Source organism: Hyalangium versicolor (genome assembly GCF_020103695.1).
Lineage (GTDB): Bacteria > Myxococcota > Myxococcia > Myxococcales > Myxococcaceae > Hyalangium > Hyalangium versicolor.
Genome location: NZ_JAHXBF010000005.1, coordinates 173,014 through 288,356, shown reverse-complemented (window position 1 = coordinate 288,356; position 115,343 = coordinate 173,014). Strand labels below are relative to the sequence as shown.

The window sequence follows — 115,343 nt, the reverse complement described above, 5'->3', positions numbered from 1 at the left end:
CTCCAATATGAGCGCTGGCACTGTCTTGATCAAGATGGATGGATTCGAGACGTCCTGTTCGACGGGACAGTACGATGGCCAGGGCACAAATGGTGACTTCCACCACCCCATTGTCATGACTTGCGTGTTCCCAAGTGTTTCTGCGGGGGCCCATACCTTTGACGTCTGGATCCGCTCTAGCAGTACCAGTGCAGAAGCCTACCTGGGATGGGAACGCTCCTACCCACTGCTGCTAGTCGAGGAGATCGAGAATCAAAAATTGGCCTACACGAACGGAAGCTCGCCCAGTGGTGAATTGAGCGGGAACTGGGCTGGGGTGGGCTCACGTCAGGTGCAGTACACGGTCAGTGCCGCGCAGAAGACAGTCCGTGTGACCTACTCGGATACATTCCGGGGGACGGTTGGTTGCAATGGGAGTTGGGGATTCTACCAGTTGTACGTCGATGGGCAGCCCACGGGCTGCATCACTGGCCAATCGTCGTACAACTCTGGAAGCAGCGCTCAGGAACACCACCATCCGATCAATCAGACATGCCTGGTGAGGGATCTCGCTCCCGGTCCTCATACCTTCGCCATCTGGTCCACAACCGTAAACCCATCGAATGGAACGGCCTGCGGCTCGAACTACTTCGGTTGGAACCGCGGACAGAACCTCCTTCTGGTGGAGGAGATGCCCTGAGCTGACGGCCGCCATCGCAGAGGAGTGGGGCAGCCGCAAGTGAGGGGATCTTGCAGGGGAAGACCCGGGGGGCCATCTTCCTCGGCATGGCACAGGCAGCGGGCTGAGGTTTAGGACGGAATCCCGTCCGCTCTGGGTTAGGGTGAGGCAACCTCTCCACTGGGTTCCCTCATCCGTGCAGCACCTCCCTGAAACCCCCATCGAGTTGAACATCGAGCGCCTCGGCCAGCTGGGCGAGGGCGTGGCCTCCTGGCAGGGGCGCACCGTCTTCGTCCCAGGCGCCTTTCCGGGGGACGTCGTGAGCGTCCACCTGGAGCAGCAGGGCAAGGTGCTCCGAGGGCTGCTCCGGCAGGTGGTGACGCCCAGCAAGGACCGGCGCGCGTCTCCATGCCCCCGGAGCGCCGAATGTGGCGGGTGTGACTGGCTGGAACTCGCTGAACCGGCCCAGCGTGCCGCGAAGCAGGAGATCGTCCTCTCCACTCTGGAGCATCTGGGCCGCCTGACAAGGGATCGGTTCACCGTGCGCCCGCTCCTCGTGGCGCCAAGGGACTTCGGGTACCGGCGGCGGGCGGTGCTGCACTTCGCCAAGGGCGCCCTGGCTTTTTACGGCCGACGGAGTCACGAAAAGGTTCCGGTGACCGAGTGCGGCGCGCTCACCCCAGTCCTCGCCATGCTTCCCGGGAAACTGGCTCCGCTGCTCAAGCCGCTCTCCAAAGACGCCGAGGAAGCGCACCTGCTGGCAGAGGGGGGCAAGGCCGCCTTTGCGGTGATGCTGACCGGGCCGGTGACGCCTCGGCACGTGGAGGCAACTGAGGCTGCCGTGCGTGCGCTGCGCCTCGAAGGGGCCGTGCTGGTACCCAAGGAGGGGGCTCCTCGCGTCATCGGAAAGCCCGCACTGCGCTCTCTGTCTCCGCTGCGGCCCGAGGTTCCGCTGTACCTGCGCCCGGACTCCTTCGCCCAGGCCCATGCCGAGGCCAATGTGGGCCTCGTTACCGCCGCCCTTTACGAGTTAGCTCCCCGGGAGACCGACTCGGTGCTGGAGCTGTACTCGGGTAACGGGAACTTCACCTTTCCGCTGGCTGCCACCGCTGCCTCGGTGCTGGGGGTGGAGTCCTCCCCCGTGGGTGTGGAGTTGGCCCAGCGCAGTGCTCGGGAGAGTGGGGTGGCCAATGTCCGCTTCATCCAGGGGGATGCCCGGAAGGTCTGCGAGGGGCTCCTGCGAGAGGACAAGCGGTTCGACCTCTGCCTGGCTGATCCGCCTCGGGCAGGGGCCCCGGGACTCGCACGGCAAGTATCATTACTGGGAGTGAAGAGGGTCGTGTATGTGGCATGCGACCCGGCGTCGCTCGCCCGGGATGCGGCAGGACTGGTGGAGGAGGGTTACAAGCCCCTGGCGCTCCAGGTGGTGGACATGTTCCCCCAGACCCATCACGTGGAAGCCGTGATGTCGTTCGAGCGCTGAAGGAGGCCGCGTGGACGCCCGCATCGTCGAGTTCGCTGAGGTGCTCCGCCAGAACGGCGTGCGTGTGAGCACATCCGAGGTGCAGGACGCTCTGCGCGCCAGCTCCGAGGTCGGCTTGGGGGAGCGGGGTGTCTTCCGAGCCGTTTTGCGCACCACGCTCGTCAAGCGCGAGCTCGATGTGCCCGTGTTCAACCGCGCCTTCGACTTCTATTTCTCGGGCGCGGCGAGGACGTTCGAGGCGCTCGACAAGTCGCTTGCGAAGCAGATCGAGGAGGAGGGCTACCTCCAGGGCGACGAGCTGAAGATGGTGCTGTACCAGATGAACCTGCTCTTCCCCGAGATGTCCCCTCTGGCCAAGGCCATCGTGGAGGGGGATCGGGCGCGGCTGGCGCAGATCTTCCGGTCCGCGATGCTGCAGCTCGATCTGTCCCAGATGGAGACCGGCCTCCAGGCGGGGTTCTTCTCCCGGCGGTTGCTCGCGGGCGCAGGCATGGAGCGGGCTCGCTCGGACCTGAAGTCCCTGGAAGCGGAATTGGCCGCACGGGGCCTGTCCACGGATGGTATCGAGATCGTCTCCCGGTACGTCGCGGCCGCGATGCGCAAGATCGAGGACGCGGCCCGGCAGGAAGTGAAGCGTCAGGCCGAGGCACGGATCCGGCGGCGAACGGACTCGGTGACGGAGAAGCCTCTGCACCTGCTCACTCAGGCCGAGGTCGATCAGATGCAGGCCGCCGTGCGCACCCTGGCCGAGAAGCTCAAGAGCCGGCTCATCCGCAAGCAGCGCTCGCACCGGCGCGGGGCGCTTCACGTGCGCCGCACGCTGCGCCGGAACCTCCCGTGGGGTGGGGTGCCCATGGTGCCCCTGTTCCGCTCGCGCCGCCCCGAGCGCCCCGAGGTGGTCGTCCTCTGCGACGTCTCGGACTCGGTGCGCAACGCGGCTCGGATGATGCTGCTGTTCACGTACACGCTGCAGGAGCTGTTCGTGCGCGTGCGCTCCTTCGTCTTCGTCTCGGATGTGGGCGAGGTGACGCAGCTCTTCAAGGAGCAGGACGTCGATCAGGCCATCGATCTGGCCACCGCGGGCAAGGCCGTCTCGCTGAGCGCCAACTCGAACTATGGCCGGGCGCTGGCGGAGTTCGTCCGGGACCACCTGGGCAGCATCACCCGGCGCACCACGGTGATGATCATTGGAGACGGCCGCAACAACTACAACCCGAACAACGCCTGGGCGCTGAAGGACCTGCAGCGCAAGGCCAAGCGAGTGCTCTGGATCTGCCCCGAGGACCGTGGCAACTGGGGCATCGGGGACAGCGAGATGCTCACCTACGAGAAGCACTGCCACCAGGCGGTGGTGGTCAACTCGGTCAATGATCTCGCACGCATCGCTGACCAGCTCGTTCCCGCTTGAGGAGACCGACATGCCTTCGTTTTTCGACAACTGGAATGCCTCCGCCGACCCCGGAGTGCAGGCCGCGGATGACCGGACCCTGCGGCTCGCCTCGCACCCGTTCACCGAGCAGGAACTCGAAGGGCTGATCCGCTACCAGGAGACCTTCCTGTCCATCGCCGAGGCCAATCAGGGCCCTGACACGTTAGCCCGGGCCCACACGGAGGCACTGAAGGCCTCGGGCTTCTCAGACCCCCGGCATGTGGAAGCAGGGCAGGCCCTCCTCCGAGCCTTCTGCGGACAGCGCTGGGCCGTGAGCAAGCTCCGGGACAAGCTGAAGCAGCTCGAGTCCAAGGGCTCCGAGGCAGATGAACTCCGCGAACGTATCCGCGGCGAGATGGCCCGGCTGGAGCGGACCGATACCTTTGTCCGACGCTACGGTGAGGGACCGATCGCTCTTCTTCGGAAGTATGGGGAGAAGCTGCTGGCTCTCCACACCCGGATGACCCAGGTGCTCAGCAAGGGGTGAGTCTTCTCTTTCGTCGCGGTGCATTTCGTCATGTGGGCCCAGCAGAATCAGAGCCGGGTGAAGGAGGCTTGGGCCATGCTCCAGGATGCTGAACAGCTGAGTCCTGTGAGTGGGGGCCATCACGCGCCGAGCTGTTCGAGCCCCACCGTGACGCGGAGGGAAACATCGGCCCACGTTGTCGTGAGCGTTGCTTCCTCCGTGGCGCGTCCAGAGGCTCGCGCCGCATCGAGCCTCGTGCCGAGCGCTCCGAGATCGTCCGCCAGGCGCTTCATTCCGAGTTCGCGCACCCGTACCGCCACGGCCCCAAGCCGCGCCGTCCAGGCCGGGACGATGTGGCGCAAGCCCTGGTGCACCGCGTCCGCCAGGCAGCTCTCCACCTCGGCCAGGGCCGCTGGCAGCGGTGACAGGGGCGCTGCGTCCCCTGTCGCCCGCAGGGGAGCCGTTGCGATGGCGGATTGCACGTCGAGCACCAGCACCCCCGCCCCCTCGCAGGACAATGCCATGGGCTCGACAACGAGTCCTCGCGCCGTCCGCCGCACCTCGCCGGAGACGTAACGGAGCCGGCCGGGCTTCCCGGCGAGTCCCTCGGCGAGTGCATCCAGGGCCCCGGGCGCCACCTGGCGATGGGGCAGCTCGAGGAAGAAGCTGTGTCCACCCAGGTCCTCCAGCTCCGCCTGCACCGCTTGCGCGCCCGGTGAATAGGAAACGTCCACCACCCGGGAGACTGCGAAGGCATGCACGTTCTCGGCGAGCAGCCGGGGCCTCAGGAAACGCGGCGGTCTCGCACGCAGGGTGGCTTCCAACACGGAGACCTCTGTCACCAGGATCGGCGCCGGCAGCAGGCTCCAGTCTCCAGACTGTGGCGTCACCGAGGTGCGCTGGAGCCCTCGCGTGGAGAACACCACCAGCCGATTGGGCAGGCGCGTAGCCCCCGAAGTCACCACCTGCCCCCGCGCGAGCGCCTCGATCGTCGCACCGGGTGCGCCCTGCCGGCGGCCGAGCTCGGCGCCGTCCTCGGGGGTCTGCTGCTCCGCATAGGTGAAGGCCCGGCGCACCACGAGGAGCCCTCCCGTGGCAGGGTCCGCCAGCACCACCTCCGCGCGGCGCTCCCGGCCATCGGCATGGAGCCTCGCCCCGAGCGAGATGAGCCGCGCATAGTCGAGCTTCGTCTCCGGGGCCTCGTCCATTCCCAACACCGCGCGGGGAGGCACGGCTCCGCTCCTCCTCGCGGCACGGACGCGAGCGAAGAGCTCCGTCAGCGTGGCTGCGAGCTTCGTCGGCGCATAGCGGGCACCCCGGCCCACGTAGGTGCCGAGCAGATCCTCCAACTCCTCCAGCGCCGCGAGCGGCCAGGCCATCTTCGCCTCCGCCAGGCCCGAGCGCGCCACCGCAAAGCGTCCTGCCAGTCCGGTGCTGGCGTGCTGGGCTCCCTCCAAGAGGAGGAAACGAGCCAGATCGCTCGCTGCGTCCAGGGCAGGCCCACCCTCCGTTGCCGCGACATGCCTGGCGGCCACCTCGACGGTGAGCTCGCGGCCCGTGGCGTCCTTCGTGTCGGCGACGCGGAAGGCCCAGATGGCGAGCGGCAGGTGCTCGCAGGCCGTTCCCGTCGAGCAGTCGCAGCGCGCGTAGCCCACATCCCGAGGGACGAGGAAGCGCACCGTGCAGGTGGCGAGCGACACCATGGGCACGTCCTCGCCCACGAACGTTCCCCGGCGCACCTGGGCGAGGTACCCGCGCTCACGGAGGGCCTCGGCCCGCTCCAGCGAGCGGCGGGGGAGCAGCTCCGCCAGCACTTCGTCCGTTACCGAGCCCGGGGACCAGGGCAGCTCCTGGGAGGGCTCCTCGGCTGCGAAGGCCGCCGGGGTTGTGCTGCCTTGCTGGGCGTGCGCCGGGTAGGCCAGCGCCACGGCCACCCGGTGGCGGCACACGCCGGTGGCGTTGCACGTGCAGGGGCTGTCCTTCAGTCCCTTTCCCGGGACGAGCCGCGCCGTGTTCCCGTCCTCGAAGACGCCCACCACCGTTCCATCCGGCTGCTCCTCCAATCGAGGGCCCTTGCCTTGCTCCAGCTCCTTCTGTGCGCGCTTCACCAGCCCGAGGTTCGACAGGCTCGCGATGGCCTGCGGCGTGAGGGCGAGCAGGTCCGGGCGGCTCATGCGCGCACCTTTCCGGCGATCCAGGCCGCGAGCTCGCCGGGCGTCATGGCTCCCACGTGGGCGCCCACGTCCACCAGCCGCCGAGCCAGATCGCGGTCGTAGTTCGGAGTCGCATCGGGCTCGAGCGCCGCCAGGCCCAGCACCGTCGTCCCCTGCGCGCACAGCTCCTTCACCCGGCGCACGAGCAGCTCGGCGGACCCACCCTCATAGAAGTCGGTGATGAGGACCACGATGCTGCGCCGAGGCGCTTCAATCAGCCCCGCGCCGTAGCTCACCGCCTTGTGGATGTCCGTGCCGCCGCCGAGCTGCACCTTCATCAGCAACTCCACCGGGTCCGTCACGTCCCGGGTGAGATCCACCACGGAGGTGTCGAAGGCGATGAGGTGCGTTTGCATTCCCGGCAGCCCCCACAGGCAGGCCGCCGTCACCGCCGAGTGGATGACCGACGACACCATGCTCCCGGACTGGTCCACCAGAAGGATGATCTGCCAGCGATCCGTGTATCGCCGCGTGCGCGAGAAGAATGCGGCCCGCTCGATGGCGATCCGGCGCTCGGAGAGAGAGTAGCGGCGCAGATTCTCCCGGAGCGTCCGCCGGAAGTCGAAGTTGCGCGCCACCTTCAGCGGCGAGCGGCGGCGCCGGTCCAGCACTCCCGAGAACGTCTTGCGGACCTCCTTGCGCAGCCGCTCCATCAGCTCTCGCACCACCCTCTCCACGATGCGGCGGGCCACCGCCAGCACCTCGGGATTCATGAGGTGCTTGGTCCGCAGCACCGCGCGCAGCAGCGTCTCGCTGGGCTCCACCCGCGAGAGCACGTCGGCGCGCGTCACCACCTCCTCAATCTTGTAGCGCTCCACGGCGTCCTGCTCGAGCCGCTCGATGGTCTCCTTGGGAAAGAGGGAGTGGACCTCGTTGATCCACTCCGGGACGGTGAGCGCGGAGGGCCCCAGTCCACCGTGCCGCTCTCGGACGTCGCGCTCGGCGAGGTCTGCCTCGCGGCCGTAAAGCCAGGAGAGCGCCGCGTCCATTGCGCGGCCCTGTCCGTCCAGGCTGCCGCCCAGCGCTCCCTCCGCCGCTTCTCCGAGCACGAGGCGCCAGCGCGCCAGCGGGTCCAGCGCCATCACGCACCTCCCGCGGGCTCGAGCAATCCAAATCGGGCCAGCACCTGCTCCACCTCCTCGTCCAGCGCCGCCCCCGCCACGACGACCTGAGGGCTCACCTCCAGGCGCAACAGGGCTCGCGCGTCGGCCGGGTCCTTGCCGTGGAGCGACAGCACCGAGCGGGCGATGCCCTCCTTCTCTCGCGGAGGGAAGAAGCCGAAGGCGAGCCGCAGGGCCGGAAGCGCGATGAGGAAGTCATCCTGGGGCAGCTCGCGGAGCACCTCGTCTAGCGCGGCGGTGACGGGCTGCGCGCGTACCACCTGCTCGCGGGCCAGCAGGAACAGCCCAGCCAGGAAGTCGCCCAGGGTGGAGGGGAGCGCGGCGGCGCGGATGGCTCGCAAGGCCGCGGCCTCGGCGCTCGCCTCGTCGGAGAAGTGGGACAGGGACCAGAGTGCCCCGAGAGCGGCACCTCGCACGGCGGGCGGCGCGCGGACATCCGCCATGCTGCGCTCGAACACGGCGGTCGCATGCACTGCGTCGAGCGACAGGGCCCGGCCCGCGAAGCGCAGTGTGTCCCGCAACGCGGCCAGGGCCCGGAGCAACTGCTCGTCCGCCGGGAGGGCGGGCCCATCGAGCTGCTCGACGAGCCAGAGTCCCCGGTGGAAGGCAGCCACGATGATGGCGCCCACCTGCGTGGAGCCCTGAGCCCCGAGCAGCACGTCATGGCGCCAGAGGGACATCAACCGCCCCAGTGCCTGCCCCAACCGGGAGAGATCCGGCTCGCGCAGGGCCTGCGCGGCCACGGCCTCCAGGACGCGCTCGGCCAGCGTCTTCGCGCCGATGAAGAGGCTCTCCGCCAAGAGCAGCGCGAGCCGGCCCAGGTCAGGCCCCGCTTGCAGAAGGGATTCCTCCAAGCGGCCCGTGGCGGCCTGCTCCAGCGTGGGACCCCAGCCAGAGGCCTCGATGACCCGGGAGACGAAGTCCTCCGAGGGCGCCACCGTCCACGACTCGTGCAGCTCCGGCTCGGTGGGAAAGGTGGGGCCCTGGTCCCGGGTGAAGCCAGGGATGCCGAGCACCCGCAGCCGGTGCAAGGTCCGGCTGCGCTCCAGCTCCGCTGGCTCGCGCAGTTCCACGCGCACCTTCCGGGCTCGCGCGGTGGGCCGCAGATCCTGCGCGTCCAGGGCTCGCTCCACGTCGGCCAGCAGCGGGGGCCTCGGGGTGTGCTCGCTCAGCCGCCCCGTCCGTTCGCCCGAGAAGGCGCGCAGCACCTCGGCGAGGAGCGGGTCCGTGTCCGGGGAAAGGACTCCGCGCATCGTCCACGGCAGGGCCACGTCCAGCGCATCCTTCACCAGCGCCGCCGCCATTCCGTCGAGCAGGTCCGAGCGCGCCAGGCTCCGGTGTCCGCGCAGGCGGGCGAGTCCCTCGGCCATGACGGAGGCAGCGATCAGGTCCGCCGCGGAGACGTGCTGCCCCCGGCCGCGCAGCCGCTCGACGGCCACGCGGAGCATGTGCGCAGGCGCGTCCTCGGGGCCGAGCTCCCAGACGGCCTGGTAGAAGGTGGGGGAGGGCATGCCGGACTCGTAGCCGGTAAAGGAGTCCAGGCGGCGAAAGCTGTACGGGACGAGATAGCTGCGCGCGGAGGCATGGCGCGGAGGCTCGGGGAAGACGGCGCCCGGCTTGGGCTGGGCCCTCGCGAGCACGGGCGCGTGGAAGCCACCGCACACCACCACCACCGGCCCATCTTCCGCCGCCAGCGCGGCCTCTACGTGCGTCAGCATGAAGGCCTCGCGGAGCTGGTCGCGCTCGGAGGCTTCCTCTTCACTCCGCAGGGACTCGAAGTAGACGCGCAGCCGCTCCGCCAGCACGTCCAGTTCGCACGGTTGCTCAAAGAGGTGGTCCCACAGCGCGTCCATGCCCTCCAGGCCGAGCTTCTGGCAGAGCGCCTCGATGGCTCGTGCGGTGCGGCGCTCTCCATCGGAGTAGCGGTTGCGCACGCCGTGGAACGCCTTGTTCCAGGCGGGCAGGTCCATGAAGCGCACGAGCGCTCCGGCCGCGCTGCCCTGCGCGAGGGCCACCCACTCCGGAGAGTAGGAGCAGAACGGCGTCCACGAGGCATGAGCCCGCGCCTCGTCGCGGTAGCTGCTGAAGACGGCCAGGGGCAGCTCGTGCGGCAGCAGCAGCTCGTCCAGGCGGGCATTCATGTCCGCCGGTCCTTCGATGAGCACGTGGCGGGGCCGCACCGTCCGCAGCGTGTGCGCCACGAGCCGCGCGCACGCCGGGCTGTGGTGGCGCACACCGACGACATGGAGGCCCGGAGTGCCCTGCATGCCCACGCCTCAGCCTGGCAGGAGGTGGCGGGCCTCGTACAGGGCGCGCCATTGGGGGCCGGCGCGGCGCGCCACCCGTTGCTCCAGGTACGCGCGCAGGCGCTTGAGATCCTCGGGGCTATCCTTCGCCGCCGTCCCTGCCAGGCACTCCACGAGGTCCGCTGCCGAACCTCCGTCCCCCCGCAGGTAATAGCCGCGCACGCCCACCGCATGGGCCACGGACACGGCCTCCGCCGTGGAGAGCACCGCCGACAGCCGCTCCATCGCCTGGCCGTCGCTCGTCTCTCCCGCCCGCAGCTCGCGGAACGTGGTGACGAGCACCTCCAGCAGATCCTCCGAGGGCGTCACCGGCACACCCGAGCGCGCCAGCAGCCGCGCCGTCTCGTCGCGCACGAGCGCCAGCTCCGTGGAGAAGTCTCCAATGGGGAACACCGTCTCGAAGTTGAAGCGCCGCTTGAGGGCCGCGCTCATCTCGTTGACGCCCCGGTCCCGCGTGTTGGCCGTCGCGATGACGTTGAAGCCCTCCCGCGCGAAGATCATGGCGTCCTCGCCCCGCAGCTCCGGCACCGCCAGCACCCGGTCCGACAACATGGAGAGCAGCGAGTCCTGCACCTCCAGGGGGCAGCGCGTGATCTCCTCGAAGCGCACTACCTTGCCCTCCTTCATGCCCGTGTAGAGCGGGGCGGGCACGAGCGCCCGAGGCGTGGGGCCCTCGGCCACCAGGAGCGCGTAGTTCCACGAGTATTTGATCTGGTCCTCGGTCACGGATGCACCGCCCTGGATGGTCAGGGTGGAAGTGCCGGAGATGGCGGCGGCGAGCAGCTCGGACAGGAGGCTCTTGGCCGTACCCGGCTCACCCACGAGCATCAGCCCGCGGTGGGTGGCCAGCGTCACCATCGCCCGGTCCACGAGGCTCGGGTGGCCCACGAACTTGCGCCGCACGCCCAGCGCCTCGTCCCCGAGGATGAACCGCCGCACCGCCTGCAGGGAGAGGCTCCAGCCCGGAGGCCTCGGCGCACTGTCCGCGGCACGCAGCCGCTCCAGCTCCTCCGCGTGCAGCACCTCCGCCGGGGGGCGCTGGACGTCCTTCGCCGGGCCGCTGCCCTCGGGAAGGGGAGAGACCGCTGTCTTCTTCCGAGTTGTCACCATCGGCAGCTCCTAGGAGGGACGCAGCCCCTCGAGATCCCTCACCAGCTCGGAGAAGAGGATGGCGTCGAGTTCCCCGAGAGGGTGCCGGACCTCCTTTCCCCAGGTGTCCGGATCACGCATCACGACAACGCCGAGCGTCTGCTCGGGGGACTCGGAGAGCATGCCTGTGTAGAGGCCAGGGTCGAGCTCCAGCACGGCCATTCGGTCCGAGCCCAGAGCCTTCTCCATCCAGCCCACCACACCGGCATCCTGGGGAGGACCGCGCCGCCAGCCGCGCGTCTCCAGCCCGAGCACCTTGCCGGTGGGCACCTTCAGGCCCTTGACGCGCACCAGCTCCGTGCCTGCGCGCTCCTCCGCCGTCGGCACGGAGGTGGGGCGGCCCAACTGCGGGAAGGGCTGGAGGAGCTGGTAGTCCGCGAAGATCTGTCCCCAGGCGCCGGCCGTCTTCTCGTCGAGCTCCAGCGGGTGCGGGAGGCCAACCTGTGCACCCTCGGGTAGCATCCACGTGTCCTCGTGGAGATCCGCGAAGGTTCGGTCCTCGGCCACGCGGAAGGTAGCGGCGAGCCTCCCGTCCTCCGTGTAGACGCCCCACACGAGGCGGCGCACCACGTGGATGAGCAGCGGGTGCTCGACGAAGAACTGGCGGAACGCCTCCGCGCTCCAGCGGCGCCGCGCGCACATGGCCAGCTCCAGCCGAAGCACCTGGGTGCTGGCAGCCACCTTCGCGTCCTTCTTGAGGGCCTTCCAGAGCTCCTCGGCGGCATGGGCCTTCTCGGCGTCATCCTTCTTCGTGGGCTTGGGCAGATCCTTGAGGCGCGCGCCCGAGGCGTCCTTCACGAAAGGCTTGAGCTGCTCATCAAAGCCCACGGTGAAGGTGCGCTCGCCGAAGTCCAGGGACAGAGAGCCGCTCTCGTCGAGCCCGAGGTCCGGAACGAGCCGGTCGGCGAGCTCATCGCGCGTCAGGCCTCGGGTCTCGGCAATCTGGGCAATCTTCTCCCGGGCCTTCTCCTGCAAGCCCTTGAACTTCACCTTCTCGGCGATGCCATTGAGGTAGATGAGCGTGACGTCCGTGCCGATGGTGGCAAGCAGGTCCAATCCTGTCACCGCGCGAGCGTGGGCCGACTCACCGGGCCACTGGCGAATAAGCGGCGCGAGCTTCCGCGCGCACTCGTCATCCCCGAAGAAGCCGAGCGCCTGAAACGCCCAGCCCGCCTTGCCCGGGGCGCCGGCCACCATCCACGCCTCGAAGAGATCCCAGGCAAAGCGGGCGAGGCTCGAGGGCTCGCACGCAGCCTTCACCTGCTCGATGCCGGCATAGGGCTCCTCCAGGGAAGAGAAGGAGAGCATCGTCCCGAGCGCCTCGATGGAGGACAGCGGGAGCCGCGCGGAGCGATCGGCGAGCAGCGGCCTGGACAGGGCCACCGGGGAGAAGAAGTCGGGCAGCGTCGGCCGATCCTGTGGGAAGAGCTGGAGCGGGTCGAACGCGAGCACCTGGGCGATGGCCTCGCGCACCCGCGGCGAGACGCGTCCGGCCAGATCGAGCACGGTGGCCTCGTGCCCGCTGGCGGCGAGCAGTCGCAGCGCGGCACAGGCGGCGTCCTTGGCCTTGCAGGGCTTGCCCAGTGCGACCGGAAGGAGCCCGGCGGCGGCGTGCTGGGGGTGGCGCAACAGCCACGCGCGAGCAAGGGGACGGGTCTTCTTGGTGCCCACGAGCGCCTCCGCCACCTGCGGGGCGATCCGCGAGACGCCGAACGGCATCAGCAGGCGGTACAGCTCTCCTCTCTTGGCGGTGACGTACTTGAGGAGCGGGGGAGCGGCCGCGAGTCCGAAGCGCGCGGCGATGGCGGGAAGCCACGTCTCATCCGCTCGGTCCCGGGACTGGAAGTACGCAAGGTGCTGGAGGGCAAGGTCCTCGGGGGCAAAGATGAAGAAGCTCGCCTGAGGCAGTGCCGTCTGCGGGGGCAGGTTGCGGGCCTCGTGCCACTGCTCGGGGGTGTAGGTGGAGTAATACTGCCCGTAGTGCTCCCAGCCCTTCTCACGAGACCATGCCTCGCGCTCTCCTGGGTTCCACTCGAGGGTGTCGGGGAGCTCGGGCGGCTTCACGCCGTCGAGAACAGGGATGACGGTGGGCGACTGCTCCACCAGCCAGGGTGGGGAGGCGAGCACGGGCGGAAGCTGGTCGGCCCGAGCGTCGGGAACGTCGGGGCCAGCAGACACGGCCAGGAGGCTGGAGACGAACTTGCGAGCATCCTCGGACAGCGCGGGCAGTTCGGCCTGCACGGCGTCGGAGGCACGGCGCACGAACGTGGTGAGCACCACGCGCGGAGCCTCCGCTGCCTTGCCCCGCTGGGTGGCCCGGGGCACCAGCACTCGCAGGGCGCGGGCGGGCCAGCGGAGGGCCATCTCCAGGACGAAGGGCAGCACCTCCTTCTCGGAGAGGTGCTCGCACAGGAGTTCCATCGCCTCATCCGCGTTGACGATGGAGACGATCTCCGCCCAGTTTCGCCGTCCCTCGGCGGAGGAGTACTGCTGCCCGGCCAGGCTCCGCAGGAGCAGGAGGGAGTCCACGCCAACGCCTTCCAGGAGCGAAGGCAGATAGTCCTGCGAGGAGGAGCCACCGAGCATGTAGGCGCCCGAGACATGGGGCGCCACGAGGCTGAGCGTGTCCCGGTCCGAGATCGAGCAGAGGAACAGCGGACTCCTATAGGAGGGCGAGCCCGCGAAGGCCTGGGCCTCGGTGCGGCCCCAGGTGGCCTCGGTGGGGAAGAGGAAGGCTGCGCCGAGGCGCTGATCATCCGTGGCCTGGGCCAGGAGCGCTGCGGCGGCGTCTCGAGCGGCCGCGTAGCCGGCGTCATCGGCTTGCGTGGCGAGCAGGGCGCGCAGCCGGGGCAGGCCGCGCAACTCCCCCCGGCTCAGGTGGCTATACCCGTGCGTGTGCTGACTGGAGGGGAGCACCCAGGCCGCGGACGCGTTCTCGAGCAGCATCCCCTCTGACAGGAGCACGGCTTGCGTTGCATGGACAGGTCCTCCCAGGGAGAACAGCAGGTCGATGACGGGCTCGACGTCGGCCTTGTCGTGCCAGGTCCGTGGGTACTGCAGGACGGACAGAAAGGTCAGGAGGACGGCGTCCTCCTCAGGTGTCCCGATCGAGGGCTCGCTCCGGGACAGCCGCGACGCAGCGGCCACCGTCTGCGCGGCGAGCTCGCCCTGTCTGGCAGTGGGCTCGCTCGAGTTCAGGACAGACCTCCCGAACAGCTGCTTCACCGAGGCCCACGCCTCCTGCAAAGAGGGGAGGGGACGGACAGGAACCTGCATTCCGCCTCGTCGCGGGTGCACGCGCCGCACGAGGGAGTCGCTCCAGAAGATGGGCTGCTGGGAGTTGATCGGCGCGGGGGAGGCAGGCGTGGGAGCAGGGGCAGGGACCGGAGGGCTCTTCACCTCTACTTCGGCGGGGCTGGCCGGCGGGGGCGAGGCGGTAGCAGGTATGGCGGCTGCCCCGGTGTAGGTGGCACCACCCACCTCGGTGTAGCCCTTCTTCTGTTTCTCGGCGACGAGCTTGTCGTGCTCGGCCTGGGCCTTCAGGGCGTTGGCGAACGACTTCTGCTGGCTCTGCCCCTGGGTGCCCATGCGACCCCAGCGCACCGTGAACCCGGTGTCCTGAAGGTCAATCTCCCAGAACTTCTTCGACGAGCCCTCAGTGAACTCGAAGCGCCGCATGTCTCGGTCTCCTTTGCGGGGCCGGACAGTAGCTTGCTCGCCCTCCGGAATTCGAGGCATGCGCCGGGCCGTCCCCCGGCAACGGGCCGCGTCATACCGATTGCGGATTGCATTCCGCCGCCCGGCGTCGCATAAGAACCGGTTTTTCAACGGGAAAAGTTCATGAAGCGCTACTTCATCCACACCTTCGGCTGCCAGATGAACGTCAACGACTCGCTCCGCATGAGCGAAGTCCTGGCGAAGCTCTCGTACTCGCCGACGCCCACCCCGGATGACGCAGACCTCATCATCCTCAACACCTGCGCCATCCGCGAGAAGGCCGAGGACAAGATGCTCTCGGCGCTCGGACGCTACCGGCCCGTCAAGGTCAGTCGCGGCGCCCTCATCGGTGTGGGTGGCTGCGTCGCCCAGCAGGAAAAGGACCGCCTCATCAAGAAGGTCCCCTACGTGGACTTCGTCTTCGGCCCCGACAACATCGGCAAGCTGCCGGAGATCATCTCCCGCGTGGAGCAGGAGCGCGAGCGCGTCGTGGAGACGGCCTTCGTCGACTCCGAGGAGTACGTCTTCCCCCGCGCCAACGCGGAGACTTCGCGCGGCAAGGTGACCGAGTTCGTCACCGTCATGAAGGGCTGTGACAACGTCTGCTCCTTCTGCGTCGTCCCTCACACCCGCGGCCGCGAGGTCAGCCGCGCGTTCCCGGACGTGCTCACCGAGGTGGCCGACCTGGCCCAAGTGGGCGTGCGTGAAGTCACCCTGATCGGCCAGAACGTCAACTCCTACAAGGGCGGCATCAGCTTCGCCCAGCTCCTCCTGCGCACCGCCGAGGTGCCCGGCATCGAGCGCGTGCGCTTCACCACCAGCCACCCGCACGATCTCTCCGACGAGCTCATCGACGCCTTCCGCACCCAGCCGAAGATTGCTCCCCACTTCCACCTGCCCGTGCAGAGCGGCGCTGACCGCATCCTCAAGATGATGCGCCGCGACTACACCGTGGAGCAGTACCTGGAGCGGCTCGAGAAGCTCCGCGCGGCCCGGCCCGGCATCGCCGTCACCACCGACATCATCGTCGGCTTCCCCGGCGAGACGGATGAAGAGTTCGAGCTGACGATGCAGCTCACCGAGAAGGTCCGCTACGAGAACCAGTTCTCCTTCATCTACAGCCCCCGCCCCAAGACGGGCGCCGCCCTGCGCGAGAAGGACTGGGGCTCCGTACCCCACGAGGTGAAAATCGCCCGCCTCGAGCGCCTCCAGAAGCTCCAGCGGAAGATCTGCGGCGAGATCACCACCACCCAGGTAGGCCTCGAAGTGGAAGTGCTGGTCGAGGGTCACTCCAAGTATGACTCCGCCAAGCGTTTCGGCCGGACCCCCGAGAACCGGACCGTCAACTTCGACGGAGACGCCCCCGCCGGTGCCCTGGTGAAGGTCCTCATCGAGCGCGCCACCCCCAACCAGCTCATGGGCCGACAGACCGTGGTGGTGATGGCTCCTACCGTGGCGCCTCCGCCGGCCGAGGCCTTGGCAGGGGTCCAGCCTGACCGGTTTCCTCTCGTAGTGTCGTAAGGGGAGGCCGTTGGCTCCCCCGGAGGGTGATGCAAAACTGACGTGAGACGGTAGGACGTGGTAGGAGCAGTCCCATGGCCATCGTGCCCGAGACAGTGCTGAAGGCGTGCCCCATCTTCAAGGGGTTCACCGACACTGGCATCGCGATCTTCGCCAGCATCGCCGTCCCGCGCGCCTTCCCGAAGGGCACCCAGCTGTTCGTCGAGGGCAAGAAGGGCGAATCGCTGCTGATCGTCGGTGAGGGCATGGTGCGCCTGAGCGCCAAGAATCAGGCCGGTGAGGAAGTAAACCTCGGGGATGTGCTCTCGGGTGAGCCACTCGGAGAGCTGGCGCTGGTGCAGATCGGCGAGCGGCTGTGCACCGCCACCGCCATGAACGATGTGTCCGCGCTGGAGATCCGTCACGCGGACTTCCAGAAGCTCCTCATCCAGAAGCCCCAGGCCTGCGTGAAGCTGCTCATGGGCATCGTCACGTACTTCGGCCAGAAGGCGCGCGACAACCGCGAGATGCTCCGCATGCTCGTCGGAAAGGCCCCTGCCGCCTGAGTCCCCCGTGCTAGCCTGAACGCCGCTCATGCGTGCGTGCGCCCAGGTGATCACCGTGCTGCTGGCCCTCGGGGCCCCCCTGGCGCATGCCGAGTCGGACTGGTTCGCCAGCGTCTACACGCCCGCGGGTGTGGAACTCCGGGCCGATGCGCGTGTCTTCACGCTCTTCTCCCTGCTCAACCGCGCTGGCTACGACGCAGGCCCCGTGCGCCGCATGGCCCCCGTCCCCGCCTACCGCTATCCGGCCGCTCGCGTGCGTGTCCGTGAGGCCCTGGCGAGCGCCGATGCCGCCGTGCTCCAGCGCGCCCAGGCCTTCTTCGACACCCACCCGCTGCCGCTCGAGCGCTACCTGGCCCTCGCCGTCCGCATGGAGGACGAGGCCGATGTCCCCGCCGAGCTCCGCGAGTTGGAGGGGCTCGAGGCCCTGCTCGATCTCGTGGACTCGAAGTGGCCCGTCCCTGTCCTCCGAGCCGATACGTTCGACGACTACCGATCAGTGATGCGCTCCTACCTTGCCGTCCTGGATGCGCCGCTCCAACGTGCCCAGCGTCTGCTCCGCGTTCCAGAAAGCGGGCCGGGCGTCCGGGTGGTGGTTAATCTGCTCGGAGAGGAAGGGTGGGTGCGAGGCTTCCGCACCGGGACAGGGGTGGCGCTGGTGGTAGGTCCAGGTAAGACGCCTGAGCTGGAGCGAGCGCTCTCGGAGTACGCTCGGCTGATGCTCCCCACCCGGGTGAGCGAGCAAGCCCAGGCACGGTGGGCAGCAGGGCCGGCGCTCTTGAAGGAGGCGCAAGGGCTGGGGGTTCGGGAGGCGACGGTGGGGGAGTACGCGGTGGCGCTGCTGAGCCGGGCGCTGGCGCTGGCTGCCCTGGAAGCTCCGGAGGCGGCCTACGAGGCGGCAACTCGAGAGGGCTACTTCGGGCTGAAGGCGCTGGCTGGGAGTTTTGGAGACCCGCGCCCGGTTGATGGCTGGGTGCTGGAGGGGCTGGCTCGGGTAGGTACCGGGCATGCGCCTCGGAAGTGAACGAGAGCCAAGGACGAAGCGTGGAAGAGTTACTCACCAATCTGCTGAGCAATACCCACGGATTCATTGCCTACGCGACGGTCTTCTGTGTCCTCCTGGCGTGCGGGCTTGGCGTTCCGCTCCCCGAGGACATCTCGCTGATCCTCGGCGGCTTCCTGGCGCACAAGGGCGCCGCGAGCCTGCCCATCATGATGGCCGTGGGCTTCGCGGGCATCCTCGCGGGTGACAGCCTCATCTTCCACTTCGGCCGCAAGCTGGGCGGCAATGTGGGGCGCAAGCAGGGCGGCTTCTTCGCGCGCATCATCACCCCCGAGAAACGCGCCAAGGTCGAAGGCCTGTTCGAGAAGCACGGGCAGAAGATCGTGATGATTGCCCGCTTCATGCCGGGCGTTCGCGCGGTGACGTACTTCACCGCGGGCTCGGTGGGCATGTCCTACTGGCGCTTCATCCTCTGGGATGGGCTGGCCGCGCTCCTGTCCGCGCCGCTGTTCGTCTTCCTCGGCTTCCACTTTGGCAGCGAGCTGGACTACCTGATCGATCAGCTCAAGAGGAGCCAGACCGCGGTGCTGGTCGTCCTGGCCGTTATCGGCGTCGGGTGGTTCGTGTGGAGTCGCCGCCGGGCCGCGGTGGCGGCTCGGGCTGCGGCGGCGGAGGCTCTGCAGCAGGCGGCCGTGGTGCCCGTCATCCCCCAGGATGGCGGGAAGGCCGATTCCCATTCGCCGTTCCTGGACGCCGCGGAGAACCAGGTCGTCGCTGGCCACTCCCACGCTTCGGAGCTGCAGAAGTAGCCGACTTCAGCGCCGCCCGAAGAGCCCCTTGAGCCAGCCCACCACCCCCGCCTTCTTCTCGGGTGGGGGAGGGCTCATGTGCGAGCCCTTGTGGGCCCCGGCGCCCGCGGGCGAAGACTCGGCGGGGTGCTCCTGTTCGAGCCGTGCCTTCACGGCCTCGGGCGTGTCCCGGGTACTGAAGGTGCTGGAGATCTCCCGGCCCGTGGAGTTCTCCCTCGCTGTCACCTTCAGCAGCGACTCGCTGTTCACCTCGAAGGTGATCGTCACCTGCACCTCGCCGCGTGGGCGCTTGGGCAGGCCGGTCAGCTTCAGCGTCCCGAGGAACTCGTTCTCCGCCGTCCGATCCGAGTCGCCCTGGAAGATGCTGATCTCGAGATCCGTCTGCTGATCGCGGCTGGTGGACAGCGTGTACGTCTTCGTCGCGGGCAGCGGAGCATTGCGCTCCATGACGTGCTTGAAGCGCCCGCCCGGCAGTCCCACGCCGATGGCCATGGGCAGCACGTCGATGAGGGTGACGCCCTCCTTCTGCCCCAGGCTGTGCGCCAGCAGCGCCGCGCCCAGCGCCACCGCCTCGTCCGGGTGCACGTTCTTGGTGGGCGGCTTGCCGAAGAACTTGGTGATCTTCTCGTGCACCAGCGGGAAGCGGCTCTGGCCTCCCACCAGCACCACCTCCTGGATGTCCTTCGGCGCCAGGCCCTTGGCCTTGAGCACCTCGTCGCAGACCTCCAGGGTGCGATCCACCAGCTTCTCGGTCAGCTCCATGAGCTTCTTGCGCGTGAGCGTGACGTCGATGTCGTACGGCGTGTCGTCGATCATCGTCACGAACGCCACCTGGATGCGCATGTCCAGGCGCTCCGAGAGGGCGCACTTGGCGCGCTCGGCCGCGTCGTGGATGCGCTGCATGGCCACGCGATCGCCCTGGAAGGGCCGGCCGTGCTGCTTCTCGAACTCCTCCAGCAGGTACTCGACGATGGCGTTGTCGAAGTCGATACCGCCCAGGAACGTGTCGCCACCGGTGGAGATCACCTCATAGACGGTGTCGTGCAGCTCCAGCACGGACGCGTCGAAGGTACCGCCGCCCAGATCGTAGACGAGGATCCGCTGGGTCAGCTTGCGCCCGTAGCCGTACGCCAGCGCCGCCGCGGTGGGCTCGTTGAGGATGCGCTCGATGTAGAGCCCGGCCAGCTGTCCGGCCTCTCGCACCGCCTGGCGCTGGTTGTCGTTGTAGTACGCGGGCACGGTGATCACCGCCCGCGACACGGGCTGGCCCAGCTGGTTCTGGGCGACTTCGCGCACTTCCCGGAGGATCAACGCGGAGATCTGCTGCAGCGAGAAGATGCGGTTGCCCAGGCGCACCGCCGCCTCGCCGTTCTCTCCCTCGGCGACCTCGTAGTGGAAGCGCTCCTTGATGTGCTGGACGATGGGCGAGTTGTACGCACGGCCTACCAGCCGCTTGGCGCCGTACACCGTCTGCCGAGGGTTGGTGAGCATCTGCCCCTTGGCCGGGTGCCCGATGATCATCTTCCCGCGCACGTTGACGGCCAGGATCGAGGGCACGGTGTTGTGGCCCTCGCGGCTGCGCAGCACCTCGGGCTTGCCGTTGCGCACGAAGCCGGCGCACGAGTTCGTCGTGCCCAGATCGATGCCAATGATCGGTCCCTCGCGCTTGGGCTCCTCCTTGGGAGGCTCGAACGCAGGCGCGGTGGGGGTGGCGCTCGCATTGGCCGAGACAACAGGCGTGTGGCTACCGCTCGGGCGGTTCGGAGTCGCTTGAGCCGAGACGACGGGCGTGTGGCTGCCGCTCGGGCGGTTCGGAGGTGCTTGGGCCGAGACGACGGGCGCGTGGCTGCCGCTCGGGCGGTTCGGAGGCGCAGGAGGCGCGGGTGGAGGAACGGGAGCGGCAGCCGCAGGGGGCGCGGGCGGAGCAGGAGGCTCAGGCGGAGCAGGAGGCTCGGAGGAGGCCTCAGCCGCCTGCTCGTCCGCCATGGGCTCGGCGATGATCTCAGGCTCGTCGGGAGACAGCACCTCCTCGGAGTCGGACGGCGCAGGCGGAGGGGGAGGAGCCACCGGAGTTGGGGACGCCGATTGCGCCGGGGCCTCAGCCACCGGAACAGGAGTCGCCGGTGGAGCCGGAGGAGGAACCGGGGGCGCTGATGGCGTCGGGGCCTCGGCTACCGGAACTGGGGTCGCTGGTGGAGCCGGGGGTGGAGTCCTCGGGGAGGGAACCGGCGGAGGCGTCGCCGCCGGAGCCGCCTGTGGCCGCTGGACCGCCGCCAGCGGAACGGGCGTCGCGGGGCTGACGACGATGGGCCGTTGCGGAACCGGAGGCGCGGGCGGGGCCGGAGCGGGCGTCGGCTGAGCCTCGGTAGCCAGAGGTGGGATGGAGTAGTCAGGCTCTCCCACCCCATGGGGAACCGGGGGCGTTGTCGCCTGCCCGTGGGGCAGGGCGGCGACCGAAGTCTCCAGGAAGCGCTTCGTCTCCGGATCGAGCGTCAGGAAGCGCAGCCCCATGCCGGAGACGCCCTGGCCCTGTTGCCCGGTGACGAAGTGCACCACGGCGGACGCATAGATGATGCGTGCCCCGGTGGAGAGCTTCAGATCCAGGGTGACCTGGGTCCCCGGCGGTTTCACCGTCTTCGAGCGCAGGTAGATGCCGCCCCGCGTGACGTTGGCGCCATACTTCGCGAGGAACTCTTCCGGGGTAGCGAAGGGCAGCTTGACCGCAAGCCCGATCGGCCCCTGATTGGATTCCGTCAAAGCCTCATCCCGAACGAGAGGGTAGGGGAGAGTATCGCCTGAACCCACGGGGAACGGGCATCAAAACAGCCGACAGGAAGGCACTCGGGACCGTTGCGAGCGTGTCCCCAGGCGCGTATGGAAGCGCACCCGCCGGGCGATGATGCCCCGCGTCGCTCCCGGAGCCCTCATGCTGAACCCCGATGTCCGGCTCGCGCTCACCTTCGATGACGTCCTCCTGCTGCCCGCCGAGAGCGCCGTCATCCCCCGGGATGTCGAGCTCTCCACGCGATTGACCCGCCACCTGCGCCTGAACATGCCGCTGCTGTCGGCGGCCATGGACACGGTGACAGAGGCCCGCACGGCCATCGCGATGGCGCAGGAGGGCGGCATTGGCGTCATCCACAAGAACATGACCCCCGAGCAGCAGGCGCTCGAGGTTCTCAAGGTCAAGAAGTTCGAGAGCGGCATGGTGGTGGACCCGGTGACCATCGAGCCCGAGGCCCCGCTGGCGCGCGCCATCGAGCTGATGCGCCACCACGGCGTGTCCGGCATCCCCGTCGTCAAGGGCCGGAAGCTGGTGGGCATCGTCACCAGCCGGGATGTGCGCTTCGAGACGAATCTGTCACAGAAGGTGGAGCAGGTGATGACGCGCAAGCTCATCACCGGGCGCGAGGGCATCGCCCAGGCCGAGGCCCAGCAGCTCCTCCACCAGCACCGCATCGAGAAGCTCCTCATCGTCAACGAGGAGTTCGAGCTCAAGGGGCTCATCACCATCAAGGACATCGAGAAGCGGCGCACGCACCCCAACGCGGCCAAGGATGCCAAGGGTCGCCTGCTCTGTGCCGCCGCTGTGGGCGTGTCCCCGGACCGTGAGGCCCGCATCGACGCGCTGGTGAAGGCCGGCGTGGACGTGATCGTGGTGGACACGGCGCACGGGCACTCCAAGGGCGTGATCGACGGGGTGCGCGACACGCGCAAGAATTTCAAGGGCTTCGAGCTGATCGCCGGCAACGTGGCCACCGCCGAGGGCACCCGGGCGCTGATCGAGGCGGGCGTGGATGCCGTGAAGGTGGGCATCGGGCCGGGCTCCATCTGCACCACGCGCGTGGTGGCCGGCGTGGGCGTACCGCAGATCACCGCGGTGGATGACTGCGCCCGCGAGGCGGACAAGTACGACGTCCCCATCATCTCGGACGGCGGCATCAAGTACTCGGGCGACATCGTCAAGGCGATCGCCGCGGGAGCCAGCTCGGTGATGATCGGCTCGCTCTTCGCGGGCACCGAGGAGGCGCCCGGCGACGTCATCCTGTACCAGGGCCGCAGCTACAAGAGCTACCGGGGGATGGGCTCGCTGGGCGCGATGAAGCAGGGCGCCAAGGACCGCTACTTCCAGTCGGACGTGGACGCGGTGAAGCTGGTGCCCGAGGGCATCGAGGGTCGCGTGCCGTACAAGGGCACCCTGGCGATGAACATCCACCAGATGCTGGGCGGCATCCGCAGCGGCATGGGCTACGTGGGCTGCGCCACCATCGAGGAGCTGCGCCGCAAGGCCCAGTTCGTGCGCATCACCTCGGCGGGGCTCAAGGAGAGCCACGTGCACGACGTCATCATCACCGAGGAAGCGCCCAACTACCGGGTGGAGTAGGGCGCCAGGGAGAGGGTCCGGGGAAGCTCACCGGGCCCTCGGCCGGCAGGCTACTTGTTGCGGCGCTTGCCGCCGCTGGGAGAGGACTCCTCGGCGGCAGGAGTCGAGGGAGCCACCTTCTTCTCCGCATTGGCCACGCGGTTGAGCAGCGCGTCCTTGTCATCCGGGGCCAGCGTCTCGATGGCCTGCCGCAGGGCGTTGAAGTCCAGGCGGGCGATGGTGACGGTGTTGCCGCCCTTGATCTCCTGGACGGTGGGGACGTCCACCAGCTCACGCATGTAGGTCTCGAACTCCACCCGGACGTCGGCGGTCTGCTGGATGCAGACCTCCTTGGCATTGACGATGGTGTTGGCACCCTCGCGGTACTGCAGGTCCGGGTTGCGCGTCATCGCCTCCTCGAAGGTCTGCGTGCGCTTGCGCAGCGAGTCGTAGAGGGCAATGTAGTCCATGAGCCGGTCCGTCTCGGGGCGGTTCACGTTGCGCGCCTTGTTCAGCTCCTCGGCGGTGTTCTCGCAGGAGACCTTCTCGAGCTCGCCGGCATTGGGCGTGTCCTTGACCGACAGATTGGACGTCTCGCGGTCGAGCCGCTCATCCGAGGTGATTTCCCGGGCCACACAGCCAGAGACGGACAGGAAGAAGACGGTGGCGGCGGCGGACAGGCGATGCATCCAGGACCTCGACAGGAGCGGAACTGACAGGTGGGGTTTTAGCGATTGATCTCGGAAAGTTTGTAGCGGTATGGGCCTGCCTCCGTCAACGACGCCCGGGGAGAACCTCGTGGATATCCATGCAGAGAAGATCCTGATCCTCGACTTCGGAAGCCAGTACACGCAGCTCATCGCCCGGCGTGTGCGAGAGCTCGGTGTGTACTGCGAGATCCATCGCCCGGATCTCCCCGAGGAGCAGATTCGCCGCTTCGCGCCCAGGGGCATCATCCTGTCGGGAGGCCCCGCCTCGGTGGAGGACGAGGGATCACCGCGCTGCGATCCGTATGTCTTCCAAGCAGGCGTGCCGGTGCTCGGCATCTGCTACGGGCTCCAACTGCTGGCCAAGCTGCTGGGAGGCCGAGTGGACCGGTCGGCCCACCGGGAGTACGGCCCCGCCGAGGTGGAGGTGCTGTCGGCGCGCGGGCCGCTGCTGGAGTTCACACCGGGAGACAAGGTGAAGGTGTGGATGAGCCACGGGGATCGGGTGGACGCTCTGCCGCCGGACTTCGAGGCCATTGGCCGCAGCGGGAACTCACCCTTCGCGGCGGCGGCACACAAGTCCAAGCCGGTGTACGGGCTGCAGTTCCACCCCGAGGTGGTGCACACCGCGCAGGGCAAGCAGATGCTGCGGGCCTTCGTGTTCGGCGACTGCAAGGTAAGCGGCTCGTGGACGATGAAGGGGTTCATCCAGGAGGCCGAGACCGCCATCCGCCAGCAGGTGGGCGAGCAGGGCCGTGTCATCTGCGCGCTGTCGGGCGGCGTGGACAGCTCGGTGGCGGCGCTGCTTCTGCACCGGGCGATCGGACCTCGGCTGCAGTGCATCTTCGTGGACAACGGGCTGCTGCGGCAGGGCGAGCGGGCCCAGGTCGAGGCGCTCTTCGTGGATCGCTTCCACGTGCCGCTGCGGACGGTGGATGCGCGGGCACGCTTCCTGGAGAAGCTGGCCGGCGTCACGGATCCGGAGAAGAAGCGGAAGATCATCGGCCGCGAGTTCATCGCGGTGTTCGAGGAGGCGGCGCGCGAGGTGCAGGACGCGGAGTTCCTGGCGCAGGGCACGCTGTACCCGGACGTGATCGAGTCCGTCTCGTACAAGGGCCCGTCGGTCACCATCAAGAGCCACCACAACGTGGGCGGCCTGCCCGAGCAGATGAAGCTCAAGCTGGTGGAGCCGCTGCGCGAGCTGTTCAAGGACGAGGTGCGCGCGCTGGGCCGCGAGCTGGGCCTGCCGGACGAGATGGTGAGCCGGCAGCCGTTCCCGGGGCCGGGCCTGGCCATCCGTGTGCTGGGCGAGATAACGGAGAAGCGGCTCGAGCTGGTGCGCCGGGCGGATGCGATCGTGCAGGAGGAGATCCGCCAGGCGGGGCTCTATACGGAGGTCTGGCAGGCCTTCGCGGTGCTGCTGCCGGTGCAGAGCGTGGGCGTGATGGGAGACGAGCGCACGTATGAATCGACGTGCGTCCTCCGGGCCGTGACGAGCGTGGACGGGATGACGGCGGACTGGGCGCGGCTGCCGTTCGACGTGCTCGGCCGCATCTCCACGCGCATCACCAACGAGGTACGCGGCATCAACCGTGTGGCCTACGACATCTCCTCGAAGCCTCCCGCCACCATCGAGTGGGAGTAGGGCTCAGGGCTTCCACTCCGCTCCTGTGAGCGGAGCGAAGAAGGCCTCCACGTCCTCGTCGCGGACCTCGGCCAGGGTGGCGGGGTTCCAGCGAGGGCGCTGATCCTTGTCCAGGAGCACGGCCCGGATGCCTTCCCGGAAGTCCGGGTGCGCTGTGACGGACTGGCTCAGCCGGAACTCGATCGGGACGATCTGCTCATAAGGAAGGGAGCGGCACTTCCGGAGCTGGCGCAGCGTCACCTTGAGGCTGGTGGGGGACATGCGTCCCAGCGTGGCCCGGGTCGACTCGGCCCACTCCGTGCTCTCGGCCGCGAGCGCGGCGAGGATGTTCTCTACCCGGTCCGCCGCGAAGCAGCGATCGATGGTCTCCTGGTGAGCCTTTAGCGGTGCGGAGCCTGCGTCCGTGGCGAAGGAGGAGAGGACCCGGTCCGCCACGTCCCGAGGTGCACCCATGCCCCAGTCCGCTTCCGTCAGCGCCTGCACGAGTGCATCGAGCCGGGAGTGCTCCACGTGATGCGTGCCATAGCCCAGCCAGAGAGCGTCCGCGGCCGTGGCACGGGCACCCGTGAGGGCCAGATAGGTCCCCACCTCGCCAGGGAATCTTGGGAGGAACCAGCCCCCGCCCACATCCGGGAAGAGGCCGATGCCCGTTTCCGGCATGGCGAACATGAGGCGCTCGGTGACGACGCGGTGTGAGCCGTGAACGGAGAGCCCAAGCCCACCGCCCATGCTGATGCCATCTACAAGCGCGATGTAGGGCTTCGGGTAGTGGTGGATCAGGAAGTTGAGGCCGTACTCCTCATAGAAGTAGGCGCGGGGCAGGGGCTCCTCACCGGCGGCCGGGGGCTTGCCCAGCGAGAGCGCCACCGCGCGCACGTCTCCTCCCGAGCAGAAGGCCTTTCCGCCCGAGCCTCGAATCACCACGGCCTTCACCTCGGGGGTTCGGGCCCAGGCATCCAGCTGCGGACGGATGGCGCGAATCATCTCCAGGCTGAGGGCGTTGAGCGCCTTGGGGCGATCGAGCGTCACCACTCCCAGCGGACCGCGCGTCTCCAGTTGCACGTCTTGGCTCATGCGGGGTGTGTACCTGATTTTGGAGAAATCGTGCGTGTCAGGGCTCGGCGCCGGAAAGGCCCTACAAGCACTCATGTTGGTTCGAATCCAACCCCGGCTTTGCCGGGTGGCCTAATGGTAGGGCACTCGACTCTCAATCGAGCAGCACTCAGTGGCTTCTCCACTCGGGCGCTTCACTTCCTCCCTTCCTTCCCTCGATGCTGACTCCGGAATTCGTGCACGCGCCCCGCCAATGGCGGTAAGCAGGTGCCAGGAGGCAGCCGTGACCCTGAAGGTGATGACGTTCAACGTGCTCTTTGGAGGCCAGGAGCGGTTCGACGCCATCCTCGCGCTGCTGGCCCGAGTGCGGCCGGACGTGCTCGTCCTGCAGGAGTGCCTCTGGTGGGAGACGGGCGACCGCTTGAACCAGGTCGCCGCCGCCCTGGGGCTGCCAGCCGATGCCTCTCATATCCACCTGGGGACCTCGCGTCCGCGCGGGAGCGGTCGGCGCTACCACGTGGCGCTCGCCAGCCGCCGGCCCTTGCGTTCGGTGCAGATCCACAACGACCCGAGACAGATCGGCCACTGCCTGGTCCAGTGCCAGTTCGATGCGGGCGATCCGGTGACGCTGTTCGGTACGCACTACGACGCCCATAACGAGGACGCACGTCTCGTCGAGGCCCGCTACCTGTGCGATCTCCTCGACCCGATCACCTTTCGCGAGGGCCTGTACCTGCTGGCCGGGGATCTCAACTCCCTGTCCCGGAAGGATCCCTATCCCGCGAACCTCGCGGAGCTCCTGCTGCAGGCGGAGACGAACAAGTACGGCCATCCTCCGCGCTTCTCGGTGCTGGATACGCTGGAGTCCTTTGGCTGGCTCGACACGCTCTACCACCGGCAGCAGCCGACCGAGTGGGTGACGGCGCGGCGCCAGAACAACGGTGTGGTGATCGATTACCGCACGGACTACGTCCTCGCCTCACCGCGGATGGCCGAGCGGCTCGTCAGCGCCGAAGTGGTGAACGTGGGCGAGGCCTCCGATCACCACGCCGTCATCGCGACCTTCCGTGAGGGCTGAACTCAGACATCCTTTCCCTCCTGGCGCGAGCGCCTTACTGCTGCGGCGCCTGAGCGTCGACCAAGATGCGATGCCGGTACAGCTCCACCAGGATGTCCTCGTGCAGATCGGCCTGCTTCTCGTCCCGGAGCCGCTGGCGCACCTCTTCCACGGGAGCCCTGCCGTTGAACTCCACCAACAGGGCGTAGGCTTCTCCCGGGAGCGCCACCGCGTCGTACTCGCTGTAGGACGCCAGGGCGATGCTCCCGTCCGGCAGCCACTGGATGGTGGTGCTCGGGTTGAGCTTGAGCATCTTCGGGAGCTTCGGTGCGACAGCCTTCTCATGGAGCCGCTTGAGCATGGACAGCTCGACGATTCCATCCAGCCCCAGCAGGTTCTCGAACTCCTCGGAGGACAGGGCGCGGACGCTCTCGAAGCAGCGCCGGTAGAACTCCTCCTCCTGGCCCACCCAGGGGTTCCAGAGCTCGGCATATTCCTTCTCGGGCAGCGGCTTTTCGTCGAGGTCCTCGATCGTCAGCGGCCCGGTGGCGACATCCGCCTTGTCTTTACCCAGGAGCACGTAGTCCGGCAGAAGTTGGAGCAGGGCGTAGCGCGACAGCTGGATCTCCGACAGGGTGAGCCACGTCTTCAGCGTCATCCAGAACTTCCGGCCATCGGCGCCCGCCACGTACTTGCAGAAGTACGTCGAGCACACCGCCTCGCGGTAGCGCCAGATGGTGCACAGGCCCCCGTTGGACTCGTAGTAGGGGCACTTGAGCGCCTGCGCCCGGCCGAACGCCTGCCGCGCGTTCGTATAAAGGAGGTTGTAGCGGGTGGGCGCCTTGATCCACTGGGGGTTCACGCTGACGCCGCGAGCGATCTTCTCCTGGATGCGCCGGCGGCCCTCGGCCATGGCGGGATCCGTGTCCGAGAGGATCGCGCCCACCAGGTAGTTCGGCAGGCGAGGGTGGTAGGTGCAGCACTTGGTATCCGGGCGGAAGAACCGGCTCACCCCATCCACGGACTCGATGCGGACCGGGTTGGCGGCCTCGCACATGGCGCACGAGGAGCACGTGGCCTTGGTCTCGACGGGGATCGGATCCTGGAAGAAGGAGGGGAAGAGGCTCCGGTACAGCTCCGGCAGGCTGTCGAGGATCGAAGGCATTCAGCCCATCCTATAAAGAGAAGAGGCTGCCTGGGGGACCCCAGACAGCCTCCGGACTTCAAGGGGTTACGTCGAGGTGGCTCACCCCGCCGGCTTGGTCTTCACCGGGGTCGGCTTCGAGGGGCGCAGCTCCTCGATCACGCGGGTGGCGCCGTACACCTTCTGCAGCGCCTCGATGATGGCGTCGCTGTGGACACCGACGGTGCGGTTGACGCTCTCGTCGAAGCCGTACTCCCCGCCGAGCGACTGGATGTTACCGTCGAACACCAGGCCGACGATCTCGGCATTCTTGTTGATCATCGGCGAGCCGGAGTTGCCGCCGATGATGTCGTTGCTGGTGACGAAGTTCATGGGGGTGGAGGGCTTGAGCTTGCTCTTGGCGTCCAGCCAGCTCTGCGGAAGCTTGAACGGATCCTCGCCCGTGTGGCGGTCGAAGGTGCCGGACATGACGGTGATGGGGTTCACCTTCTTGCCGTCCTGCATGTAGCCCTCGACGGAGCCGTAGGAGACGCGCGGGCTGAAGGTGGCGTCCGGGTAGACGTTGGTGCCGTAGATCTCGAACTTCGCCTTGGCCACCAGCTCGCTGTTCTTCTTGATGACCGACTCGATGTTCTCCTCGTAGTTCTTGCGCACGGCGCGCGCGTCCGGGTCCACCAGCGCGGCCAGCTTGATCATCGGATCCTGCGAGGCGGTAATGGCCTTCTTGCCACCCTTGAACAGCTCCTCACGGACCTTGGGATCGCGCAGTTGGGTGCCGTTGACCAGGCGGGCCGCCATCGTCGCGGGAGACTCCTTGCCGAGCACCTTCTTCACGAACGGGTGATCGGGGCCCAGGTCCTCGCGCAGCTTGGTGAGGGTGAACTCCAGCCGGGCAATCTCGACCTCCGGGTAGATGGGAGCGGGGCTGAACAACTGGGCCTTGAAGGCCGGCAGGCCGGCGTCGGTGAACTCGCGCAGGCGCTGGCCGTTCTCCTTGGGCAGCTCGTCCGCGGCGCGCACGAGCGCCTTGGCGATCTGGTACAGGCTCGAGCCGAAGCCCTGGCCCTGCTCGATGTAGACCAGCTCATCGCGGATGTTCTTGAGCTGCTCCTCGGCCTTGGCGATCTCGTCCCAGGCCGCGCCGTACTTCTTCTTCAGCTCCGGATCGGAGTCGACCTTCTGGCGCAGTGCCTGCTCGGCGGCGACCTTGGAGGCGAAGAACTTCTTGTCGACGAGGGCCGCCTCGCGACCCTTCATGGCCTTGATGCCGTTCTCCACGCCGAACTTCATGTTGTTCGAGATGCGCTGCTGCTCGGGTCCGCGCTTCTGGAACTCGTTGATCATGCCGCGGAACTCGGACATGGAGATGAGCGCCTTGGGCATCGCCACATCGCGCTGGTACTCCAGCTCCGCCACGGTCAGCCCGCGCGAGGTACGGCCCGGGTTGCCGGAAACGAAGGTGAGCTCGCCATCCTTGGCGCCGGCCTTGGACCAGGAGAAGTAGTTCTCCGTGGGGGCGGGCTTGCCGTCCTGGTAGATGCGCAGGAACGAGACGTCCAGATCGTAGCGGGGGAACTCGAAGTTGTCCGGGTCGCCGCCGAAGAAGGCGATGGCGTGCTCCGGGGCGAACACCAGGCGCACGTCCTGGAAGCGGCGGTACTTGTAGAGGTTGTACTTGCCGCCCTGGTACAGCGTCACGACGTCACAGCGGACCTGATCGCTGGTGGCGCACTCCTTCTCGATCTTCGACATCTCCGCCTTGAGGGTGTCGGAGTACTGCTTGCCGGTCAGCCCCTGGGTGCTCTTGTTGAGCCGGTCGGTGACGTCGGTGATCTCGGTGAGCTGGTTGATCTCCATGGCCGGGCACTGAACCTCTTCGGCCTCGGTCTTGGCGTAGAAGCCGTTGGCGATGAAGTCCTTCTGGGCGTTGGAGAGCTGCTCGATGCAGCCGCGGGCGCAGTGATGGTTGGTCATCACCAGGCCGTTGGGGGAGACGAAGCTGGCCGAGCAGCCGCCGGCGAGCCGTGCGGACGACAGGCGCACCTTGTCGAGCCACTGCTGCGAGGGCTCGAAGCCATACTTTTCCTTCACCTTGGCGGAGGGGAAGTTGTTGTACGTCCACATGCCTTCATCCGCGAGCGCGGGGAGCGCGCCCACGAGGGCGGCAACGACGACCAGACGCTTCATGAAAGGTTCCTTTCCGGGGAGCCGGGTGCGCGCGTTCTGCGGGAAGCCCAGTCCACGGTCAAGCGGGGAAAATCCCAGGCCCCTGAACGAGCGGGCGGGCGTTTGATTTCCGAGACCTGCGACTTCCCAAACCGCGATCCGACCTGCGGAATTCGGTAGCCGGGACATGACGCGGTGAGACAGGGACTGACGGTGAGGCTCTCTCCCTGGAACTACGGCCAGTAGTCCAGGTGCATGGCCTTGCGGACCGAGGCGAGCGTGCTGGCGGTGGTTTCGCGGGCGCGATCGGTGCCTTCCTTGAGCAGGCGCATCACCCCGGCCGGGTCCTTGGCGTAGTCCTCGCGGCGCTTTCGGATGGGGCTCAGGAAGGACTCGAGCACCTCGGCCAGGCGCTTCTTGACCACGGAGTCGCCCAGGCCGCCGCGCCGGTAGTGATCCTTGAGGCCCTGGACCTTCTCGACGTCCGGATCGAAGGCATCCAGGTAGGTGAAGACGGGGTTGCCCTCGACGGTGCCGGGATCCTCCACGCGCAGGTGCTTGGGGTCCGTGAACATGCCCTTGATCTTCTTGGCCACGACGTCCGCTGGATCCGAGAGGTAGATGGCGTTGCCCAGGGATTTGCCCATCTTGGCCTGGCCGTCGGTGCCGGGCAGCCGGGCGATTTGAGGGATGAGGGCCTCGGGCTCGACGAGGACGTCCTGACCGTAGGTGCGGTTGAAGCTGCGGACGATCTCGACGGTCTGCTCGATCATCGGCTTCTGATCCTCGCCGACGGGGACCAGGTGGGCCTTGAACGCGGTGATGTCGGCCGCCTGGCTGACGGGATAGCAGAGGAAACCGGCGGGGACCTGGGCCTCGAGTTCGCGGAGTTCTTCCTCGGGGGTGTCCGCGGGGGCGCGCAGGATGCGGCGGTATTCCTCCTTGACCGTGGGGTTGCGCTGGAGCCGAGCCACGGTGACGAGGTTCAGGTAGTACATCATGAGCTCGGCGAGCTCGGGCAGCATGGACTGGAGGCAGATGGTGACGACCTTCGGCTCGAGCCCGATGGCCAGGTAGTCCATGACGACTTCGGCGACGTTCTGGCGGACCTTGGCCGGGTTGTCGGCGTTATCGGTCAGCGCCTGCATGTCCGCCACGAGGACGAAGGTGCGGTACTGGTGCTGGAGCTGGACGCGGTTCTTCAGCGAGCCGACGTAATGCCCGAGATGGAGCGGACCGGTAGGGCGGTCGCCAGTGAGAATCGTCTTGATGGGCGCCTCCAAGCTGCAAGGGACCTGAGCGTTTAGCGACCTCGAATCGGGCCGTCAATTTGGATGAGCGCGGCGGTGCGGAACGGGCTCGAAATCGACGGGGACGGGACAGGGGAATCGACCTGGGGGTGGGTCCGGGAACAAGCCGGGGGCTGGCCTGGGGGCCTCGAAAACCGGCGCCTAGTTAGTTTACATAACGCATCTTATCGGACTCAACGCCAGAGCGCGCTAGAGGGGAAACCGGGCCGCCAGGCCCCCGGTTCTCCCTCCAACGGCTGGCCTCCCGCGCCCGTCTTCGTGCTTTTCGGTTCCCTCCGTGGGACGTACCGTGTCCGGCCTATGCGTTTCTCCCGCCGTGGCCTCCTCGCACTCTTCGCGTCCATCTCCCTGGCCGGATGCCCGAGCAAACAGTCCGCCACCCCCACGGATGGCGGCGCCGTCGAAGCTCCCCCAGATGCCAGCGCCACGGCTCCCGCGACGCCTCCCGCCTCCTTCGTGGTCCGCTACCAGGTCGGCGACGGTGGCATGGAACCCATCGCCCTGGCGCTCGATGAGCAGCCCTCCATCGAGTCCACGTCCCTGATCGAAATCCGCAGCTCCATCGGCCTGCGCAACTATCGGATCCGGCTCTTCGACGAAGTCGAACGCGCCATGATCTCGGACGACTCCGCCGACGAAACCCCCGACGGTGTCATCTACCGGATCTCCCTACCGACCCCCCTCAAATCCGGCCACAAGTACGCCGTGGTCATCGACGCCCAGACCGGAGCCACCATCACCGATACGCTCGGCCGCGAAATCCAGGACCTCCGCTTCGAGTTCCAGATCGCCGGCGAAAAGGAAAAAGACGCCCCGGCCCCGACGCCCAAGAAGAACGACAAGAAAAAGCGTCGGTAACGCCCTCAGAGCTCGCGCAGATCCCGGTCCTGGCTCCGCACTCGCGCCAGGGTCTGCATGTCCCGCTCCGTGGGCCCCAGCTCCAGGATGATCTTGCTCACGTCGTACAGGACCTCGCCGCGGTCGAATACCGGCAGCCGCGGCACATCCTGGTTCAGCTCGTCCGCGCCCTTGTTGTACGTCACATCCATCAGCGTCCGGAGCTGGAACGAGTCATAAAGGTTGTACTCCACCAGGAACCGCAGCGCTTCCAGGTCCGCCCGAGCCTTGTACGCCCGCCACAGCAGCACCGCGTCCCAGCCGTTCACGCCCCTCATGTGCGGCGGCCGCCCCAAGCCCAGGCTGTCCTCGATCTCCTTCAGCCCACCGCCCATCCCCAGCCGCTTCGTCACGAACCGCAGATCGATATGCGCATCCGGCGTCGGGAACCGCTTCGCGCCAAAGTAATCGCGCAGCACCGGTGCATCGAAGCACGTGCCATTGAAGGACACCCACAGCCGCCGTGCCGCCATCGCCTCCGGCAGTTCATCCATGTTCCGGTCCAGCAGGAACACGTGCAGCCCCGTGCTGTCGAACAGGCTCACCACCGTGGGAAACTGCTGTTCCTTCCCATCCGTCTCGATGTCGAAGAACAGCGCGTCCTGGGCGAAGTCCGGGTACAGCCGCCAGTGCTCCCGGGACGGAATCACCTGCGCCAGCGCCTTCAAATCCCTGCGCTCGAACGCCTCGCGGGCCTTGGCGATGTGCTCGCGGGCCACGTCATCCATCTTCCGCGTCATCGCCGGAGCGCCGGTACCCGCCGCCGGAAAGTCATCCCAGGTCTTGATGCCCTGCGCCCAGAGATCCTTCTCCCGGAACGGCCCCACGCCCGGAATGTGCTGGAACGTCCGCTGCAACATCACCGCGGCAGCTCCATCCTTCCGGCCACCAGGTCATCCAGCAGCGGTATGTCCGCCTCGCAGAAAGGCAGCGCCGTCATCTCCGCCGGATTCAGGAACCGCAGCGCATGGGCTCCCAGTGGCTTCGGTTCACCCGACACCAGCCGAGCCCAGTACAGCACCAGCTCCACCGTGAGATCCGGGTACGTGTGCCGGCCTTCCCAGAGCCGCCGGCCGACCTCGAGCTCCACGTCCAACTCCTCGCGGCACTCGCGAGCCAGCGCGGCTTCATCCGTCTCTCCGGCCTCTACCTTGCCGCCGGGGAACTCCCAGAGCAACGCCCGGCTCCCACCTGGAAGCCGCTGCTGCACCAGGAACCGGGAACCCTCGCCAGGCTCCGGAATCAACGCCGCCACCACCCGGACGGTCCTGCGCCCACCACCCGTCAACCGCCGCTCCCTTGCAGCCGCAGCGCGTACAGGTAGCCGTTGTTGGACAGCACGTAGGCAGTCGAACCCTGGATATGAGGCGAAGCGCTCACGCCATCCCCGGGGTTCCACGCCAGCCGGGACTGGCCCGTCTTGGGATCCACGAACAGCAGCGCGCGCTGGTTGGGCACAATCAACACCCCGCGAGCCATCACCGGCATCTGCCCTGCCCGCTCGCCCAGGCTGTGCGACCACAGGAGCTTGCCCGTATCGCTCAGGTAGGCATCCACCCGGCCATTTCCGGTGGCGAAGAGGATCTGCCCTCGCATCAGCAGCGAGGTGATCCCCGCCACCGTGGAGCTCCACTCCATATCCCCGGTTTCAGCGTTCAGGGCGTACAGCCCACCCTGATACGAGGCCACATAGAGCCGGCCCGCGTCATCCACCACGGGCTGCGTGTCGACATCCAGGTACTCGGTGGCGCCGCCGGCCAGGGACTTCTCCCACTTCGAGGTGCCTCCCTTGGCGTCCAGCGCCACCAGGTACCCGTCCGAGAATCCCAGGTACACCGTGTCGCCCTTCACCAGGGGCGTCGACACACCGTGGATGGTGAACCCGCTGGGCGGATCCCTCCGGTACTGCCAGGCCCACTTGCCCGTCTCCGTATCCACCGCGAAGAGCGTGTCGGCCTCGGAGACCACCAGCACGAGCGAGCCAGCCATCACCGGCGTCGTCGCCAGGGACTCACCCGCCTCGTACTTCCACTTGATCGCGCCCGAGCGCGCATCCAGTGCGTACAACGTCCCGTCACCGCCCGGAACGTAGGCGACGCCCTCATTCACCGTGGCGCCAGCCGCGAAACGATTGGGCGTCTTGAGCGACCACTCCACCGTGCCGCCCGGAGCCACGCCCCGGATGACTCCATCCCGCGTGAGCGCGATGACGCGCCCGGAGTCCGGATCCACCGCCGGAGTGGCGAACTCGCGCGGGGAGTACTCCCAACTGGTCGGCGCGACGAGCGGCGTCCACCAGTCCACCTCGAAGAAGCTGGAGGGAGGCTGCTGGCGCTCGGAGCTGACCGGATTGCCGTGGATCGGCACGGAGCTGCACGCACCCAGCAGCCCCACGGCCCCTACCCCCGCCACCCACCGCTTCCACGAACGCCGAGTCATGCCCCTCCGTCCTTGGGAGCGGCGGCCGGCTGCGGAGCCTCGGGGATCTTCACCCCATCGGCCGCCAGCAGCGCCGTGCGCTCCGTGGCCAGCCGCGCCGCCGCGCTGCCCGAGTGCTCGACCGGGATCTTCACCAGGATGGCCGCCGCATCGTCCTTCTTCCCCTGGAGCACGAGAATACGGGCGTGGTGGTACTGGCCCATGCCCTCCAGGTAACCGGCGGCATCCACCTTGGACATCTCGTCGAAGGTGGCCACCGCCTGGTCGTACTTCTGCTGGGCCTCGTAGGCGTAGCCCTGGCCCTCGAGCGCCGCGGCGCGCATCGGATCGTTCTGCGCGGCGTCCTTGAGGAACTCGGAGAAGGCGGCCACCGCGCCGTCATTGTTGCCCAGTCGATACTCGGCCTTGCCCAGCGCCAGGGCGGCCGTCGTGGCCGACCGGGTGCCCTTGTGCGCGGCGCGGAAGTCCGTGAGGGCCTTCACCAGCGCCTGGTCCTGCTCCTGGGCGGACTTGAAGGGAGGCTCGGAGCCATCCTGCGGCGTGAGGTTGGCGCCCTCGGGCATGGCAACCACCGGGCGATCGAGGATCTCCAGCGCCTGTCCCAGCTCCTTGGCGGCCGAGGACTCTCCCCGGTGGGAGAAGTAGCTGATGAGCGCCACTGCCAGGCCTCCCACCAGCACCACGGCCACGGCAAGGACAACGAGCGTCTGGCGCTCAATCAACCAGTCGCGAGCCTCCGCGCCCACGCGCTGAAAGGCGTCAGGCTGCTTGAGCTCTCGCTGAGTGATCTTCTCGGAATTGGCCACGTCGCTGGACCTCTTCTTCTCTCTGGGGGGGCGAAAGGCGGCGCAATCTACGGAGCGCCTACCCGGGGTGTCAACGCGAACACGCTCAGCGCTTGCCCTGTTTGAGGTGGGGACGCTTGCGCGCCTCCCGTTTGGCCTTGCCCGGCCGCTCCTTGAAGAGCAACCGGAGGGGCACCCTCAAATCGAACGTCTTGCGCAGTTGGTTGGTGATGTACCGCTTGTACATCTCCGGGATGCGCTCCGGGTAGTTGCAGGTGAGCGCGAAGGTGGGGGGCGCCGTACCGACCTGGGCGATGTAGTACAGGCGCAGGGCCTTGCCGCTGACGATGGGGGCCGGGTGCTCGCTCACCGTGTGCTCCAGCAACCGGTTGAGCTGGGGGGTGGGAGCCCGGTACCGGAACTGCTCGGCCAGCTCCACGGCGATATCCACCACTTTGTCCACCTTGGAACCCTTCAGGGCCGAGGTGAAGATGATGGGGGCATATCCCACGAACTTCAGGGAGTGCTTGAGCGCCTCACGGTAGGCCTCCTGCCGGCGCTGGTCCGTGCCAATGAGATCCCACTTGTTCACCACGATGACCAGGGCCCGGCCCTTCTCCTCGGCGAGCCCCGCCAGCTTGGCGTCCTGGTCCACGGCCGGCTCGGTGGCGTCCATGAGGAGCACCGCCACGTCGCTGCGCTCCAGCACCTTGAGGGCGGCCACCACGGAGTACTTCTCCACCCGGTGGGCAATGGAACGCTTGCGCCGGATGCCGGCGGTGTCCGTGAGGATGAGCTTCTTGTCCTTATAGGTGAGCGACGAATCGATGGGATCGCGCGTGGTGCCCGGCACCTCGCTGGCCACCAGCCGCTTCTCCTTGAGGATGGCATTCACCATCGTGCTCTTGCCCACGTTGGGCCGGCCGATGATGGCGATGCGGATGGTTCCGTCGTCCGGCAGCTCCTCGGCGTCCTCGCCCTCCTTCTTCGGAGGCAGCTTGTCCAGCAGTGCCTCGGCCAGTTGGGGCACGCCCAGACCGTGCTCGGCGGACACCGGCAGCACGTCCCCCAGCCCCAGCCGGAAGAAGTCCGCGGAGAGCGCCTGGATGGAACCGGACGGGCTGTCCAGCTTGTTGGCGACCACCAGCACGGGCTTGCCGCTCTTGCGCAGCAGCCGGGCCACGGCCTCGTCCGCGGCGGTGAGCCCGGCGCGGCCGTCCGTGACGAAGAGGATGACGTCACACTCCTCCACGGCGAGTTGGGCCTGCTCGCGCACCTCGCTGAGCAGCAGATCCTTGTCTCCGGGGACGAAGCCTCCCGTGTCGATCACGGTGAAGGTCCGGTCCCCCCACTCGGCGTCCGCGTAGTGGCGGTCCCGAGTTACTCCGGGTACGTCCTCCACGAGCGCGGCCCGGCGGCGGATGAGGCGGTTGAAGAGCGTGGACTTGCCCACGTTGGGGCGGCCGACGATGGCGACCAGCGGTTTCATTACTCGTATCCCAGCTTCTTGAGCCCCTCGGGGCGCTCGCTCCAGCGAGGCTCCACGCGGACTCGGAGCGAGAGGTACACGTGTGCCCCCAGCAACCGCTGGATGGACTTGCGTGCGTCCGTCCCGATGGTCTTCAACATCTGCCCCTGCTTGCCGATGATGATCGCCTTCTGGCTATCACGCTCCACATAGATGGAGGCGGCGATGCGGATGAGCCCCGCCAACTGTCCCTCGGCGGCACCCGGCCGGGGCTCGCGCTCGGACTCGTCGAACACGTCCACCAGCACGGCGGTGGAGTATGGGATCTCCTGCCGGCAGTGGCGCAGCACCTGCTCGCGGATGTACTCGGAGACCAGCGTGCGCTCCTGCTGGTCGGTGAGCATGTCCTCGTCGAAGATGGGCTCGCCCTCGGGCAGGTGCTGGAGCACCACGTGGAAGAGCTTCTCCACCCCGTCCCCCTCGCGCGCGGACAGGGGCACCACCTCCGCGAACGGGAACTCGTTGCGGAACAGATCGATCAGCGGCAACAACTTCTGCTTGGGGATGGTGTCGATCTTGTTGATGACCAGGAAGGTCGGCTTGCCGATGCGCTGCAGCCGCTCGAGGATCATCCGGTTGCCGGGGCCCACCCAGGACTCGGGCTTCTCGCCGCCAGGCGGCTCGATGAGGAAGAGGACCAGGTCCACCTCCTCGGCGGCCTGGAGGGCCGTCTCCACCATGTAGCGGTTGAGCTCGCCCTTGGCCTGATGGATGCCGGGGGTGTCGATGAAGGCCACCTGGCCCTCGGGCCGGGTCACCACCCCCAGGATGCGGTTGCGGGTGGTCTGCGGTTTGGGCGAGACGATGGCGATCTTCTCGCCCGTGAGCTGATTGAGCAGCGTGCTCTTGCCCACGTTGGGCCGGCCAATGAGCGCGGCGAAGCCGCTGCGGTAGTTCTTCGAAGCCATCGTTGAGAAGGTGATCTGGGGCCCCCTCCTATAAGGAGGAGGGCCCGTGGAACTGCACGACCCGCCGGGGACTCCCCTGCCCGCCTGTCTGGCGGACGAGGGCTACGGCGCGGTCGTCGAGATGGACAGCTTGTTGATGCGCACTTCGGTGGTGGGCCGGTCGCCCGGGCCCTTGGGAATCACGTTGGCGATGCGGTCTGCCACCTCATAGCCCTGGACCACCTCGCCGAAGATGGTGTGGCGGTTGTTGAGGTGGGCGGTAGGTACCACAGTGATGAAGAACTGGCTGCCATTGGTGTTGGGGCCGGCGTTGGCCATGGCCAGCAGGCCCTTCTTGTCGAAACGCCGGCCGCTCTGGAACTCATCCTCGAAACGGTAGCCCGGGCCGCCCGTCCCGCGGCCGAGCGGGTCGCCGCCTTGAATCATGAACTCCGGGATGCAGCGGTGGAAGATCGTCCCATCGTACAGCGGGGTACCCTTCATCTTCTGGTTCGTCTGCGGGTGGGTCCAATCCTTCTCGCCAGTGGCCAGGCCGACAAAGTTCTCCACCGTCTTCGGAGCATCCTTCGTGAACAGCTTCACCACGATCTTCCCCTCGGTGGTGTCGAAGGTGGCATAGAGGTCCTTCCCAGCCTTCGCCTCGTCCGTCATGCCCATGTGCATCTCCCGCTGCGGTTGGGGGCCCTCCGGTTGGGCGGGCCCGCGTGAGTGGTGTAGTGCCTATGCCTACTTCTTCTCGGGGGCCTTCTTCGCGGCGCCCTTGGCCGGCGCCGGAGCGGCCACGCCCTTCGGAGGCTTCTCGCTCAGCTCAATCTTGGTGATCTTCACCGGGGTCAGCGGCTTGTCGCTCGGGTCCCGGGAGACCTGGGAGATCTTCACCGCGATCTCATAGCCCTTCACCACCTCGCCGAAGATGGTGTGCCGGTTGTTCAGGTAATTGGGCGTGGAGGTGGTGATGAAGAACTGGCTGCCGTTGGTGTTGGGGCCGGCGTTGGCCATGGCCAGCAGGCCCGGCTTGGAGAACGTGCGGCCGCTCTGGAACTCGTCCGCGAAGCGGTAGCCCGGGTCTCCCGTGCCCACGCCCAGCGGATCGCCGCCCTGGATCATGAAGTCGGGGATGACGCGGTGGAAGATCGTCCCGTCATAGAGGGGCTTCTTGGACTTCTCGCCCGTGCCCGGATGCGTCCACTCCTTCTCTCCGGCGGCCAGCCCCACGAAGTTCTCCACCGTCTTCGGAGCGTCCTTCGAGAAGAGCCGGACGACCATGTCGCCCTGGGTCGTCTTGAAGGTGGCGTAGAGCTCCTTGCCGTCCTGGACCTTCTTCGTCCAGGGGCCGGGAGAGGGCTGCGCAGCGGCCACGGTGGCCACCAGGAACAGGGCTGTCGCAATCATCCGGAACATGGCGGGGGACCTTATAGGCCACCCTCCCCCCGTCCAAGGGGTTTCACTTCGAGGTGTCGTCCTTCCGAAGCATGTCCAGGGTGGCCCGGGCGGCAGCCTGCTCCGCCTCCTTCTTGTTGCGGCCTGTGGCTCGCGCATACAGCTCCGAGCCGATGGACACCTCCACCTCAAATGTCTTCTCGTGGTCAGGACCGGCCTCGGCCACCACCCGGTAGCGCGGGGACATCTTGAGCCGGTTCTGCACGTCCTCCTGGAGCTTCGTCTTGTAGTCCAGGCCGCTGCGGCCCTCGGCCACGCCCTCCAGAGCGTCCGAGAAGTGACGGTCCACCAGCGCCATCACCGTCTCCATCCCCGAGCCCAGGTACACCGCGCCGATCACGGCCTCGATGGCATCGGCCAGCACGGAGCTCTTGTCCCGTCCGCCCGTCAGCTCCTCGCCGCGGCCCAGCAGCAGCAGATCGCCCAGCGTCAGGGCCCGGGCGATGCGCGCCAGCCCCTCCTCGTTGACGATGAGGGCCCGCAGCTTGGACAGCTCGCCCTCGGAGGCGTTGGGGAAGCGCTCCATGAGGCGGTGGCTGATGGCCAGGTCCACCACGGCGTCCCCCAGGAACTCGAGCCGCTCGTTGTCCTGGAGCCCCAGCTCGCGGTGCTCGTTGAAGTAACTCTTGTGTGTCAGCGCGGCCAGACCCAGATCCTTGCGGACCATGGGCACCCCCAGCCGGAGCTCCAACGCCTGGACACGCTCTTGAAGGCTCAGCTTCTCCACGCACCTACTCCGAGAGCTGGCTCGCCAGTTCCTCGGCGAGCGCATACGGATCGGCCTGCCGCTCGGCGATGCGGCCGGCCACTTCCTCCAACCGGCCCCGCTCTCGCTCGAGCTTCGCCAGGGCGCCGCGCAGCAGTCGCTCGCGCAGCAGCGCCACGAACTGCATGGCGGCCCGGGCACGTTCCTTGTCCTTGCGCTGCCCCGTCTCCTCCAGGAAGGTGCGGTGCTGCTCCACCGCCTCCACCAGCGCGTCCACCCCTTGATCCTTGGCGGCCACCACCTTGAGGATGGGCGGCTCCCACTCGCGAGGCCCCTGAGGCTCCTCCACCGGACGGCCCTCCGCCTTGGCGCGGACCATGCGGTGGTGCGCGTCGTGGTCCATGGCCGGAGCCCTCACCGCGTGGCGCAGCTCCAGCATCATCCGCAGCTCGCGCACCATGCGGTCGGCCCCGTCCAGGTCGGCCTTGTTCACCGCGAAGATGTCCGCCACCTCGAGGATGCCGGCCTTGATGGCCTGCACGTCGTCCCCCATGCCCGGCACCGTCACCACCAGGGTGGTGTGCGCCATCTGGGCGATGTCTATTTCGTCCTGGCCCACGCCCACCGTCTCCACCAGGACGATGTCCTGGCCCATGGCATCCATGACGCGGATGCAGTCGCCCGTGGCTCGGGACAGGCCACCCAGGTTGCCGCGGGTGGCCAGCGAGCGGATGAAGACGCCTGGATCCGTGGCGTGGTCCTGCATGCGGATGCGATCGCCCAGGATGGCGCCCCCGGTGAAGGGGCTGGTGGGATCCACCGCGAGGACGCCCACCCGCTTGCCCTGCTTGCGGTACTTCGCGATGAGCCGATCGGTCAACGTGGACTTGCCCGCGCCGGGCGAGCCGGTGATGCCGATGACGTAGGCACGGCCCGTCTTGGGGAACAGGGCGCGGAGATCCGCCGTGGCACTCGCCTCTCCGTCATCGATGTGCCGCATCAAGCGAGAGGCGGCGCGAACATCGCCGTCGAGCACCCGTTGAAAGAGCTGTGTCGCAATGGCCAATGCCTACTCCTGTGGCGATTCCGGTCCGAGGAGCTGCACATCCTCGGGAGCGACCTTCAGAAGGTCCGCCACGAGATGGACGATGCCAGGGAAGCTGTCGAGTTCGAAGCGCTCCGCCCACACCTTGCCCTTGGCGCCGGCCAGGAGGCCTCGGAAGGTGCGGCCCTGCACCCGGGCCGCGGCGAAGCGGTAGGTGGCTCCCTTCACGCTCAACTGCACCAGGATCTCCAGGGCGCTGCGCGGGGGAACCACGGCCTGAGCTCCGAAGGCTTGGGCGAGCTCCTCGTAGCGCACCAGCCCGGGGCTCGGGGGCGAGGAGGCGTGGGGACGGGAGGGCTGCTCCTCGATGTGCGCGGCCAGGTAGCTGGCGAGTGACTCCCCGTCCCGGAACTCGGACAGCTCGAACCGGAACTCGGGCAGGCCGGACAGCTCACTCCCCTGCCGGGACGCCTGGGCCACCCGGAACTGGCCCTGCCGATCCATGGCCAGGACGAAGGAGAGCGCTCCGGCCTCCAGCTCGGAGGACAGCTCCAGCGTCGCGGGGTTCACGGTGGGATGGAGCCCCAGAGCCTGGAGCTGCGAGGAGCGGCGCTCGAGGTGGAAGAGGAACTCATCGAAGGCGCTGGTGAGGGCCAGGGCGAGCGCGGTCCGGGTCTTCACGGAGTTCAGCGGCACGGGCGGCAGCCCCGCCACCGCCGGTGGCGCAATGGGGATCAGCACCTCGTCCGAGATCTGGAAGGTGACCGGAGGCAGTGGCTTCCGGGTGACGGGGTTGTCGAGGACGAAGCCCTCCGGCAGCTCCAGCCGTGCCAGGGGGCTGGAGGAGCCTTCCTCCATGCGCAAACCGAGCTTCTCGAGCCGGGAGGCGTCCATCCGTCAGCCCTTGAAGATCTCGCGGGCGATGATGGAGCGCTGAATCTCGCTGGTGCCCTCGCCGATTTCGCACAGCTTGGCATCCCGGAGGTAGCGCTCGACGGGGAACTCGCGGGTGTACCCGTAGCCCCCATGAATCTGCACGGCCTTGTTACAGGCGCGCATGGCAGCCTCCGAAGCAAAGAGCTTGGCCTGCGAAGCAGCCTGCGTGTACGGCACCCCGGCATCCGCCAACCACGCCGCGCGGTGGACGAGCAGCCGGGCCGCATCGAGCTCCGTGCGCATATCCGCGAACATCCAGCGCAGGCCCTGGAACTCAGAGATGGGCTGGCCGAAGGCGGTGCGCTCGCGGGCGTAGCGCGCGGACTCCTCCAGTGCGCCGCGGCCGAGCCCCACCGCCAGCGCGCCGATGGTGATGCGGCCCTTGTCGAGGATCTTCAGCGTATCGATGAAGCCGTGGTCCACCTCACCCAGTCGCGCCGAGTCCGGTACCTCCACGCCCTCCAGGATGAGCTCGGCGGTGTCCGAGGAGCGCATGCCCAGCTTGCCGTGGATGGAGCGCTGGCTGAACCCGGGCAGCCCCTTCTCGAGGATGAAGGCGGTGACGCCCTTCTGGCGCTTCTCGGGGGTGCTGAGCGCCAGCACCACGAAGACATCGCCCACGGTGCCCTGGGTGATGAACATCTTGGTGCCGTTGAGGATCCACTTGTCGCCCTTGCGGACGGCGGTGGTCTTCATGCCCGAAGCGTCCGAGCCGGAACCGGGCTCGGTGAGGCCCCAGGCGCCCAGCCACTCGCCGGTGGCCAGCTTGGGCAGGTACTTCTTCTTCTGGGCGGCGTTGCCGAAGACGCGGATGTGGCTGGTGCCCAGGCCGTTGTGCGAGGCCACGGTGAGCGCCAGCGAGCCGTCATAGCGAGCGATCTCCTCCACGGCGACAGCGACGGCCAGGCTGTCCATGGCCGCCCCGCCATACTCATCGGAGACGAGCATGCCCAGCACGCCGAGCTGGCCGAGCTCACGGACGACCTCGAGGGGGAACTTCTCGTCCTTGTCCCAGTCACGGGCGTAGGGCTTCACCTTGCGCTCACAGAATTCCTTGAGCGAGGCCTTCAGGGCTCGGTGGCTTTCGGGGAGTTCGAAATCCATGGTGGGCAAACCATCTAATCGCAGTGGGCCGCCGGGGCGGTAGCCCGTCGGGGAGGAATTCAACTTACTCTTCTTGGAACGTCCGGCGCAGGCTCATGCACGGGCCGGGAAGCGTCGGACCGTGGACGCTCGGCCGAGCGACTTCACACAGGGAGAACCCCATGCTTCTTCTCCGGCCGGGGTTGGTAGCGGCGCGAATAGACTTCGAAGCGCTGGGTCAGCTCGTGACGCAGCCGGTCTCCGGGGACGATCTCGTCCACCACCAGCTCGCTGGCCAGCTTGTAGATGTCCACGTCCGCCCGGTACTCGTCCCGGAGCTGCTGGACGTAGGCGGCGCGCTCGGCCTCGGGCTTCTCCTGGATCTTGTTGAAGTAGACGGCGTTGACGGCGGCCTCGGGGCCCATGACGGCGATCATCGCCTGGGGCAGCGCCAGGGTGGCATCCGGCGCGAAGCCGGGCCCGGACATGGCGTAGAGGCCCGCCCCATACGCCTTGCGAACCACGACGCAGATGCGGGGCACGCTGGCCTCGGAGACGGCGGAGATCATCTTCGCGCCCGAGCGGATGATGCCGGCGCGCTCCACCTTGGTGCCGATCATGAATCCGGGCACGTCCGCCAGGTAGAGCAACGGGATGTTGAAGGCGTCGCACAGCCAGATGAACCGGGCGGCCTTGTCCGCCGAGTCCACGAAGAGCACCCCGCCCTTGTACTTGGGCTGGTTGGCGACGATGCCCACGGGGCGGCCGTTGATGCGGCCCAGGCCGGTGATGATCTCCTGGGCGAAGAGCTTCTTCACGTCGAACCAACTGCCCTCGTCGACCAGCTCGTTGATGAGCGCGTACATGTCGAAGGGCTTGTTCTGGTCCGCGGGGATGATCTCCTCCACGCGCTTTCCGCTGGCCTTGGGGGCCTTGGGCTCCGCGGCGGGCGGGAGCTGGCTGAAGTTCTCCGGAAAGAAGCTGAGGTAGTGCTTCGCGGCCTCGATGGCCTCGGGCTCGGTCTTCACCAGCACGTCGCCGCAGCCGGACACCGAGCAGTGCATCTTCGCGCCGCCCATCTCCTCCAGCGTCACCTTCTCGCCAATGACCATCTCGGCCATGCGAGGGCTGCCCAGGTACATGGAGGCGTTGCCGTCCACCATGATGACCAGATCACAGAAGGCCGGGATGTACGCGCCGCCCGCCGCCGAGGGCCCGAAGAGCAGGCAGATCTGCGGCACGAAGCCGGAGAGGTGGACCTCGTTGTAAAAGATGCGACCGGCACCGCGTCGGCCGGGGAACATCTCCACCTGATCGGTGATGCGCGCGCCGGCCGAGTCCACCAGATACAGCAGCGGGCAGCGCAGGGTGCGAGCCGTCTCCTGGATGCGGAGGATCTTCTCCACCGTCCGAGCGCCCCAGCTCCCGGCCTTCACCGTGGAGTCATTGGCCATGATGGCCACGGTGCGTCCGGCCACCTTGCCCAGACCAATGATGACGCCGTCCGAGGGCAGCTCGGGCTCCTCGTTGTTGGCGAGCCTGGCGTCCTCGATGAAGGAGTCGGCGTCCACGAGGAGACGGATGCGCTCGCGCGCGAAGAGCTTGCCCGCCTCCTTGTTCTTCGCGTGGTACTTCTCGGCGCCACCCTTCTCTACCTCTGCGATCTTCTGGAGCAGCTTCTGGTCGTAGGACATGGCGGGGGCCACATACCAGAAAGGGGCTCGGCTGGCTGCTCCGTGTCGCTCGGAGGACGGGTTGTAGAACGAGCGACGGACCTACCGACCGGTGGGTGGGTAGGAAAGATTTTTCACAGGGATGCCGAGCTGAGCACCCCTGCCTACCTTGAGACCACAACGGGGAGCGAAGCCGTTGGGGCGCGGTGCTTCCCGAACGCACGGCCCATGGAGGGAACCATCATGTTCGCGAAGAAGGCGAAGTTGGCTGCCAGGAGCAGCCTGTATCGGAAGTGGCTGGCACAGAAGGTCCTGAACGACATTCCCAAGTTCGCCAGGAACAAGTGGGAGGACTTCGATCCGGATGATGTGCTGCATCCGCTGGGGCTCACCACCTACAGGCCGGCCAGGGCCGGGATCGGCACGCTGGGCGTGTTCATCATCGGCGCGGCGGTGGGCAGCGTGGTGGCGCTGATGCTGGCCCCCACCCCGGGCGCGGAGCTGCGCACCCAGGTCAAGGACAAGGCCATGGGTTACCTGAACAAGCAGAACATCCCGATCGGCCAGGAGAAGACCGCTCACGCGTAGTTCGAGTCCAGGTTGAACGAGGCCGGTAGGCACGGCGATGGCCGCTGCATACCGGCCTCACTTTTGGCAGGGGAGGCCTTCGCGCGGGAGCTCCGGGCTCAGCGGGCGCGGCCCTTGGTCCGAGGTGGTCCAGCACCGGGATCGCCCCGAAGCCGAGCCCCCTGCTCCGCGAGGCACCGGGCACTCCTGAATTCGTTGGCCGCGGCGGCGGCTCGCATGGACGCGCTCCTCGCGGCTGGCTCGCCCGAGGTGCCCTTGGCCGCGTTGTAGGCAGCGCGCGCCGTGCGCACCCGCTGGTTGAGCAGGTCCTGGTACTGATCCTGATGAGAGGGCGGAGGAGCGCGCTTGCCAGGGAAGTTGGCAGGGGGCGTGCTGAGGTCGGCGTTGTCATCCGTGCTGTCCGCCACCTCGCGCTTCATCTGCTCTTCGGCCTTCTTGCGCCAGTTGTTGATGCACTTGGTGGCGGTGTTCCCGTCAATCTCCTCGGTGGGCGCGCACGTGGGTGACTGCACGGAGCCCAGGCCCGAGCCCCGAGCGCCTCCCGGTCCCCCTGCACTGCTCGCGGAAGCTCCGGCGCCAGCCCCGCTGGCGGCGCCCGCTCCGGGGGGCTGGTTCCTGGCGGCACGCTCCGCGGCACGCCACTTCTTCCGGTGATCGCTCAGATAGCTGTTGGTGCGGCTGTCCTCATCCGCATGGCGATCGCGCTGGCGATACTCCTCCTCCTGGCGCCCCATCTCTGAGTTGTTCCACCGGCGCTCCGCGGTGTTCCCATTCTCGAGACCTGTGTGGCGGCCATGCTCATGCCGGGGATTGGCGGCGCGCCCCTGCTGGGGAACCGCGGGCGCATTGTTGCTGACATACCCATCCACGAGGTTGCGGCAGGGATCTCCGCGGGCCGGGCGGTTCAAGCCATCCGTGGATCGCCCCGACTCGCGGAAGTTCGAGTCGCGCACGAGGTGTCCCGACTGGCACCCCCGCAGATACCGATCCCCCGCCGTGGGCCGCTCGAGCGGCGTCCCGTCGCTGGCGACGCCCGAGGCGCGCTCCGAAGGCGACGCGTTGTCCCACCGGGTGCACTTGGTCCGCGCATTGTCGCAGAGCCTGTCCACGTGCGAGTAGGAACCGAACCATTCCGGGTTGAGCTTGGCGTTGATGAGCAGTTGCTGGCAGTTCCTCGAGAAGAAGGTGCTCCCTCCTCCTTCGAGGTAATTGGCTGGAGTGTGCGGAGCGGGTGTAGGCGCGTCACTCATAGTCTCTACCACGATGGGGAGCGGTGGCTGATTCCAGAGATGAAAGCTTCCAGGGGAATGCTGCGGAAGTCCTTTCCATCCACGGTGTCCGCCAGCAACTCCGGTGTGGTCACCACGAGCCGCTCGCGCGCATCCAACGCGGTGGCATGCAGCGCGGGCACGGCCTCTTTCAAGGCGGGGCCTTCGAGCGTCAGCAGCCCATCGTCCTCACCCGCCAGCCAGATCTGCCGCTGATACCGCACCACATCCACGACCATGCCAGGAGAGTCCACCACTTCGGACCAGCCGTAGAGCGAGCCCTCCATGACGCCATTGTCACCGCAGGCGTACATCTCGTCCTGGGACACGACGTGGATGCCCGTCAAGACGGCCTCGGTGAACGACGGCACCCGGTGCCAGGCGGAGCCATCCCACCGGGCAATGAGGCCCTCGCGGCCCACGGCATAGATGAGCTCGGGGGAAACCCCATGCATGGCGATGATGCTGCCGGGAGAGGACCACTCGTGCCACTTCGCACCATCCCAGCGGAAGAGGCTGGGTTTCTGCTGATCGATCCGGGGGCCCCAGGCCAGGACCAGATTGTCGCTCAACCCCCAGATCCCCATGGCCAGACAGGGCAGCGCATGGAACTCCCAGGAAGGGTGGAGTGGATCGCGCGCCCGGTTGATGTGCACGCCTCCCCGCAGGTAGCTGCCCTCGGCGACGTAGACGGTTCCGGAGGGAGAGCGCCACAGGCCAGTCAGCCACCCCACCTGTCCGAGCAGGGGGAAGATCCTCCCGCCGACCACCTGCCCCACCCAGGACTCGGCATGATCTTCCACCCAGCCCTTCCCATCCCAGCGATCCGCCAGGAAGTGGCAGTCCCAAGCCGAGGGCCCGCTGGCTTGCCGGAATTCATGCGCGAGCTTCACGCCGTCTCCTCTCGAGCGCCGGGGACCCGGCTCAAGCCCCGGCCGATGAACGGTAGGTGATGTGCGTCTTGAACTGGTTGACTTCGGGATGGGCCTGCTTCAGCGCCTCCATGCTTTGGTCGACCCGCTTCTTGAGCTCGGGATCACCCTCGCGGAGTTTCCGCCCGTACACGAACGCATACATGATGGTACCGGGTTGGGACGAGCGCGGCACCGCGCGCGACAGGAAGACTCGCAGGGTGCTGGGATCGTCCACATCCAGCTCCTCGTCCGGCGTGAAGTGGTGGTGGCTCTCCAGGTAGTCCTGCAGGAACTTCTCCGCCGTCTCGGCGACTTGGGCGATATCCATCGGTCCTTCTCCTCGGGGCGAGAGCCGCTCCCATGAAACCGGCGAGGCGATGGTCGTACACCCCCACGGAGGTTGCCAGTAGTCTGTTCGTGCTGGCAACGGACCGCTGGTGGATGGAACCCTCGGGAGTCCCTGGACGAGCATGACGACGCCACTCTCGCGAGGCCCCGGTCACGATGTGCTCTTGGAGAGCCCCGACGTCACCCTTGCGCGCTGGTCCCTGGGGCTGACGCTCTACCTGGACGAGCCCTTTGTGTGGGCCAGCGAGGGCGCCGCCGCTCTGCTCGCGCGCTACCTGGAGGTGGCTCCGGTGGACCGGCTGGCCTGGTACACCACCTCGATGCTGCCGGACTGGCATCGCTTCACGCCGCGAACGACGGAGGGCCTGCTGCGCTCGCTGTCGGTCCCCTGGTCCGAGGTGCGCGTGCGGCACCTGTTCACCTTCCGACTCGTGGATGATCTCGGGGCACCGGAGGTGGGCTTCTTCTATAAGGAGATAGATGAGGCGCGGGGCCGTCGCGGCTTCCTGCAACTCCTGCTCCCTCCCAGTCACGACCCGGGCGATCTGTTGCAGTTGGCCCAGGAGATCAGCGAGCGCTGGCCCGTGCTCAGCGGCGTGGGGGGATACATGGCGACGTGGAACGAGTGGCTCAAGTCCACCGCGTTCTGGAGCCTGTTCCGCTGGAGCAAGCGCTTCCTGGGGTTGGACATCCAGGATCCGGATCCCATGTCCTGGCACGTCGCGGAGGGGCTGCCCGGCAGCAACTGGCTCACGCTGGTGGGAGACAAGCTCGCCCAGAAACTCGAGCTGGATGTGCCCGCCCTGCGGCAGCGGACCTGGACGCAGCCCATCCGAGTCCATGCGCTGCGGCGGGCCACGCTCGTCCAGGCGGGGTCGGCTCCCACGCTCGGGGATCTCAATGCGCTGCGCTACCCCGCGGCCTATGCGGAGGCCGCGCGGGCCCTGGAGCCCTGTTTCGTGAAGGAGCCCCCCGAGTACTGGGGTGGATTCTTCGAGGAGAAGCGCACCCGGCTCTGGTTGCGACGGCTGGTGGATCCGGAAGCCCTGCGCTGACGGTCAGCCCCGTGGAAGCAACGAGGCGGAAGCGCCCCCTGCGTGGAGATGCTCTCGAGGATCAACGCTCCCGACGAGCCAATGAGACCGGCCAGCTCCAGGTCCGGGTTGTCACACGAGAACTCGACATGGACATCGAACAGCTCGGACAGCCCTTCCCGGGCGCTGGCGCGCAGGACGACAGCTTCCGCCGGAACATCTGCGTGGTCGAAGTGAGCACGTATCCGCATGGTCCGCCCCACAGGAAGACGACTCCGAACCCGTCCGATTATGGCACCCGAACGCTCGGAGCGGGATTCCCTTCTCGCCGGCCCGTCAAGGCAACCCCAGAGTTCGCGCCCTTAGCGCCCCTTGTAGACCGGTGGACGTTTCTCCGCGAAGGCGCGCAAGCCCTCGAGCCGATCCTCCGTCTTGAGGACCTCCTCGTACTTGCGCAGCTCCAGCGCCAGCGCGGCGTCCAGCTCCAGACCCGTGCCCTCGTTGATGGCGTGCTTGGCCGTGGACACGGCGATCGGCGCGTTCTCGACAATCGCCTCCGCCAGCGAGAAAGCCGTCTCCACCAGGTGCCCCTCCGGTGCGAGCCGGTTCACCAGTCCTACGCTGAAGGACTCCGCCGCGTTCATGCGCCGACCGGTGAGGATGAGATCCTTGGCTCGACCCGGACCGATGAGCCGCGCCAGCCGCTGCGTGCCGCCGCCGCCGGGGATGATCCCGAGCTTCACCTCCGTGAGCCCTAGCTCCGCCGCCGGTGCGGCCACCCGCAGATCGCACGCCAGCGCCAGCTCCGTGCCTCCGCCGAAGGCCGCTCCATTGATGGCCGCGATGAAGGTGCAGTCGCTCTTCTCGATGGCCCGGAACGTCTGCCGCAGACCGTCCAGGAAGGCGCGCACCTCGGGCTCGCTCATGGTGGCGCGCTCCTTGAGGTCGGCCCCCGCGCAGAAGGCCTTGTCTCCTGCTCCGGTGATGATGACGGCACGGACCTGCCGCCCCGTGGAGACGCGCCCCACCATCTCGCCCAGCTCCCGGAGCATGGCCCGGCTGATCGCGTTGCGACGGTCTGCCCCGTCGATGGTCCAGATCTCGATGGATCCGCGGGCGTCGACCTTGAATTCCGGCATGTTCGCTCTCCCCTTCCAGGCCCTGTCTCGGGCCGCCGCTGACCGGGGGAGCCTGCGGCGTTGGCGCGCACCTGGCAAGGCCGAAGCGGTTAGAGTGGATGGGTATGAGCACCGCTTCGAGACGCCTGGGCCGCCTGGCCCCCTGGTTGCTGCCCCTCGTGGCCTTGGTTCCTCTGGTGGCCCTGGCTCGCGGCGGCGGAGGAGAGCACTACTCTCGGGGCAATGATGACTCCGGAGGAGATGGGGACGGCGGCGCCCTCATCTACATCCTCTTCCGGCTGATCGAACTGGTCTTCTACTACCCGAAGATCGGTGTGCCGCTGCTCGTCGTCTGCTGCGTCTTCTATTACTTCTACCGGCGCAACATGCACCCCACGGGCGCCACCCAGCGCGCCATCGAGCGCATCGAGGCCGTCCAGCGCACCCGGGTCTCCGACCAGGACGTCCAGGGCTGGGTCCAGGCCCTGAAGAGCAGGGATCCGCAGTTCGAGCTCAAGGCGACGCTCGACAAGGTGCGTCAGCTCTTCCCGGCGCTCCAGGAGGCCTGGTTCAAGCGGGAGCTCACCCCCATCCGCCCGTTCCTCTCGGACGCCACGTACCAGCGCTTCGATGTGCAGGTGCAGCTCATGGCCGCCCAGGGAGTACGAGACGCCATCGCGGACGTGCGACTTCTGGAGGTGCAGCTCATCGGGCTCACGCAGAGCCAGTGGTTCGACAGCATCCACGTCCGCGTGCGCGCGGAGATGCGCGACACGGATGTCCCCGCGAATTACACGAATGAACAGGCGCTGGCCGCGGCGCGCAAGGCCCCTCACGACGACTTCACGGAGGTGTGGACCTTCGTCCGCAAGCCCGGCACGCAGACGAAGATCGGCCAGGACCTGTACCAGGGCAAGTGCCCCAACTGCGGCGCGCCCTATAAAGGAGGCGCCGCGAACGTCTGCGAGTACTGCAACGCCGTGGTCAACTCCGGCAACTACGACTGGACGCTCTCGGAGATCACCCAGGGCGTGGAGTTCAACCGCCACCCGGCCGACGTGAGCGGGCTACGCGAAGCTCGGCAGGCGGATCCGGCGCTCAACCTGGAGATCCTCGAGGATCGCACCTCGCTCCTGTTCTGGAGGTGGATCGACTCGCAGAGCCGAGGCGACGCCCAGCGGATGGCCCAGGTGGCCAACGTGGAGATGGTCTCCCAGCTCGGGCAGGAGCTGGAGTCACTGAGCCAGCAGGGCCGGCGCCGCGTCATCCTGGAGTGTGCCGTGGGCGCCGTCACCACTCGGGCCTTCGAGGTCAACCCGGACGGCTACGATATGGCCCACGTGGAGATCCGCTGGAGCGCGCGCTCGGGCGTGGGCCCCGCCACCGGCCGCCCGCCGCAACTGCCCCCGGTGCCACAGCGCTGGGTGTTCACGCTGACGCGCAAGCACGGCGCGAGGACGAACACCTCCAACGGCATGGCCACCGATCGCTGCCCGCAATGCAACGCGCCCCTGACCAACAGCGGCTCCACCACGTGCGACTTCTGCGGCGCACGGCTCGGCGCGGGCGAGCAGGACTGGGTGCTGGCGTTCACGTTCCTCACGGAAACGTGGGAGGCACGCGAGCGCCAGCGGCGGGCCGCGGGCGGCCGTATCCCCTCCCCGGCCGGCGCGGTCAGACCGGAGGAGCCGGCCATCACCGCCTCGGCGCCCATGGCGGTGGACAACGTCCTGGACGTCAAGGAGCGCGAGCGGCTCCTCTATATGATGGCCTCGCTGGCCGCCATGGACGGCCTGGTGGCGACGTCGGAGCGCAAGCTGCTCAAGTTGTGCGCCACCCGCTGGGGAGTTCCCTGGACGAACGTGGAGCAGGCGCTCAACTCCGGCACCCCGCTCTTCAACAGGCTCCCGGCCCGAGGCAGCGCCGAGGCCAACCTCTTCCTCGCCAACCTCGTGCAGATGGCGCTGGTGGACGGACGGGTGGACCGCAAGGAGCGGCGCATGCTCGAGGCCGCCGCGGCCCACCTGGACCTGCTGCCCCAGCTCCAGTCCATGCTCGGCAAGAGCTGAGCGGGCGGGGGACACGGCCGTGAGCCCGGTTGCGTTTCGCAAGCATCGGCCGCCCTGAAAGATATGCGCGAATCGACCTGCCGTTGGACCCCGCACACCCCGTGATGCCACGGGCTGCATGTCCAATAAGGCACCTTCATGAAAACCGGCTTGCCGGGCCTCATCCTCGCGTTCCTCTTCGTCGCCTGCGGTTGCTCGCAACCTTCCCAGGACAGGCCGTCCCCTCCCCATCCGCGCAGTGAAGCGCAGCCGCTCGCGGCGGGCCCTGCCTTCAAGGTCAAGACGATCTCCCCTTACGCTTCCAATCTGGGGGGAGGCGCGTCTTCACTCGTCACCCTGGGAGGAACCATCTACTTCCGCGCCGGCGACAGCTTCGCTGGCGACGAGCTCTGGAGGAGTGACGGCACGGAGGCCGGAACGGTTCGGGTCCGGGACATCAACCCGGGCCGGGGCTGGTCTTCTCCCGAGTCCCTCATGACCTGGAATGGCACCCTCTTCTTCGTGGCCGACGATGGGACGTACGGCAAGCAACTCTGGAAGAGTGACGGCACGGAGGCCGGGACGGTCCAGGTCAAGTACATCTGCCCGGGGCTGAGCACTGGTGCCGGTATCTCGTGGCTCACGCCCTTCAACGGGGCGCTCTACTTCGTCGCGACGGAGTGCAGCACGGGCTCGAAGCTGTGGAAGACGGATGGGACCCAGGCGGGCACGGTCCTGGTGGGAGATCCCTCGGGGATCACCATCGAGTCTCCCCAGAAGCTGGTCGCGGTGGGCTCGGCGCTCTTCTTCTACGCGGCGGGGCCGGGAGGCTGGGCGCTCTGGAAGACGGATGGCACCGCCGCGGGGACGGCGGAGGTCATCCGCTTGAACTCCATCGATTCCCCCGTCGCCATGGGCGGAGCGCTGTACTTCACATACGACGATGGTCAGCACGGCACCCGGCTCTGGAGGAGCGATGGCACGGCGGCGGGCACCGGCATCGTCACCTGCGCGTCCTGCAGCACCTTCCAGGTTGGCGTCGAACTCTGGCCGGTCGGCAACACCCTGTACTTCAACGCATGGGACGGGGTGCACGGCTACGAGCTGTGGAAGAGCGATGGCACCGCGAACGGCACGGTGCTCGTCAAGGATCTCGTGCCTGGCTCGGGGGGTTCCTACTCCTCCAACTTCGTCCAGTTGGGCAATCGCCTCTACTTCCTCAACAACGAGAGCGACAGTGGCGCGGAGCTCCTCTGGAGCACGGACGGGACGACGGCGGGGACCACCATGGTCGATCGGGTGAGCAGCTACTCCTCGGAGCTCACGGTGGTGGGCAGCTCGCTCTTCTTCCGATCGAATGGAGAGCTCTGGAGAAGCGATGGAAATCCGGGCGGAACCGCGCAGTTGAAGGATATCTACCCAGGCTTCTCGAGCTCGGAGCCCCAGCAGTTCGTCGCCCTGGGCTCCACGGTGCTCTTCGCCGCGAATGACGGCGCCCACGGTTGGGAGTTGTGGAAGAGCGATGGCACCGCCGCCGGGACCGTGCTCGTCAAGGACATCGATCCCCCACTCGCCCGATCCTCCGCGGTGCAGATGGTCGACGTGAATGGCACGCTGTTCTTCGCGGCCGATGATGGGACGCACGGCAACGAGTTGTGGAAGAGCGACGGCACGGAGGCGGGCACGGTGCTCGTCAAGGACATCATTCCGGGTTCCACCCCCTCGAGCCTGAACTTCCTGACCCGCGTGAACAGCACGCTGTATTTCTCCACGCAGCGAGGCCTGTGGCGCAGTGACGGCACGGAGGCAGGAACAGTCCGCGTCAAGGATCCGGCGACGGGAGCCCAGGACCCGGTGTGGCTCACGGCCCTGGGAAACCTCGTCATCTTCCGTGCCAGCGATGACACCGCCGGCACGGAGCTCTGGCGCAGCGATGGGACAGAGGAGGGCACCTACCGGCTGGCGGACATCCGCCCGGGGCTCCGGGGTTCCGACCCGTCATCCCTCGTCGTCCTCGGGGGAAAGGTCTACTTTGCCGCTCTGGCTCCCAATGAGCCCTACCGCCATCAGGTGTGGATGACGGATGGGACCGTGGCCGGCACCCAGCTCCTGAAGGACATCTCTCCTCCCGCCCCGAACGTGATCGCTCGCGGGGAACCCGGTGGGTTGACCGTCTTCAATGGTGCGCTCTATTGCAACTGCTCCGACGCCACCTTTGGGAGCGAACTCTGGAAGAGCGATGGGACGCCGGCGGGGACTCGGCTGCTCAAGGACATCCTCCCTGGCCCGGACGGCAGCTACCCCGAAGGCTTCACGCAGAGCGGCTCCACCCTCCTCTTCTCGATCTCACTCGATCCCTACGGAAGGGAGCGCCACCTCTGGAAGACGGATGGGACTCCGGCTGGGACACAGCGGGTGGGTCCCGCCAACCCAACCAAGGGACTCTATCCCGCGCTGATCACCCCCGTGCGAGGAGAGGTCGCCTTCATGGCGTATGAGTCAGGCATCGGGTACGAGCTGTGGAGCACTCATGGCTCCGCCAGCGGCCTGTCGCGCCTGAAGGACTTCATCCCAGGCCCCACGAGCGGGCTCTTGTCCGCGAGCCTGCTGGCTCTCGAGGAGGATGGATACGTGCTCTTCTCTCCGGCGACCGAGGCCTCGGGAGCCGAGCTCTGGCTGAGCGACGGTACCGTCGCCGGGACTCACCTGCTCCAGGACATCCTGCCGGGACCGGACTCCTCGAACCCCAGCGACTTCACGCGCTCGGGAGCCTTCGTGTACTTCAACGCGATGGATCGCGAGAGCGGACACCAGCTCTGGGCGCTTCGCATCGCGGATCTTCCGGACACGAATCCACCCCAGTTGGTCTGTCCGGCGCGGATTGTCATCGAGGCGACCTCGCTGGATGGAGCCACGGTGAGCTTCACGGCGAGCGCCTCCGACAACAGGACGGCCAACCCCCAGGTGACGTACAGCCATGCCTCCGGGACGATGTTTCCCCTGGGGAGCACCCTGGTCGTGATCACGGGAACCGATGAGGCTTCGAACTCGGCGACCTGCACCTTCGAGGTGCTCGTGCAGGATACGACTCCGCCGGAGTTGGAGGCGTGCCCCGCGGACATCGAGGCCACGGCCTCGTCCGCCGCTGGGGCGCAGGTCTCCTTCACCCTCCCCGGCGCGACGGATGCACTCTCTCCGCCGGTGTCGGTGACTGCGAGCCCCGCGAGTGGCAGCGTCTTCCCGGTGGGGAACACCTCGGTAGTGGTGACGGCCCAGGACACCGCGGGCAACCGCCGCCAGTGTCAGTTCTCGGTAGTGGTCGCCCGAGCCCCCGGAACGGATGGTGGAACGGATCCGCTCCCCGATGCGGGCCCGGGTCCGCTCCCCGATGCCGGAGTGGACGCAGGCACCTTGCCGGAGGACGAGCCGACGCCGCGGGCAGAGGGCTGCGGCTGCACGAGCCCGGGAGGTGCCTCCCTGCTGGGCGTGGTGGCAGGGCTCGTGTTGCTCATCCAACGGCGGCGCGGGTCCAGGGGCTGAGGCCGGACTGAGGCCCCAGCGTCCGCCGTCCCTGCCCACCGGAGGCAGGCTCAGGTCGTCTTGGCCCGGCGCGAGGCTCGCTTCTCGCGCTCACCCAGGGCGGCCTGCAGGTACTTGCCGGCGAGCTTCCGGCCGATGAGCTCCTGCGCGAGCTCTCCGGCCTCCACGAGCTTGTCCAGGTTGATGCCCGTCTCCACGCCCATGCCATGGAACATGAAGACGGCATCCTCGGTGGCGAGGTTGCCCGCCGCGCCGGGCGCATAGGGGCAGCCGCCGAGCCCACCGATGCTGGCATCGAACGTCGTCACTCCGGCGGACAGGCCCACCAGGGCATTGGCCAGCGCGGTGCCGCGCGTGTCGTGCATGTGGAGCGCCAGCTTCTGCACGGGGATGTGCTTGAGGAGCGACTCGAGGATCTCCTCGGTCTGCCGCGGGGTACCCACGCCGATCGTGTCCCCGAGACTGAGCTGGTAGATGCCCATGTCCACGAGCTTGCGGCAGATGTCGACCACGCGCTCCACGGGGACGTGGCCCTCATAGGGGCAGCCCCAGACGGTGGACAGGTAGCCGCGCACGCGCATCCCTGCCTGAGCGGCGGCCGTGACGACCTCGCGAGAGGTCTCCAGCGCCTCGGCGATCGTCTTGTTGATGTTCTTCTTGGAGTGGGCCTCGGAGGCGGAGATGAAGACGGCCGCCTCCTCGAGCCCTGTCTCGCGGGCGCGCACCAGGCCCTTGAGGTTGGGCACGAGCGCAGAGAAGGTGACGCCCGGCTTGCGGCCTACCAGGCGCAGCAGCTCCTCGGCGTCCGAGAGCTGGGGAATCCACTTGGGAGAGACGAAGGAGGTGACTTCGATCCGCTTCTCCCCTGCGGCCACGAGCGCCTCGATGAGGCGGGCCTTGTCGCGGGTGGGCAGGGTCCGCAGCTCGTTCTGCAATCCGTCCCGAGGGCCGACCTCATAGACGTCGACCCGCTGGGGGAGGCTGCCGAGCCAGCCGGCTAGGCGCGTGCTGGAATGTTGGTTCGAATCCACTGGACGATGTCCTGCGTCGAGCTTCCCGGGGTAAAGACTTCGGTCACCCCCAAGCCCTTGAGTTTAGGAATGTCGTCGTCTGGGATGATCCCGCCCCCAAAGACTCGGATGTCCTCGGCCCTGCTTTGTTTCAGCAGGTCCATGACTGCGGGCAGGAGCGTCATGTGCGCGCCGGACATGATGGACATGCCGATCGCGTCGACGTCCTCCTGGATGGCGGCGTTGACGATCATCTCGGGCGTCTGATGCAGCCCTGTGTAGATGACCTCCATTCCCGCATCGCGCAAGGCCCGGGCGATGATCTTCGCACCGCGGTCGTGCCCATCCAGACCGGGCTTGGCCACCAGAATACGCAGCTTCCTCTCAGCCATGTCGCAGCTCAGCTCCAACAATGAGGTCCGTCGAGGTGGAAGATAGCGGCTCACCCTGCAGGCTGCCGTGCACCCAACGCGTCGTGAGGCCCGTCGCTTCCAACAGTTGAGCGAGTTCTGCAAGAGGATAGTAACGGATGCTGTAAACACCCGAAAGAACGCGCCCATCTGCAAGTGTGAGGCGCCTTCGCCCGTGGTCCACGCCGGTGTCGGGATCGAAAACGCTTTCTTCGTGCAGCAGGCTGCCATCAGGGAGCGTGCCCTGGAAGGAAGCGCCGGGCTGCTGGCGGAGGCGTTCGTAGGGGACGGACTGAAAGACGAGCAGAGCGCCAGGCCGGAGGCAGCGGGCGATCTCGCGGAGAATGACGCGGTGCTCCGTCTCCGAGAAGGCGAAGAGTGTGGAGTACCAGGCATAGGCGCCGGCCAGGGAGCCGGACTGGAACGGGAGGGAGCGCAGATCGCCGCGGATGGCGGTGAAGCCGGGCAGACGGTGGGCCAGGGAGTAGGCATCCAGCTCCAGCCCCACCACCCTGCCCTTCAGGGCTCCGGAGCTGTTGAGCGCGGAGGCATGGCGCCCGTGTCCGCAGCCGAGATCCACCACCGGGCCAGGGAGCGGCACCCTGGTGAAGCACCGCTCCAGGTAGGCGACCTCGCGAGCGGTGACGTCGGGCGAGAGAAAGGGCTGGGTGCTGCGCAGGTACAGCTCACCGAAGAAGCTCAAGAAGGGCCCCTGGCGACAGCTTAGGGATGGGCCGCGCGAGTGCGAGGCGGCATCCACAGCAGTGCCAGTTCCAGGGGGATGGCGTCAAACGGCTCCGCGTGGACGATGTCGCCGCCTTCGTAGATTCCCACCTGGGCCCATCCGCGCTTCTTGCTGCGGTAGACCTCGAGGGTGAAGCGCAGTGGGTCAATGAGCCACGCGTGCCCGACACCCTCGTGGCGGTACAGGGGCATCTTGCATGAGCGGTCCATGAAGGAGGTGGAGGGGGACAGCACCTCGCAGACCCAATCAGGAGCGAGCGTCACCCAAGGGACATCCGGAGGTTCCGGCATGCGTTCCCTGCGCCACCCGGCGAGATCCGGGACGACGACATTGGATCGGAAGTGGAGTTCCGGCTCGTCCATGAAGCACCACCCGCCGGGGCCGCCGCGGGCCAGATCGAACGGCGGAATCAGGAGTGCGCCCAGGCGACTGGCCACATGGAGGTGGCGGAAGGCGGGCCGCGGCGAGGCGTAGAGCTCGTCGCTGATGATTTCGCCGACCCACCCGACCGGCAGTGCTTCGATGTCCTCGTATGATGCGGGCTTCTTTCGATCGTCCTTCCCCATCCACCACCCTCCTCACGAAATGACCTGTGAGGTTACTCTACCCGCATCCTATTTACCAGGGCATCCGTCGTCCCGGCACCGGAAGTCATTCGAGGAAGCCGCCGAGCGCTTCGATGTAGCGATCGAAGTCCTCGACTTGAGGCAGGTGTCCGACGCCGGGAATCTCGACGAGCCTGGCGCCGGGAATGGCGTCAGCAGTCTGGCGGCCGAGTTTCGGGTAGTCGCCCATGGTGGCTGCGACTTCGGGCTTTGCCCAGGCCTTGCCGAGCGCGGTCCGGTCCCGCTGGCCGATGATGAGGAGCGTGGGGACGCGGAGCCGGGGCAGATCGTGGACCACCGGCTGGGTGAAGACCATGTCCGAGGTGAGCGCCGAGCACCATGCGACGCGCGAGTAGTCCGGATGCCGGGTCCATCCGGCCTGGATCTCGAGCAGGCGGTCGTACTCGGGCTTCCACTCACCGCCGTAGTAGCTCTGGCGTTGGTACTCGCGCAGGCTCTCAGGGGTGGCTGCGAGTTCCTGGCGGTACGACTCATCGATGCTGCGGTAGGCGACGAGCGCGCCATAGTCCTCCAGGCCGATGGGGTTCACGAGCGCGAGCTTCTCGGTCTGCTCTGGGTATAGGAGGGCGAAGCGCGCCGCGAGCATGCCGCCCATGGAGTGCCCCACCACGGTGACTCGCTCGATGCCGAGCGAGCCGAGCAGCGCGCGGGTGTTCGTGGCCAGTTGGGCGAACGAGAACTGGTAGGCGGCAGGCTTGGTCGACTTGCCGAAGCCGATCTGGTCGGGGACGACGACGCGGTAGCCACGGGCCAGGAGCGCCCGCATGGTGGGCTCCCAGTAGGCCCCGGAGAAGTTCTTGCCGTGGAGCAGGAGCACGGTGCGCCCCTTCCAATCGGCGGGCCGCTCGTCCATGTAGGCCATGCGGAGTTGCTGCCGCTGCGACTCGAAAGTGAACTCGTGAGCGGTGAACGGATACGGGTAGCCGTGCAGCTCCGGATCGAGTCCTACGGTGCTGCCAGGAGTGCCGGACGCGGATGACGTCGTGGCACACCCGGAGGTAACCAGGAGGAGTGCGGCGACCAGGAGAATGGGGCGCATCGCCCTACGCTAGGACGCGACCAGACACCCCACCATCCTTTTCCGCCCCGCTCTTGTCTAGAACGCACCGCCCTCGCGATACGCGCCCCACACCGTGCGGAACACGTCGCAGATCTCGCCCAGCGTGGCGTAGGCCTTCACCGCCTCGAGCACCGAGGGCACCATGTTCTCGGTGCCTCGCGCCGCCGCCTCCACCTTGGCCAGCGCTGCCTGCACCGCCTCGTTGTTGCGCTCGGCCTTCACCTGCGCCAGCCGCGCCTTCTGCTCCTCCGCCACCTTCTCGTCGATGTGGAGGATCTCGATCGGCGCGTCCTTGTCCGCCTTGAACGCGTTCACGCCGACGATCAGCCGGTCACCCTGCTCCACCTCGCGCTGGAAGCGGTAGGCGCTCTCGCCGATCTCCTTCTGCGGGTACTGCTCCTCCACCGCGCGGATGATGCCGCCCATCTCGTCGATGCGGCGGATGTACTCCAGCGCACGCTTCTCCATCTCGTCCGTGAGGTACTCCACGTAGTAGCTGCCCGCCAGCGGGTCCACCACCCGGTCCACTCCGGACTCGTGCGCGATCAACTGCTGCGTGCGCAGCGCAATCGTCACCGACTCTTCCGTGGGCAGCGCGTACGTCTCATCCAGCGAGTTGGTGTGCAGCGACTGCGTTCCGCCCAGCACCGCCGCCAGGGCCTGCAGCGCCGTGCGCACCACGTTGTTGTACGGCTGCTGCGCCGTGAGCGACACACCCGCCGTCTGCGCGTGCGTCTTCAGCTGCCACGAGCGCGGGTTCTTCGCCCCGAACCGGTAGCGCATCACGTTCGCCCAGATGCGTCGCGCGGCGCGGAACTTGGCGATCTCCTCGAAGAAGTCGTTGTGCACGTCCCAGAAGAAGCTCAGCTGCGGTGCGAACGCGTCCACGTCCAGCCCACGCTTCACGCACTCCTCCACGTAGCCGATGCCGTCCGCCAGCGTGAAGGCCAGCTCCTGCACCGCCGTCGCTCCCGCCTCGCGGATGTGGTAGCCGCTGATCGACACCGGGTACCACTTGGGCATGTGCTTCGTGCAGAACTCGATCATGTCCGTCACGATCCGCACGGCCGGCCGCGGCGCGACGATCCACTCCTTCTGCGCGATGTACTCCTTGAGCATGTCGTTCTGGATGGTTCCCGCCAGCTTCGCCATCGGGATGCCCTGCTTCTCACCCACCGCGATGTACATGCAGAGCGCCACGATCGCGCTCGCATTGATCGTCATCGAGGTGGTGACCTTGTCCAGCTGGATCCCGTCGAAGAGGACCTCGAAGTCACGCAGCGAGGAGACGGCCACGCCCTCCTTGCCCACCTCGCCGCGGCTCATCGCGTGGTCCGCGTCGTAACCCATTAGCGCCGGCATATCGAAGGCCGTGGACAGGCCCGTCATGCCGTGGCTGATGAGGTACTTGAAGCGCTTGTTCGTGTCCTCGGGCGTGCCGAAGCCGGCGAACTGGCGCATCGTCCAGAGCCGGCCCCGATACATGGTGGGCTGCACGCCGCGAGTGAACGGGAACTGCCCCGGCAACCCGATGCGCTCGGCCTGCTCGTCCCTGCGGTCCGCCAGCGTCATGACATCCGGGATGGGAACGCCCGAGTCCGTGACGAACTGCTTGCGCCGCAGCGGCATCTTCGCCGTCACCTGGGCGAGCTCGTCCCGGGCCCACTCTCCCGCCTGCTTCACCGCGGTCTTCACCGCCGCCGCGCCATAGGTCTTCGCCGCCGCGACCTTCTTCTTCGGGGCCACCTTCTTCACCGCGGCCTTGCCCGCCTTGGCCACCTTCTGGGCAGCCTTGGCCACCTTGGCGAGCTTCGAGGGCTTGCGAGCCTTCGGGCTGGCAACGGCCTTCTTCGGAGATCGGGAGGAGACGGAGCGAGCGGCGGTTTTCGGAGCAGTACGCGCAGGCATGGCGCGGGGATGTAGCACCCGCATCCAGGGGTCGCAAGACGCGCCCGGTCATGCTGTCAGCGAGGCTTCGAGAGCCCATCACGCAGGCGGCGAACCCCTTCGTCCAGCACTCCGTCCGTCTTGCAGAAGGCGAAGCGCGCGAGGCCCTGGCCCAGGTGCTTGTGCTCCGGCGAATAGAAGACGCTGGGCGGAATGGCCGCCACCCCCACCTGCGTCACAAGGTGCCGGCAGAAGGCCACGTCGTCCGGAAAACCCAGGTGGGAAATGTCCGCGAGGATGAAGTAGCTCCCCTCGGGAGCGTGCGCGGGCAGGCCTGCTTCCCTCAGGCCGCGCAGCAGTTTCTCGCGCCGCGCCAGGTAGCCTGCCGCCAGTTCCTCGAAGTAGCTGTCCGGAAGACGCAATGCAGCAGCGGTTGCGGCCTGCAGCGGTGAGGCCGTGGCGAAGGTCACGAACTGGTGAGCCCGCTGCACCGCGTCACGCAGCGGCGGCGGCGCGATCACCCAGCCGATCTTCCACCCCGTGAGGCTGAACGTCTTGCCCATGCTGCTCACCGTCACGGTCCGATCCGCCAGCGAGGGAATGGTGGCGGGCCGCACATGGCGGGCTGGAGCGAAGACGATGTGCTCGTACACCTCGTCCGAGAGCACTCGCACGTCGTGTCTCGTGCACAGCTCTCCGATGCGTTCCAACTCCTCTCGGGTGAACACCTTGCCCGTGGGGTTCTGCGGAGTGTTGACGATGAGCAGCCGAGTCCGAGGACTGAAGGCCGCCTCCAACTCCGCCCAATCGATCCACCACTCCGGATGGTTCGCGTCCGGGGCGCGCAGCGGCACGTAGCGGGCCTTGGCTCCCACGAAGGTGATGTTCGCGTCGTACGAGTCGTAGAAGGGCTCGAAGGAGATCACCTCGTCGCCCGGATCCACCAGCCCGAGGATCACGTCCAGGATGGCCTCGGTGGCTCCGCTGGTCACGGTGACCATGGTGTCCGGGTCCACCTTCTGGCCATGGAAGCGCGCCGCATGATCGGCGATGGCCTGGCGCAGCTCCTTGGAGCCCATGCCCATGGCATACTGGTTGACGCCGTCGCGGATCGCGCGCTGCGCGGCCTCCTTCACCACGTCGGGCCCGTCAAAGTCCGGGAAGCCCTGCCCCAGATTCACCGCGCCGTGCTTCTGCGCGAGCGCGCTGAACTCGGAGAAGACGGTGGTGCCGAAGCGAGAGACGCGTTCCGCGGCATGTGGCCGGCTCATCGTGAGGCTCCTGGCGGCCGGCGATTCAACAGCTCTGCCAGCGCGCTAGGGGCGCACGATAGCGTCCATGGGCACGGAACGCTCGGTCGCAAAGCCTCGGCGGCGGCTTCCCACCCGGGAGAAGGCCATGGAGACCCCGACGACGAACACCACCAGGGGCAGTACGGCCACCAGGTCCGTGGCGTAGTGGAAGCGCCCCGCCAACGTCGCCACGATGAGCCCAACGCCCGGGCCCAACATGACCCAGAACACGCGTCGCGAGAACCGGAACGAATAGAAGAGCACCACGAGCGTGGCGCCCGTGTGACCCGAGGGGAAGCAGTCCCGGACGAAGACGGGCGTGCGCATCAGCGAGTCCAGGAACGAGGTCGTGATGACGCCCGTGAGCTGCCCGGGGAACGCGTCCAACAGGAAGAACCGAGGACCGATGGCCGGCACCACGATGTAAGCCGCGTAGCCCAGCGCGAAGAACAGGCTGAGCGCCGTCAGGAACTCATCGAACGCGGCGATGCGCTTGTGGAGGTACAGCACCACCCCCAATACCAGCCCCCAGACGAAGTGGCCGTAGTAGCAGACCATCAGCACGTCCATCAGCCAGGGGGGCACCGCGTTCGAGACCAGCACCGAGACCTGGAGACCGAACAACCGCTCATCCAGCATCGCAAGCTGGGCGTCCCTCAGCACCGGGGAGAAAGCATCCACGAGCGGGTTGAGCAGTTCGTGGCCGATCATGATCACCGGCAGCAGCCAGAAGTCACTCACCCAGCGCAGCAGCCGCCTTCGAGGCCAGGCCTCCTCCAACGTCCGGAGCACCAGCGGCCCCATGGCGAACAAGGTGAAGCCCATCGCGGACTGCGTCGCCCCAGGCGCCCAGCGCGCCGGCCCCACGAGCGCCAGGGCGGCGAGCGAGCAGGCAAAGACAATGACGATGTCCACGGCCTTGAGACGCACCTTCCGTCGACCGTCGAGCAACCTCAAGCTCTCGATGGACCAGGGACTCATGCGGTCTTCCGTTCCACAGACTCCGAGGCGGGCTCTTTCTCCACGCCAATGTCCAGGCTCCGCACCACGGCTTCCTCTCCTGCCCCTGCTCCCTTGCGGAACTTCCAACGCTCGATCAACGCTAGCAGCGCTGGGAAGAACACTGTCGTTCCCAGGAAGGTGCACACGACCCCCAGGAGTGCAATCTGTCCAATTGAGCGCAATCCCTGATGGCTGGCCACCAACAGAGCGCCGTAACCCGCGGCGTTGGAGAGCGTGGCCACCACCGCCGCCAGGCCCGTGTGCCGCACGACATGGCCCAGCGAGCCCGGCCCCTCCTCTTCATAGCGATGGAAGAGGTGCACGGAGTTGTCCACCGCGATGGCCAGCAGGTTGGGCAGCACCACGGCGTTGATGAAGTTGAGCTGCACGTCGAACAGATACATGCCGCCGGCCAGGCACACCATGCCTAGGAACAGCGGCCCCGCGACGAGCAGCGCCCGCTTGAAGCTGCGCAGGCTGGCGAAGATGGCCAGGAACACCACCACCGCCGCCGCTGCCAGGATGAACGGGCCGTCCCCGCGCACCAGCGAGAAGATGCGCGACGCGATGCGGTTGCTGTCCAGCACCGACAGATCAATCCCCTTCGCCCGCGCCCCCTCCACCACCTCGTCGAGCTGCGTGGCCCACCGGTGCAGATCCCGCGTGTCGTAGTTGGACACGGACGGGAACAGCAGCAGGAACATCCCCTTGCCATCCAGCGCCTCGAAACGCCGACGAGCCTCGACCGGCAACTGCTCGAGCCCGTAGGGCTTCGCATCCAACATCGCCTGGAAGCTCTTCACGCGAGGATCGGCCAGGAACTCATCGGGTAGCTTGGCCAGCAGCACTCTCATGTTGTCGAGTTCCTGCTGACGGCGCTGCACGTCCGTGGGGATCAAATCGACGAGCGACGCCGAGCGCAGGAACACGGAATCCGCGCCGTGCCGCTCCTGGACATCGGAGATGACCTGCCGCACCGTCCGGGCCTGCTCCAGGTTGTCCACCAGGAGGATCGCGGGATTGAGCGGCGTGCCGAGCTGCGCGGTGATGTGATCGTCCAAGCGCGAGGAGGGCGAATCCCCCTTCAGCTTGCGCATGTCCGTCTCGAAGCCGAGCCGGGGCGCCATGAAGGCCGAGAACCCCGCGAAGGCCACCACCGCCAGCGCGACCCCCACCACCAAGCCCGTAGGCCAGCGCGGCCCCATGCCCTCCCGAGGACTGGAGTGCGGAGCGCTCGCGGGCGACGCCTCGCCCGCCGTCTGGCGGCGGAAGGGCCGAAGGCGCTCGGCAATGGACAGCAGTGCCGGCCCCATTCCATACGCGGCGAGCACCGCCAGCATCACGCCCATGCCGGCCAACAACCCGAACTGCTGGAACGCATGGAACTGCGCCAGCAGCAGCACGAGGAACGCAGCCGCGTTGGTGATGGCCGAAGTCAGCGCGCCGGCGAACGTGCCCCTCACCGCCTCGGAGAGCGCACCGTGCACATCCTGATGCTGCCGCTCCTCCCAATAGCGCATGGCCAGGTGCACGCCGTACTCGATGCCCAGACCGATCAGGATCGCCACCAGGAAGCCCGTCACCACGTTGAGGTGGCCAATGGCCACCTGCGCGAACGCGAACGTGAGCAGCACCCCCACCATCACCGGCAGGCCCACCACCGCCAGCGCCGACACGCGCCGCGTGGCCAGGAGGATGAGCGCCACCGCCAACGCCGCGGACAGGAGGCCCGCGTTGGACAGGTCCCTCCGCATCACCGCGTCCTCTTCGATGCGGCTCTGGAAGTTGCCCGTCGCGTCCACCACGACGCCCGGATAGCGCTGGGCCACCTCCACGGCCATGGCCTTCGAGTCGTCCACGAACTTCCGCGCGAAGTCCAGGTCCGCTGCCGTCCCGGCCGGCTTGATGAAGAGGTACACTTCCTTGCCGTCCGCCGAGGCCAGATCCTCACGCACCGGAGACTCGGGCAGGTACTTGTGCTCGATCTCCTCGAAGGTGGGCGGCACCTGCTGCGTCTTCACCAGCTCTACGTAGAACGGGTTGGCCTGCCGCTCCTCGTAGCGCACCCGCGCCGAGAGATCCGTGTACAGCTCATGGAGGCGCTCGGCGGGCTGAAGCAGCAGGCCGTTGTGAAGAAAGAAACCCACGTCGAAGTGGTGTTCCACGTAGCGGATCTGCGGCAGCTTCTCGAGGCGGCCCTGCAGCTCCTGGGCATAGGCGCGCAGTTGCTCGGGCGCGGCGCCCTGGGCTCGCAACACCAGGTACCCGTCTCCGCCCGCCTTCTGCGACACGCGCGTCAGATCCTGCACCTCGCGCGCACCCTCGGGCAGCAACTCCACGAAGGAGCCTCGGAACTCCAGCCGTGACGCCAGCAACGCTCCGCCCAGCCCCAGCAGCGTGAACAACGCCAGAAGCCACCACGGCCGCCTGAGGGCTGCCTGCATGAACCGCTCGAACCACCGCTGCCTCAGATTGTTCACCTGGCTCCACCTTGCCCGGCCGGCGAAAGCAAACTTCCGGCCACATATCTGTCAGGGCCTCATCAACAAATCCAGTGTTCACGCCCTTCCTGGGTGCTTCTGACCCCAGTCCCCCCCCAGCCACACCGCAGCACTTACACTCGATTCCCTCGGAAGATCGAGTTCACGGGTTGTGTTGGTAAGGGGCTCCGAGCTTCATGTCCATGGGCCATACCCTGACACGGCTGCCATACCCGCGAAGGTTCGCGCCTTGACAGTCCTGGCAAGCCTCTTTATTCACGGCCCCCGCGTCGCCCCTAGGAGGTCGCACGCAGCACCAGGTGCCTCTGGCCGGGATGCATCTGGAAACCCCATGTGCGCCCCGAGTCCGCTCCAGGATCCCCACGACGCAGACAGAAGGACCACCATGAGCGACGTCTTCGACAAGTGCAGTAACTGGAAGGACTACCGCATCGCGAAGGCCACGGGCCTGTATCCGTACTTCCGGTCCATCGAGGCCTCCCACGGGGCGACGGAGGTCGAGATTGAAGGCCGCCGCGTCATCATGGTGGGCTCGAACAACTACCTGGGCCTGTCCGCGGATCCGCGCGTGAAGGAAGCGGCCATCAAGGCGGTCGAGAAGTTCGGCACCACCTGTTCCGGCTCGCGACTGCTCAACGGCACCCTGGCGCTGCACGAGGAACTCGAGACGAAGCTGGCGAAGTTCCTCAACCGCGAGTCCGCGCTCGTCATCTCCACCGGCTTCCAGACGAACCTGGCGCTCTCCTCCATCCTGGGCCGGCACGACATCGTCTTCACCGATCGGCAGAACCACGCCTCGCTCGTGGACGGCATCCGCCTCGGCTTCGCCACCGAGCGCAAGTTTCGTCACAACGACACGGACCACCTGGAGCAATTGCTCGCGGCGGCCGATCCCGACGCGGGCAAGATCATCGTCACCGACGGTGTCTTCTCCATGGAGGGAGACATCTGCAACCTGCCGCGCATCGTCGAGCTGGCGAAGAAGTACAACGCCCGGGTGATGACGGATGATGCCCACTCCATGGGAGTGCTGGGCGAGAAGGGCCGCGGCGTACCTGAGTACTTCGGGCTCGAGGCGGAGACGGACCTGACGATGGGGACGTTCTCCAAGAGCTTCGCGTCGCTGGGCGGCGTGCTGGCGGGCCCCTTCGAGGTCATCAACTACATTCGTCACAAGGCGCGCTCGGTGATCTTCTCGGCGTCCATGACGCCGGCCTCCATCGCGTCGGCGCTCAAGGCCTTGGAGATCATCGAGTCCGAGCCGGAGCGTCGCGCGCGCCTGCTGGACATCGCCGAGAAGATGCACAACGGCTTCCGGGCCATGGGCTTCGACACGGGCGTGTCGGTGACGCCGGTGGTGCCGGTGCACATCGGCGACCAGGTGAAGTGCTTCCGCTTCTGGAAGGCCCTGCACGAGGCGGGCGTGTTCGCCAACCCCGTGATTCCTCCGGCCGTCGAGGCCGGCCACGCGCTCATCCGCACCAGCTTCATGGCCACGCACACGGACGCGCAGCTGGACCGGGTGCTGGACACCTTCGAGAAGATCGGCCGGCGCATGGACGTGATCCCCGAGACGCGCCCCACCGTGTACGAGCCGGTGAAGATCGCCCGGCCGGGCACCGGCGTGCGCTCCAACAAGGCCTCCGAGAAGTGGGCTGCCACCTCCGTGGGCAACGGCATCCAGCCCAACAGCTTCACGCTGGACACGCTCTCGCGCATGTCCTCGCGCGAGATGGCCGGCAAGCTCTTCGACGCCGTGGAGCAGCTCACCTGGCGCGCGGCCAATCTGCAGCCGGCGGACCTGCGCAAGCTGCCCGGAGCCTCCATGCGCCTGTGGGAGAAGCGGGGCGAGCTGACGGGGCTGCTGCTGGAGAAGGGCGCCAACTTCTTCATGCGCAACGGCCACGATCACAACGCCAACCAGGCCGAAAGGAACTAGCCTCACATGGCCCTCCCCGCCGAGTCATCGACCGTCGTCTCCCTTCCCGCCGTGCCTCCCGATGTGACGGTGGCACCCGTGCGGAGCGGCGGGGACAAGACCGCCTTCGTCCGCATGACCTACCCCATCTATCAAGGGGACCCGAACTGGGTGCCGCCCCTGGAGATGGAGCGCAAGGACTTCCTCGACCCGAAGAAGAACCCCTTCTTCGAGTTCGCCGAGGTGGAGCTGTTCCTCGCGCGGCGCAACGGCCAGGTGGTGGGCCGCATCGCGGCGATCAAGGATCCGCACTACAACGAGTTCCACGGCACCAACGAGGGCTTCTTCGGCCTCTTCGAGTGCATCAATGACGCCGGTGTGGCTCGGGTCCTGTTCGACGCGGCTTCAGAGTGGCTGCGCACCAAGGGCTTCACCAAGGTCATCGGGCCGATGAACTTCTCCACCAACCACGAGTGCGGGTTGCTGGTGGACGGGTTCACCACGCCCCCGGCGATCATGACGACGTACAACCCGCCCTATTACGCCGCGCTGATCGAGGCCAACGGCTTCACCAAGGCCAAGGATCTCTGGTCCTTCGAGCTGTCCTCCTCGGCTCAGCCGCCAGAGAAGGTGGCGCGCATCGCGGAGAAGATGCGCCAGCGGGAGGGCATCACCGTACGCTCGGTCAACCTGAAGAAATTCGATGAGGAAGTGACCCTCATCAAGAACATCTACAACGCGGCTTGGGAGAAGAACTGGGGCTTCGTTCCGATGACGGAGCATGAGTTCGATCACCTCGCGAGGGATCTGAAGCAGATCGTCCGGCCGGAGCTGCTGATGATCGCCGAGGTGAAGGGCGAACCGGTGGCCTTCTCCATGACGATCCCGGACGCCAACGTGGCCTTCAAGGCTGCTGGCGGACGGCTCACCACCTTCGGGCTCCCGATCGGGCTGGCGAAGATGCTGCTGGCCTTGAAGAAGATCCGCCGGCTGCGCCTGATCACCCTCGGCATCAAGGAGGGCTACCGTCGCCGGGGCATCGACGCCATCCTGTATCTGGACACGCTGCGCATCGCGCACCAGCTCGGGTACGAGGGCGGAGAGATCTCCTGGACGCTCGAGGACAACCACCTCGTGAACCGGGCGATCGAGTCCATGGGCGGCAAGCGCTCCAAGACGCACCGCATCTTCGAGCGCGCGCTCTGAGCCGGGAGCTCCATCGTGCACATCCTTCTCACTGGAAGCACCGGGTTCATCGGCCAGCGGCTCGCGCGCCGCATCGTCGAGCGGGGTGACACCCTCACCGCGCTCGTGCGGAAGACGTCCAAGCGCGGTGTGCTGGATGAGCTCAAGGCGCGCTGCGCGGTGGGCGATCTACTCACCGGCGAGGGCCTCGTCGAGGCCGTGAAGGGCGTGGACTGCGTCATCCACCTGGCTGGCGTCACCAAGGCGCGCGGGCCCGAGGGCTACTTCCAAGGCAACGCCGAGGGCACCCGGCGGCTGGTGAAGGCCATGGCGGAGCTCCCCTCCCCGCCTCGGCTCGTGTACTGCTCGTCCCTGGCGGCCGCGGGGCCCTCGATTCCGGGGCGTCCCCGGCGCGAGGAGGAGCCCCCTGCTCCCGTCTCGCTGTACGGCCGCAGCAAGCTGGGCGGTGAGCAGGCCGTGCGCGAGTTCGCTGACAAGGTTCCGGCCGTGATCGTCCGTCCGCCCATCGTGTACGGGCCGGGGGATTCGGAGTTCCTGCCGTCCATGCTGCCCATGGCGCGGCTCGGAGTGATGCTCAAGAGCGGCTTCGGCCCCAAGCACTACTCCCTGATCCACGTGGATGATCTCTGCACCGCGCTGCTGGCGGCCACCACGCGAGGCCAGACGCTGCGCACGGACGACGCGACGGTCGGCGTGTACATGGTCTCGGACGGAGCCGAGCACCGCTGGGAGGACTTCTGCGTGGCGCTCACGCAGGCCATGGGCCGCGCGAAGCCCACGGTGGTGCCGGTGCCCGAGACGGTCAGCTACGTGGTGGGGCTGGGCTCGGAGATCGCCGCGCGCGTGCGGGGAACCATCCCCATCCTCAACCGGGACAAGGTCCGCGAGATGGCCTTCCCCGCGTGGACCTGCTCCTCGGAGCGAGCGGAGAAGGAGCTGGGCTTCACTCCTGCCATTCAACTCGCACAGGGACTGGTCAGCGCCCTGGGCCGCGAGTCTCGGGCCTCAGGGCACTGACGGTTACTGCTACTTCTTGCCGGCCGGCGCGCTCTGGCCTGCGGGAGCTTTCACATCGGCGGCGCCCGTGCTCGCAGCCGCTTCACCGTTGGCGCTCACATCCGAAGCCTTGGTGTTGGCGGCGTTCTTCTCCAGCTGCGCCCGCTTGGCCTTCAGGGTGGAGAGCAGGCCCTCGTAGCCCTTGGTGTCCCACAGCTTGCTGAACTGGCCGGCGTACGTCTCCACGAGGGAGACCTCGTCCGTGACAACGTCGAAGATGCGCCAGCTGCTGCCCTTGCCTGCCGTCTTGTAGAGCCGGTAGTCGACGGGAATCTGGTCCTTCTTCACGGTGATGGTGGTGTTGACGGTGGCCTCGTCGCCCTTGATGGTCTCCTTGCCGTACTTCACGTCGGCATTGGCCTGACCGATGGCCTTCTGGGCGTAGGAGGCGCGCAGTAGCCCCTTCATCGTCTCCGCGAATTCCTTCTGCTGGGCGGGCTTGAGCTCACCCCAGTGCTTCCCGAGCGCTCGCTTGGCGAGCTCCTCGAAGTCGACGAACTTCTCCACGACTGCGGCGAGCTGATCGACGGTGGCGCCAGGCGCGTTGGCGGCCTTCTGGACGTCCGCGTTACCCGCCTTGACGGTGTCGAGAGGTGTCGCGGGAGCAGCAGCGAGCAGCGTGGCGGCAATCAAAGGTGCGAGCATCGTTTTCGAATCTCCAAGTGTGGATGTCGGAAGAGACGACAGGAGGAGGCAGGCTGTTATTCACGGCCCCGCCGGGGGTGTGCCGGTGACGCGGTTCAGCGCCGCTATTCCCACACGGACATCGAACCATCCCTTCGACTTTTCGGTCGAAGCCTGGGCGAGCGCCTGGAAGGAATCCATCAGCTCTCGGGTGTCGCCCGTGCCCAGATCGAAAGCGGCGTAGGCGGCGGTGGCCCAGCGCCGGGCATTCTTCTCCGCATCGGAGTAGGCCTTGGCGCGAGCGAGCGCGGACAGCAGATCGCTGTGCACCTTCGTCACCTCCAGGTGGATGGCCGACTGGAGCAGCCGCTGCTGGGCCTTGAGCTTGTCCAGCTCCGCGCGAGCCTGAGCAAGCTGCGCGTTCTTCACGGGGATGTCGAAGGTGCCTCGCGCGGCGAGGCCGATGCCTACGCTCCGGTCGTTGTAGGGATCGTAGGCGAAGGGAGTCCTCTGCGGCGTCGCGTTGGTGGTGTACGCGTACCGGGCAAAGCCGATGATCCCGAGATCTGGATAGTAGGAACGCTCGCGGATGAGGACCTCCTGCTCGCGCGCGGCGATGCCCGCCTGGATGGCCGTCAGCTCTGGCCGGCGTTGATCCGCCACCGCGAGGGTCTTCTCCAACGTGGGAGGCGTGTAATCCTCCTCCAGCGGCAGGTCCACCGCGGCGATCTCCAGCGACTCGTCGGCCTGGGCTCCCGCCAGCAACCGGATCGCCGCCAGCGCGAGGACTCGGCCCTGCTCCGCCACACTGCGCTGGGCCGCCACCACCTGCCGGAAGAAGTTCACCTTGTACGTGTCCGACTTCGACACCTGCTCGGACTGCTCCTGGAGCATGTCGTTGATGCGCTTGCCGGCGTCATCCAGTTGCTTGCCCACGGACTCGATCTGCGCAAGCCCCGAGCGCGCGAGTTGATAGCTGTAGAATGCCTGTGCCGCCTGGAAGCCGGCCTCGTCGCGAGCCCGCTCCCGCAGCGCCGCGCCGATGATGGGCCCCTGATCCCCGGCCTTCGCCAGCGCCGAGAGCTTGCCGAAGGTGTAGATAGGCAGCAGGGCGTTGACCTCGGCACGGAACGTCACGCCCAACGTGCCGAAGTTCCAGTCTCCCTCCAGCGTCGCCTCCGTCGTCGGTGGCCCGCCGAGCCCATCGTTGTGAGCCTCGGGAGTGGGGCCGCCGAAGCCCACCACCGTCTCGAACTTGGGGAACCATGCCCAGTGGGCCTGCCGCTGGAGCGCCTGAAGCCGGTGCAACTCCGCCTCGGCCTCCTCCACCCGTGCGTCCGATCGCCGCGCCCGCTCCACCAACTGCGCGAGCGTGAGCGGAGTCTTCACTGGCGTGTGTGCTCCCTCCGTCACTTGCGCCTGTTGCTCCGCGGGGCGAACCGCGTCCTGGGCTGCCGCGTCCTGCGCCTGGGGCGTTGCTCCCTGTCCCCCCTGCGTTCCGGGCACTGGAACCGAGGCCCCCTGCCCTACCGGAACCGAAGTCCCCTGCCCCGCTGGAGCCGAAGTCCCTGGCCCCACTGGAGAGGGCGCGCCCTGCGCACCTCCAGGAATCCCCTGCGCCATCGCTGTGCTGGCCGCGAGCGCCAGCCCTACTCCCACGAGTCGTCCGAGCCCTGTCCGTTTCACCGATGATCCTCGTTCGCGGCCCTGCCTGCTCGCACGAACCGCGGCGGAGCAGCATCCATCTTCGTGAGGGCCTCGTCACCGCTTCTTTATGTTTCCTGGCAGCCCGCGGGGAGCATTCCGAACCCCAGGGGCCTGGGGCCGTGTGGGCGCTGACACTTTTTCGCCGGATCTCCTTGCGCTCTACGGGGCGAGAAGCACAATCCGCGCCCGTCCCCGACCGGGCCGGCCTCCGTGGCCGTGGCCCCGTGACCAAGGAGCCGTATGGCCTACACCGATCGCGTGAAGCAGATCCTCTCGTGGTACCCGTCCGACAGCCCGGGCACTCTCACCAACCTGGCCCGCCTGCTGAACACCGGCACGCTCGCCGGTACCGGCAAGCTCGTCATCCTCCCGGTGGACCAGGGCTTCGAGCACGGCCCCGCGCGCTCCTTCGGGCCCAACCCCGCAGGCTACGATCCCGACTATCACATCCAGCTCGCCATCGACTCGGGCTGCAACGCGTACGCGGCGCCGCTCGGCTTCCTCGAGGCCGTGGCCGGCAAGTACATGGGCGAGATTCCCCTCGTCCTCAAGGTGAACAACTCGGACACGCTGGCCAAGGTGGCCAACCCCATGTCCGCGGTGACGTCCTCCGTGAAGGACGCCGTTCGCCTGGGCTGCGCGGCCGTCGGCTACACCATCTATCCAGGCTCGGGCGCTCGCAACGAGCAGTACCAGGACCTGCGCGACATCATCGCCGAGGCCAAGTCCTACGGCCTGCCCACCATCCTCTGGGCCTATGCCCGCGGCAACATGTCCAAGGAGGGTGAGACGGCCATCGACGTGATCGCCTATGCGGCGCAGATCAGCGCTCAGCTCGGCGCGCACATCATCAAGGTGAAGCCGCCCCAGGACGTCATCGAGCAGCCCGAGGCCAAGAAGGCCTTCGAGAAGGCCGGCATCGCCACCAAGACGATGACCGACCGCATTCGCGAGGTGGTGCGCTCGGCGTTCAACGGCAAGCGCATCGTCATCTTCTCGGGCGGCGAGGCCAAGGAGACGCCTGCACTCCTCGAGGAGATCAAGCAGATCCACCAGGGTGGCGGCTTCGGCTCCATCATGGGCCGCAACGCCTTCCAGCGCCCGCGCGACGAGTCCATCAAGCTGCTCAAGGACGTGATGAACATCTTCGCCAGCAAGGCGTAGACCCGAACTCGAGCGTCCTCGCTCCCGAACGGCCGGTGCTCCTCTCCAGGGGCCCGGCCGTTTGCGTTGCGGGCGGGGAAGCCAGCCTCCTCCCCTGGGCTCGCTCTCCAGGCCCTATTGACTTCGTGCTATCTCGATATATCGTTTACCTATCGCGAGCTAACGATCCGCGAGAGGAGACACACATGCATCGAGGACCTTTCTGGAATTTCTTTGGTCGTCCTGGCGCTGGCCCCTTCGAGGGCCCCGGGATCGACGAGCGCGCCATCCACGAGCGGATGGCGATGGGCGGCCGTCGTGGACACGGTGGACGAGGGGGGCCGGGTGGGCCCTTCGGCTTCGGCCCTCCGTTCGGGCGAGGCGGCTTCCCGTGGGATCGCTTCCGTCCGGGTCCTCGGGCCCGGCGCGGAGACGTGCGCGCGGGGATCCTCGCGCTGCTCGCGGAGCAGCCTCGCAACGGCTACCAGATCATGCAGGAGCTCGAGCAGCGCAGCCAGGGCCTGTGGCGTCCCAGCCCAGGCTCGGTCTACCCCGCCCTGCAGCAGTTGGAGGATGAAGGGCTGGTGAAGGTCCAGGAGTCGGGCGGCGGCCGCGTGTTCATGCTCACCGACAAGGGCCAGACCTACGTGAAGGAGCACCGCGAGGAAGTCGCCGCCCCCTGGGAGCAGATGAACCAGGCCGGAGCCGAAGGCTTCCTCGACATCATGAACCTCATGCGGAGCATCGGCTCGGCCGCGATGCAGGTCCAATCCGGAGGCAATGCCGCGCAGGCCGCCGAGGCACGCAAGGTGCTCGTCGAGGCACGCCGCGCGCTCTACCGGATCCTCGCGGAGGATGAGGGCGGGCCGGAAGGCGAATCCGAAGACGAGGGCTGAGCCCGCTCGTGGGAGTGCGCCAAAAAGCCGAAGCCCCCCGAGGATTTCTCCTCGGAGGGCTTCTTTGTGGAGCTAACCGGGATCGAACCGGTGACCTCTTGAATGCCATTCAAGCGCTCTCCCAGCTGAGCTATAGCCCCAAAATTCTGTCCCGCCGCCGCTCTGGGGAGCGGCCAACGTCGAAAGCGGCGCCCTTCTACTTCCTTTTCGGTTTGGGTGCTAGTGGAGTTTGCACCTTCCCGTCGTTTTTTCCCTTCAACCGCGCCGCCACCGCCTCTCCTTCCTGGAGGATGTCGGTGATCTCGGCCGCGTGAGCTGCTGCTCGCTGCTCGGCCACCTCCACCGACTTCACTACCGGAGCGAGCGAGGAAGGCAGCTCCAGCTTGCCCTTCTGCACCATCCGCCACACCGCCTCGCCCAACTCGCGCAGCGCCTTGTCCTTCTCCATCTGCAGCGAGTTGCCCCGCGAGTTCAACCGGGCCAACTCCTCCGTCCGCGTCACCTGCTCGCGAAGCTGCGCCAGCTGCGACTGGGCAGTCTGGAACGCCTGCTGAATCTGCTTCATCACGTCCGGCTGCTTCGCATCTGCCAAGGCGGGCTACCCCCGGAAGAACTGACAGGAGTGTCCGTAGCGTGTGCCGTTGGGCACTGTCAACCCTGGAGCTTGCGCAGTCGTGCAGCGAAGAAGCCCCCGCCCGGAACGCGTGGGGGAATCGGCCGCAGGTACGGGCCGTCGCAGAGCACCGAGGCTCGCTCCGCTCCCAGTACGGGGGCCACAGGCTCCAACACGAAGCCCGGCTGCTTCTCCAGGAAGCGCTCCACCACGGTGTCGTTCTCCTCGGGGAGCAGCGAGCAGGTCGCGTAGACGATGAGCGCCCCGGGCCGGGCCTCGCGGCCGACTTCCTCCAGGAGTTCGAGCTGGGTGGACTGGAAGTCCGTGATCGCCTTCGGGTTGAGCTTCCACTTCTGATCCGGCTCCCGGCCCAGCGAGCCCGTTCCACTGCACGGGGCATCCACCAGCAGCACGTCCACCCCGCCCAGCGGCAACGGGTGGGGAAAGGACACGTTGCGGACCGAGAGGTCCCTCACCCGCTCGCGGGCCTGTGCCAGTCGTCGCCGGGAGCGATCGCCCGCCAGCACCCGGCCCGAGGATCCCACCATGTCCGCCAGCGCCAGCGTCTTGCCGCCAGCCCCGGCGCAGACATCCGCGACCGTGAGGCCCTCCAGCGAACCCTCGGGGGGACGGCACACCTCGGCGATCAGCTGGCTGCCCACGTCCTGCACCTGCAGGCGGCCCGTCTTCATGACCTTGGTCTCGAAGACGCGGTGGCTCGAGTCCGCGATCCGCAGGGCATCCGGGGCCAGGTCCACCGGCTCGGCGGCCACACCCTCCTCGATCAGTTGCGCCAGCACCTCCGCCCGCGTCCCCGAGGGACGGACCCGGAAGTGCAGCGCGGGTTCCTCATCGAGCGCGGCGAGCAATCCCTCCAGGACCGGCTCCGAGTGCAGCGTCGCCAGCCGCTCCACCAGCCAGGTCGGGAACGAGTAGCGGATGGCGAAGCGCTCGGTGGCCGTCTCTGGCTGCGGAGGCTCCGGCAGGGGCTCCTCCACCACCCGAGCGAGCAGATCATCCTTGATAGTCCGCGGCCTCACCGGCCCTGGCAACTTCACCTCGGGGCCAATCCGGCTCCAGCCCTCTCCACAGAAGATCCGCCGCCAGAGCGCATACCTCACGAGCGCCTGATCCTCAGTCAGCCCCAACTTGCCCGGAGGATGGCCGAGCGTCCGAGCCGCCAGATCCAGCAGGCGCTGATGCCGCGACAACTCTCGCACCGCCAGCGCCGTGAAGCGCCGCTCCTGGCCTCCCAGGCCTCCCGCCTCCCGTAGCGCCGTGGCCAGCGAGGCCTTCAAGGGCTCTCCGCGCAGCACGGCGATATGCGCCTCGATGGCAGCCGTGGCCGCCCGCCGTGACGGGCGCCCCAGACTCGCGGGATCTAAAGGAGTGGGCCAGAGCGAACTCACGAGCGGATGTCCCCGAACTCCTCAGCCCTTCATCGCCAGCGACACCGCCAGGCAGCCCTGCGCGGCCTTCACCGTGGGGAGATCTCCCGAGGACAGGAAGAGATAGAGCGGAGCCTCCCGCCGCTCGCCCTCTACCTCTAGAGATCCTTCCACCACCCAGACCCCCGCACGACCCCGGTGGTGCGACCAGGAGTAGCTCGCTCCCGGCTGGAGGCGGATCCAGGTCAACCCCTGATTGGAACCGCCACCTGGAACTCGGAGGATCTGCACTCCCGCGGCCTCCTCCACCCAGCCCGACTCGGGCGGACGCTCCTTCGACAGCCGCTCCACGTCTCCGCACAGCCCCAGGAAGCGCTCGACGAGCGCCATCATGTCCTCGAGCTGAAAAGGCTTGGCCAGCAGCGCATCCGGCTCGATTGGCTGCAACGCCCGCTGGAGATCCTCCGGCGTCGCCGCGCTGACAATGGCCGCCGGGAGCAGCTTCCTCCGCGCCGCCTCCAGGATGCTCCGACCCCCCTGCCCCTTGCCCGCAAGGCGGAGGTCCGTCAGCACCAGCGCGAAACGCTCCTGCTGGAGGGCCTTCAGCGCCGCATCCACCGAGTCGACCGGCCGAACCTCCGCCAGCTCCATGAGCACATCGCTCATGCCCTCGCGCAGGCTCGCGTCGTCCTCGGCCACCAGCACCTTCATCCGGCTCCTCCCCGTGGGACGGGCCGTGGAGGCTCCGTCCTCGGGCGCGCCCTCGTGGGCCGCGCGACGCGCACTGACTGACTACCGGAGTGGCCCTCCCCGGACTCGAACCGGGACGCGGGGTCAGCCGCAGCGGATTTTGAGTCCGCCTCGTCTACCAATTTCGACAGAGGGCCCTGCTTGGCTCCAGAAAACCCGGCAGACGTATAGCGCGCCTGACGCTCCTATGCACCCGGAGATTGCGGCCTCGCCCCCAAATGGCTAGAGGGACCGCGCATGTACAACCTTCTCATCTCACTGGGCGTCGGGATCGCCATCGTCCTGGCCACCAAGCTGGCGGGCTTCCCCATCTGGGCCGGCATCATCCCCGGCCTGCTCGCCTTCGTCGGCACCTTCATCCTCCTGGCTCGCCGGGTGGCCAACCGGATCCAACTGCTCATGGACTCCGTCCAGAAGGAGTTCGCCACCCAGGCGACCAATCAGAAGGATGCCCAGCAGAAGGTCGAGCGCGCCGTGAAGACGCTCGAGCAGGGGCTGGTCTACGACAAGTGGCAGATCATGGTCGGCCCCGAGATCCACGCCCAGATCGGCATGCTCAAGTACATGGTGAAGGACCTGGATGGAGCCCAGGCCCACTTCGCCCAGAGCGGCCCCCGCAACTACATGGCCAAGGCCATGGAGGGCGCCCTTCACTACCAGCGAAAGAACTACACGGGGATGGAGGCCTCCTTCGAGGCCGCCGTGAAGACGGGCAAGAAGGATGCGGTCATCTGGGCCGCCTATGCCTGGTGCCTCGTGCAGATCAAGGAGCGGGACAAGGCGCTGCGCGTGCTGGCGCGCGCCGTGGAGATCAACCCCACCGACGAGAAGCTCAAGGCCAGCCTCACCCAGCTGCAGAACGACAAGCGGCTGAAGATGAAGCCGTACGAGCCCACCTGGTGGCAGTTCGGGCTCGAGGCGCCTCCGATGATCCCTCAGGGGGGCGGCGGCCGCCGCGTGCAGTTCATTAATCGACGTTAGGGCAGCACGTTCCGCCCCCATCCGTTCTCCGGCGTACGGGAATTCCTACCGCATCGCGAGTTCCCACGCTGGAAGGTCTTCCGGGCGAGTACAACGTGAGTTGTAGCAGTCACCGCAACCGCCCGAAATAACTCCGGCCGCCGGGTTTGCCCCAGGGCACACGGCTTGCTCCTCCGTCCTCCATGCGCCTCCCTGCCAGGAAGGGGCGCTGAAAAAGAGACGGAACGGACTTGGCAGCCGGAGGTCTCGGGTGAAGGTTGCGGCTGACAGCGAGTGCTCGCAGTACCGGGCGGCGGAGCAGGAAGCGCGAGGGGCGCAAGGGCGTCAGGAGCACTTCATGGGGCGTGGCGCTCGAGATCTTCGGCCTGCCATTCCAGGGCAGGCGTGCGCAGCGGAGCGTTGCATGGAACGGCGCGGCCGTGGCAGTGAGCGGGCCCTCATCCTCATCATCGAGGACGATGCGGGTGTTCGAGACAGTCTCTCGGATTTGTTGGTGTCGAAGTTCGAAGTGCTGGCCGCGGCCGATGCCGAGGCCGGCGTGGAGCTGGCTCGAGAGCATGGGCCAGACCTGATCCTCCTGGATCGCTTCCTTCCCAGCGGTGACGGATTGTCCGTGCTGGAGACACTCCAGGGGGATGTGCGCACGGATGCCGTGCCCGTCATCTTCCTCACCGGCGACACGGACGAGGCCACCCTGGAACGGTGCCTTGAGATGGGCGCGGTGGACTTCATCCACAAGCCAGCCAGCGCTCGCGAATTGCTGGCGCGCATCGACCGTGCGCTGCGTCAGAGCGAGCACCAGCACCGGCTCCGCGTCCTGGCCCAGACGGATGCGCTCACCGGCCTGGCTAACTTCCGCGCGCTCACCCTGCGCATGGAAGAAGAGTTCCGCCGCGCCAACCGCTACCAGTATCCGTTGTCCGTGGTGGTGATCGATCTGGACCACCTCAAGGCCATCAATGACGGGATGGGCCACGACGTGGGCAACCGGGCAATCCTGGCGCTCGCCTCGCACCTCAAGAGCAACCTGCGCGAGTCCGACTTCGCGGCCCGCTTTGGCGGGGATGAGTTCGTCGCCCTGCTGCCGCACCAGACGGCCATCGAGGCGGCTGCCTTCGCCGAGCGCATCCGCGCCGGACTGCGCAATGTCACCGTGCAGCGCAGTGACGGGCGGCCGGCGCCCTTCGGGTTGAGCGTGAGCGTGGGCATCGCGGACCATTCGCAGACCACGCCTCGAGAGAATACGGATGCGCTGCTGAAGGCGGCGGATGCGGCGCTCTATGTGGCCAAGCGCGAGGGCCGCGATCGGGTGGTGGTGTACGGAGCCTCCATGGGGGCTCCTCCTCCGGCGGTGGCGCGGCACTGAAGCGGTGTGGCGAGCAGACGAATCAAAGGGCGAGCGAGGGTGCGGATGAGTGGAAGCAGGTTGGTGAGCGGCTCGAGGGTGGCGGTGATCGGTGGCGGGATTGCCGGCGCGGGACTGGCCGCCTCCCTGCTCTTCAACGGCCGCGCTCGCGGGGTTGCACTGGATGTGCGCGTGTACTCTCACGGCGAGCCGGAGAGCGTTCAGCCTCCGGTAGTGCTGACACCCGAGTGCCGCTCTCGCCTGGCCGCGCTGGGATGCCGGGTGCCCATGGAGTGGCGCTCGCTCGAACTTCGCGGCGTGGAGATCCTGGCTCAGGGGCGCCGTGAGTTGCTGCCCACTCCTCCGGGTGGCCTGTGGGTGGTGGATGGCTGGCCGCAGGGACTGGGCGGACTGGCGATCGTTCGCGAGGCGATGGTCACCGCCGCCACCGCTCAGGGCGCCCGATTCGTTCACCGCCATGTCGATCGCGTGGAGCGCCAGCCTCCGGCTCCGGATGCTCCGGCTCCGGTGCGGGACAGTGGCCCACTGGTGGTCCGGGCCCAGGGGGGCGGCGAGCGCTTCCACGCGGCGGCTCTGGCCACGGGGGCAGGTAGCTCGCTCGGGGATTCGTTCTTCCCGGGGTTCCGCGCAGCCCCCACGGTGGCCGCGGTGCAGGCCCGGTTGCGGCAGGGAACTTCGCGGCTGACGCTCTCCCCGCTGGCCCGGCTCTGGATCGCTCCCCTGCCGACGGTGGATGGACTGTTCCTGCTGCCTACCTTGCACTCGGTGTACGCGCTCGCCTTCGGGCCTGCGGTGACTCCGGCCGATCTGTGCCAGGTGCTGATGATGGCGGCGCGGGATGGGCTCCTGGAGGAAGGTATCGAGGTAACGGCGCTGGAGACGACCCGGCTGCCCTTCGGGCCCGGCCGCTCGCTGGTGGCTCCGGGTCAGGTCGTCGTGGGGCCCGCGGCGCTCGGGCATCCGCTGCAGATCGGTTTGTCGGAGACGCTGGCCACCTGCAGCCGCGCCGCGGTGGGGCTGCTGGATGGAGGCTTGGAACTCGCCGGTCTGGAGCGCCGGTACGTCCGGGAGGGACTCGCCGAGCTGATGGAGGACGCGGCGGCGGGGGCTCGATCCATCGCGTGGCTGAGGCGCGCGGGCCGCAGGGCCCCCGAGGCGTTCCTGGCGGCGCGGAAGCGCGGATCGGTGGGTGGAGTCTACAGCGGTGGAGTCCTCGGGCTCGCGGCCCCGACTCCGCTGGCGCTGCTGGCCTCCGCGCGCTGGGCAGGCCTGCGCGAGGTGATGGGCTCATGGCTCAGGACGGCGGTCGAGCCGGTCCCCGCAACCATTCCCCGGCTGGAGCCAGACCTCTATTACGTCGTGGATGACGATGACGAAGCTCGCGAGGCCATGACGCAGTTGCTGGAGTCCACGGGCGCGACGGTGGTCTCGTTCGCGGACGAGTTGGCGCTGTTCTGCGCGGTGGCGCGACGCCCGCCCACGGCCATCTTGCTGGACGTGGTGCTCCACTGGGTGGACGGGCTGCGGCTGTGCGAGGGCCTCAAGCAACATCCGCTCACCCGGCACACCCGGGTCGTGGTGATGAGCGGTCTGAACCGGCCGCACGTGCGGCAGCGAGCCCTCGAGGCCGGTGCCGAGGCCTTCCTGCCCAAGCCCGTGGAGCCGGCTCGGCTGCTCCGGCTGTTGATGGGGCACGAGTTCACGGCCTCGGCTTCCCCGCCCGCTCGGGTCCAGGAGAGCACCCTCGACGAGGAGTCTGGCCGCTACGCTTCCTGACGCGAGGCGCCTCAGAGATTGCGAAGGGCGTCGTAGGGCGGAGGTACGTGCACGGCACCTGCCTCCTTGCGGAACCACGTGAGCTGGCGCTTGGCGTAGCGGCGCGTCTCTTGCGCCGTGTCCTGGATGGCCTGTTCCTGCGTCATCCGCCCTTCGACCACCGCTCTCGCCTGCACGTACCCCACGCTCCTCATGGGCGCGGCATCCGCGTACCCGCGCGCCAGTAGCTCCCGTGTCTCTTCCACCAGGCCTCGTGCGAACATGGCTTCCGTGCGGGCGTTGATCGTCTCGTAGAGATGCTCGCGCGGTGGCTCCAGGACGAACATCCGGAACGCATACCGGTCCGGCGCGAAGCCGTGCTCCCGGCGCCACTGTGAGGCGGGGATGCCCGTCTGCGCATGGATCTCCAGCGCACGAATCGTGCGGACCAGATCCTGCGTCGGCAGCCTGGCCGCTGTCTCGGGGTCTACTTCCGCGAGCTTGCGGTGCACGGCTTCCCGGCCCTCGGCGGCCGCCAGTGCCTCTAGAGAGGCCCGGAGCGCGGGATCGGCCCCAGGCGCCTCCACGACTCCGTGCAGCAGGATTCGCAGGTAGAGGCCCGTACCTCCCACGAGGAACACCGGCTTCTCCCGAGACGCGATGTCCGCGATCGCTGCATCCGCCCGGCGCTGGTACTCCGCTGCCGAGAAGGCCTCGCTCGGATCCACTACCGAGATGAGGTGATGGGGTACAGCGGCCATCTCCTCCAGCGACGGCTTGGCCGTGCCGATGTCGAAGAACCGGTACACCTGCTGCGAGTCCGCGTTCACGATCTCGCCTCCGGCTCGGCGAGCGAGCTCCACGGCGAGCCCCGTCTTGCCCGAGGCGGTCGGTCCCGCGATGACGGTCAGCAGCGGCTTCACGAGTCGCGCGACCTTATCAGCCCTCTCAGATGCTGCCGATGACCCAGACGCCGCCCAGCACAATGGAGAGCGCCGAGGCCGCCTTCGGCACGTACGTCCCAAAGGCCGCTGGCACCTTGCGCGCCCGAGAGCACGCCGCGATCACCGAGGTAAGCGCCGCCATGGCCAGGGTGCTGCCCACCGCGAAGCCGCTGAGGTAGAGCGCACGGTAGGCGGTGCTCCCGGAGACAACCGCGGGCAGGAGCAGCAACAGCGCCGCCGCCCCCGTCACCCCGTGGACGAGCCCCACGGCCAACACGCTCTTGACGGCCACCTGGGGAGATTCGGCCATCGCGCGGCTCCTCACACCCCAGGCCCCCATCACCAGCAGCGCGAGCCCCGCGATGCGCTCGGCCCAGCGATCGATTCCCTCCAGGTGCACCATGGACAGCGTCAGCATGAGCACGGCGGCCGCCGCGAGGGTGCCGAAGCCGTGCCCAAGCCCCCAGAGCAGGCCCACACGCCAGGCGCCTTGACGTCGGCCCACGGAGAGCGGCGCCAGGCTGAGCAGATGATCCGGACCTGAGAGCGCGTGGAGAGCCCCCGAACCCAGCGCGGCCAGCAAAGCGATCCCCATACCCAAGCCTCCTTCCAGCAAGTCACTGGCAAGGATGGCCTCTCGGGCTGATAGTTGCGCAATATCTTCTCTATTCTACTAATAGCCTGAGGCTATCAATTCTCCGCTGCCCCCGTGCGGTTGGCCTCCGACTGCATCCCCGACGCCACCTCGGGCAGGATCCCGAGCCGCACGTAGATGGGACGCACATGCTCGCGCAGGGCCGGCAGCTTCCACCGAAGCAGCGCCGCGCCCACGAGGCAGGCGCCTCCACCGATGGCGATCGTCACGGGAGCGCCGACGTGGGTGGCCAGCACTCCCGCCAGCAGGCTGCCGAACGGCGCCGTGCCCATGAAGGCCATGGAGTAGAAGCTCATCAGCCGCCCGCGCATCCGCTCCTCGACGATGGTCTGTAGCACTGTGTTGCTCGCGGCCGTCGTCACCATCATCCCGAATCCGCAGACCACCATGGTCACGAGCGACAGCGCCACGTTGCGCGACGCTGAGAAGGCCACGAGCCCCACTCCGAACAGCGAGGCCATCGCGACGATCACCCCACCAAAGCCGCGCACCGTCCGGCGAGAGGCCAGGAACAGGGCGCCACAGAGCGCCCCCATCCCCGAGGCGGCCATCAGGAAGCCCAGTGTGTTCGGGCCGCCGTGCAGGATCTCCGAAGCCATCACCGGCATGAGCACCGTGAAGGGCATGCCCATCAGGCTCACCAGCGCGAGCATCCCGAGCAGCGCCCGAATGGGCGGGAAGCTGAAGGCGTAGTGGAAGCCCTCCTTCAGTTCGGTGAGTACATGCTGGCGCTTCTGCTCGCGCTGGCGCAGGGCAACTCGCATGGCCAGCAGCGAGACAATCACCGCCAGATAGCTGAAGCCATCGATGAGGAAGCAGCCCCCCTCCCCCACGAACGCGATGAGCGCTCCGGCTACGGAGGGACCCAGCAACCGCGCTCCGTTGAACATGGTGGAGTTGAGTGCAATCGCGTTGGGCAGATCCGCCCGATCATCCACCATCTCCACTACGAAGGCCTGCCGCGCGGGCATATCGAAGGCGTTGATGAGCCCCTGCACCACGTTGAGCAACGCTATCTGCCAGACGGTGATGACGCCGGTCAGTGCCAGCACCGCCAGCGCGAAGGACTGGAGCATCGCCAGCACCTGGGTGACGACCAGCAGCCGGTGTCGGTTCCAACGGTCCACCAGCACTCCCGCGACGGGAGCGAGGACGAAGGTGGGGATCTGCCCGCAGAACCCGATGACTCCCAGCAACATCGCCGAGCCCGACAGCCGGTACACCAGCCAGCTCGTCGCCACGCGCGTGAGCCACGTCCCGATCAGCGAAACGCTCTGTCCAGCGAAGAAGAGCCGGTAGTTGCGGTGCCCCAACGCTCGGAGCAGGAACCTCCAGCCTCCGCGTGTCTGTTGCTGCTCGGAGCCCTGAGCCGCCACCGTGCCTGCTCCTTCCCTCTCCGCACGAACAGGCACGGTCCCCTGTGAGCCAGCCTGCGCGGTACACCCCCTGGTAACCTAGTTCCCCCGGCACAGGGGAGCCCACTGCCGCTCGCTGTCCAGTCGAGCACTGACGCGAGGCACTCCACCTGGCAGTGTTCATCATGACGCAACCATGGCGCAATGAACGCGCAGCCATGGCTCAGAACGGGAACGGCATCCTCTAGGTTGACGCTTCGAAAGGATACCCCTCCATGTCGAAACCGCTTGGTCGTCTCGTGTCGATCGTTCTCGGTATCTGCGCCGTGTCTGCCCTCGGAGCGTGTTCAAGCGTCAAGGCTTCGACTCAACCCACAGACTCCATCACGGTGCGAGAGGTGAACATCGTCGACGAGCACGGTCAGGCTCGCCTCCGCATTGGTGCGCCGCTGCCAGATCCCAAGGGCCTCAAGCGCGCAGTGACGGCCTATGGCATCCAGTTCATGGACGCGTCCGGAAACGAGGTGGGTGGGCTGGGCATGCTCGAGCCCGTCGGTATCAACGGGCTGTGCTTCGACAGCACCGAGGGCTACGAGGCGATGTGCATCGGCCTCATCAAGGGACAGCCCAACATCACCTTCCGCCAGGACTGGAAGGAGCGCATCGTCATCGGCGTGGAGAAGGGTGTGGCGAGCATCATCATCAACGATGCCCAGGAAAAGCCACAGCTCCGGCTCGAGGTCGACAAGGACGGCAAGACTCGAGTCGTCGGAGTGAATGCCGAACAGGCGAACAAGTAGCCATCAGCCCTGAGCCGCAGTGGCCTGGGGCGCAGGAGCCTGGGGCGCGGAACGCACGGCCTGAGTCACCTCGGTCAGTGACACCGCAATCGGATCACCGCCCGCCATCGGCTTGAGCTGTGCCTTGCCGCTCTCCCGCTCCGCCTGTCCCAGCACCAACGTGAAGCGCGCCTTCGTCTTGTCCGCCCGCTTCATCTGGCTCTTCAGGCTGCCGCCGCGCGTGTCGAACTCCACCCGCAGCCCTTCCTTCCGCAGCTTGCTGGCCAACGTGAACGCCGCATCCGCGGAGCCCTCGTCCGCCACCGCCACGAACAGGTCCGGAGGATCACTGAACTTCTGCCCGCTCTCCTTCAGCAGCAGCGTCAGCCGATCCATCCCCAGCGCGAAGCCCACCGCCGGCACATCCGGCCCGCCCAACGCCTTCAGCAGCTTGTCGTACCGCCCGCCTCCGCCCACCGTGCTCGCCGTTCCCAACGCCGGGTGCGCCGCGATGAACTCGAACGTCGTCCGCGTGTAGTAGTCCAACCCGCGCACGATCTGCGGATTCACCACGTACCGGATCCCCAGCGCGTCCAGCTTCCGCTTCACCTCGTCGAAGTGCGCCTTACACGGCTCGCACAGTTCCTGGAGGATGTTCGGCGCCGCCTGCACCACCGCCTGGCACTTCGGGTTCTTGCAGTCCAACACCCGCAGAGGGTTCGTCTCGAGCCGCCGCTGGCAGTCCTCGCACAACTCCTCGCGGTGCGACTTCAGGTAGCCCACCAGCTTCTGCTGATACGCAGGCCGGCACGCGTCATCCCCGAGCGAGTTCAGGTTCAGCGAGATGTCCTTCAGCCCGATCCGCTCCAGCAGCTGCACCACCATGTCCATCAACTCGACGTCCTGCGCGGCCTCCTTCGAGCCCAGCGCCTCCGCCCCGATCTGATAGAACTGCCGGTAGCGGCCCGTCTTCATCCGCTCGTACCGGAACATCGGCCCCACGTAGTACCAACGCGTCAACGGCTCCTGGTTCGATACCGAGTGCTCGATGTACGCCCGCACCGCCGGAGCCGTCCCCTCCGGACGCAGGGACAGGCTACGGCCGCCCTTGTCCTCGAAGGTGTACATCTCCTTGCCGACGATGTCCGTCTCCTCGCCCACGCTGCGCACGAAGAGCCCCGTGTCCTCCAGCACCGGCGTGCGGACCTCGCCATAACCGAACCGCGAGAACACCTCGCGCGTCGCACGCTCCACGAACTGCCACGTCTCGATCGGCGCCATGTCCGAGCTCAGCTCGCCCGGCAGCAGATCGTTCATCCCCTTCACACCGCTGATCTTCTGGCTCACACGATCTCCCCGATACGCCGCCCCATCCGAACCACCGTCTCCGGCTGCAGGCTGTCGTCCCACTTCACCCGCTTGGGCTCGAACAGCAGGATCACCGTGGATCCCATCTCGAACCGCCCCAGCTCCCCGGCCTTGTCCACCGGCAGGTGCGTCTCGTACTGGTGCACCTTCCCCGGCTTGCCCGTATGGGTCAGCACGTCGTCATACGACGCCTTGATCCGCGACACGCACGTGGCGCCCACCTTCACCACCGCGCACTTGCCCGCCACCGTGTCCAGGTACGTCACCAGCCGCTCGTTAACGCAAAACAGCGACTGCTTGTTCTTCACCGACGCCGGGTTCACCGGCCAGAACTCGCCCGGGATGTACGCGTAGCCCGTGATCGTCCCCGCCAGCGGCGCGTGGATGCGGTGATAGTCCCGAGGCGACAGGTACAGCGTCGTCCACGCTCCCCCGTGGAACGGCGCCGCCGCTGCCTTGTCTCCCAGCAACTCGTCCACGGTGTACTCGATGCCCTTGGCCTGCAGGCACCGCCCGTTGTCCGAGTACCCCACCTGCGACACCCGCCCGTCCACCGGCGAAACCACCACCTTCTCCCCCGCGTCCACCGGACGCAGCCCCGGCTTCAGCCCTCGGGTGAAGAACTCCGCGAAGGTGGAGTAGCGCTCGAACGAGTGCTCGGCCTCCTGCATGTCCACCTGGTACGCCTTGGCGAACGCCTTCATCGCCATGCGGTGCACCGGCGCCGGAGCGGGCAGCCGCGTGGCCACCCCCACCGCCGACGACAGGGCGGACTTGGGAAGGATCTGCATCAACTTCATGAAGGTCTGTTCGTTCATCGCGAGCGAAGATCTCGAAGGTGGGAGGCGGAGGCGGCCGGCTTACTTCGTCGGACCGGGGCTCTTCTCCGTATTGGGGTTCCCGGTCGACGTTCCCCCGTCCTGCAGCTTGTACGTCGTGACAATGGCGCTCTTGGGTAACATCGCCAGGACCTTCCCGTCTTCAACCAGCACCACCTGTCCCACAAAGGCCGGGTACTGCTGGCTGCAACGTGCCCTGCTGGACATCTCCCAGGCGTCCCGCAGGCCCTTGCCCTGAATGTCGATGGGCTTGCCCGCCTGGAAGCAGCCCAGGTAGCCCGCCGTGAGCTCGGACGCTGGCGACCCCGCCACCGGGCCTAGATCCGGTGTCCCCGCGTCCTTCGGCTCCGCGGGAGGCGGCGTGGGCTCGGGCTCGGCCTCAGGCTCGGGCGATGAGGGCACCGAGTCCACCTGGTGCGCCGACTCGATGGCCTCCTGCTGCTCCTCCTGGGCCGCCTCCATCTTCGCCCGCCCGGCCTTGATGCGCTGCTGCAGCTCCTTGGCCGATGGCGCGTCCATGCTGTCCGCGGGCACCTGCTCGAGCAGCGCGTCGATCGCATCCATCTCTGGATCGAGGAACGCTTGATCCAGCTTCTGCGCGTAGATCTTGCTGAAGCGTTGGTGGGCCTGCTCGTACTCGGGCGACGGCGGGCCAGAGTCCTTCTTGCACCCGGCCGGTGCCAGCGCGATCAGGACGGTGGAGACAAGGCCCACGAGGGGCCGACTCAGGGTCGTCAGGCTGTGGATCCGCACAGTTGGCGGTTTATGCCACGTTTCCGGCCGCCTCGCCGCATTTCGGCGGGCCACAGAGCACCGGACGAGCGCCGGGCGAGCGCCGAGCCCCGGGCTCAGACGCCCAGGAACAGCCGCTTGCCGAAGTTCAGCGCCAGATCCGCATCGAAGATCTTCTGCGCCGCCGTCTCGATGTCGTACTCCACGCGCGTGTACTCCACCGTGCGCGCGTCCGTGTCGCAGATCACGAAGCAGGCCCGGTTGTCGTAGTCCCGCGGCTGCCCCACGCTGCCCACCGAGATGATGTACTTGTAGCCCCGCCGGATGCCGAACTTCTGGGCCACCACGTCGTTCACCTCGCCGTTGCCGATGGCGAACGCCTTGCACAGGTGGCTGTGCCCGATGAACGTGACTTCCGGAAGCTCCGCCACGAACGGCGTCAGCTCCCGGGCCTGCTCCAGCGCGAAGATGTACTCGTAAGCCTTGGGCTCGATGGGCGAGCCGTGGCAGAAGCCCACCTCGCCAATCCGGTACGTGTACGGCAGGCTCCTCAGCCACCCCAGGTTCTCTTCCCGGAGCACGCTGGCCGACCAGTCCAGCGCATGCCGGGCCGCGTCGTAGTAGTACGAGTAGTCCATGCGCCCGGCCACCGCGGCGTCATGGTTGCCCAGCAGCGTCACCTCCGTCACCGAGCGCACCAGATCACAACACTCGTTGGGGGAAGCTCCGTAGCCCACGATGTCTCCCAGCGAGACGATCCGGTCCACCTTGTGCCGGTCCGCTGCTCGGAGCACCTCCGTGAGGGCCTCGATGTTGGAGTGGATGTCGGAGATGACCGCGATCCGCATGCGTGGTGTGCCTCGCCCCGTCGACCTCCGGGCCGCTCAAGCCCCGGGCCAGCGCGCTCGTTCGTACGAGATGATCTGCCTCAGCCGCTCCAGGCTCGCAGCATCGAGCGACTCGAACTTCAGCCCCATACCCGAGGGCCACTGCTTGTCATTGTGGCGCGTCCACACCACCTTGACCAATGTCTGCACCTGCCGATCGTCCTCTTCCCCCACGCCCAGGCGGACCGTCGCCTGCACGCCCTGCCGCAGCGGAGTGCTGGTGCGAACGAAGAGACCGCCCTCGCTCAGGTTGCCCACTCGCGAGTACAGGGTGACGTTGTCCCCCTCGCACCAGCAGCGCATGCGGGACGGCACTCGCCCGAACTTCCGGTTCTCCATCGACCCGACTTCCTCCACGGACACGCTCACGGACCTCGCCCCCATCTTCTTCCAAGAGCCTGGAAAATGACAGTGGGGTCGCACCCTACGGATCGGACCCACACCCGTCAAGTCCGGGAGGACGGTTTTTTCAGCCTTCTCCTCAGCTCTCCAGGGGGCCGAGATCGTCGAAGTGGGTCAACCGCTTGAATTCACTGAAGCGGCGGTGGATCTCCTGGCGGGTGAGATCGCGCAGGCGGTCCAGGCTGAAGCGCTCCACGGTGAAGGAGGCCATCACGCTGCCCATGACCATGGCGCGGCGGAGGATGTCCGGCTCGAAGCGATCGGCGGTGGCCAGGGTGCCCATGAAGCCGCCGGCGAAGGTGTCGCCGGCGCCGGTGGGATCGAACACGTCCTCGAGCGGGAAGGCCGGGCAGGCGAAGATGTGCTCGCGCTCGAAGAGCAGCGCGCCGTACTCGCCGCGCTTCACGACGACGCGGCTGGGGCCCATGGAGAGCACGGCGCGGGCGGCCTTGACGATGTTGTGCTCGCCGGAGAGCTGGCGGATCTCCGCGTCGTTGACGAAGAGCAGATCCACGCGCTTGAGCGTCTTGAGCAGCGCGTCGCGGGTGCCCTGGATCCAGAAGTTCATCGTGTCGGCGGCCACCAGCCGAGGCGCCTTCACCTGATCGAGCACCTGGGACTGGAGCTCGGGGTGGATGTTGCCCAGGAAGACGTAGGGGGCGTTGCGGTAGGACTCGGGCAGTTGGGGCGAGAAGCTCTGGAAGACGTTGAGCTGGGTGTCCAGCGTCTGCGCCTCGTTGAGCTGGAAGCCGTACTTGCCCTTCCAGCGGAAGGTGCGGCCCTTCTCACGGGTGAGGCCGTCCAGGTGGACACCGCGCGCGCGGAGGAACTGGACGTGGGCCTCGGGGAAGTCCTCGCCCACGACGGCCACCAGTTGCACCGGGTTGAAGAAGGAGGCCGAGGTGGAGAAGAAGGTGGCCGAGCCACCGAGCACGTCCTCCTTCTTGCCAAAGGGGGTTTCCACCGAATCCAGCGCGACCGAGCCGACGACGAGCAGAGACATGATGCTTCCTGGGTAATGCTGGGTGAAGACTTCCAGCACGGCGCGCAGGCAGCATCCGTGCCGCGACGGGGTACGACGTTCCGGCCCTCAGGTCAAGACGCCACCGCTACGGAGCGGGCACGGAGGGGAGCAAAGCCTTCAGGTCATCGTCGGTGAAGAAGAGGCCGCCGCCGAAGAAGAAGTCTCGGCCGGCGATCAGGCGCTGGGTGGCCGTGTCGCGTTGCTGGGCATTGAGGATGTCGTCCATGCCGGCGGTGACGAAGAGGTGATCGAAGGCCTGGGCACGCAGCGTGGCGCGCAGCCGCGGGTAGCGCAGCTCCTCCGCCGAGAAGTTGAACGCGTCCATCTTCAGCGTCAGCGCGTCATCCAGGAAGTGCAGGTCCGCGCCCACGCCACCGGTGGACTCGATCAGGCCGAAGCGCAGCGTGGTGAAGTAGTAGCGCTTGGCGAACTGGGCACTGATCTTGAAGGTCTCCTTGATGATCTTCTGCGTCTGCACCACCGGCTGGCCGGAGGCGGGCGGGTTGTTCTGCACCACCTGCACCTCCACCAGGCCGCGCGGATCGTCGATGATCTCGAGCAGGTAGTACTTGTCCGGCTTGGGGATGAGCCGCAACGAGAGGCTGTTCTTCGAGCGGCCCTGGGCCACCAGGTAGGTGGCCTGCAACCCCACCTCCGTCTGCAAGCCGGTGAGCCGGGTGGCGTAGTCCGACACGTCGCTCACCGCATCCGTGAGCTTCTGGCCGAGCTGCCGGTCCGTCAGCAGCGTTCCCACCACGCCATCCCCGTTGCGCACACCCTCGGTGATCTTCTCCAGGTTGCCCAGGGTGCGGTCCAGCTTCTGGATCGTGTCCTTGAGGCTGGACACGCCCTCCTTGAGATCGCCCTGGTTGGAGCCCACCACCGTCTTCACGGTGTTGAGCACCTCGCGCACGTCCTTGGTGATGCCCTCGATGTTGTCGATGATGCGGGTGACTTCGGCCTCGTTCTCGCGCGTCACGCCGCGCACATCCTCGGAGACGCCCTGGAAGTTGGTGAGGATGGCGTTGAGCTTCTCGCCGCTGGAGCGCACCGTGTCGTCCACGGACTCGGACAGGTGGATGAGGTTCTCGACGATGCGCTGCAGCGAGCCGGCGCCCTTCTCTCCGCCGAGCACGTCTCGCAGCGCCCCCGTCACCTGCTGGATGTCCGCGGTGATCTGGGTGAGAGACTGGAAGATGGCCTCCATGCCCTGGCTGTCGATCACCCGCTTGATCTGCCCGTTGTCCTGCATGGCCGGGGCCTGCTCGGTGCCGGGGTTGAGATCGAGCAGGAAGTCGCCCAGCAGGGACTCGGAGCGCTTGGTGAGCACCGCGTCCTCGTGCAGCTCCACGTCCCGGCGGATCTTCAACCACACCTTGGCGCGCGTGCCCTCCAGGGTGATGGAGCTGATCTCTCCCACGGGGATACCGGCGATCTGCACCCGGCTCTTGGCGCTCAGGCCCGAGGCATCCCGGAAGTAGGCCCACACGGCGGTGGAGTCCTTGTCGCTCAGGCCTCCCTTCCTCGCGAACATGTAGAACGCAAAAAAGAAGGCACCCGCTGCGATGACCAGCAGTCCTACACGGAACGGCGTGACGAGCTTCTTCACCTGGAGTGGCTCCGAGGGGGTCCGGCCGGGTGGACAATAGCGGTTTGGGGCGGGCGTGCCAGCATTTCCCTCTCCGGGCCTAGTTCTTGCCGAACCATGTCTGAAGGAATTTCTGGACGATGGGGTTCTCGGAGTTGCGCAGCTGCTCCGGCGGGCCGAACTCGATGATCAGCCCCTTGGACAGAAAGGCGATGAAGTTCCCCACGTTGAAGGCCGAGGCGATGTCGTGGCTGATGACGACGCTGGTCACCTTCAGCTTGGCCTGCGCCTCCAGGATCATCTCGTCCACATAGTCCGTGGTGATGGGATCCAGGCCCGTGGTGGGCTCGTCATAGAGGACGATCTTCGGATCCATGATGACGGCGCGCGCCAGGCCCACGCGCTTGCGCATGCCGCCGGACAGATCCGCCGGGAACTTGGCCTCCACGGAAGGAGACAGGCCCATCAGGTCCAGCTTCGCGCGGACGAGCTCGCGGACCTGCTCCTCGGGCAGCTTGCGGTGTTCGCGCAGCGGGAAGGCCACGTTCTCGTAGACGTTCATCGAGTCGAACAGGGCCGCGGCCTGGAACACCATGCCGAACTTGCGGCGGACGCGCTCCATCTCCGCGTCCCCCAGCGGGACGATGTCCTCCCCGTCCACGAACACCTGGCCCTGGTTCGGCTTGAGCAGGCCGATCATGTGCTTCATCAGCACCGTCTTGCCTGAGCCCGAGCCCCCGAGGATCACGCACGTGCTGCCCTCGGGAATGGTGAGGTTGATGCCCGTGAGCACCTTCTGCTCGCCAAACGTCTTGTGCAGGTCGACGACCTGGATCATCGGCCGCGCGGCGGCCGGCGTGGGGGCGGCGGAGGTCATCAGTGCATCATCACGCCAACGAAGAAGTCGAGGATGAAGATGGACAGAGCGCTGGTCACCATGGCCTCGGTGGTGGCCTGGCCCACGCCCTTGGCGCCGCCCGAGGCGTTGAAGCCCTTGTAGCAGCACACCAGCGTCACCGAGAGCCCGAAAATGGCGCCCTTGATGAGGCCCTCGAAGAGATCGATGGGATCCAGCCACTGCTGGGTGCGGCTGAGGAAGGTACCAGCGGAGATGTCGTTGATCACCACGCCCACGAAGTACGAGCCACCCATGCCCATGGTGATGAAAAGCATGGTGAGCACCGGGACCATGACGAGGCCGGAGATGACGCGGGGCGCCAGCAGGTACTGGATGGGGTTGACGGCCATCGTCTCCAGGGCGTCCACCTGCTCGGTGACGCGCATGGTGCCCAGCTCCGTGCACATGGCCGAGCCTGCTCGCATGGTGACCATGAGCGCGGAGAACACCGGGGCCAGCTCGCGTGCCAGGGTGAGCGCCACGGTAGGGCCCACCATGCTCTCGGCGTCGAACAGCGCGAAAGCACTGCCCGTCTGCGTGGCGAACACCATGCCGGTGAACAACCCCGTCAGCGCGACGATGAAGATGGAGCCCACCCCCACGAAGTCCAGCTGCGCGAAGAGGTTCGTCAGCCGGTACGGTCGCTTGAGGGACCAACGAGCGACCTGGAAACCCAGGTATGCCACCCCACCGATGTTGGTGATGACGCTGGCGGCGCCCTTGCCGAAATTGTCGATCGACTGCAGGAGGAGGGGGGGCTCCTTGGGCGCCTTGTCTGCGTTCTCGGTAGCCATGGTGGGTCGGGCCTCACTCTACGTGCCCGGTTCAGCGGCACAAGTCCCGGGTGGAGACCGGTTGTGCTTCCTTAGGGCGGATCGCTATGTTGCGCCCCCCTTTTTCACATGACACGGGCCTCCAAGGCCTGTACCGAGCACCCCAATGGCTACTTACAAGGTTGGCGGCGAGGTCGACGCGCAGTGCACCCGCTGCAAGCTCACCCTGGCTCACACCATTCTCGCGATGGTCGGCACCAAGATCGCTCGAGTGCGTTGCAACACCTGCGGTGGAGATCACGTCTACCGCAGCGCGCCCGGCACCACGGATCGACCGTCTGCTTCCTCGTCCTCCTCCGCATCCTCTTCTTCCTCCTCGCGCAGCAGCTCCGCGTCGTCCGGCTCCACCCGAGCCACCAAGGCCGACAAGGTCATCATCTCCTTCGAGGAGCAGCTGGCCGGCAAGGACATCGCCGGTGCGCCCCGCTACAACCCCAGTGACACCTACAAGGTGGATCAGGTGATCCAGCACCCCGCCTATGGGCTGGGCCTGGTGACGGCGGTGCGCGGGGACAAGGTGGACATCACCTTCCGGACCGACATGAAGACGCTGGTCCACGGCCGCGGTGGGGGCTCGTCCCAGAAGCCCACCTTCAGCCCGCCCAGCGCACGTCCCTCGGGTCCTGCCGACAAGCCCCTCTCACCTTCGACCACAGAGGCGGCCGCAGTGGAGGCCCCCGCGGTGCAATCCTCACCTCCAGAGGATTGACCTGGGACCCGGCGAGGGAGTCAACTCGCGGGGAGTTCCTTATGCGCGTGCTGTTCGTGCTTTCCCTCGCTTTCCTCGCTCTGCCAGGAGCCGCGTCGGCGGCCACGCCAGAGGTCCGGGCGACGCCTGCACGCGTGGTGTTGGGGCAGGACACGGCGGTGGAGGTGGAGGTCCACCTGCCCGAGGGGAGCGGACCCGTGCATGCGGTCGCCTCCTCGGGGAGCTTCGCCCAGGCTGAGGTGGAGGGCGGAGCGCTCCGGAAGTTCCAGTGGACGCCTCCGGATGTCCGCTACCCGCTCATGGCCGTGCTCGTCTTCTGGGTGAGCGGGCCTCAGGGCACTCCGGAGTCGGCGGTCCTGCGCATTCCGCTGCTGGGCCGGACGACGCTGCCTGTCACCACGGATCCGGGCGCGGAAGTGGTGATGGATATCGCCGGGGCACGCTTCGGGCCGGTGAAGGCTGATCGCCGCGGCAGGGCCCAGGTGCCCGTCGAGGTGCCTCCCGGAATGAAGGAGGCGCACGTGCTGGCCACGCGCGGCTCGCTGCAGACGGACCGCGTGGTGAAGCTCGATGTACCGAGCCACCGTCCCCTGGCCGCGCTGCTCACTCCGGATCCCCTGCCCCACTCGGGTGGCTGGCTGGTAGTGGCAGGGGAGGAGTCGCTCAGCGCCGAGCAGTTGCAGCTCACCGCGGAGGGAGCGAGCCTGGAGCCTCTGCCTGGTGGTCCCCTCCTCTACCGGGTGAAGCCCACGGCGAAGGCGCAGACCGTCTCCGTGGAGGCACGGCGCCGCGAGGGGCGTGACACCGTCCAGGTCCAGGCAGCGGTCCAGGCCGAGGCGCCCCCTGCTCAGATCGTGGCCGTCGCTCCGCCCCCGCCGTCGCCCGTGGCCGAGCCGCACAAGCTCGCAGTGCACCTGCTGGCGGGAGGCTTCTTCGCTGGAGGCGCCAACCGCGGGCCCACGGTGGCCCTGGGAGCGTCCTATCCCCTCCCCTTCTGGCAGGAGCGGATCGCGGCGGAGTTGGAGGTCGGATTCCGCCGGGCCTCGTTGAGTGCCACGATCGAGGGCTACGGCACATTGCGCTCGCGCGTGCTCGCGGGCCCTCTGCTGGCCTCGGCGCGGGTGACGCTGCTCCAGCGCTCGGCCCTGTCCCTGTATGGCCGGGCGGGAGCAGGTGTCCTCCCCTTCCAGCACGACGTCTCCAGCGATTTCCAGCAAGCCTTCGACGAGAGCAAGCTGGGCGCCATGGCCTTCCTCTCGGCACAGGGGGCCTATCGCCTGGGCCGCGTGAGCCTGCTGCTGGAGTTTCGTGGCGAGTATGGCCCCGCCCAGACATCCCGCCTGAGCGCGCAGCTCGGCGGCGCGGGCGCCTCCCTCGGCGTGAGGTACGTACCATGAAGCGAGCCGCCTGCGTGGTGTTGCCCCTCCTGTTCTCCGCCTGCGGGCCCGAGGCGCTCCCCACTCCCTCCATCGTCTCGGTGCTGCCCGAGCGCATCGGCGCCGGCGAGCCAGCCAGCCTCTCGGTGCGGGTGGATGCGGCGCTGCCCCTGGTGGTGAACTACGACGACGAGTCCGTGGATCCCGCGCAGTTGGCCATGGGGTTGCGGATCGGCGGAGTGAAGGTGGACATCCCCTTCGCCGAGCCGGACGGCACGCTCATCGTCCCCGTGCCCCAGGAGCTCGCCCTGGGCGATTACGACATCCAGGTCACCCTGGCGGATGGCCGCGAGGCCGTGCGCGAGCATGCCTTCTCGGTGGTGCCGGACCCCTTCTTATCCGGGGAGCCCTGCGATGGAGGTTCTCCCAGGTGCAACGAGCCGGAAGACCCGGATCCCTCATCTCCTGAGACCGGGCGCAAGATCACCGGCTTCAAGCTCGATCACGTGCAGGACCAGGTCCGCAACCAGCCCTTTCCGATCACCATTCGTGCCCTGGGGCCTGGCGCGAAGTCCTTCGGGGGGCGCGTATCCGTCCGAGCCAACTGGGGTCTGATGAGGTTCATCAGCCCGGATGCCTTCTCGAACGGGGTGCTCGTGCAGGAGATCTCTATCTCCCACACGGACTCCAGGGTGTACCTTCTGGTCGAGGACAGTCGAGGCCACAAGGGGCTGTCGAATCCCTTTCGCGTCCGTTCTCGCTGAGCGACGCTGGGGCGAGCAGCAGGTCCTCTGAGGAGCCAGGGGGAAGAGTGAAGGTGTCCGTATTGCGCCAGTGGGTGTCGGTGCTCGCCGTGCCGTGGTGTGCGTGTGGCTCGGTCGAGCCTCCCCTGCCATCGATCGCGTCCGTGGAGCCGTCGAGCATGCCGGCCGACTCGCGGTTTGTACTGAACGTGGAGTTCGGCGGGGCGCTGCCGCTCAAGCTGGACTATGGCGGGAACGAAGTGGAGCTGGTCGGTAGCGAGCGCGTGCGCATCGCCGACCGGGACTTCGAGATCCTCGACACGCAGGAGGGCGGTCGCCGCATCTCGGTGGACATCATCCCCTGGCTGGCGGTGGGCCAGCAGGATCTGCAGGTTCAGCTCCAGGATGGGCGCCAGGTGGTGCTCGAGCAGGGCTTCGACGTACGGCCGCCGCTCAACCTCACCGGGTTCGAGATCGAGTCCATTGGCCCCCAGGTGCGCCGCCAGCCCTTCTCCGTCCGGATCCGGGCGCAGGGGCCTGACGCGGCGCTGTTCAAGGGCCGGGTGATCGTGCGCTCCACCCAGGGCAACGTGGACCCGAAGGTGAGCGATCCGTTCGTGGCGGGAGTGCTCGATCAGCAGTTCACCGCCGAGAACTCCACCGAGAGCAATATGGCGCTCATCGTCGAGGACTACGCGGGGCACATCGGTCAGTCGAACGAGTTCCTGCTCAGCCGGCCCTGAGCCGACCCTGAACGCAAGAAGGCCCCAGCACGTGAGTGCCGGGGCCCTCTCTCACCCTGCCCGAGGTGACTCAGGCAGGGCGAACGGAGTCAGGGGGCCCGCTCACGAGCCCCACCGACTCAGCGGTTGTTGGTCGGCGGGCAGATGTTGTGGTCGCCGAGCGGGTTGATGTGACCCTCGGCGTTGCCCGTGAGGGACTTGGCGTACAGGCCGCCGTCCCAGCTGCCGTTGTTGAACGTGACGTCCGCGTTCGGCGCCAGGATCGTGCCCCAGAAGCCGAAGCCGTTGGCGGTGATGCTGGTCGCGTTCACGAAGTTGTACACCACGTTGTGCTGGTTCGCGCCGCCGCTGAACTGGGTGCCGAAGCCACCGAACGAGGCAGAAGCGCCCGTGATGTTCACGACCACCAGCGAGCTGGCCGGAGCGTTGATGTCCAGCAGGGCCGCGCCGTTGAAGTCGCTGGCGGGCACGTTGAACACGTTGATCGTGGCGTCCGTGCCGGTCAGGTAGATGCCGCCCCAGTTGTAGCGGGTCTTCGTGCCGTTGGCGTTCAAGCCAGCCAGCTGCGCCGACAGGTTGCTCAGCTCCGCGCCGCGGGCCGCGAAGTCGATCGGGGTGCCCTGCGCCGCGCTGCCACGCGGGAACACCACGCTCGGGTTGGTGCTGTAGCTGCCGCCGTAGCGGGCATCGCCGTATACCGCGCCGCGGTTGACGGACAGGTTGCCGCCCGCCACCAGCACGTTGGACGTGTCGCTGGCCGCCAGGCCGGAGCCCACCGCGAAGTCCGACAGGACGATGTTGCCACCAGCCGCCACCTTGCCCACCACGTCATGGCCGCCGTTGTAGTCACCCAGCAGGAACAGGTTGTAGTCGCTCAGGTTGACCTCGACGCAGGTCTCGCACGGACCCACCGTCACGGTACGGGTCGCGGTGGCCGTGTTGCCGAGGGCATCCGACACGGTGTAGCCGATCGTGTAGTCGCCCGAGTGCGCCGCATCGATGCCGCCGGAGACCACGATCGCATTCGTCACATCACCCGCGCACGCATCCGTGGCCTCGGCGCCCGGATCGATGTAATCCGCGTTGCACTCGATCGTGATGTGGGAATCACCGAACACCGTGATGAGCGGAGCCTTCGTGTCCTGCACCGTGACCAGGGTGGTGCACGTGGAGGTGTTGGCCGAGGAGTCCGTCGCCGTGAACGTCACAGGGGTGATGCCCAGCGGGTAGCTGGCCAGAGCATTGCTCGTCACATTCACCGCGCCGCAGTTGTCGCCCGCCGTGGGCTGGCCCAGCGTCACCGCCGCGCCGCCATTCACGCACTCGGCGGTCTGGTTGCCCGGGCAGGAGATCGTCGGGTTGGCGTGATCCACCACCTGCACGGTGCCGGTGCAGCTCGACGCGGCCTCCTTGCTGTCCACGCACGTCAGCGTGACGACCGTGGAGCCCGGGCCGTACGGGCCCGCGGGAGACTGGAAGCAGTTGATCGAGTCACCGTCCGGATCGAAGGAGCCGTTGTTGATGGAACCGGAGGCGCCGCAGGTGTCACCGCCCGTCTCGAGGACGATGTTGCCGCAGGCCACGGTCGGCGGCCGGTTGGTGGCCGTCCACGCCTGGTAGGCGGAGTTCGAGGTGGCCGTCTCACCGTTGGCCTTCACGAACGAGGCCACGATCTCATCCTGGCCCGCGCCGCCGTTGCCCGTATAGGTGAAGGTGGCCTTGCCCTGAGCGTTCGACACGGCGGTGGCCGTGATGTTGGCGTTGGGGCCCGCCTTGACCTTGAACGTCACGGTGCGGTTGGCCAGCGGGTTGCCGTTGTTGTCCTGCAGGGTGGCGATGAGGGTGTGGGTGCTGCCCACCGGGCCCGTCTCCGTCGTGGGGCCCAGGACGATGCCCTCGCCGACGACGGCCGCGGCAGAGGTCAGCGACAGCGCGGCGAAGAAGATGTTGTCGTCGTTGGACGGGTTCCTCGTGGCGACGGTGATCTGCGTAGAGCCGTTGGCGACGAACGGGCGCAGATCGTACAGCTCGTCATCACCCCGGAAGCCCGGGCCCGTGGAGTTCGGCGCCGGGTTGGCGTTGGAGTCATCCAGGCCGCCGACGGTGAGCAGCGCGCCGTCCTCGGAGACGCCGTCGTCCTGACCGCCCGCCTGCGAGGTCAACCGCGAGTTGTTCACGTCAACGATGCTGACCTGACGCTCGGAGGCCGAGCCGTCCTGGTAGCCGAACGAGATGCCCAGCGACAGGTCCAGGCCCAGGTTGGGATCGCTCTTGTCGATGGGCTCGGCCAGCGCGATGCGGAACGTGTCACCGCCGGTGCTCTGGGCGCCGAAGAACAGGATCGCCGTGTTGACGGTGGTGGAGGCCGGGTTGTTGAAGACGACGGCGAGGATCTCGCCATCCACGCTGTAGGTGTTCGTCTCGGTGATGGTGAAGTTCACGCGCCCCGCGGGAGCCGCGTTGATCTTGCCGCTCACCAGCGAGGTGACATCAGACCAGTGGTTCCACGAGTTGATGCCGCTCTGGATGGAGTTGGACCAGCCCACGTCCAGGCCGTCGATCTTCACGCCGCCGTTAGGGATCTGGTAGCTCGAGAAGCCGGTGCTGGCGGCCGCCAGGTATGCGGCCTTCACGGTCGCGCCCGCGGGCTTGTTGACTTGCACGGTGCCCGAAGCGGCGTTGGTGCCAACTCCGTCCACCGACAGCGAGATGAAGCCGGAATGCGTCACGATGGGAGCCAGGGGATTGGCCGCCGCCGCCGTCGCTACCTGCTTCTGCAGGGCCGAGCCCTCAAATCCCGAGGGCATCGCGCCTGGCATCGAGCTCTTGCTCTTGATCGACGGGCTCCGGCCGTCGCCTTCCGACGCGTCTTGCGAGGCGCCTCCACAAGCGGCGGTCCAGGCCAGGAGCCCGGCGGCCATCAATCCTTTCCAACTTCGACTGAGTTGCTGCATTGCACTCCTCCCTTGAGAGGGAAATTCTCAAATACTGTGAAATTTGCGCGTGGGTGGAAACCGTAGAAATGCAAAGGCGTCGAGGGTGAGAGACAGCTCCGAGGTTGAGTGTGGGTGTGGTTACAGCACTGCTCTGTGGCGCCCTTGCGCCAACAGCGGGGTCAGCGAGGCCGACAAACCCCAGGGAGTGTCCGCCTCACAGCGCATGCGACGGTTGCGGTAATCCGGCCCGTTCGACGAAAGGACTGGCAGGAAATTCACCTCGAATCCCGGGTGGGTTCCTTTTCCTGCGGAATCGGCGTTCTTCAGAGTGAAGGGTGTCTTGCCAACTGGCAAGGTGATCTCACAGGCCATGTTGTAGGTACGCGTTGCGGAGAGGACGGCCATCGGATGCGCCCCGTTTGCGTGCGCATTGCGCTTCGATTGCCGATCTGGATCCCCGCTGGGATACCCCGACATGGACTCCCCCTCACGGTGCTGTATTTGTTTAGCCTATCTAGAAAAATCCGCAATAACCTTCATGCTCGTGGCTCCGACATTTGTTCGCAGCCGGAGTAAGCGGAAATCTCACACCAGTCCGTTCGGGGGGTTGGAACGTGTGGCGCGCAGCAGATCCAAGGTGCGGATCATGTCGTCGGGCAGGGGCGCCTCGAAGGCGCGGGGCTCCACACCCGGGAGGGCGGGCCATTCGAGCCTCGCGGCGTGAAGGGGGGTCCTTGCCAGTACCTGCGCCTCCCCCGCCCCACCGAATTCCCTCTCAAGCAGCGGCTCGGAGCGGCCGTACTGGTGATCGACGAGCAGCGGGTGCCCCATCTCCAGCAGGTGCACGCGGATCTGGTGGGTGCGGCCGGTGAGGGGCTCGGCCTCCACGAGCGAGGCGCGCTCGAAGCTCTCCACGGGGCGGATTCGCGTGCGCGAGGGCTTGCCGGGCTCACCGGGCCGGGCCACGCGCATCCGGCCCTTGCGCGCAGGCACCAGCGCCGCATCCACCAGCCGAGGCGCGTCCACCCTCCCCTCCACCAGGGCCCGGTAGCGTTTGCGCACCTGGCCGCCCTCGAAGGCCTGCGAGAGCGCGCGGTGGCGCTCGGCATCCAGGGCGAACACGAGCACCCCGGAGGTGTCGCGATCCAGCCGGTGCACCACGAAGACCTTGCGGCGCAACTGCTCCTCGAGCTGCTCGCGCAGGGAGGGGCCTCCCTCGCCCCGGCCGGGGATGACGAGCACCCCGGCGGGCTTGTCCACCACGAGCAGCCCCGCGCCCTCGTGGAGAACGCGGAGAGCCGTCACTCGTACTCCGACACCTGAGCCACGGAGATGGGGCCCAGGCCCTTGAGCTGCTTCTGCACCTCGGAGGCCTTGCCGAGCACCACGATGGCGGGCGCCTGGGGGAACAGGTACTTCGCGGACGCCGCCTTCACCTGCTTCGGAGTCACCGCGCGCAGCCGGTCCCGGAACTTCTCCACCCAATCCTCTCCCAGGCCGTGCACGCGGATGTCCGCGATGATGGAGGCCACGGAGTCATTGGTCTCCGTGCGCATGGGGTAGAGGCCCGCCAGGTACGTCTGCGCCGACTTCAGCTCGCGAGGCGTGACGCCGCCCTTGCGGACCTTGGCCACCTCACCGAGCGCCACGTTGATGATCTCGCGCGTGGAGGCCGTCTTGGTGAAGGTGCTGATCGCGAAGGCCCCTCCAGCGTTCATGGCGTCGAAGTAGCTGCCGACGCCGTAGGACAGGCCGCGCTCCACGCGGATCTCGTTCACGAGCCGGGAGGTGAAGCCACCGCCGAGCGCGATGTTCATCGCCGTGGCCGCGAAGTAGTCCGGGTGGCCCAGCCGATAGCCCGGGCCGCCGATGCGCACCTGGGACTGAGTCTGGTCCGGTTTGTCCACGATGAGGATCTTCCCCGCCTGGGCAATGCCCTCCACGGCCGGCGCCGGCTGGGGATCGAGCTGCTCCGACTGCGACCAGCCCGCGAAGGCCTTCTCGGCCTCGGCGGCGACCACCTCCGGCTTCACCGCGCCCACCACCACCAGGAGGGCTCCCTTGGGGCCAATGCGCTCGCGGTGGAAGCGAACCACGTCCTCGCGGGTGAAGGTGCGCACGTGCGAGGCCGAGCCCCCCACGTCATGCCCATAGGGATGGTCTCCCCACAACGCGCGGGTGAAGGCCCGGTCCGCGATGGTGCCGGGATCGTCCAGATCGTTGGCGAACTGCGCCAGCGAACGCTCCCGGGCCAGCTCCACTTCTTTCTCGGGGAAGCTGGGCTCGCGCACGAGCTGCCCCAGCACGGAGAGCATGGCCGGGAAGTGCTCGGCGGGCGTGGTGACGTAGAGCGACATCAGATCCTCGCTCACGCCGGCGGCGAGGCTCGCGCCAACGAACTCGACGGTCTCGTCGATCTCGTCCGCACTCAGGCGGGCGGTGCCGCGACGGAGCAGGCGCACGGTGAAGTCCGCCAGACCGAACTTGTCCTTCGGATCGGTGGAGCTGCCGGCGCGCAGCACCAGGCGCACGGACACGAGGGGCAGCGGGCCACGCTCGGCGGCGAGCACCTGGAGGCCGCTGGAGGTGGTGGTTTCGGTGGTGACGGGGAGCTTGAGCGCGCGGGAGGCGGCCGTCTTTTCCTTCTTCGGGGTGGCTCGGGATCGGGGGGCCATCGGGTTTCCTCGGGGATCAGGCGGCGGCGGTGCTGGACTCGGACTCGGACTGGGGCTCGGACTCGGGGAGCAGCGTCACCACGGAGCGCCGATCCGGACTGAAAAACTTCGCTGCCACGGCCTTCACCTGCTCGTTGGTGATGGAGGCGTAGCGGGAGGGCAGCGTGAGCAGCTCCTTCCACGAGCCCAGCAGCGCCTCGTAGTGCCCGAGCGCATGGGCTCTGCCGGTGTTGGTGCCAAGCTCGCGCAGCTGGTCGGCGCGCAGGTTGTTCTTGGCCTTCTGCAGCTCACGCTCGGTGAGGCCCTCGCGAGCCACCTTCTCCAGCTCGGCGTACAGGGCGGCCTCCACCTTCTGCGGATCGGAGTCCGGCTTGAGTTCCAGGTAGAAGACGACCGTCCCCGGATCGATGCGCCAGCCCCAATCGAACATCACGGACACGGCGAGCTGCTGCTCGTAGACGAGCTTCTTCACGAGCCGGCTCCCCTCCCCCTTGTTCAGGGCGTACTGGATGACATCCAGCACCTGGGTGTCCGCCTCGGTGGCGCGCGGGCCGCGGAAGCCGATCATCACCGACGGAGACTGCGCCGGGTGGCGGAGCACGGCGCGGCGCTCGCCCTTCTGCTGCGGCTCGGCGTCGATGACCGGGAGCGGCTTGGGGCCCTTGGGGATGTCTCCGTAGTAGCGGCGGATGAGCGCCAGGGTCTTCTTCGGATCGAAGTCCCCGGACAGGTACATGATCGCGTTGTTGGGCGCGTAGTACGTGCGAAAGTAGTCCTCGCAATCGTGGCGGGAGATGTTCTCGATGTCCGCCATCCACCCGATGACCGGCCAGCGGTACGGGTGGGCCTTGTAGACGAGCGTGCCCAGCTCCTCGTCCAGCATGCCGGTGATCTCGTTGTCCACGCGGACGCGGCGCTCCTCCTTCACCACCTCGCGCTCGCTGGTGAGCGTGGCGTCCGAGATGCGCAGCGAGCGCATCCGATCCGACTCCAGATCCAGCACCGTCTCCAGCGCATCCGACGAGAAGTCGTCGTAGTACACCGTCATGTCATTGGAGGTGTACGCGTTGGACCGGCCGCCGTTCGACTCGAGCACCCGATCGAACTCCTTGGGCCCGTACTTCTTGGCACCGTTGAACATCATGTGCTCGAACAGGTGGCTGATGCCGGTGATGCCGGGGCGCTCGTTGCGCGAGCCAACCTGGAAGAAGGTGTAGAGGCTGACCACGGGCGTCTGGGGATTGGCGAGCAGCCGGACGCGCAGGCCGTTGGACAGCGTGGCCTCGTGAACCTCGAGCAGGGACTGGAGGGCGGGATCCGGCTTGGGAGCGGGGGGACGCGGAGAAGCCTTGGGCATGATCCCCACCTATATAAGGAGGGGCGCGGCTTCGCTACAGGTCCACGATGCCCGCGCGCAGGGCCAACACTACGGCCTCCACGTGCGAGTTGACGCCCATCTTCCGATAGATATGGGACAGGTGGGTGCGCACCGTGCGCCGCTCCATCGTCATCACCTGCCCCACCTCCGCGTTGGACAACCCTTTGGCCACGTAGCGCAGGACTTCGAACTCGGTGGGGGTGAGCCCCCAGGGGTTCTCCTTCTTCTCGGGCGGCTTCGTCTGGATGGATTGGAAGTAGTTCCAGAACCTCCGGGCGATGATGGGCTCGAGCACCGTGCCGCCCTCCATCACCTCGCGAATGCCGGAGCGGATCTTCTCCGGCCCCACCCGCTTCACCAGGTAGCCCGAGGCACCTGCCTGGATGGCCTCGTACACCTTCTGTTCGTCCTCGAACGAGGTGAGGATGAGGATCTCCACCTCGGAGGCGCGGCGCTTGACCCGCTGGGTCACCTGGATGCCGTTGAGGCCGGGCAGCTCCAGATCCAGCAGGACGAGCTGGGGCCGCACCCGGAGGATGTCCTCCACGGCCTCCTCGCCATCCTGCGAGGTGCCCACCACCTCCAGCTCCTCGAAGGTGCCCAGCACCTTCACCAGGTTCTTGAGCAGCTGGGGTTGATCCTCGACGACGTAGACGCGGGTCCGCTCCATTGTTTAGCGCCTCGGGGTGGACTCGAAGTTCTGTTCGACGACGTGGTGCTTGCCGCGCTCCAGGCGAAGGTTGAAGTCGACGTGCTCCTTCGTTCCCACGGATTCCAGCATGAAGGTGTGATTGCCGGCCTTCACCGGGTACTTCACCAGCGGCGTCCTCTTGCGCTGCAGCACGCCGTCGATGAAGACGCGCGCAGGCATGTTGGTGCGCAGGGTGAGGTAGGCGGAGTTGGCGTCTGGCTTCGGGGCGTCCGAGTCCTCCTCCCGCTCGCTCGAAGCGCTGGCCGCGGGCCGGGATTGCTCGGGCTTGGAATTGGAAGACGTGCCGTAAAGATCCACCGCGTCGCTGATGGCGGACGCGCGCGGATCCAAGATGGGAGGCTTGGCGGGAGGCTTTTCGACCTTCGGCACCTCGGGAGGCGGCTCTTCGAACCGCCACACGGCGAGCAGGAAGGCGAAGAGGCCCACCACCGCGATGGCCGCCGCCAACCCCAGCGCCCTGTGCCGGCGGCGCGAGATGGCGAGGAGGTTGCGCTCCTCCGTGAACAGGCGCCGGCCCCCATCGCCTGTGGGGATGTTGTCAGCCGTGGGCGGAGGCATGGGCACCTCCGGCCGATCCTTGGGGACGTAGACCTGGGGCGAGTCCTCGGAGGTCTGTGCGCGCACGAGTGAGGGCGGCGGGCGCGAGGACGGCGGAGGCGATGGGGGAAGCGCGGCGCGCGAGGACGTCCCCACCTTGGGGGACTGCGGAGGGGGCTCGGCCGGGAGATCGTCCGCGAGACGCGTCTTCTCCTCCGAGAAGTCCTCCACCCACTTCATGCGGGGGTTGCGGCCGACAAAGGTGCCCTCCTTGGGAGGGTTGGCTCCACCGGACGAAAAGATCTGCTTGCGACCTTTGGGAGGTGCGGCGCCGGGGGGAGCCTCCCAGCCCTTCTCCAGGGGTCCGACGCGGCTCGGCTCGGTGTTCTCCGCCGCAGACACCGGTGCCGGTTGCCCGACCCGAGTGGGCTCCAGCGGCGGGTAGGCCGCGGGCCGGGGCGGATCGACGGGAGTCGCGTCGAAGGACGGCTCGGCCTTGGGTGGATCGACGGGCGTGTACTCGACCGAGGGCTCGGCCTTGGGCGGGCTGAGCCGGGTGGGCTCCTGGAAGGGCTCGGCCTTGGGCGGTGCCAACTGGGTGGATTCCTGGGCGACCCAGTCCCCCGGCTTGTACTCCTCGAAGACAGGGGGCGCTTCAGTGGTCTCCGCCGATGCTTCGTCCTCGCTGAGCGAGCGGCTGAAGGAGGGCCGCGCCACCACCGAGGCCTCCAGCGGCTCGGCATGAACGTTGGCGATCTCCGCTCCGGACACGGGGGTGAGCGTGAAGGGCTCGGAGAAAGGCACGGGCCCGAGCGTGGACAGGTTCACCTCGTTGGGAACGAGCTCGCGGACGAAGCGGCGCAGTTCCTCCTGGCCAGGCATGCCCCCGCTGGCGGAGAAGAAGTTGCGCAGCGCCGTGGCGAAGTCCCCCGCCGAGCGATAGCGCCGGCTGGGCAGCGGATCCACCGCGCGAAGGATGAGCGGATCCAGCCGCGCGTTGATGCGGCGATCCAGGCGGCTCGGGGGCGGCAATCCTCCACTGCGAGTGCTGAGACCGCCTCCGGAGACCACCGCCTCCCGCAGGGTGAGCAGCTCGTAGGCGATGGAGCCCAGCGAGTACACGTCCGAGACGACCGTGGGATCCTCCCCCCGGCCCACCTCGGGAGCGCGGTAGGCGCTGCGGCCGCGAGTGGCGAAGCCGCGCTTGAGTTCCGGCACGGCCATCAGCGCCCGGAGCGCGCCGAAGTCACAGATGTTCGGCAGCCCTTCGCGAGACAGCAGCAGGTTGCCGGGAGTGATGGCGCCGTGGATGACTCCGGCGTCGTGCACCTTCTGCACCGTCTCCAACAACTGGATGACCAGGTACAGTGCGAGCGCCGATGGGAGGATGACCTCCTTGGTGTGGAGCCGCTGGAGCGCGGTGCCCAGCGTGTAGCCCTCCACGTGTTCGCGGACCACCGCGAGCTGCTGCTTCACGAAGCCGATGTCCACGTAGCGAACGATGCCCGTGTGCGGCAGCGGGTTGAGCACGCTCGACGTTTCCGCGAGCGCCCGCGCATAGGCCGGGTCGGACGTCTTCGCGTGGAACAGCTTCACCACCACGTCGCCGCCGGGCTCCTGCGAAGCCTTGTAGAGCTCAGCCAGGTCGCCTGCCTCGATCTGCCCTGTGAGCCGATAGCGCGAGACCGTCATCCCTTACCCGCCCGGCGCCGGACGGCGGAGAAGTGAAATCCGCACCACACGCACGTCTCTTTCTTGCGGCCCCGAGGCAGCTCCAGCGTGCACCCGGGGCACCGAGGCCGAGGCCGCTCCTGCCTGGCCGAAGTCCCGCCCTTCGAGCTCACCTTGCCGGATGACGCGGCGCGTCGAACATGAGACTCCAGCCGACGCACCCGGTCCTCCAGGGCTTCGATTCGGGCGGACAGCCGCGCGTGGATCTCGGCGTCCGAGGGCTGGCGTCTGGCTGGCGACCGCATCGCAGGCCGGAGCGTGCCACGCTCCATCGGATACCCGCAAGGAGGACTCACCGTCCGGGTGCTCGGGAGCACGACGCGTGTTAGACCTTGGATCGCTTGGCACCCACTGTACCCGCAGATGCTCCCATCCCTGGCGGACCGGCGCCCGAGGATCCCCTCCACGGCAGCTTCCGCTCCTCGCTGAACCGGGCTCGCGCCGACGAGGCCGCCCGACGAGCCCAAGAACTCCTGAGTGACTCCGAGCTCTCCCGCCTGCTCAGCAAGCCTCGCGAGCGCCTGGAGGCGCCTCGGGCGCGGGACGTGTTCGTCAACCGCAACCTGCGCATGTCCTCCGTCGAGCTGATTGGCTTCGACATGGACTACACGCTGGCCATCTACCACATGCGCCGGTTGGAGCAGCTGTCGTTCGACATGACGCTGGCGAAGTTGGTGGGCGAGTACGGCTACAACCCGGTGATCGGCCACCTGCTCTACGATCACCACTTCGTGATGCGCGGGCTGGCGGTGGACCGCGTGCACGGCAACATCCTGAAGATGGATCGGTTCGGGCATGTGGGGCGCGGTTGGCACGGGCTGCGTCCGCTGAAGGCCGAGGTGCGGCGCGAGTTGTACCGCAACAAGCTCATCCGCCCGCGTGATCCGCGGTTCGCATGGAACGACACGCTCTTCGCGTTGCCGGAGACGTGCCTGTTCGCGGGCATCATCGAGCTGCTGGAGTCACTGGGCGAGCGGGTGGACTACGGCAAGCTGTACGACAACATCCGCGAGGCGATCGACACGGTGCACCGGGACAACTCGCTCAAGCGCGAGGTGCGCAAGGATCTGTCCCGCTACATCTTCCAGGATCCGGAGCTGGGGCCCACGCTGCACAAGCTGCGCTCCGGGGGCAAGCGCCTGTTCCTGCTGACGAACTCGGCGTGGGACTACACGGACGCGGTGATGCGGTACCTGTTGGGCGACAAGCTCCCGGAGTATTCGAGCTGGCGCAACTACTTCGACTTCATCGTCACGGCTGCGGGCAAGCCGGGGTTCTTCAGCGATCAGCGTCCGTTCCTGGAGCTGGACAGCTCCACCGAGGCGGGCCGCGTGGTGGGCGAGGCGAAGAGCCTGGAGCGCGGCAAGGTGTATTCGGGCGGGAACCTGCCGCAGTTCGAGGAGTTCACCGGCCACCGAGGCGAGAACATCCTCTACGTGGGCGATCACATCTACGGGGATATCCTCAAGTCGAAGAAGTCCTCGCTGTGGCGCACGTGCATGATCGTCCAGGAGATCGAGGACGAGATCACCTACACGGACTCGCGTCGGGAGGAGATCTCTCGGCTGTCGGAGATCGAGATCACCCGCGCGCGTCTGGATGACGAGGTGAACGCGATCAAGACGGCGCTGAACTCGGTGGAGCGGCGGCTGGAGCGCGACTCGCAGAATCCCGAGGAGCGAGCCCGTGAGGAAGAAGCGCGGCGGCGGTTGAAGGCGGATCTGGACGTGGTGCGCCGGGCCCTGAAGGAGTCGATGGGGCTGGCCGACACGCTGGAGCGGGACGTGGAGGAAGGCTTCAACCCTTACTGGGGGCTGCTCTTCAAGGAAGGCAACGAGAACAGTCGCTTCGGCTACCAGATCGAGCAGTACGCGTGCCTGTACACCAGCCGCGTCTCGAACTTCCTGCACTACTCGCCGATGCAGTACCACCGCTCGCCGCGGGACTTGATGCCGCACGAGCAGGCCGGAGCTCTGTCCGGAAAGCTGTCACCGTTGGGCAGCGAGGGCCCGCCGAAGGGCTCGGGCAAGGAGTAGCTCCGCACCAAAGCCTGCGAGTGAAGCCAGGCAGCGCGAACTCACTCCCTCCGTGGAGATCCCGAAAAAACGGTCTGGCGCAATTCAGTTTGAGCGCCGGGTCGGCGGGCTCATCCCCGAGAGCGGAGGAGATACGACATGGTGTACGGACGAGGCACCCAAGGTCGTGCGGAGTATGCGAGCAATCGCAGGAAGCGACTCTTCGCTGCACTGGCAGCGCTGTCCTTCATGGGAGCATGTGACAGCACGAGTGCGGAGGACGAGGCGCGGGCACAGGGCACACGGAACCTCGAGGATACGTGCGAGGTCAGGCCCCCGTTCACGCCCCACTTCGAGCCCGCGCTGCAGTGGGCCTGGACTGGCAGCCCCATCCTGCCCGAGTACAACCAGGTGATGATGACGCCGGCCGTCGCGGACGTGAACCAGGACGGCATCCCCGACATCATCTTCAGCTCCTTCCGAGACGTGCCGAACGATGACGTGGACTGGAAGGAGGGAGTGCTGCGCGCCATCAGCGGGAACGACGGGCACGATCTGTGGGCGGTGACGGATCCGGCCTACCGCATCAAGGCGGCGGCGAGCATCGCGGTCGGAGACATCGACAACGACGGGAAGGTGGAGATCTGCGGCATCCCCACCAACGGGCGCGGGATCATCTGCTACGAGAACGACGGCACCTTCAAGTTCCGCTCGGCGGAGGACGCGTTCGACTACAACGAGTGGGGCGGCCCATCGCTGGCGGACCTGGACGGCGATGGGACGGTGGAGATCCTCGACGGCAACCGCGTGTACAGCAACACGGGGACGCTGAAGTGGGTGGGCTCGGACGGGATGGGCGGGGCGCAGTACACGGGGCCCGTGTCCTTCGCGGTGGACATCGACAATGACGGCAAGCAGGAGGTCATCAACGGGCGCTCGGTGTACCGGTTCGATGGCAGCCTGAAGTGCGCCAACACGGACATCCCCAGCGGCCTGTCGGCGGCGGGCAACTTCGACGGAGACACCAAGGGCGAGATCGTCGTCTCGGGCAACGGCAAGGTGAGCCTGCTGGATGACAACTGCACCCTGCTGTGGAGCAAGGACATCCCGGGAGGTTGCTCGAACGGCTGCGGAGGCGGCCCCACGCTGGCGGATGTCGACCACGACGGACTGCCGGAGATCGCCGTGGTTGGAGACAACGCCCTGAGTGTCCTGAAGAGCGACGGCACGGTGAAGTGGACGAGCACCATCCAGGACTGGAGCTCCGGCAAGTCCGGAGCCACCGTGTTCGACTTCGAGGACGATGGCAACCTCGAGCTGGTGTACGCGGACGAGGTGTCGCTGCGCATCTACAACGCGGCCACCGGCGCGGTGCGGTACCAGACGAAGCACAGCTCGGGCACCACGCACGAGAACCCGGTCATCGCGGACGTGGACGGAGACTTCGCGGCGGACCTGGTCGTGGCCACCAATGATCTGGCGTCCCCGGCGTACCACGGCATCCGCGTGTATCACGACACACAGGAGGGCTGGGCTCACACGCGGCGCATCTGGAACCAGCACGCCTACTCGGTCACCAACGTGAACAACGATGGCACCATCCCCGCCCATCCGGTGATTCCGTGGCAGAAGCCCCGGCTCAACACCTTCCGCTCCAACGTGGCCGGGTACGTGGGCGAAGTCTCCTACTCGGCTTCCGATCTCATCGTCCAGGCCTCGAGCGTGATCGCCTCGTGCGGTGAGAACGGGACGCTGGTGCTCAGCGCCCGTGTGACCAATGGAGGCACGGCCCCGGTCGCGGCCGGACTCCAGGTGGCGTTCTATCGGGGCAACCCGGCCTCGGGCGGAACCCTGATCGGAGTGGCAACCCTGGCAGATGCCCTCCCGGCCGGAGACTCCACCGTGGTCTCCCTGTCCCCAGGAACCCTCACCGCCGGAAGCGGCGAGCTCTTCGTGATCGCGGATGACAATGGTTCGGGCGCGGGCAGCCAGACCGAGTGCGACGAAGCCAACAACAGCGCCTCTGCCACGGTGGACTTCACGTGCACCCCTCCCCCGCCGCCCCCGCCGGAGAACGAGCCGCCCGTGGCACTCTGCAAGAACGTCACGGTCACCGCGGACGCCCAGTGCCACGCCAGCGCCAGCGTGAACAACGGCAGCTATGATCCAGACAACCAGCCAGGCCCGTTCTCCGTCTCCGAGTCGCCCGCGGGTCCGTTCGGCTCGGGGCAGCACTCCGTCACGCTGACAGCGAGCGATGGAGACTCCAGCGCGCAGTGCGTGGGCACCGTCACCGTGGTGGACACCACGAAGCCGGTCATCACCTGCCCCATCTCGGTGGACGCCTCCATCAGCCTCGGACAGCTCAGCGTCATCGTGAACTTCGCGGTGTCCGCCAGCGATACGTGCGGCCCGACCCATGTCACCTGCAACCACCCGCCGGGCACGCTCTTCATCCCCGGCCTGACGCCCGTGACCTGCACCGCCACGGATACCTCGGGCAACACGGCCTCATGCCAGTTCGGCGTCCGGGTGAGCCTCGACCTGTCCCTGTAGTCAACCGCTGTGGGACGTTCGGTGCTCTAATGCCTCCATGGCCCGAACGTCCCACCTGCTGGTCCTGACCCTTTGGAGTCTGCTCGTCCCGGCGCTCTCGGCGCGCGCGGAGAGCACGGCCTCCAAGCGCGTGGTCGCCGTTCTCTACTTCGACAACAACACCGGGGACGCCTCGCTCGACGTGCTGCAGAAGGGCTTCGCGGACATGATGGTCACGGACCTGTCCACCGTGAAGGAACTCCAGCTCGTGGAGCGCGAGAAGCTGCAGCAGATCCTCGACGAGCAGAAGCTCCAGCGGAGCAAGTACTTCGACGCGAAGACGACGGTGCGGATTGGCCAGCTCGTCGGAGCACAGTACACGGTGGCGGGCTCGTTCCTCGCCATGGCTCCGCAGCTGCGCATCAACATCCGGCTCGTCGAGAACAAGTCCGGCAACGTCATCCTCGGAGAGCAGGTCACCGGCCTGAAGGACCGGCTCTTCGATCTGCAGCAGCAGTTGGTGAACAAGTTCCTGACGGGCCTGGAACTGAAGCTCCCCCAGGCTCCTCGGCTGCGAAGCCGGACTCCGGACGTGGACACCCTGCTGAGCTACTCGAAGGGCCTCGATCTGGCGGATCAGGGCAAGCTCCAGGAGGCCAGCCAGCAGCTCGCCACAGTGGTCAGCAAGGCCCCCACGTTCCTGCTCGCGCGCGAGCGCCATGAGCAGATCCTCGCCCGGCTCAAGGCCGCGGAGGCCCGAAGGACTGAGGCCCTCTCCGATGTGCACACGACGCTCGGACAGCGGGCCGAGCAGTTCCTCGAATCCCACCGTCAGTCCGAGCTCGACGAGGCCGGCTCCTCCATGCTCCTGGGGTACCGGCAGCTTCGAATGCTGTCTCTGCTCCACGCCCTCCGACCGCACCTGGCGCCGAAATACCCGGGCGTCATCCTTCCCGGACACGAAAGTCAGGCGCTGGCCTTGATGCAGCAGTGGCGCGAGCAGGCGCGAGCGTACCTCCAGGAGTGCTCCGAGCACTTCCGGCGCTTTCACACCGTCGTCAACGGCATCTCCTACTCCCCGAACTCGAGTCTGACCCTGCAACCCGAGGACGAGAATCTCCTGCGCCAGACGAAGTACGGCTACCTGCGGTACGACGATGACGCGGCGCTCACCGTGGCGGAGTTCCTCTTGATGGGGCGCTTCCGAGAGGGCTCGGATCTCTCTCAGATGGGGCCCACGCTGGCGGACCAGGATCCCACCGCCCTGAAGGAGGGCTTCCAGCTCCTGGACCAGGCCCTCCAGGAGAGCGAGCGCATGAAGCCCTCCGATCAGGAGCGCCGTGTGCGACAGGTGCTCGAACTGCACGGCAACGCGTTGATGCTCCGAGGCCGGACGGAGGAGGCCATCGCGAAGTGGCAGCTCTTCCTGGATCGCTTCCCCACCTCCAACTTCTTCCAATCCATCAGCAACAAGATCAAGACGGCGCTCGGGGTGGGCCCCAATGCCCGCGACAATGCGGGGACCCAATACAGCCAGGCCCTGGCGGACTGCGATGAACGAGGCATTCGCGAGGGCTATGGCCACGAACAGAACCGCCGCCTCATCACCCAAGGTGCCAAAGCCGCCCGCGAGATGTTCCTCGAGCTGGACAAGCAGTGCGGACAGGAGCCCAAGGCGGTGTATGTCCTACGCAACCACCTCATCAGCACCGCGATGACCTCCGCGAACCTCGGCGACTGCGCCACGTTCCACGAGTTCGCCCCGCGCTACCTCGAGCTGGGTGGCAGCAAGAGCGACCTCGCGGGCTACCTGAAGAACTACATCCCCCAGTGCCTCCCACCCGGCGATGGAGGAAGCGCTCCCACCGAGCCGTGACGCCGCGACTCGCTTTCTTTCACTATCGGGCATCCGAACCCGGGGGGCGTTCACCGCAGGCCTGTCACGCTGGCACAATTTCCCCATGGCTCCCGACTACCGCTTCGCCGTGGATGGACGCATTCCGGTGCTCAAGGTGCATCACGAGCCCCGCCCAGGCCCTGCCGTCATCCTCCTGCACGGGCTCAGATCGAACGCGGACGATCAGCGCTACGATCTGGACATGCTCGCGGACGCCGGATTGACGGCGGTGGGAGTGGATGCCCCGCATCACGGGAGGCGATGGGACGGCTGGACGGACCACATGGGCAACGGCGGCCCGTCGGCGTACCACGAGAACATCCTGCGCCTCATCCTCGAGGCCGCGCCGGATGTGTCTCGCGTCATCGATCACCTCCTGTGGGAGGGCCATGGCCCCATCGGGGTCGCGGGTGTCTCCGTGGGGGCATACACCGCGTTGACCGTGGCGACCTGGGACTCGCGGGTCCAGGCCACGGTCTCCCTCCTCGGCTCTCCGGACTGGACTCCCCGCGATGCGCCGATGACGCACGAGATCTGGCAACTCATGCAGCAAGCGCCGGTCCATCGCCCGGCGGACTGCGCCCGCAATCCGCTGCTCCTGATGAATGCGGGAAGGGACCACCTGGTGCCGGCCCATTGGGCCCGGGACTTCGCCCAGAGATCCTGGGACAACCATCCCTGGCTGGGCCGGCACGTCGAATACGTCGAGTACCCCGAGTCAGACCACTTCGTGCGCTCGGAGGACTGGTCGGACATGTGGAACCGCGCACGGGGCTTCCTGCGCTGGCACCTCGCCGCCTGACACGGCGAAGCCCAGGCCGATCACCCCAGGATCGCGGCTACCACTGATCGGGGTCGGCGTCGGCGAACGTCGTACCCGCGCCGATCTCATCGAACCAGATGCTGCGGGTGCCCTGGCTGCCCTGCATGTACCCGCTGTCGTGCCAGCCGTTCGC

95 protein-coding genes and 2 tRNA genes (2 of these 97 only partly in view) are annotated in these 115,343 nt (G+C 67.4%); 33 read left to right on the top strand and 64 right to left on the bottom strand.

The window, feature by feature from the left end; genetic code table 11:
- From KY501_RS12785 to KY501_RS12770, 4 genes are all read left to right on the top strand, one after another.
- Positions 1 to 679, top strand: the 3' end of a protein-coding gene (locus KY501_RS12785; protein WP_224363181.1) for a DUF7151 family protein. The gene continues 1,256 nt to the left of window position 1, outside the view; only the last 679 of its 1,935 coding nucleotides appear in the window; the start codon falls outside the window, past its left edge; it ends in the stop codon at positions 677 to 679.
- A gap of 175 nt (positions 680 to 854) precedes the next feature.
- Complete coding sequence (locus tag KY501_RS12780) at positions 855 to 2,141, top strand: class I SAM-dependent RNA methyltransferase (protein WP_224363180.1); 1,287 nt, start codon at positions 855 to 857, stop codon at positions 2,139 to 2,141.
- A 10-nt stretch (positions 2,142 to 2,151) separates the two neighbouring features.
- On the top strand, positions 2,152 to 3,549 hold the full coding sequence (locus KY501_RS12775; RefSeq protein WP_224363179.1) for a vWA domain-containing protein: 1,398 nt from the start codon (positions 2,152 to 2,154) through the stop codon (positions 3,547 to 3,549).
- Between the two features lie 10 nt (positions 3,550 to 3,559).
- On the top strand, positions 3,560 to 4,057 hold the full coding sequence (locus KY501_RS12770; RefSeq protein ID WP_224363178.1) for a hypothetical protein: 498 nt from the start codon (positions 3,560 to 3,562) through the stop codon (positions 4,055 to 4,057).
- 119 nt (positions 4,058 to 4,176) lie between these two features.
- Here KY501_RS12770 and KY501_RS12765 read toward each other — a convergent pair whose 3' ends face one another.
- From KY501_RS12765 to KY501_RS12745, 5 genes are read right to left on the bottom strand one after another with little or no spacing between them, the layout of a single operon-like run.
- Complete coding sequence (locus KY501_RS12765) at positions 4,177 to 6,210, bottom strand: YehQ family protein (RefSeq protein WP_224363175.1); 2,034 nt, start codon at positions 6,208 to 6,210, stop codon at positions 4,177 to 4,179.
- Positions 6,207 to 7,331 (bottom strand): VWA domain-containing protein, encoded by a 1,125-nt coding sequence (locus tag KY501_RS12760; protein ID WP_224363173.1) that lies wholly within the window; start codon positions 7,329 to 7,331, stop codon positions 6,207 to 6,209. Before KY501_RS12760 ends, KY501_RS12765 begins: the two co-directional genes overlap by 4 nt.
- Entirely contained in the window at positions 7,331 to 9,637 is a 2,307-nt protein-coding gene (locus KY501_RS12755; RefSeq protein WP_224363171.1) for a DUF5682 family protein, read from the bottom strand. Before KY501_RS12755 ends, KY501_RS12760 begins: the two co-directional genes overlap by 1 nt.
- A 9-nt stretch (positions 9,638 to 9,646) precedes the next feature.
- Positions 9,647 to 10,786, bottom strand: a complete 1,140-nt coding sequence (locus KY501_RS12750; protein WP_224363169.1) for an ATP-binding protein — start codon at positions 10,784 to 10,786, stop codon at positions 9,647 to 9,649.
- Positions 10,787 to 10,795: 9 nt separating this feature from the next.
- Positions 10,796 to 14,503, bottom strand: coding sequence for a WGR and DUF4132 domain-containing protein (locus tag KY501_RS12745; RefSeq protein WP_224363167.1), 3,708 nt, complete (start codon positions 14,501 to 14,503; stop codon positions 10,796 to 10,798).
- Between the two features lie 162 nt (positions 14,504 to 14,665).
- Between KY501_RS12745 and miaB the strand changes: the two genes are divergently transcribed.
- From miaB to KY501_RS12725, 4 genes are all read left to right on the top strand, one after another.
- Complete coding sequence (gene miaB / locus KY501_RS12740) at positions 14,666 to 16,063, top strand: tRNA (N6-isopentenyl adenosine(37)-C2)-methylthiotransferase MiaB (protein WP_224363166.1); 1,398 nt, start codon at positions 14,666 to 14,668, stop codon at positions 16,061 to 16,063.
- A 74-nt stretch (positions 16,064 to 16,137) separates the two neighbouring features.
- Positions 16,138 to 16,608 (top strand): Crp/Fnr family transcriptional regulator, encoded by a 471-nt coding sequence (locus tag KY501_RS12735; protein WP_224363165.1) that lies wholly within the window; start codon positions 16,138 to 16,140, stop codon positions 16,606 to 16,608.
- A 28-nt stretch (positions 16,609 to 16,636) separates the two neighbouring features.
- Entirely contained in the window at positions 16,637 to 17,629 is a 993-nt protein-coding gene (locus KY501_RS12730; RefSeq protein ID WP_224363163.1) for a hypothetical protein, read from the top strand.
- A gap of 20 nt (positions 17,630 to 17,649) precedes the next feature.
- The gene (locus tag KY501_RS12725; protein WP_224363159.1) at positions 17,650 to 18,417 is read left to right on the top strand and encodes a DedA family protein; all 768 of its coding nucleotides are present in this window, start codon (positions 17,650 to 17,652) and stop codon (positions 18,415 to 18,417) included.
- A 6-nt stretch (positions 18,418 to 18,423) separates the two neighbouring features.
- On the opposite strand, the gene KY501_RS12720 is transcribed toward KY501_RS12725, so the two are convergent.
- Positions 18,424 to 21,174, bottom strand: a complete 2,751-nt coding sequence (locus KY501_RS12720) for a TIGR02266 family protein (protein WP_224363158.1) — start codon at positions 21,172 to 21,174, stop codon at positions 18,424 to 18,426.
- Between the two features lie 169 nt (positions 21,175 to 21,343).
- Between KY501_RS12720 and guaB the strand changes: the two genes are divergently transcribed.
- On the top strand, positions 21,344 to 22,801 hold the full coding sequence (gene guaB, locus KY501_RS12715; protein WP_224363157.1) for an IMP dehydrogenase: 1,458 nt from the start codon (positions 21,344 to 21,346) through the stop codon (positions 22,799 to 22,801).
- A gap of 50 nt (positions 22,802 to 22,851) precedes the next feature.
- Here guaB and KY501_RS12710 read toward each other — a convergent pair whose 3' ends face one another.
- Positions 22,852 to 23,469, bottom strand: a complete 618-nt coding sequence (locus tag KY501_RS12710; RefSeq protein WP_224363155.1) for a hypothetical protein — start codon at positions 23,467 to 23,469, stop codon at positions 22,852 to 22,854.
- Positions 23,470 to 23,578: 109 nt separating this feature from the next.
- Here KY501_RS12710 and guaA point away from each other — a divergent pair, with 109 nt between their 5' ends.
- The gene (gene guaA, locus KY501_RS12705; protein ID WP_309242961.1) at positions 23,579 to 25,132 is read left to right on the top strand and encodes a glutamine-hydrolyzing GMP synthase; all 1,554 of its coding nucleotides are present in this window, start codon (positions 23,579 to 23,581) and stop codon (positions 25,130 to 25,132) included.
- Between the two features lie 3 nt (positions 25,133 to 25,135).
- On the opposite strand, the gene KY501_RS12700 is transcribed toward guaA, so the two are convergent.
- The gene (locus KY501_RS12700) at positions 25,136 to 26,206 is read right to left on the bottom strand and encodes an enoyl-CoA hydratase/isomerase family protein (protein ID WP_224363152.1); all 1,071 of its coding nucleotides are present in this window, start codon (positions 26,204 to 26,206) and stop codon (positions 25,136 to 25,138) included.
- Between the two features lie 262 nt (positions 26,207 to 26,468).
- Between KY501_RS12700 and KY501_RS12695 the strand changes: the two genes are divergently transcribed.
- Positions 26,469 to 27,263: an endonuclease/exonuclease/phosphatase family protein gene (locus KY501_RS12695; RefSeq protein WP_224363150.1), complete on the top strand. Its 795-nt coding sequence runs from the start codon at positions 26,469 to 26,471 to the stop codon at positions 27,261 to 27,263.
- Between the two features lie 34 nt (positions 27,264 to 27,297).
- On the opposite strand, the gene KY501_RS12690 is transcribed toward KY501_RS12695, so the two are convergent.
- The 3 genes from KY501_RS12690 to trpS all read right to left on the bottom strand — a co-directional run bounded on the left by KY501_RS12690 (position 27,298) and on the right by trpS (position 31,835).
- A complete protein-coding gene (locus KY501_RS12690) occupies positions 27,298 to 28,407 on the bottom strand; it encodes a hypothetical protein (protein ID WP_224363148.1) in 1,110 nt (369 codons plus the stop codon).
- Positions 28,408 to 28,488: 81 nt separating this feature from the next.
- The gene (locus KY501_RS12685; RefSeq protein ID WP_224363147.1) at positions 28,489 to 30,573 is read right to left on the bottom strand and encodes a S46 family peptidase; all 2,085 of its coding nucleotides are present in this window, start codon (positions 30,571 to 30,573) and stop codon (positions 28,489 to 28,491) included.
- A 212-nt stretch (positions 30,574 to 30,785) separates the two neighbouring features.
- Positions 30,786 to 31,835 carry a tryptophan--tRNA ligase gene (trpS, locus tag KY501_RS12680; protein WP_224363145.1) on the bottom strand — a complete coding sequence of 350 codons (1,050 nt, stop codon included), beginning with the start codon at positions 31,833 to 31,835 and terminating at the stop codon, positions 30,786 to 30,788.
- Between the two features lie 327 nt (positions 31,836 to 32,162).
- On the opposite strand from trpS, the gene KY501_RS12675 reads away from it, so the two are divergent.
- A complete protein-coding gene (locus tag KY501_RS12675) occupies positions 32,163 to 32,720 on the top strand; it encodes a hypothetical protein (RefSeq protein WP_224363143.1) in 558 nt (185 codons plus the stop codon).
- Positions 32,721 to 32,725: 5 nt separating this feature from the next.
- On the opposite strand, the gene KY501_RS12670 is transcribed toward KY501_RS12675, so the two are convergent.
- The 13 genes from KY501_RS12670 to KY501_RS12610 all read right to left on the bottom strand — a co-directional run bounded on the left by KY501_RS12670 (position 32,726) and on the right by KY501_RS12610 (position 45,323).
- Positions 32,726 to 33,619, bottom strand: a complete 894-nt coding sequence (locus tag KY501_RS12670; RefSeq protein WP_224363142.1) for a ribonuclease H-like domain-containing protein — start codon at positions 33,617 to 33,619, stop codon at positions 32,726 to 32,728.
- The gene (locus KY501_RS12665; protein WP_224363140.1) at positions 33,619 to 34,047 is read right to left on the bottom strand and encodes a (deoxy)nucleoside triphosphate pyrophosphohydrolase; all 429 of its coding nucleotides are present in this window, start codon (positions 34,045 to 34,047) and stop codon (positions 33,619 to 33,621) included. The genes KY501_RS12670 and KY501_RS12665 overlap by 1 nt, the downstream gene beginning before the upstream one ends.
- Positions 34,044 to 35,198 carry an outer membrane protein assembly factor BamB family protein gene (locus tag KY501_RS12660; protein ID WP_224363139.1) on the bottom strand — a complete coding sequence of 385 codons (1,155 nt, stop codon included), beginning with the start codon at positions 35,196 to 35,198 and terminating at the stop codon, positions 34,044 to 34,046. Before KY501_RS12660 ends, KY501_RS12665 begins: the two co-directional genes overlap by 4 nt.
- Positions 35,195 to 36,004: a tetratricopeptide repeat protein gene (locus tag KY501_RS12655; protein WP_224363137.1), complete on the bottom strand. Its 810-nt coding sequence runs from the start codon at positions 36,002 to 36,004 to the stop codon at positions 35,195 to 35,197. Before KY501_RS12655 ends, KY501_RS12660 begins: the two co-directional genes overlap by 4 nt.
- A gap of 85 nt (positions 36,005 to 36,089) precedes the next feature.
- Positions 36,090 to 37,472, bottom strand: a complete 1,383-nt coding sequence (gene der / locus KY501_RS12650; protein ID WP_224363135.1) for a ribosome biogenesis GTPase Der — start codon at positions 37,470 to 37,472, stop codon at positions 36,090 to 36,092.
- Positions 37,472 to 38,419 (bottom strand): GTPase Era, encoded by a 948-nt coding sequence (era, locus tag KY501_RS12645; protein WP_224363131.1) that lies wholly within the window; start codon positions 38,417 to 38,419, stop codon positions 37,472 to 37,474. Before era ends, der begins: the two co-directional genes overlap by 1 nt.
- Before the next feature lie 102 nt (positions 38,420 to 38,521).
- Positions 38,522 to 39,076, bottom strand: coding sequence for a peptidylprolyl isomerase (locus KY501_RS12640; RefSeq protein WP_224363130.1), 555 nt, complete (start codon positions 39,074 to 39,076; stop codon positions 38,522 to 38,524).
- Positions 39,077 to 39,145: 69 nt separating this feature from the next.
- Positions 39,146 to 39,820 (bottom strand): peptidylprolyl isomerase, encoded by a 675-nt coding sequence (locus KY501_RS12635; protein WP_224363129.1) that lies wholly within the window; start codon positions 39,818 to 39,820, stop codon positions 39,146 to 39,148.
- Between the two features lie 43 nt (positions 39,821 to 39,863).
- On the bottom strand, positions 39,864 to 40,631 hold the full coding sequence (rnc, locus tag KY501_RS12630) for a ribonuclease III (protein ID WP_224363128.1): 768 nt from the start codon (positions 40,629 to 40,631) through the stop codon (positions 39,864 to 39,866).
- The gene (meaB, locus tag KY501_RS12625; RefSeq protein ID WP_224363127.1) at positions 40,591 to 41,631 is read right to left on the bottom strand and encodes a methylmalonyl Co-A mutase-associated GTPase MeaB; all 1,041 of its coding nucleotides are present in this window, start codon (positions 41,629 to 41,631) and stop codon (positions 40,591 to 40,593) included. The genes rnc and meaB overlap by 41 nt, the downstream gene beginning before the upstream one ends.
- Before the next feature lie 3 nt (positions 41,632 to 41,634).
- Positions 41,635 to 42,504: a hypothetical protein gene (locus KY501_RS12620; protein WP_224363126.1), complete on the bottom strand. Its 870-nt coding sequence runs from the start codon at positions 42,502 to 42,504 to the stop codon at positions 41,635 to 41,637.
- Between the two features lie 3 nt (positions 42,505 to 42,507).
- On the bottom strand, positions 42,508 to 43,650 hold the full coding sequence (locus KY501_RS12615; RefSeq protein ID WP_224363125.1) for an acyl-CoA dehydrogenase family protein: 1,143 nt from the start codon (positions 43,648 to 43,650) through the stop codon (positions 42,508 to 42,510).
- Positions 43,651 to 43,793: 143 nt separating this feature from the next.
- Positions 43,794 to 45,323, bottom strand: coding sequence for an acyl-CoA carboxylase subunit beta (locus tag KY501_RS12610; protein WP_224363124.1), 1,530 nt, complete (start codon positions 45,321 to 45,323; stop codon positions 43,794 to 43,796).
- 222 nt (positions 45,324 to 45,545) lie between these two features.
- On the opposite strand from KY501_RS12610, the gene KY501_RS12605 reads away from it, so the two are divergent.
- A complete protein-coding gene (locus KY501_RS12605; protein ID WP_224363123.1) occupies positions 45,546 to 45,890 on the top strand; it encodes a YtxH domain-containing protein in 345 nt (114 codons plus the stop codon).
- A gap of 98 nt (positions 45,891 to 45,988) precedes the next feature.
- Here KY501_RS12605 and KY501_RS12600 read toward each other — a convergent pair whose 3' ends face one another.
- Genes KY501_RS12600 through KY501_RS12590 form a run of 3 tightly spaced genes read right to left on the bottom strand, consistent with a single transcriptional unit; the run spans position 45,989 to position 48,400 of the window.
- The gene (locus KY501_RS12600) at positions 45,989 to 47,140 is read right to left on the bottom strand and encodes a hypothetical protein (protein ID WP_224363122.1); all 1,152 of its coding nucleotides are present in this window, start codon (positions 47,138 to 47,140) and stop codon (positions 45,989 to 45,991) included.
- 5 nt (positions 47,141 to 47,145) lie between these two features.
- Positions 47,146 to 48,051, bottom strand: a complete 906-nt coding sequence (locus KY501_RS12595) for a hypothetical protein (protein WP_224363121.1) — start codon at positions 48,049 to 48,051, stop codon at positions 47,146 to 47,148.
- A gap of 31 nt (positions 48,052 to 48,082) precedes the next feature.
- Positions 48,083 to 48,400 (bottom strand): type 2 periplasmic-binding domain-containing protein, encoded by a 318-nt coding sequence (locus tag KY501_RS12590; RefSeq protein ID WP_224363120.1) that lies wholly within the window; start codon positions 48,398 to 48,400, stop codon positions 48,083 to 48,085.
- A 142-nt stretch (positions 48,401 to 48,542) separates the two neighbouring features.
- On the opposite strand from KY501_RS12590, the gene KY501_RS12585 reads away from it, so the two are divergent.
- Positions 48,543 to 49,475, top strand: a complete 933-nt coding sequence (locus KY501_RS12585; RefSeq protein ID WP_224363119.1) for a type VI immunity family protein — start codon at positions 48,543 to 48,545, stop codon at positions 49,473 to 49,475.
- Between the two features lie 341 nt (positions 49,476 to 49,816).
- On the opposite strand, the gene KY501_RS12580 is transcribed toward KY501_RS12585, so the two are convergent.
- Positions 49,817 to 50,593, bottom strand: a complete 777-nt coding sequence (locus tag KY501_RS12580) for an enoyl-CoA hydratase-related protein (RefSeq protein WP_224363118.1) — start codon at positions 50,591 to 50,593, stop codon at positions 49,817 to 49,819.
- 104 nt (positions 50,594 to 50,697) lie between these two features.
- Here KY501_RS12580 and KY501_RS12575 point away from each other — a divergent pair, with 104 nt between their 5' ends.
- Entirely contained in the window at positions 50,698 to 52,641 is a 1,944-nt protein-coding gene (locus tag KY501_RS12575) for a TIM44-like domain-containing protein (protein WP_224363117.1), read from the top strand.
- A 138-nt stretch (positions 52,642 to 52,779) separates the two neighbouring features.
- A complete protein-coding gene (locus tag KY501_RS12570; protein ID WP_224363116.1) occupies positions 52,780 to 56,160 on the top strand; it encodes an ELWxxDGT repeat protein in 3,381 nt (1,126 codons plus the stop codon).
- Between the two features lie 50 nt (positions 56,161 to 56,210).
- Here the strand turns inward: KY501_RS12570 and KY501_RS12565 are convergent, their stop codons facing one another.
- The 9 genes from KY501_RS12565 to KY501_RS12525 form a co-directional block, all read right to left on the bottom strand.
- Complete coding sequence (locus KY501_RS12565; RefSeq protein WP_224363115.1) at positions 56,211 to 57,191, bottom strand: hydroxymethylglutaryl-CoA lyase; 981 nt, start codon at positions 57,189 to 57,191, stop codon at positions 56,211 to 56,213.
- A complete protein-coding gene (locus KY501_RS12560; protein ID WP_224363114.1) occupies positions 57,158 to 57,562 on the bottom strand; it encodes a cobalamin B12-binding domain-containing protein in 405 nt (134 codons plus the stop codon). Before KY501_RS12560 ends, KY501_RS12565 begins: the two co-directional genes overlap by 34 nt.
- Positions 57,555 to 58,283, bottom strand: a complete 729-nt coding sequence (locus tag KY501_RS12555; RefSeq protein ID WP_224363113.1) for a class I SAM-dependent methyltransferase — start codon at positions 58,281 to 58,283, stop codon at positions 57,555 to 57,557. The genes KY501_RS12560 and KY501_RS12555 overlap by 8 nt, the downstream gene beginning before the upstream one ends.
- Positions 58,284 to 58,303: 20 nt before the next feature.
- A complete protein-coding gene (locus tag KY501_RS12550; protein ID WP_224363112.1) occupies positions 58,304 to 58,891 on the bottom strand; it encodes a Uma2 family endonuclease in 588 nt (195 codons plus the stop codon).
- A gap of 85 nt (positions 58,892 to 58,976) precedes the next feature.
- Positions 58,977 to 59,990, bottom strand: a complete 1,014-nt coding sequence (locus tag KY501_RS12545) for an alpha/beta fold hydrolase (protein WP_224363111.1) — start codon at positions 59,988 to 59,990, stop codon at positions 58,977 to 58,979.
- A 57-nt stretch (positions 59,991 to 60,047) separates the two neighbouring features.
- The gene (locus KY501_RS12540; protein WP_304608609.1) at positions 60,048 to 61,919 is read right to left on the bottom strand and encodes an acyl-CoA mutase large subunit family protein; all 1,872 of its coding nucleotides are present in this window, start codon (positions 61,917 to 61,919) and stop codon (positions 60,048 to 60,050) included.
- A 56-nt stretch (positions 61,920 to 61,975) separates the two neighbouring features.
- Positions 61,976 to 63,169, bottom strand: a complete 1,194-nt coding sequence (locus KY501_RS12535; RefSeq protein WP_224363110.1) for an aminotransferase class I/II-fold pyridoxal phosphate-dependent enzyme — start codon at positions 63,167 to 63,169, stop codon at positions 61,976 to 61,978.
- Between the two features lie 45 nt (positions 63,170 to 63,214).
- The gene (locus KY501_RS12530; RefSeq protein WP_224363109.1) at positions 63,215 to 64,171 is read right to left on the bottom strand and encodes a phosphatase PAP2 family protein; all 957 of its coding nucleotides are present in this window, start codon (positions 64,169 to 64,171) and stop codon (positions 63,215 to 63,217) included.
- Positions 64,168 to 66,636, bottom strand: coding sequence for an efflux RND transporter permease subunit (locus tag KY501_RS12525; RefSeq protein WP_224363396.1), 2,469 nt, complete (start codon positions 66,634 to 66,636; stop codon positions 64,168 to 64,170). The genes KY501_RS12530 and KY501_RS12525 overlap by 4 nt, the downstream gene beginning before the upstream one ends.
- 442 nt (positions 66,637 to 67,078) lie before the next feature.
- Here KY501_RS12525 and KY501_RS12520 point away from each other — a divergent pair, with 442 nt between their 5' ends.
- From KY501_RS12520 to KY501_RS12510, 3 genes are read left to right on the top strand one after another with little or no spacing between them, the layout of a single operon-like run.
- Positions 67,079 to 68,632: an aminotransferase class I/II-fold pyridoxal phosphate-dependent enzyme gene (locus tag KY501_RS12520; protein WP_224363108.1), complete on the top strand. Its 1,554-nt coding sequence runs from the start codon at positions 67,079 to 67,081 to the stop codon at positions 68,630 to 68,632.
- Between the two features lie 6 nt (positions 68,633 to 68,638).
- Complete coding sequence (locus KY501_RS12515; RefSeq protein WP_224363107.1) at positions 68,639 to 69,817, top strand: N-acetyltransferase; 1,179 nt, start codon at positions 68,639 to 68,641, stop codon at positions 69,815 to 69,817.
- A 15-nt stretch (positions 69,818 to 69,832) separates the two neighbouring features.
- Positions 69,833 to 70,834, top strand: a complete 1,002-nt coding sequence (locus KY501_RS12510) for an NAD-dependent epimerase/dehydratase family protein (protein ID WP_224363106.1) — start codon at positions 69,833 to 69,835, stop codon at positions 70,832 to 70,834.
- Between the two features lie 9 nt (positions 70,835 to 70,843).
- On the opposite strand, the gene KY501_RS12505 is transcribed toward KY501_RS12510, so the two are convergent.
- Entirely contained in the window at positions 70,844 to 71,518 is a 675-nt protein-coding gene (locus KY501_RS12505) for an MlaC/ttg2D family ABC transporter substrate-binding protein (protein WP_224363105.1), read from the bottom strand.
- Positions 71,519 to 71,578: 60 nt separating this feature from the next.
- Positions 71,579 to 73,120 carry a TolC family protein gene (locus tag KY501_RS12500; protein ID WP_255636503.1) on the bottom strand — a complete coding sequence of 514 codons (1,542 nt, stop codon included), beginning with the start codon at positions 73,118 to 73,120 and terminating at the stop codon, positions 71,579 to 71,581.
- A 324-nt stretch (positions 73,121 to 73,444) separates the two neighbouring features.
- Here KY501_RS12500 and KY501_RS12495 point away from each other — a divergent pair, with 324 nt between their 5' ends.
- Positions 73,445 to 74,368, top strand: coding sequence for a class I fructose-bisphosphate aldolase (locus KY501_RS12495; RefSeq protein WP_224363103.1), 924 nt, complete (start codon positions 73,445 to 73,447; stop codon positions 74,366 to 74,368).
- Positions 74,369 to 74,553: 185 nt separating this feature from the next.
- Positions 74,554 to 75,243 carry a PadR family transcriptional regulator gene (locus KY501_RS12490; protein ID WP_224363102.1) on the top strand — a complete coding sequence of 230 codons (690 nt, stop codon included), beginning with the start codon at positions 74,554 to 74,556 and terminating at the stop codon, positions 75,241 to 75,243.
- 67 nt (positions 75,244 to 75,310) lie between these two features.
- Here KY501_RS12490 and KY501_RS12485 read toward each other — a convergent pair.
- From KY501_RS12485 to KY501_RS12465, 5 genes are all read right to left on the bottom strand, one after another.
- Positions 75,311 to 75,383, bottom strand: a tRNA-Ala gene (locus KY501_RS12485).
- 56 nt (positions 75,384 to 75,439) lie between these two features.
- Positions 75,440 to 75,808, bottom strand: coding sequence for a hypothetical protein (locus KY501_RS12480; RefSeq protein WP_224363395.1), 369 nt, complete (start codon positions 75,806 to 75,808; stop codon positions 75,440 to 75,442).
- A gap of 86 nt (positions 75,809 to 75,894) precedes the next feature.
- On the bottom strand, positions 75,895 to 77,265 hold the full coding sequence (locus KY501_RS12475) for an RsmB/NOP family class I SAM-dependent RNA methyltransferase (RefSeq protein WP_224363101.1): 1,371 nt from the start codon (positions 77,263 to 77,265) through the stop codon (positions 75,895 to 75,897).
- 21 nt (positions 77,266 to 77,286) lie between these two features.
- Positions 77,287 to 77,955, bottom strand: coding sequence for a response regulator (locus KY501_RS12470; protein ID WP_224363100.1), 669 nt, complete (start codon positions 77,953 to 77,955; stop codon positions 77,287 to 77,289).
- A gap of 90 nt (positions 77,956 to 78,045) precedes the next feature.
- Positions 78,046 to 78,131: transfer RNA gene (locus KY501_RS12465), tRNA-Leu, on the bottom strand.
- Between the two features lie 100 nt (positions 78,132 to 78,231).
- Between KY501_RS12465 and KY501_RS12460 the strand changes: the two genes are divergently transcribed.
- The 3 genes from KY501_RS12460 (at position 78,232) to KY501_RS12450 (ending at position 82,117) form a co-directional block, all read left to right on the top strand.
- Entirely contained in the window at positions 78,232 to 78,975 is a 744-nt protein-coding gene (locus KY501_RS12460) for a tetratricopeptide repeat protein (RefSeq protein ID WP_224363099.1), read from the top strand.
- Positions 78,976 to 79,378: 403 nt separating this feature from the next.
- Positions 79,379 to 80,341: a diguanylate cyclase gene (locus KY501_RS12455; protein ID WP_224363098.1), complete on the top strand. Its 963-nt coding sequence runs from the start codon at positions 79,379 to 79,381 to the stop codon at positions 80,339 to 80,341.
- 45 nt (positions 80,342 to 80,386) lie between these two features.
- Positions 80,387 to 82,117, top strand: coding sequence for a response regulator (locus tag KY501_RS12450; RefSeq protein ID WP_224363097.1), 1,731 nt, complete (start codon positions 80,387 to 80,389; stop codon positions 82,115 to 82,117).
- 11 nt (positions 82,118 to 82,128) lie between these two features.
- On the opposite strand, the gene miaA is transcribed toward KY501_RS12450, so the two are convergent.
- From miaA to KY501_RS12435, 3 genes are all read right to left on the bottom strand, one after another.
- On the bottom strand, positions 82,129 to 83,019 hold the full coding sequence (miaA, locus tag KY501_RS12445; RefSeq protein ID WP_224363096.1) for a tRNA (adenosine(37)-N6)-dimethylallyltransferase MiaA: 891 nt from the start codon (positions 83,017 to 83,019) through the stop codon (positions 82,129 to 82,131).
- A gap of 25 nt (positions 83,020 to 83,044) precedes the next feature.
- Complete coding sequence (locus KY501_RS12440; protein WP_224363095.1) at positions 83,045 to 83,635, bottom strand: HupE/UreJ family protein; 591 nt, start codon at positions 83,633 to 83,635, stop codon at positions 83,045 to 83,047.
- Between the two features lie 95 nt (positions 83,636 to 83,730).
- Positions 83,731 to 85,071 (bottom strand): MFS transporter, encoded by a 1,341-nt coding sequence (locus KY501_RS12435; RefSeq protein ID WP_224363094.1) that lies wholly within the window; start codon positions 85,069 to 85,071, stop codon positions 83,731 to 83,733.
- A gap of 254 nt (positions 85,072 to 85,325) precedes the next feature.
- On the opposite strand from KY501_RS12435, the gene KY501_RS12430 reads away from it, so the two are divergent.
- Positions 85,326 to 85,850: a hypothetical protein gene (locus KY501_RS12430; RefSeq protein WP_224363093.1), complete on the top strand. Its 525-nt coding sequence runs from the start codon at positions 85,326 to 85,328 to the stop codon at positions 85,848 to 85,850.
- A 3-nt stretch (positions 85,851 to 85,853) separates the two neighbouring features.
- Here the strand turns inward: KY501_RS12430 and hisS are convergent, their stop codons facing one another.
- From hisS to KY501_RS12385, 9 genes are all read right to left on the bottom strand, one after another.
- On the bottom strand, positions 85,854 to 87,146 hold the full coding sequence (gene hisS, locus KY501_RS12425) for a histidine--tRNA ligase (protein WP_255636498.1): 1,293 nt from the start codon (positions 87,144 to 87,146) through the stop codon (positions 85,854 to 85,856).
- A gap of 26 nt (positions 87,147 to 87,172) precedes the next feature.
- Positions 87,173 to 88,015 (bottom strand): archaetidylserine decarboxylase, encoded by an 843-nt coding sequence (asd, locus tag KY501_RS12420; protein ID WP_224363091.1) that lies wholly within the window; start codon positions 88,013 to 88,015, stop codon positions 87,173 to 87,175.
- A 42-nt stretch (positions 88,016 to 88,057) separates the two neighbouring features.
- Positions 88,058 to 88,750 (bottom strand): hypothetical protein, encoded by a 693-nt coding sequence (locus tag KY501_RS12415; protein WP_224363090.1) that lies wholly within the window; start codon positions 88,748 to 88,750, stop codon positions 88,058 to 88,060.
- Positions 88,751 to 88,884: 134 nt separating this feature from the next.
- Positions 88,885 to 89,616, bottom strand: coding sequence for a metallophosphoesterase family protein (locus tag KY501_RS12410; RefSeq protein WP_224363089.1), 732 nt, complete (start codon positions 89,614 to 89,616; stop codon positions 88,885 to 88,887).
- 36 nt (positions 89,617 to 89,652) lie between these two features.
- Positions 89,653 to 89,994 carry a TIGR02266 family protein gene (locus KY501_RS12405; protein ID WP_224363088.1) on the bottom strand — a complete coding sequence of 114 codons (342 nt, stop codon included), beginning with the start codon at positions 89,992 to 89,994 and terminating at the stop codon, positions 89,653 to 89,655.
- Positions 89,995 to 90,136: 142 nt separating this feature from the next.
- On the bottom strand, positions 90,137 to 91,060 hold the full coding sequence (locus tag KY501_RS12400) for a PfkB family carbohydrate kinase (protein WP_224363087.1): 924 nt from the start codon (positions 91,058 to 91,060) through the stop codon (positions 90,137 to 90,139).
- Positions 91,061 to 91,166: 106 nt separating this feature from the next.
- Positions 91,167 to 92,690 carry an MlaD family protein gene (locus KY501_RS12395; RefSeq protein ID WP_224363086.1) on the bottom strand — a complete coding sequence of 508 codons (1,524 nt, stop codon included), beginning with the start codon at positions 92,688 to 92,690 and terminating at the stop codon, positions 91,167 to 91,169.
- A 79-nt stretch (positions 92,691 to 92,769) separates the two neighbouring features.
- The gene (locus KY501_RS12390) at positions 92,770 to 93,507 is read right to left on the bottom strand and encodes an ABC transporter ATP-binding protein (protein ID WP_373691595.1); all 738 of its coding nucleotides are present in this window, start codon (positions 93,505 to 93,507) and stop codon (positions 92,770 to 92,772) included.
- A gap of 38 nt (positions 93,508 to 93,545) precedes the next feature.
- Entirely contained in the window at positions 93,546 to 94,361 is an 816-nt protein-coding gene (locus KY501_RS12385) for an MlaE family ABC transporter permease (protein ID WP_224363084.1), read from the bottom strand.
- Between the two features lie 145 nt (positions 94,362 to 94,506).
- Between KY501_RS12385 and KY501_RS12380 the strand changes: the two genes are divergently transcribed.
- The 4 genes from KY501_RS12380 to KY501_RS12365 are packed head-to-tail and all read left to right on the top strand — an operon-like array spanning position 94,507 to position 97,971.
- The gene (locus KY501_RS12380; RefSeq protein ID WP_224363083.1) at positions 94,507 to 95,109 is read left to right on the top strand and encodes a hypothetical protein; all 603 of its coding nucleotides are present in this window, start codon (positions 94,507 to 94,509) and stop codon (positions 95,107 to 95,109) included.
- 41 nt (positions 95,110 to 95,150) lie between these two features.
- Positions 95,151 to 96,506: a hypothetical protein gene (locus KY501_RS12375; RefSeq protein ID WP_224363082.1), complete on the top strand. Its 1,356-nt coding sequence runs from the start codon at positions 95,151 to 95,153 to the stop codon at positions 96,504 to 96,506.
- Positions 96,503 to 97,249 carry a hypothetical protein gene (locus KY501_RS12370; protein WP_224363081.1) on the top strand — a complete coding sequence of 249 codons (747 nt, stop codon included), beginning with the start codon at positions 96,503 to 96,505 and terminating at the stop codon, positions 97,247 to 97,249. Before KY501_RS12375 ends, KY501_RS12370 begins: the two co-directional genes overlap by 4 nt.
- 47 nt (positions 97,250 to 97,296) lie before the next feature.
- On the top strand, positions 97,297 to 97,971 hold the full coding sequence (locus tag KY501_RS12365; protein WP_224363080.1) for a hypothetical protein: 675 nt from the start codon (positions 97,297 to 97,299) through the stop codon (positions 97,969 to 97,971).
- A gap of 119 nt (positions 97,972 to 98,090) precedes the next feature.
- On the opposite strand, the gene KY501_RS12360 is transcribed toward KY501_RS12365, so the two are convergent.
- The 7 genes from KY501_RS12360 to KY501_RS12330 form a co-directional block, all read right to left on the bottom strand.
- On the bottom strand, positions 98,091 to 100,892 hold the full coding sequence (locus tag KY501_RS12360; protein ID WP_224363079.1) for a choice-of-anchor A family protein: 2,802 nt from the start codon (positions 100,890 to 100,892) through the stop codon (positions 98,091 to 98,093).
- A 153-nt stretch (positions 100,893 to 101,045) separates the two neighbouring features.
- Positions 101,046 to 101,384, bottom strand: coding sequence for a hypothetical protein (locus KY501_RS12355; protein ID WP_224363078.1), 339 nt, complete (start codon positions 101,382 to 101,384; stop codon positions 101,046 to 101,048).
- A gap of 108 nt (positions 101,385 to 101,492) precedes the next feature.
- Positions 101,493 to 102,212: an RluA family pseudouridine synthase gene (locus KY501_RS12350; protein ID WP_224363077.1), complete on the bottom strand. Its 720-nt coding sequence runs from the start codon at positions 102,210 to 102,212 to the stop codon at positions 101,493 to 101,495.
- Complete coding sequence (locus KY501_RS12345; protein ID WP_224363076.1) at positions 102,209 to 103,582, bottom strand: M16 family metallopeptidase; 1,374 nt, start codon at positions 103,580 to 103,582, stop codon at positions 102,209 to 102,211. Before KY501_RS12345 ends, KY501_RS12350 begins: the two co-directional genes overlap by 4 nt.
- 16 nt (positions 103,583 to 103,598) lie before the next feature.
- On the bottom strand, positions 103,599 to 104,939 hold the full coding sequence (locus tag KY501_RS12340; protein ID WP_224363075.1) for a M16 family metallopeptidase: 1,341 nt from the start codon (positions 104,937 to 104,939) through the stop codon (positions 103,599 to 103,601).
- A 34-nt stretch (positions 104,940 to 104,973) separates the two neighbouring features.
- The gene (locus tag KY501_RS12335; RefSeq protein WP_224363074.1) at positions 104,974 to 105,630 is read right to left on the bottom strand and encodes a response regulator; all 657 of its coding nucleotides are present in this window, start codon (positions 105,628 to 105,630) and stop codon (positions 104,974 to 104,976) included.
- Positions 105,631 to 105,633: 3 nt separating this feature from the next.
- Positions 105,634 to 107,901, bottom strand: coding sequence for a serine/threonine protein kinase (locus tag KY501_RS12330; RefSeq protein ID WP_224363073.1), 2,268 nt, complete (start codon positions 107,899 to 107,901; stop codon positions 105,634 to 105,636).
- Between the two features lie 380 nt (positions 107,902 to 108,281).
- On the opposite strand from KY501_RS12330, the gene KY501_RS12325 reads away from it, so the two are divergent.
- The 4 genes from KY501_RS12325 to KY501_RS12310 all read left to right on the top strand — a co-directional run bounded on the left by KY501_RS12325 (position 108,282) and on the right by KY501_RS12310 (position 115,189).
- On the top strand, positions 108,282 to 109,976 hold the full coding sequence (locus tag KY501_RS12325) for an HAD-IG family 5'-nucleotidase (protein WP_224363072.1): 1,695 nt from the start codon (positions 108,282 to 108,284) through the stop codon (positions 109,974 to 109,976).
- A 138-nt stretch (positions 109,977 to 110,114) separates the two neighbouring features.
- On the top strand, positions 110,115 to 112,511 hold the full coding sequence (locus KY501_RS12320) for an FG-GAP-like repeat-containing protein (protein ID WP_224363071.1): 2,397 nt from the start codon (positions 110,115 to 110,117) through the stop codon (positions 112,509 to 112,511).
- A 37-nt stretch (positions 112,512 to 112,548) separates the two neighbouring features.
- A complete protein-coding gene (locus KY501_RS12315) occupies positions 112,549 to 114,366 on the top strand; it encodes a CsgG/HfaB family protein (protein ID WP_224363070.1) in 1,818 nt (605 codons plus the stop codon).
- Between the two features lie 85 nt (positions 114,367 to 114,451).
- Complete coding sequence (locus KY501_RS12310) at positions 114,452 to 115,189, top strand: alpha/beta hydrolase (protein ID WP_224363069.1); 738 nt, start codon at positions 114,452 to 114,454, stop codon at positions 115,187 to 115,189.
- A 37-nt stretch (positions 115,190 to 115,226) separates the two neighbouring features.
- Here the strand turns inward: KY501_RS12310 and KY501_RS12305 are convergent, their stop codons facing one another.
- Positions 115,227 to 115,343 carry the 3' portion of a polysaccharide lyase family 20 protein gene (locus KY501_RS12305; protein ID WP_224363068.1) on the bottom strand. The gene runs 651 nt beyond the window's last position, so the window shows 117 of its 768 coding nt (coding positions 652-768); its start codon lies beyond the right edge, outside the window — the gene reads right to left on this strand; it ends in the stop codon at positions 115,227 to 115,229.

Bases quoted from the DNA above. Each gene is read 5' to 3' on its own strand.
- KY501_RS12590 (WP_224363120.1), bottom strand. From the start codon at position 48,400: ATGGATATCGCCCAAGTCGCCGAGACGGCGGAGAAGTTCCTGCAGGAC.
- KY501_RS12550 (WP_224363112.1), bottom strand. From the start codon at position 58,891: ATGGGGAAGGACGATCGAAAGAAGCCCGCATCATACGAGGACATCGAA.
- KY501_RS12525 (WP_224363396.1), bottom strand. From the start codon at position 66,636: ATGCAGGCAGCCCTCAGGCGGCCGTGGTGGCTTCTGGCGTTGTTCACG.
- der (WP_224363135.1), bottom strand. From the start codon at position 37,472: ATGAAACCGCTGGTCGCCATCGTCGGCCGCCCCAACGTGGGCAAGTCC.
- KY501_RS12675 (WP_224363143.1), top strand. From the start codon at position 32,163: ATGCGTTTCTCCCGCCGTGGCCTCCTCGCACTCTTCGCGTCCATCTCC.
- KY501_RS12335 (WP_224363074.1), bottom strand. From the start codon at position 105,630: ATGGAGCGGACCCGCGTCTACGTCGTCGAGGATCAACCCCAGCTGCTC.
- KY501_RS12570 (WP_224363116.1), top strand. From the start codon at position 52,780: ATGAAAACCGGCTTGCCGGGCCTCATCCTCGCGTTCCTCTTCGTCGCC.
- KY501_RS12730 (WP_224363163.1), top strand. From the start codon at position 16,637: ATGCGTGCGTGCGCCCAGGTGATCACCGTGCTGCTGGCCCTCGGGGCC.
- KY501_RS12670 (WP_224363142.1), bottom strand. From the start codon at position 33,619: ATGTTGCAGCGGACGTTCCAGCACATTCCGGGCGTGGGGCCGTTCCGG.
- KY501_RS12505 (WP_224363105.1), bottom strand. From the start codon at position 71,518: ATGCTCGCACCTTTGATTGCCGCCACGCTGCTCGCTGCTGCTCCCGCG.
- KY501_RS12530 (WP_224363109.1), bottom strand. From the start codon at position 64,171: ATGAGTCCCTGGTCCATCGAGAGCTTGAGGTTGCTCGACGGTCGACGG.
- KY501_RS12575 (WP_224363117.1), top strand. From the start codon at position 50,698: ATGAGCACCGCTTCGAGACGCCTGGGCCGCCTGGCCCCCTGGTTGCTG.
- KY501_RS12610 (WP_224363124.1), bottom strand. From the start codon at position 45,323: ATGTCCTACGACCAGAAGCTGCTCCAGAAGATCGCAGAGGTAGAGAAG.
- KY501_RS12560 (WP_224363114.1), bottom strand. From the start codon at position 57,562: ATGGCTGAGAGGAAGCTGCGTATTCTGGTGGCCAAGCCCGGTCTGGAT.
- KY501_RS12495 (WP_224363103.1), top strand. From the start codon at position 73,445: ATGGCCTACACCGATCGCGTGAAGCAGATCCTCTCGTGGTACCCGTCC.
- asd (WP_224363091.1), bottom strand. From the start codon at position 88,015: ATGAACGAACAGACCTTCATGAAGTTGATGCAGATCCTTCCCAAGTCC.
- KY501_RS12450 (WP_224363097.1), top strand. From the start codon at position 80,387: ATGAGTGGAAGCAGGTTGGTGAGCGGCTCGAGGGTGGCGGTGATCGGT.
- KY501_RS12545 (WP_224363111.1), bottom strand. From the start codon at position 59,990: ATGCGCCCCATTCTCCTGGTCGCCGCACTCCTCCTGGTTACCTCCGGG.
- KY501_RS12535 (WP_224363110.1), bottom strand. From the start codon at position 63,169: ATGAGCCGGCCACATGCCGCGGAACGCGTCTCTCGCTTCGGCACCACC.
- KY501_RS12345 (WP_224363076.1), bottom strand. From the start codon at position 103,582: ATGGCCCCCCGATCCCGAGCCACCCCGAAGAAGGAAAAGACGGCCGCC.
- KY501_RS12390 (WP_373691595.1), bottom strand. From the start codon at position 93,507: ATGATCCAGGTCGTCGACCTGCACAAGACGTTTGGCGAGCAGAAGGTG.
- KY501_RS12360 (WP_224363079.1), bottom strand. From the start codon at position 100,892: ATGGCCGCCGGGCTCCTGGCCTGGACCGCCGCTTGTGGAGGCGCCTCG.
- KY501_RS12585 (WP_224363119.1), top strand. From the start codon at position 48,543: ATGACGACGCCACTCTCGCGAGGCCCCGGTCACGATGTGCTCTTGGAG.
- KY501_RS12760 (WP_224363173.1), bottom strand. From the start codon at position 7,331: ATGGCGCTGGACCCGCTGGCGCGCTGGCGCCTCGTGCTCGGAGAAGCG.
- KY501_RS12375 (WP_224363082.1), top strand. From the start codon at position 95,151: ATGCGCGTGCTGTTCGTGCTTTCCCTCGCTTTCCTCGCTCTGCCAGGA.
- KY501_RS12660 (WP_224363139.1), bottom strand. From the start codon at position 35,198: ATGACTCGGCGTTCGTGGAAGCGGTGGGTGGCGGGGGTAGGGGCCGTG.
- KY501_RS12615 (WP_224363125.1), bottom strand. From the start codon at position 43,650: ATGGATTTCGAACTCCCCGAAAGCCACCGAGCCCTGAAGGCCTCGCTC.
- KY501_RS12635 (WP_224363129.1), bottom strand. From the start codon at position 39,820: ATGTTCCGGATGATTGCGACAGCCCTGTTCCTGGTGGCCACCGTGGCC.
- KY501_RS12380 (WP_224363083.1), top strand. From the start codon at position 94,507: ATGGCTACTTACAAGGTTGGCGGCGAGGTCGACGCGCAGTGCACCCGC.
- KY501_RS12320 (WP_224363071.1), top strand. From the start codon at position 110,115: ATGGTGTACGGACGAGGCACCCAAGGTCGTGCGGAGTATGCGAGCAAT.
- KY501_RS12400 (WP_224363087.1), bottom strand. From the start codon at position 91,060: ATGTCTCTGCTCGTCGTCGGCTCGGTCGCGCTGGATTCGGTGGAAACC.
- KY501_RS12405 (WP_224363088.1), bottom strand. From the start codon at position 89,994: ATGGAGAACCGGAAGTTCGGGCGAGTGCCGTCCCGCATGCGCTGCTGG.
- KY501_RS12620 (WP_224363126.1), bottom strand. From the start codon at position 42,504: ATGGACGCCTCCCGGCTCGAGAAGCTCGGTTTGCGCATGGAGGAAGGC.
- KY501_RS12600 (WP_224363122.1), bottom strand. From the start codon at position 47,140: ATGAGTGACGCGCCTACACCCGCTCCGCACACTCCAGCCAATTACCTC.
- KY501_RS12700 (WP_224363152.1), bottom strand. From the start codon at position 26,206: ATGAGCCAAGACGTGCAACTGGAGACGCGCGGTCCGCTGGGAGTGGTG.
- KY501_RS12710 (WP_224363155.1), bottom strand. From the start codon at position 23,469: ATGCATCGCCTGTCCGCCGCCGCCACCGTCTTCTTCCTGTCCGTCTCT.
- hisS (WP_255636498.1), bottom strand. From the start codon at position 87,146: ATGAACGATCTGCTGCCGGGCGAGCTGAGCTCGGACATGGCGCCGATC.
- KY501_RS12385 (WP_224363084.1), bottom strand. From the start codon at position 94,361: ATGGCTACCGAGAACGCAGACAAGGCGCCCAAGGAGCCCCCCCTCCTC.
- KY501_RS12440 (WP_224363095.1), bottom strand. From the start codon at position 83,635: ATGGGGATCGCTTTGCTGGCCGCGCTGGGTTCGGGGGCTCTCCACGCG.
- KY501_RS12690 (WP_224363148.1), bottom strand. From the start codon at position 28,407: ATGCCTTCGATCCTCGACAGCCTGCCGGAGCTGTACCGGAGCCTCTTC.
- KY501_RS12315 (WP_224363070.1), top strand. From the start codon at position 112,549: ATGGCCCGAACGTCCCACCTGCTGGTCCTGACCCTTTGGAGTCTGCTC.
- miaB (WP_224363166.1), top strand. From the start codon at position 14,666: ATGAAGCGCTACTTCATCCACACCTTCGGCTGCCAGATGAACGTCAAC.
- KY501_RS12480 (WP_224363395.1), bottom strand. From the start codon at position 75,808: ATGAAGCAGATTCAGCAGGCGTTCCAGACTGCCCAGTCGCAGCTGGCG.
- KY501_RS12540 (WP_304608609.1), bottom strand. From the start codon at position 61,919: ATGCCTGCGCGTACTGCTCCGAAAACCGCCGCTCGCTCCGTCTCCTCC.
- KY501_RS12490 (WP_224363102.1), top strand. From the start codon at position 74,554: ATGCATCGAGGACCTTTCTGGAATTTCTTTGGTCGTCCTGGCGCTGGC.
- guaB (WP_224363157.1), top strand. From the start codon at position 21,344: ATGCTGAACCCCGATGTCCGGCTCGCGCTCACCTTCGATGACGTCCTC.
- KY501_RS12410 (WP_224363089.1), bottom strand. From the start codon at position 89,616: ATGCGGATCGCGGTCATCTCCGACATCCACTCCAACATCGAGGCCCTC.
- KY501_RS12470 (WP_224363100.1), bottom strand. From the start codon at position 77,955: ATGAAGGTGCTGGTGGCCGAGGACGACGCGAGCCTGCGCGAGGGCATG.
- KY501_RS12770 (WP_224363178.1), top strand. From the start codon at position 3,560: ATGCCTTCGTTTTTCGACAACTGGAATGCCTCCGCCGACCCCGGAGTG.
- KY501_RS12750 (WP_224363169.1), bottom strand. From the start codon at position 10,786: ATGGTGACAACTCGGAAGAAGACAGCGGTCTCTCCCCTTCCCGAGGGC.
- KY501_RS12755 (WP_224363171.1), bottom strand. From the start codon at position 9,637: ATGCAGGGCACTCCGGGCCTCCATGTCGTCGGTGTGCGCCACCACAGC.
- KY501_RS12430 (WP_224363093.1), top strand. From the start codon at position 85,326: ATGTCGAAACCGCTTGGTCGTCTCGTGTCGATCGTTCTCGGTATCTGC.
- KY501_RS12330 (WP_224363073.1), bottom strand. From the start codon at position 107,901: ATGACGGTCTCGCGCTATCGGCTCACAGGGCAGATCGAGGCAGGCGAC.
- KY501_RS12460 (WP_224363099.1), top strand. From the start codon at position 78,232: ATGTACAACCTTCTCATCTCACTGGGCGTCGGGATCGCCATCGTCCTG.
- KY501_RS12685 (WP_224363147.1), bottom strand. From the start codon at position 30,573: ATGAAGCGTCTGGTCGTCGTTGCCGCCCTCGTGGGCGCGCTCCCCGCG.
- KY501_RS12340 (WP_224363075.1), bottom strand. From the start codon at position 104,939: ATGCCCAAGGCTTCTCCGCGTCCCCCCGCTCCCAAGCCGGATCCCGCC.
- KY501_RS12745 (WP_224363167.1), bottom strand. From the start codon at position 14,503: ATGCGGCGCTTCGAGTTCACTGAGGGCTCGTCGAAGAAGTTCTGGGAG.
- KY501_RS12500 (WP_255636503.1), bottom strand. From the start codon at position 73,120: ATGGCGCAGGGGATTCCTGGAGGTGCGCAGGGCGCGCCCTCTCCAGTG.
- rnc (WP_224363128.1), bottom strand. From the start codon at position 40,631: ATGCGCTCGCCGAGGAACTGGCGAGCCAGCTCTCGGAGTAGGTGCGTG.
- KY501_RS12515 (WP_224363107.1), top strand. From the start codon at position 68,639: ATGGCCCTCCCCGCCGAGTCATCGACCGTCGTCTCCCTTCCCGCCGTG.
- KY501_RS12370 (WP_224363081.1), top strand. From the start codon at position 96,503: ATGAAGCGAGCCGCCTGCGTGGTGTTGCCCCTCCTGTTCTCCGCCTGC.
- KY501_RS12640 (WP_224363130.1), bottom strand. From the start codon at position 39,076: ATGGGCATGACGGACGAGGCGAAGGCTGGGAAGGACCTCTATGCCACC.
- KY501_RS12455 (WP_224363098.1), top strand. From the start codon at position 79,379: ATGGAACGGCGCGGCCGTGGCAGTGAGCGGGCCCTCATCCTCATCATC.
- KY501_RS12605 (WP_224363123.1), top strand. From the start codon at position 45,546: ATGTTCGCGAAGAAGGCGAAGTTGGCTGCCAGGAGCAGCCTGTATCGG.
- era (WP_224363131.1), bottom strand. From the start codon at position 38,419: ATGGCTTCGAAGAACTACCGCAGCGGCTTCGCCGCGCTCATTGGCCGG.
- KY501_RS12580 (WP_224363118.1), bottom strand. From the start codon at position 50,593: ATGCCGGAATTCAAGGTCGACGCCCGCGGATCCATCGAGATCTGGACC.
- KY501_RS12310 (WP_224363069.1), top strand. From the start codon at position 114,452: ATGGCTCCCGACTACCGCTTCGCCGTGGATGGACGCATTCCGGTGCTC.
- KY501_RS12520 (WP_224363108.1), top strand. From the start codon at position 67,079: ATGAGCGACGTCTTCGACAAGTGCAGTAACTGGAAGGACTACCGCATC.
- KY501_RS12735 (WP_224363165.1), top strand. From the start codon at position 16,138: ATGGCCATCGTGCCCGAGACAGTGCTGAAGGCGTGCCCCATCTTCAAG.
- KY501_RS12765 (WP_224363175.1), bottom strand. From the start codon at position 6,210: ATGAGCCGCCCGGACCTGCTCGCCCTCACGCCGCAGGCCATCGCGAGC.
- KY501_RS12355 (WP_224363078.1), bottom strand. From the start codon at position 101,384: ATGTCGGGGTATCCCAGCGGGGATCCAGATCGGCAATCGAAGCGCAAT.